The sequence below is a fragment of the Halobacillus sp. BAB-2008 genome, assembly GCF_000328325.1.
GTDB lineage: Bacteria > Bacillota > Bacilli > Bacillales > Halobacillaceae > Halobacillus.
The window spans coordinates 1-107,252 of sequence record NZ_ANPF01000007.1; the positions used below are offsets into that span (position 1 = coordinate 1).

The following is a 107,252-nucleotide window of genomic DNA, read 5'->3' on the forward strand; positions in this document are numbered from 1 at the left end:
GACACGATCCATACAAAAAACGTCCTTTTCCTCATGAATAAGGAAAAGGACGTCGAAAAAGTCAGATTAATCATAAGTTACTACTTCAATCGCAGCTTTTACCGCTGCTGCCAAGTCTTCCAGAGACCAGCTCGGGAGATTTCCGTGTCGAACGGCTAATTCATGTGACGCGGGAATATGTATGAATCCTGATGGTGTACTTCGATTCTGTTGTCGGAAATAATAGAGCACCTGGTACATCACATGGTTACATAAGTAAGTCCCTGCTGTGTTAGATATTTCCGACGGAAAACCGTTCTTTTTTATGACTTGAACCATCTCTTTCACTGGAAGCGTGGAGAAGATTCCGTCCGGACCCTGAGAATAAATCTTTTCTCCATCGGGAGTATTTCCCTCATTGTCCTTCTCGCTGCTTTCATTCCAGTTGACAGCGACTCGCTCCGGGGTCACTTTGTCACGTCCTCCTGCCAAACCGAGGGAAATAACTGCATCCGGTCGAACGCGGTCTATATGCTTCTTTATTTCCTTTCCTGACCGGTTAAAATCTACAGGAAGGATTTCTCCTTCTATTCTATATCCATTCATCTCGCTTCCTTTAAGTTCTTCCACGATCTGCTGCGTGGGATTGATTGGAAAATGGAGAAATGGTTCAAACCCTGTTAGTAATAGTTTTTTCAAAAGATCAGCTCCCTAAAAATAGAACTCCCCGTTAAGGGAGTTCCGAGTTCTTGACGTTATGAAAATATATGATCGATCTTGGAAATATCATCATCCGTCAAGGAGACTTCCAACGTCTTCAAGTTATCAATGACCTGGGATGCACGTTTTGCACCAGGTATAACGGCGTCGATGGACGGCTGATTCAAATACCAGGCGAGAACAATATGTGGAATTTCCACACCCTTCTGCTCAGCGATCGGGCGGAGCTGCTCAACTTTGGCGAGGTTCTGTTTAAATGCTTCTCCCTGGAAAAGCGGATCCTTCGCACGCAGGTCATTGAATGTCGTATTTTCATCATACTTACCTGCAAGCAGTCCGGATGCGAATGGGAAATACGGCACAAAGGAAATTTGGTTGTCTGCTGTGTAAGGCAGCATATCCTTTTCAGCTTCGCGTTTAAACAGGTTGTATTCACCCTGAATGACGTCAACATAGCCGTCTTTATTGGCTTCTTTCAGTTGTTCGACAGAGAAGTTGGAAACTCCGATCGAGCGGATTTTCCCTTGATCTTTCAAATCTTTCAACATACCGACTGCTTCATCCTTCGGTGTATCTTCATCAGGGAAGTGAATGTAGAAGAGGTCGATATAATCGGTATCCAGACGCTTCAAGCTTCCTTCGACCGCTTGTTTTAGAAATTCAGGCCGGTTGTTTATGACCACATCGTCCCCTTTGAATTCGTGGGCGCCTTTTGTCGCAAGGACGATGTCTTCACGCTTGTATTCTTTCATGACCTGCCCGACAAGCTCTTCTGAACGCTCCGGCCCATAAATGAAGGCTGTATCAAGAAAGTTCATCCCTTGGTTAATCGCTGTACGGACGACATCCTTCCCCTGCTCTTCATCAAGGTTCGGGTAGAGGTTATGTCCGCCGACAGCATTCGTTCCAAGGCCGATCGGATTGATGTGCAAGTCAGATTTACCTAAACGGATAGATTTGTCCATAACTATTCATCTCCCTTATTATCACTACTCTCCTATTATGTACCACGAAGAAAGCGATGAAAAACCATCTGCACCTGTCCTATTTAGAGGGGCTTGTAACCCCCGTCCGGCTCGACCAGAAGCTGTGTCCATTTCGTCTTTCCTGCTTAACCACGTACATCGCCTCGTCCGCCTTCGCTATCAACACTTCCAACTCATCTCCATGCTCCGGAAAGCAGCTGATGCCGAGACTGAAGCGTACAGGAATGTCTATGGTTCCATAGTGAAAGACGCGCTGTCTTATTTCTTTCGTCAAGAAGGTAACTCTCGACTCCAGTTCTTCGCGATTTTCATAATGAATCATTCCGTAAAATTCATCCCCGCCGACGCGGGCAGCAAATCCGTCTGGTGGGATGAATTCTGTCAGGCTGTCGGCGATATGAACGAGAAAACCATCGCCTACTTGGTGGCCGTAAGTATCATTAATGGTTTTAAATCCGTCCAGATCGAATACGAGAAGGGCCATATTTTCTTTCCCTGCGAGCGCTCCCTCTGCTTTCTCATAAAATCGGCGGCGGTTCGGGAGTTTTGTGAGCGGATCATGGTAGGCGAGAAACTCGGCGGTAGATCGGGCTTCTTTCATCATATGGATATCCCGTATGATAAGCATCAGATAGATACGCTGGTCGATCAGCAGGAAATCACCGTCGATAAGAACGAATCGTTCCCGGCCATCGGCCGTGACGATTTTAGATTCGAGTCCGGAGAATTTCCCTCCCGTCTCAAAAGCCTCATCCAAGGCGGACATTGTCGCCTCCTTGAAGGATTCAGCAAGGGAATCGGTCAGATTGTGTCCGGTAAGTTTTACATAGCGGAGCAGTTTGTTCGTCGCCGGATTCGCACTGTCGATCCTTCCCTTTCTATCTATTAAAAGGATGGACGATGGATTTAGATCATATAAGATGGAGAATCTTCTACTGTATGAAGCAAGGAAATCGAACTTTTTCATGGCAATATTTAATGCAAAAGCCCAGATAATACCGCCATAGATATATGGATACGGCGGCAGGAAGCCTCGGATCTCCAAATAGCCGAAGATGACATCCCAGATAAGAACAAGTCCGGCTACGATCATCAACGTTTTCAATACACGTTTTTGAACAGGTACCCTGGCTGTTTTATAGAGGTACACGAGCAGGAGTACAATACCGAAGTGAAAGACGTTCCCGATGGTCATCGTCATCAGGTATTCCGTATTGTACTCAGGGTAGTGGAACAAACCGACGTGTTCAAATGCCGCACTATTCGTCAGATTCGTCTGCAGCAGCAGGGTCAGAAGCACCGGGACGGCAGGGACGTAAAAGATCCAAGGATACAAATAAGCAGCCATTCGTTTATAAAGGTGGGTAACTTTGAAGATAAAATGAAGAGATAGCGATAATAGAAGCAGACCTGCGTTTCCGAACAGGTAAGTGGTGATGAATGGACTGTAGGAAATATCGACCTGGTTGCGGATGAATTCGAAGAAGAACAATGTTCCGTATAAGAAAATGTAGCTTCCGAGAAGGATATGTTCGGTGCTTCTCCGGTTCCTCCCCCATACATCGAGAGCTAAATGGAACATCATTCCTGCGGGCAGAAGATATAGGCAGATATAGATCAATAGTTCCTGCATGGAAAACCCCTCCCTGTATGTACGGCTTTCCATTATAATCTCACAGCGCGCGTGTCGAATCCAGTAGAATCTTTAGAAAAGAAAAAACCGGACCAGGTAGGATGGTCCGGCATTACTCTATATTCACGCACCGCTTGGTACGAGCGTTCTCTTTTCTTCTTTCTCTAGTTCCCTTTTCAACACGGACACTTTCAGGCGTTCATGCTCCAACTGTTCCTGGAGCCTCTTGTTTTCCTTCACCAGAAAATCCCTTTGGTCCAACACACGGATCATATCTTCCCTCATTTTGTTTCCCCTCTTTCTAATTATTCACCAATGACGTACGGACACTCATCTTAGAATTTCTCAGAAAACCTGTCTGTCTCTTCGCCGAGGGTTATCTATGTTTTGCCTCTGTTAAGATTATGTTGAAAAACAGCGAAATTTGCAACTGATACGGTAATGAAACAGCACATTGATTGGTTCCTATCTACCAATGTATCCAAAATCTCCAGCTGCTAAACTAGTAATTTCTGTAAAAAAATTAATAGAAAAGCATGGACAGCAGGGAAACTCCTATCCCGACAAAGCCGAGACCGATCGTATAGGGCAGATTCCGAAGCACAATCTGATATGGATTCCGCTTCAAGGCGACGGATGTGATCGTGACAATAAGTCCATAAGGTGCAGACGGGACGGTCGCGATGGCACAGCTGGAGAGGAGAATGACGAGCGTGACCGGAGGGAACGCTCCCAGCAGGAGTCCGCTTATTCCACCGAAGATCCCCATCGTTGCAATCGGGTGAACACCAAGCAGTGTGATGAACAGGAATGCCGCCTGAATGAAGAACATAATCAAAATCGGCCGGCCTTCCAAAGCAATGATCGGATCCTGTATGTATTGCAGGTAAGGCGATGCCGTCAGCGTCTCTGTTAAAAAGGACAGCGTAACAAGCAGAACGATAAAATTGTCGAGCCTGTTCGTATTCCACTTCCACGTCGGCCATCCGATGTGGAAGAAACTCCTTCTTCTATGGATCACCACTGCCCATAAAACGCGAAAGGAAAGATGGAAATCGTCACAGAGAACAGGAAATCGAGTTGGATGACATTGCCTAGGAAAACGACGACTCCTAGAAACAGGGCCAGGGCGGCTATGAACTGAAAGAATTTCTTTTTATCCATCGGAATGTTCTTGGCCGTATCTTCTTCCGGTAAGGATTCGTTCCGGAACAAGAACCTCGCAAACGCCGAGTCGAGCAGGATCCCTATAATAGAAATCGCGATCATCCACGGCAGGACTGCCAGATAATTGGCTCCTGTTATGAAAATAGCGGTTGCCAATAGAATCTCAAGCGGACTCCATAACAGGGCGAGAGAATAACCCCTCAACGTCACCATCGCTACAAAATTATTACGTACGTTTGCAGGGACATTTTTCAACTTTTCTTTCAACAAATCCTGGGAAACGGTCGCAGAGGATAAGTTCAGGAAAGCAGCAAGCGACACCATTGTCAGCTCACTGCGTCCGTAAAGCTTACTGAGACGACGGTCTTTGTTTCCAATCAAAGACTTCAACAGTGTATTGTAGCGACCTGCCTTCACGGCGCTGTTCATCCAAGGAAGCATGGAGACGAGGAACAGAAGGCTGATATTTCCTGCGAAAGCATCCGGAATATCCCGAAGGCCTGCATCGCTTGAAAAGTAGAAAAAGGTACCGGCAGCAATCAGAACGGTACCAAGAACCTTGAAAACCTTATCAGCACGTGGAAAGCTGATGGCAATCATGATGATCGCAAGGATACCGATTCCTGTGTAAAGTACGGCATTCTGCCAGAATACGTGGATGATATTCAAAAGGAAGACAAATGAATAGAATAGATACAAGTAGTTGGTTAGCTGCGGCATAGTACATCTCCTAACTGGATGGCTTGCTAAAGTCATTAATGCCCTCATACTAAACATTCGTGGAAATTATTTCAATGCTGACGGCTCGTTTGTTGACGAATAGCAGCAGAAAAAGGCCGGTGTCTATATGCACCGACCTACTTCGTCCCCTCTGAACCGAATCCAGTTACAGTAATATCTACATCGAACGTGACATCCGCTTCTGCGAACAGCTCATCCCATTCTCCTTTTACCCGTTCCCATTCTTTCGGATAGGCAATCCGGAAACGTTCGTGGAAACCGACAACATCCGCTGCGTATTCCTCCTGAAGCTTCTTCATCACATCTTCCATCATCCTGGTCACTTCTTTAGAGGTCTCCTTTTCTACTTTTTCAAGCTGGGCAGATTCGAAAGAGTCTCCTTCCTGCGACCAATCTTCGGTGATCCAACCGGATGAGGTAACGTTCACCTGGAAGGAGAGTGTTCCACCGCTCCATTTAGGTATTACCTTCGTATCCAACGTCTGAAGCTCGTACACGGTGACGACCCCATCGTCATTTTTCATCTTTACAACCCCGCCGGTTGCCTGTCCTTTAATCCAATTCACACCTTCCACATCCGACTGATCGAGATGGCCTGCGTACTTCTGTGTCTTTCCTTTAATAATACCTGCTCCATTCAGCTTGATATCACTGTTCACAAGTTCTACATTCGGCATTAGGAAACTGGATTTTGTTGACAAGTAAGTGACGGCATCACCAAGACGGACCGAAGGAAGAAGCCCGGTCGTCCGCGTATGGTTGTTCGTCAATTCCCTTAGATAAGTACTTGGTATATCTGCATTCCCTTCCACAGACAATACCTCTTTCCCCGACTCCCTGGTCAGGAACATCCGCGGACTCATCCTGGAAACGTTATCCCTCGTCACTTGGTTAAGAATCGATGACATCGGGTAATCCTCAAGCAGGTTTTCCTGCAGGATGATGACCTTTAGATGGTTTGTATATAAAGGATTCGGTTCTTCCATGGCTAATTCACGGATAATCTCGTGTATGGAATCTCCTGTTAACGTGAAATTATGAAAGGGCGGCAAATTGGAAGGACCGACGTTTTCATTTTGTAAAGTTGCCAGTTGGCCGGTGTATTCAATCGGATTCTCTTCATCTTCGGATTTATCGAAAGCAGCTCCAAGAATGAATGACAGCTCTTCAATATCTTTGTTATCCCAGCACCCAGCCAGCACAATGAAAGCTAGAAGTATAGACAAAAGACGATAGGTGGTCTTCATCTCATCCGCTTCCCTTCTGCTTTCTGATAACAGCAATCCCCAAAAGTAAAGCTGGAATAGCCATCGAGAAAACAATGCTCGAATAGCCGATGTAATCCCCCATCACAGCCATCTGATTATAATCTTCCGGAATCAGCGCAATCAAATAAACGACCGGGAGCAGAAGATAGCAAACCTTCTTATATTTGGTTTTAAATGTGAATGCCAGGCCGGTTGCGGCTATATAGTGACAGGCGATATACGTCGCAAAGATTTGAATCAACCAGACGACCAGAAAGACGGCGTCGAATCGCTCGAAGAACACCCCTGTATATTCGTACTGCTGAATTAAAGAGAACGTGGGCCATGTATCGATTTTTGTTCGATCGATAGACAGCGCACCGACAACGACGACGACCGTGACTAAATAAAGAAGAACCGTCACGCCGACACCCCAGCCGACGACCTGGAACGCTTTCTTCGGCATCTTCATGAGAGCAATCCAAACGAGCATGAATTCCACACCGCTGAACGTCAACAGCGTCGGGGATATACCTTCCAGAACAGGACCGATTCCCTGTCCGAGAACAGGGCGTAAGTTGTCGATATGGAATATCTTCAGACCGAGCAAGATGATCATAAGAAAGAAGAAAATGGATACAGGATAGAGAAACTCGAACATCCGCGCAATGGGATTGATTCCTCCGACCGACAAATAAATACCGACAAGCAGCATGCTGATCATAATGACAGAAAGCGGCGTATCCTCGAGTAGGTAAAATTGAGTAAGCTCCGCCATCGCACGGATTTCATAAGCAGCCAGAGTAATCGTATAGGAAATAAATAAAAGACTGATGAGTGTTCCGATGAACCTGCCCGTAATGATTTGATTGTACTGAAAGAAATGCTTTTCTGGAAAACGCAGACTGAGGACAATGATCAAAAATCCGGCGCCCAGAGTAATACCTCCACCAATCAAGATCGGTATCCACACATCCGGCGTATTCACTTTCTCCGCCAATGCCCGGGGCAGCGTGAAAATACCGACAGCAACAAGCATCGAGCCGAGCAGCGCAATAGTCTGAGGTGTCGTTAATTTATCTGAACCTGTATTCATAGACCCGTACTCCTTTTAAAACTTCCGGCGCGTCCGCTCTTTTGGAAAAAACTCCTTCGGTCTTTGTTTCATAACGAACAGGGGCAGTCGGAAGATGAAATCTTTCAAATCGCTCCAATTGTAAATCGTTGCCGGTGTAACGTACGGTACACCGAAGCTCCGCAGTTTGACGACGTGAATACATAGAAGCAGGAAAAACAAAATGATCCCATATAAACCTAGAAAGGCAGCAAAGAACATGGCAACAAAGCGCAGCACCCGAAGTGCGACTCCCATCCCGTATTGAGGCGAAACAAAGGAGGCAATCGCGGTCGTGGCAACAACGATGACCATAATGGGGCTGACGAGTCCCGCCTGAACGGCCGCTTCCCCGATGATGATGGCACCGACAAGCCCGATCGTCTGCCCCACCGGACGCGGAAGGCGCAGGCCCGCTTCTCTCAGCATTTCGATAGCAAGTTCCATTAAGAGCGCTTCAATGATCGTCGGAAAAGGGACCCCTATCCGCGTGCTGGCAATGGCAAGAGCGAGCTCTGTCGGAATCATTCCTTGATGAAAGGAAATGAAGGCGACATAAAACGACGGCAGAAAAATGCTTAAGATAGCAGCAAAATATCTCAGCATCCGAATCAGGGACATTGGAATCCAGCGCTCATAATAATCCTCCGGAGACTGTATCATCATAGCGAACGTCGCCGGCACGATTAACGCGTACGGTGTTCCGTCAAGAAGAATAGAGATCCGTCCTTCCAGTAAACCTCCCATCACCCGATCCGGGCGCTCCGTCGCCTGCACCTGTGGAAAGATGGATAAATAATTATCTTCAATCAGCTGCTCAATGTAACCCGATTCAAGTGCATCATCGATGTCGATATTCTTCACCCGCTGGATGACTTCCTGAAGCAGCTCTTCATTGGCAATATCTTTGATATAGACAATGGCCAAATCCTTTTTTGACCGATCGCCTATTTCAAAATTAAGGATAGTCAAGTTCGGGTCATTCGTTAGTCTCCTCAGGATAGAGGTATTGTCACGAATGTTTTCGATGAACCCGATACGAGGACCACGGACAAGCGCTTCTGTAGGCGGCTCTTCAATCGCTCTTGACTTCCACCCTTTCACATCAAGAACAATCCCGACCTCCACGCCGTCCACAAGCAACAACGCCGACCCGGTCATGACTCCCTTGATGCCGCTCTCGATATCTTCCACTTCTTTAATCCCGGCTACACTGATCACGTGGTCAAGCAGATGCTGCTTCAACGCATCTTTTCTCCAATGCTTCCGCTTACCTGCACCATCTGACATCAGCGGTTTCAAAACAAAATTATTGATTTCCTCCACGTTCACAAGACCGTCGATATGGATAAGGGCACTAGATGGGCCGTCTTCCCCTAGCTTGAAGTTACGTGTTGTAATGTCTGCATTCATCCCGATCCGGTCATCTATTTTCTTTTTATTCTCTTTAAGAAGGTCTCCAATTGGTTCTCTCTCCTGTTCTTTCTCGTACGTTGTCCTAGTCCCCCGTGCCTTTCGCCGCAAGTCGACAATACCATGGGCCGCTTTCGTCGCAAAAACCGGAAACAGAATCAAGACAACGATACCTACATACACATCCGTCCTTGTAAGGAACGCTAACACAGATTCCATGGTATTCCCTCCTTACTAATAGTTTGGCTATTCTTACTGAAAGTGCGTGAGAATCAAGGAACACAATAAACCGACCGAGGCGATAAAACCGACGGCAGCGCCGCCTTCCTCATACGCTTCCGGCATCATGGCAGCCGTCACCATCGCAATGACCCCTCCGGCCGCGAACGCTCCGATGAAGGCGATCAGCCCGTCCGAGGCACCTTCAAGAAAAACATAACCGGTCAGGGAACTAAGCGCAGATAACACGAGGACGACCCCCCATAAAAACAGGATCTTCCGATTAGAGTAACCATCCTTTTTCAATCCGACGCTGGAAGAGAGGCCCTCTGGAAAATTACTGATGAAGATGGCGATGACGAGGAGCCAGCTCACTCCGCCTCCTTCGAGCAGACTGACGCCGATGATGACGGACTCTGGAATGGCATCGATGATCGTACCGAAGAAGATCGCCATCCCGGAGGATCCTTGAGGATTCTCACGGGAACGCTTACGCTCTTTCCCGCCTTTTCTTGCAAGGACAAATTCAACGATCGTAAACAGCAGGCTCCGCCGAGAAATCCAAGCGTCGTTGTTTTTAGTCCTCCTTCATGAATCGAATCAAGCAGGAGTTCAAACGAAGCAGCACCGATCAAAACGCCGGTACCGAATGCCATGATGGCCCCGATCCAACTCTTCTTCATGGTGAAAAAGAGGCCGACTAGCGAGCCGATAAATACCGCCGATCCTGCGACTCCTCCCCAGAACGCTGCTGTCCACATAGCCCTCACCTTTCTAATTCCGTTATATTCTTCTAGTGTGTGTTAAAAAAGGCAGGCTATGTGGGCCGGCATAAACAAAAAAACCCCCTCACGGTTGTGAGAGGATTTCGTTTCTGGTTAGTTTGTCTGCAAGGCTGGCTCTGCCTTCGTTTCCGCAGCAGGCACTTTCTTTTCTTTCTTCGGCTTTCCTTTGATGAAGAAGGACAACAGTAGCCCGACTATCGCAATGATGGTTGCGACAAGGAACGCTACATCAATGCCGTGGATAAGGGCATTGGACATAATGTTCTGCGGCTGTTCACCAGCAGACGGCGTATAGTCTTTGGACGCATTCGTCATCACTGTTACAAGCAGTGCCGTACCGATGGAACCTGCGATGGTACGAAGCGTGTTGTTCATCGCTGTACCATGCGGGATCCACTCTTTAGACAACTGGTTCAACCCTGCTGTAGATACCGGCATCATAACCATTGCGACACCCATCATGCGGATCGCATAGATTGTCACGATGAAGCTGTAACTCGTGTCCGCCGTCAAGTTGGAGAAGACGTACGTCATTGATGCGATGATGGTAAGTCCGGTAATCGCCAGCCAGCGTGCTCCGATCTTATCAAAAATCCTTCCGGTGATGGGAGACATGATTCCCATGACGAGCGCTCCCGGAAGCAGCATCAGACCAGATTCAAGTGCTGTGAATCCGCGCATCGTCTGCATGTAGATCGGCAGGAGCAATTCTGCACCGAGCATGGACATCATGACGATCATCGTGATGACAGCGGCAAGGGCGTAAATTTTGTTACCGAACACACGGAACTCTAGGATCGGTGTTTCCAAACGGAACTGACGGATGATGAACGACGCAAGGGCGACGACACCGATAATCAACGTAATATACACGTTCGGACTGGACCAGCCGTCATTACCGGCGCTGCTGAATCCGTAAAGAAGACCGCCGAATCCGAAGGTAGACAGGATAATGGACAGCACATCGATCGTCGGGTTCGTCTGTTCCGTTACGTTCTTAAGCGCAAAGGCACCGAAGATGATGGCTCCGATGGCAATCGGAATAATAATGAGAAACGGTGTTCTCCAGGAATATTCTTCGACGAGATACCCGGACAATGTCGGCCCGATTGCCGGACCGAAGGCGATGACAAGTCCCGCCATCCCCATGACCGTCCCTCGCTTCTCGACTGGGAAAATCATCAACATAACCGTCTGCATGAGCGGCATCATAATACCGGCACCGCTCGCCTGAATCAAACGGCCGATAAGCAGCACCGAGAAGTTAGGTGCAGCTGCCGCTACGACGGTACCAATCGTAAACAGCGTCATCGCTGTAAAGAACAAGCGTCTCGTCGTGAACTTTCCTATTAAAAAGGCAGTGATCGGAATCATTACCCCGTTGACGAGCATGAATCCCGTCATCAACCACTGGGATGTATTAGCGGTAACATTCAATGTTTCCATAATATTCGGCAGCGCCGTGTTCAACAACGTCTGATTTAATATTGCCACAAACGCACTGACTAACAGAACCGATACGATCGCTATGCGGTTGATCGGCTGTTTCTCTACTTGCTGTGTTTGTTCAGCCATACTTATTCCTCCTCATTCCTGATGGACAAGCCGCGCTTCAGAAGCCTGAGCTCGATCGCAAACTGCTCCATCGCTTTCTCTTTTGATAAACCTTTCGCAAAATGCCGGATCATATTATTGAACATCACCACACGAACGAGATGGATCGCATGGTACAATTCTTCTTCATTTCTTACATCCAGCAGACTCTCATCGATATACTGCCGGATATCATTCAAGTAAGTAAGGAATCGATCCCTTGTTTCCCCATTCGTAAACGTATTCTGAACTTTGTGATTCATGTTTAGAAACACGTGCTTGAAGAACAAGCGGTTCTCTTCCTCTTCAAACTCATCCAGCGTCTGGTGGAACAAATTCGTCATCGCTTCGAATATGTTCCCTTCTGTCTGCTGCAGATAAGAAATGAACAAAGCCTGCCTCTCTTTCGAGTGCTGTTTCAACAGATAGAAGAACACGTCCTCTTTATCCTCGAAATACTGATAAAAACTGCCTCTGGATACTCCGCATCCTTTAATGATGTTGGAAATCGAAGCATCGTGAAGCGGTGCTCTAGAAAACTCGGCACGCGCTGCCTTCATCAGCGCTTCCTGCTTCTCTTCTGGTAAATTGAAGAATGTTTGTTTCGGCATAGTATGCTTTCCCCCACAATGTGACACGGTGTCACACCCAACTGATAGTATGTATATTACTCCCCTTGATTCGAATAGTCAACTAAAAAGTGACACGGTGTCACATTTTTTATTTTCAAAAAAATAAGCCGGGAGATCACCGTCTCCCGGCCTTCGTCCGATACCAAATCATTGCTTGCTTTTCTATCTCTTTGACAACGTTGTTCTTTCCTGCAATATAGGCATCAATATCCTCGGGGAACCTGACGGCAAGCTCCGCTTTCAAGCGCCCGTATTCTTCTCTCGCTCGCTTGTGCGCGCGTAAATAATCACGAAAAGCGAGATGGCGGACGATTTCGCTGCTGCCCTTCGGAAACACGTGGACATGGTGGGTCCGGTCGTCCCCGCCCTTTTGAAAGAAGCGCCGGCCGGCGATCCCGTTTTCCCCTTTTGCTTCATAACCATGGGCCGCCATTTTCTCTTCGTATGTATCGACAACGGAAATGTCGGTTACGACCGGTAGGATATCAATGACCGGCTTCGCATGCAGACCAGGGACTGCCGTACTGCCAATATGATGAATAGCCGGGACCACTTCCCCGAAAATCTTCCGGAGCGAATCCGCTTCTTTTTCGAACATTGCCGGCCATGCTTCGTTGTAACTGGTGACTTCTACGTTACGCAAGGTCTCTCCCCTTTCCACCGCTGCTACCCTTTTGTTACAGTATATAATAGATAAAGGAGGAATGTTCTATCGCTACTGTCCTTATAATCCTGATGGCCGTTTTGCTGCTCATCAGCTTCATCCGAAAGCTGACGAAGAAAAAAGTTTCCGAAGGCGAGGCTTACACGCCGCTTGACGACGTTTACGAAGGTCGGAACAACCGGAGCACCCTTCCTGACATAGAGACTCACCGGAAAGCCCCTTATGAAGAAAGGGACGACGTATAAGTTCATTCCCGTAATAATGCAGCCCAGAACAATTGATACATGCAGACAAAGAACAGAGCAGCCATTAAACCGATGGCCGTATAAAAATAGAAAGAAACCTCTCTTCCTGCCGCCTGCATCAGGAAATCCTGATTTGCGGACAGAACAATGAGAAGAATCGTATTTTGAATTACGACGAGGAAGAGAACGGCCCGTTCGTATTGTATCTTTTTGTTTTTCTCCGTTAGATTGATGTAATTCAGCTTCTCCGGCCGGCGTTTTAACAGACCGATCAACCGCCAGCTGAGGATACCGATGACCGGAAGAAGGAACAGGAAGTACTTGGACCCCCATTGATCGGGAACAGTATTGGTGAAGTGGATGGGGATGTTCCTCGGCAGATCCGGCAGATGAACACCCAGCTGGACGCTGTGGAAAAGGAGAGCTGCGGCTGTCAACAAAGGGATAGACCGCTGTATCATGATCTCCTTTTTCACGGCGTGTTCCAGAAGAAGGTTGTGACAATAAGGGGGATAACGATCGTTACTATCACCAAGGCCCCGTTCCCGATCAAACCGATGCGCTTGTAGAGCCCCTTCTCAGAAAACACTCCTGCAATCAATCCGAAGACCGCAAGTACGACACTGATAAGAAGGTAAGCGTCGTTCCCAAGCAGCATGACAATATACAAAATAAGGCTGAGAGCAAATAAGCAAATCGATATTCGTGACATGGTTCGTTTCATCTCTTCCTTTCACACCCCTTTCTTATTAACTACTTCCAATTATTCCAAAATATATGACATTCATCAATAGTTACTCTATGATCCAATGCCCTGTCCCATTATGGATTTGGTATATAGAAAAAAGACCCTCTCTTTTCGAGAAGGTCTTCCAAGCTGCGTTCACAAGGCTGTCGTCTGGGAGACTTCCGTTTCATCAGGATCCGTTCCATCCTGCATATCCGGGCGGTCTGGCAGGTCTATTCCCGCTTCTTCCAAACGGGCGTCTGCCTCCTCTTTCGTCATCGTGCCGGCTTCCACTTGATCGCGTACCTCCTCCATCACCTGCTTCTGCTCATCGGTTAAGTTCTCCATGAAGCCACCTTTTCCGTGATGGGGACTTTTCAGGCCGAGCTCTTCCATCTGATCTCTCGCTTCCTCTTCCGTCATCTCACCTGCTTCCACCTGATCGCGGATGGCGTCGACTTTCGCTTTCGTCTCTTCATCCAGCGCCTCAAAGCCGTGCCCGCCCCGATGGAATCCCTGCTCCTTCAGCTGATCAACTGCTTCATCTTCGGTGATGTCCCCACTCTTAAACTGCTGGAGAAGCTCGCGGACTTCGATTTCAAACACAGACTCTCCGGACTCGGAATCTGACGTGGCAGCAAAGGCAACACCCGGAATCGCGATGGCCAGCGCAAGCGCTCCTGTGATGGCTTTCTTCGATAATACGTTTTTCATTTGGTATCCTCCTGTAAACAATATTTGTGTTACAGGTTCATCTTACAAAGGATATGAGTCAGGAAGATGTCAAAGAAAAAGATACGTGTCCTGAATAGGACACGTATCTTTTTCTTACTACCTCGCCACATCCACTGTTTGACTTTGCACCAGATCGGTTACATCCGCTTCCGTAAAAGAAAAGTGGTCCCCTTTCACTGTATGCTTCAATATGCTGGCTCCTAAACCGAATTCTAAGATTTCCTGGTTATCGTAATTCTTTAGATTACCGTGGATAACGCCGGACGCAAAACTATCGCCGCCACCGATACGATCGAGGACCTTGAACGTATGCGGAGATGTTTCGTGCAAGGATCCGTCTTTGTACAGAAATCCCTGCAAACGATGCTGCTGTCCATCCATCACATGTCTGTCTGTGCAGGCAAATACGCTGATACCATATCTTTCGGAAGCTTTCTCGTAATAGTACCTAAGCCGCTCCCTGTCAAAGGAAGGACTATCTCCATAACCCAGCGTGTATTCAAAATCCTTCATCCCTGCAAAACAGATATCGACATAAGGAAAGATTTCTTCAAAGGCCTCCTTCGCTTCTGACTGACTCCACAATTTACTTCTATAGTTGCAGTCAAAGCATACCGTTATCCCATTTCGCTCAGCCTCTTTACATGCTTCCAGGGTGATAGCTTTTGCGACAGGACTGAGTGCAGGTGTAATGCCCGATACATAGAAGAGAGAACACCCCTCAAAGATTTCCTCCCAATCAAAATCCTCCACAGTCAGATTGGTAAAAGAAGAATAAGAGCGGTCATACGTAACCTTGGAGGGACGGGAACCATAGCCTTCTTCTACAAAATAGATCCCCATTCTCCCCTCCACCGACTTCACTTTGCTCACATCCAATTGATTCTTCCTTAGAAAAGCAAGCGCATTCTCCCCGACATCGTTTGGAGGAAGAGCAGAGACCAGTGACACTTCATGGCCAAATTGGGAAAGAGCAACGGACACATTCACTTCCGCTCCGCCGATAAACCGTTCAAACATACCGGTTTCTTTCAAGCGTTCATAAGATGGAGCATTCAACCGGAGCAGTACTTCCCCTAACGTAACGATTTTCGTCACACGACGCACTCCTTTACTGCTTGGACATAAGCTTTCGCTCTTTCTGTCACCGCTTCATAATCACCGATGCTGCCGGGCTTGGTGATATCCCCGCCTATTCCAACCATAATCGCGCCAGCTTTCAGCCACTCTTGAACGTTATCCAAGCTTACTCCACCAGTCGGCATAACTTCCACTTGAGGAATTGGACCTTTAACCGCCTTGATATGGGATGGCGAGAAGGCCTGCCCAGGAAACAGCTTGACAATGGAAGCACCAGATTCAAGGGCAGCCACTGTTTCATTCACCGTCATACAACCTGGTATGTAAGGGATTTGATAACGATTGCAGAGAATAGAAGTTTCTTTATTGAAATTCGGCCCTACCACGAAGCGTGCACCTGCATGGATGGCCAATTTCGCTGTTTCCGCATCCAGAACCGAACCAGCCCCGACGAGTACGTCGTCCCGATCGGCAAAATGCCGGATGACTTCATCCGCTTGAGGGATTGTAAAGGTAATCTCAAGGCTTTGGATGCCGCCACGCACGCATGCTTCCGCTGTATGCACTGCTTCTTCGTAGCTATCCCCTCTGATTACCACCGTTAATTTTTGATCTATCAATTCTTTGTATATTTCATATTTACGCATGTCCGTTCCTCCTAGACTCCAGAATATGCTGAAAAACCACCATCAATCGGTACAACTACTCCGTTGACAAAGCTGGATGAGTGGCGATCCACAAGCCACAGTAACGTCCCAATCAGTTCTTCCGGCTCTCCAAAACGATCCATTGGGGTTTGGGATATGATTTTATCTGCCCGCGACGTGTAATCGCCCGTTGTATCTATTAACAGGTCTCTGTTTTGGTCCGTAAGAAAAAATCCAGGGGCTATCGCATTCACGCGGATCCCCACTTTAGAAAAATGAACGGAAAGCCATTGCGTAAAGTTACTGATCGCTGCTTTTGCCCCGCTGTAGGCAGGTATTTTCGTGAGAGGAGTGAAAGCGTTCATGGATGATATATTAATGATGGTCGCGCCATCACGCTCCACCATGCCCTCGGCGAATACTTGTGTCGGAATCAGTGTACCCGAGAAGTTCAACCGGAACAGATCATCGACAGCCTCGGTGTCCAAATCAAAGAATGTCTGAGCGTCAGAATCACTCATATCTAAATATTCCTGACTCGTCGTTGCTTTGGTATGATTTCCACCTGCGCCGTTTATCAAAATGTCGACGCTTCCCCATTCCTTGAAAATTTCGTCCCTTGTTTCTTGTAACTCGCCTTTATTTAAAACGTCAACACTGAAACCCTTTGCTTCTCCTCCGGACTTTTGAATCTGTTCCACCGTCTTTGTAATCTTTTCTTTATTACGTGCAAGAATGGCAACCTTTGCTCCGCACTCAGCGAGGGATTGACTCATAATCGCTCCAAGAACACCGCTTCCCCCTGTTACCACTGCTACTTTATCCGTTAAATCAACTTGAAATGGCAGATGCATCATTCTTCCTCCATTCTTGCGATTGTATCAAGAATGCCGTTCAGGTAAGAGGCCCCCAGTGCACGGTCAAACAATCCATAGCCAGGCCGGCCTTCTTCTCCCCAAATCATGCGTCCGTGATCGGGTCGAATCGGACCCACAAAACCGTCGTCTACTAATTTTTTCATGACATCAACCATAGGAAGAGAACCATCATGAATTGAATGAGAGGTTTCCTGGAAAGACTTCTCCCCGGTCCACTTCACGTTTCTCGCATGAACGAAATGGATACGGCCTTTGGCTGCTTCCAAAATATCAAATAGATTATTGTTTCGATCCGCTCCATAAGATCCCGTGCAGAAGGTGATGCCGTTAGAAGGACTGTTCACTTTCTGTAATAAATAGGTGATATTCTCCTCATTTGTGATGATGCGCGGTAAACCGAATATCGACCATGGTGGATCATCCGGATGGATAGCCATACAAAGGTTCTCTTCTTCCGCTACAGGAATGATTTCCTCCAGGAAGTAGATCAGATGATTCATCAGTTGGCTTTCTTCCATACCACGATAGGCTTCCATGATAGATTCAAGTTCAGAAGTTTGATAGGAAAGATCCCAGCCCGGAAGAACCAATTCCCCACTCAGAGGATCAATGGAGCGCGCCTCTTCTTCGGAATAGGCTAAAGAAGTGGATCCGTCCGGGAGGCTTTCATGTAAATTCGTCCGTGTCCAGTCAAAAACCGGCATGAAATTATAGCAGATGGTATGGATGCCGGCTTTCTTCAAATTCCTCAGCGTTTGTTGATAATTCTTTATATAACGATCCCTTGCAGGACGGCCCAGCTTGATATCTTCATGAACGGGTACACTCTCTACCACATTCCATTTAAGTCCAGCTTGTTCTATGACTTCCTTCAAATCCATTATCCGCTCATATGGCCATATTTCTCCTGCAGGGATATCATAAATAGCGGTAACAATGCCTTCCATCCGGGGGATTTGTTTAATGTTCTCCAACGTCACCGGATCCTCGTGGTTGTACCAGCGAAAGCTCATTTCCATCAGATCACTCCTCTCTATAAATTAAAGTAGCGCTTTGCGTTGTAATAGGATATATCCTGCACATAGCTTCCCAGCCATTTCGAATCTGCAGGCACTCTTCCTTCCTCCATCCATCGCCCGAGCAGGTTACAAAGAATCCTCCGGAAATACTCATGCCTGGAAAAGGACAAGAACGAACGGGAATCTGTCAGCATGCCGATGAAGTGCCTTATCAGTCCGACATTCGCAAGAATCTTCATCTGATCTTCCATTCCATCAATATGGTCATTAAACCACCAGGCCGTACCGAACTGGACTTTCCCCGGGACGCTTCCATCCTGAAAGTTTCCAGCCATCGTTGCCAGGATATAGTTATCTCTTGGGTTCAGACCGAAGAGGACGGTTTTCGGAAGGGTATCCTCATATTCCAGAGAATCAAGGAACCTTGACAGGGCATCCGCCAAAGGAGCATCCCCGATAGAGTCGTATCCGGAATCCCTGCCGATAGCTTCAAGCATTTTTGTATTATTATTCCGAAGCGGACCGATATGTAACTGCATCACCCAGCCCCGCTTGGAATAGTCCGCAGCTAAATGAAGAAGCGTCCTTGTTTGGTATTTTTCTACTTCCAGATCCGTCAAAACGCCACCATTCAAGCGCTTCTGATAAATCCTTTCGACCTCTGCTTCTGTACTCTCTTCATAGAACATCCGGTTCAGTCCATGATCCGATGCACGGCATCCGTGATGATCGAAATACTCTATCCTGTTGGAGAGAGCAGTAAGGAAGTCTTTATAAGTATTAAGGTTTTCATCCACTACTTCTCCTAGTTTCTCTGTCCAGCTGATAAACCCGGCACCAGCGATATTAAGTGCTTGATCCGGACGGAAGGAAGGAGCGACTTTCACATCCAACTGTTCCTTTGCTATCCATTGATGAGCAGATAAATCATCGGTCGGGTCATCGGTCGTACCGAGAAATTCCACTCGATCCTTTGCCAAAAGGCTTCGAACCGACATACTCTTTTCTTTCAATGCGGCATTGGTTCTTTCCCATATGTCGTCGGCCGTCTCCGGTGAGAGGAAGTCATGAATGCCAAAGTAGTTTTTTAATTCCATCTGCGTCCATTGGAAGAGAGGATTTCCTAATGTATTCGGCACTGTTTCTGCCCAAGCATCAAATTTCTCTTTCTTGGATGCGTTCCCTGTTATGAAGTGCTCCTTTATCCCGTTTGCCCGCATCAACCTCCATTTGTAATGGTCTCCGGACAACCAGACATCCGTAATGGTCTCAAAGCTGCTGTCATCCGCTACTTCCTGTGGAGGAAGGTGATTATGAAAATCGATGATCGGCATGTCCCTGGCATAATCATGGTATAACTCTTTCGCATAAGCGGTGGTCAGTAGAAAGTCATCAGTCAATAATTGCGGCATATCCAATCCCCTCCTCTATTTATTTAAGTTCCATTGATACGTATGTTCCGTCAATCGCTCTCCATTCACTTCTATGGTCCGCTCCTCTGTTTCAGGGAAGTAAAGATTCACAGATTCATATGGAGGTCGGTACTTCCCTTCCAGTTCTACATGTACTTGAACCACATCCGGTGTTGTTTTCATTACTGCTTTAATCCAACTGCAGTTTCCTTGTTCGTACTCCATCGTTTCTCCGTCATCCTCATAAACCTTCCTTCTGCTCTCACCTGTTTCCTTAGAAGGAAAAATCAATAGTCCCCGCTCGTCCTTATCTTTCGTTGCGAAAGTCACGGCACCGTCTCGAATCGGGAGCACAGATCCACCTTGAGCAAATAATGGAACGGTATGGATGGAAACAGGAAGAGTTAAAGACTGCCCTCCTGCATGCCATATGTGAGAGGCAATGTCATACCAACCATCCTTATTTTCAGGAAGGTACACCGTTCTTTCTTTCTGCCCCTTCTCCATCACATTAGCAACCAACAGATCTTTACCTACTAGGAAATCATCGCTCTCCTCGAACGTATGCGGGTCCTTCTCGAAATGGTAAAAGGTCGGAGTCAACATTGGCTGATGTTCTGCATGAGCTTGATATAACAGGTGATAGAGATAAGGCAGCCACTTGACACGTTCTTTCATCCAATAGCGGATCTCCTCCACGTGTTCTTCGTACATCCAGGGAACGTTGACCGTTTTGTCGTCGTTCCAGGAGTGAATCGTAAATCTTGGATGGAAGATACCATTTTGTATCCAGCGGATAAATAACTCCGGTTCCGGAGCTTTCCCTGCAAATCCACCCACATCATGACCGAAGTTGTATATCCCGGAAAGGCTAAGACTGAGGCCCATCTTCTGGTTGTAGCGGATAGTTTTCCAATCGGTATAATTATCTCCTGACCAAGTCTGCACATAACGGTGCATACCAGGGCCGCCTGATCTGGATATCAAATAAGGACGCCTTTCTGGTGCATACTCTCTCTGCGCTTCATAAGATGCTTTCATCATCAACAAAGTCTGGATCGGTTTTAAAAGAGATACCGGCACCTGCTTACCGAAACCGTCCGCCAGTGCTCGTTCATCCCATATTTCATATTCGTTGTTATCGTTCCATGTAGAATCAATTCCATAAGCAAGCAACGTTTCTTTGACACGATCCTTCCACCAGTGAACCGTTGCTTCATTCGTAAAGTCCAGGTAAGATCCAAGCTCATCCCAAAACTGGGAGACCTCCGGATTTATTCCGGTGTAATCTTTGATGAAGAGCTGCTGGTCTTTCAGTTTTTCATACTCCGGGTGGTCAACAAGCAGCGCTGGTTTAATGTTGGCACATACTTGGATACCGTGATCATGAAAATGGTCGTTCATTCCCTGCGGATCTGGAATTTTGCTTTTGTTCCAGTGGAATACATAACGCTTATCTCCGATGGATGTATATCCGGAAGACAACTGAAAGGAATCGCAAGGGATGTCGTATGCTTTACAGGCCTCCACGAACTTCTTCAGTTGATCCTGAGCATCCGGTTCATCCGTATAGGTCATCGTAGAACCTGAATAACCGAGACTCCATTTTGGAGGAAAGATAGTCCGGCCGGTCATCCAGGTGTAGGTTTCCACCACATCTTTGATTTCGGGACCAAGAATGAAATAATAATCAAGGTCGCCATTCTTGGCATGGTAATAGCGGTACAACCCATGGTAGTTGTCCAGCTCCGCCCCCATATCAAAGGTGCTGTCAGAGTAATTATCGTAATAAATCCCGTAAGAACTTTCCGTTACCGGAGAATGCACCAGATAGAATGGAATATGTTTGTATAACGGGTCTGTATGTTGCGCATCGTATCCCATGGCATCGATCGTCCGCATTTGGTACCTTTTATGGTGTCGGTCCATCCTTCCGCCTTTTTCTCCGAGCCCGTAGTAATGATCCCGGGCATCGCGCTCCATATAGTGCGATACCCCTTCTCCCAGCTGCTTACTGAAGTTATAGCTTTGTGTTTTGCGGTCTCCGGCTATTTTCCTCCAGCTGTCATGATCCTTCTCATACCAGTCGATACAGAATCCATCCATATGAATGACTGCTTTTAAGGAGTTAGTCCATACCTGAACCGTCCCTTCTTCTTCTTTCACATCGTATGAAGGTAAAGAAAACGGAGATAAGTCAAAACGGTCCCGCCCCGCAAAAGGAACATCCTCCATGCCAGGCGCAATTGTCCACGTTTGCCCCAGACTATGAGCAGATTCCATCCGGTTGTACACACGGAAAATCCGCTCCTCTAAAATATATAATTGGACGATATTGTCTTCTGCCTGAAAGGTTAATACATTAGGCTTCTGTTCGGTTAAGCAAAAAGTTAATGTTGATATCATTCTTCTTTACTCCTTTCCTCTCATCAAGTGAGTCCGAATAAACGCGGCAGCACCATACTGATCCACGGAATGTATGTGATAAGCATCAAAGCAATAATTAAAGCTACGAACATTTTGGTCAGCGGCTTAAGAACCGATTCAATAGACACATTGGCGACACTGCATCCGACAAACAAAGCACTCCCTACCGGCGGGGTCATAATACCGATACACAGGTTGAACACCAGGACGATACCGAAATGCACAGGATCCATGCCGAGCTGCACCGCAATCGGAAGGAAGATCGGTGTGAAGATCAGAACGGCCGGAGTCAAATCCATGAATGTTCCTACAATAAGGAGGATAATATTCATAATTAACAATATAATGATTGGATTCTCAGATGCCTGTAATAATAGATCTGTTATGGCTGTTGGTATCCCGGTAAAGGCCATGACCCAGGACATGATGGAGGAAGCTCCAACTAAAAACAGGACGATTCCGGTCATTACTACTGTTTCTGTCAGTATCCCAGGGATGTCCTTCCACTTAATTTCCCGGTAAACCGCCGCCAGAATGACCGAATAAAGAACGGCCACCGCAGCCCCTTCCGTTGCAGTGAAAATTCCAGCGACTATTCCGCCGATAACGATAACAATCAACAAAAGACTCGGGATAGCATCCAGGAATACTTTCACCCCCTGCGAAAAACTGGGGCGTTCTGCAACTGGATAGGATTGCTTCTTCGCAATGAAGTAAGCAACAATCATGACAGAAAGACCCATCAAGATGCCCGGCAGGTAACCTGCAATAAATAAAGCCGATATCGATGTTCCTCCACTGACCAGAGAGTAAAGGATTAAGACGCTGCTCGGTGGGATTAACAACCCTGCCGGAGAAGAGGCAATATTAACAGCCGCCGAATAGGATTTGTCATACCCCTCTTTCTCCTGCAGAGGCGTCATTACTTTACCAATGGCTGCTGCGGAAGCAACGGCAGAACCGGATATCGAGCCAAACAGCATGTTCCCGACAACGTTGGTGTGTGCCAAAGAGCCCGGGAGACGACCTCCGATCAGCTTGGCAAGATTGATCAACCGGATGGCAATACCACCGTTGTTCATAATGCTTCCAGATAAAATGAAGAAAATGACGGCAAGCAGAGAAAAGCTGTTGATCCCCTGCACCATCTTCTGAGCTGCTGTAAATACAGCTACATCCATCGGGACGACCAGAAGAGCAGTAACAAAGGAGGAAACACCGATTCCTACTGAGATAGGAACACCGATGATTAATAGTAGAAAAAAACACCAAAAAGCACGAGAGAAGCTTGTAGAGCTATATCCATATTCTCTACACCTCACCTTTCAACTCTTGCTGATATTCTTTCAGCAGTAATAATTTATAAAGGACTACGAGCACCCCGCTGATCGGCATAATAGAATAAACGTAACCCATCGGCAGATTCAGAATCGGAGTCGTTTGACTCATCGTGATGCTTACTACTTCCATCCCGCCTTTCACCATAATCAAAAGGGCAAAAGCAAGGATAAACAGATCATTGATGATACGAAGCATTAAACGCCGCTTCCCTTTAAACTTGTTCTTCATAAAGGTGATTGCTAAGTGTTGATTGGAACCAAAGGCATAGGTGGCCCCGAGAATGGACGTCCATACAAGTAAAAAACGCAGCAGCTCCCCCGTGAACGTGCTGGGCGCGCTGATTAAGTAACGGCTGGCCACTTGCCAAAGGGCTCCAAGAACAAGCGCTATAGTAAAAACTGTTGTTACGGATAAAATTATGCGGTCTAATGTTTTTTCACTTTATCTACCATTGGTATCTCCTTCCTCCAATCTAACGCACCGTCAGCCCGTACTTCTTTTGGTTGAACCGAACTTCATATCCAACAAGTATCGTGTAACACACCACAATTGAAATCGCTTTCATAAGTGCGTGAATTTTATTTATCAACAGATACCTTATGTAGGAAGCGTGAAAGCCTGACCGTTCTATACCAACAAGCTTTCACGTTCCAGTTAAACACTCCAAACATTTATGGCTTTAATGATTCAATTTCTTCCATTACTTCAGCCATCTTCGGATCTTCTTTAAATGTATCGTGCATCGGTTGGACAGCTTCAATAAATGGTGCCTTGTCTACATCGTAAAATTCCACGCCCATCTCTTCTGCTTCCTTCACCGCTTCTTCAATAGATTTATCCCACATTTCTGTATGGTATGCTGTTGCTTCCTGTGCCGCTTCCTGGAAGGCTTTCTGCTGATCTTCTGTCAGCCCTTCCCATGTTTCCTTGTTAATGATCAGAACATCAGGAATGATTGTATGTTCGTTGCGCGAGAAAACCTTTGCTACTTCTCCATGTTTTCCTGTCGTTAAGGCCGTTTCATTACTCTCGGCTCCGTCAACCACTCCTTGTTGAAGCGCCGTATAAATTTCTCCGTAAGGCATCGGCGTCGGTGTACCTCCGAACAACTCCACCATTTCAATGGCACTAGGGCTGTCCATCACGCGTACCTTCACACCTTTTAAATCTTCCGGCTTTTCTATTGGTGTATCCTTTGTATAGAAACTTCTAGCACCGGAGTCAAAGTAACCAATTCCGATAAACCCTTTTTCTGCCGTCGATTGATATATACTATCCGGAACGTCCGACTCCATGACCGCCCGGTAATGATCTTTGCTTTCAAAAAGGTATGGAAGGGAGAAGATAGAGTAATCGGATGAGAAGCTCTCCAATGCTCCTGCACTTACCTTCGTCATATCCACCGCACCACTTTGCAGCTGCTCCAGGACTTCTTTCTCTCCACCAAGCACTCCATTGGCGTAAATTTTCACTTTCACTTCTCCATTCGTCTTCTCATCTACAGACTCCGAAAATTTTTCCAAAGCTTTGTGTATGGAATGCTCCTCACTCATGTTATGTGCTAATTTCAACTCTTTCGTTTTACTGCCGTTACCTGAAGCTTCCTCCGAATTACCACATCCTGCAAGAAGCAGCAAACTCCCAACCAACATTAATGACCAGACCACAACCTTCTTCAACACTTCCACTCCCTTTCCTATTCTGATGGCGCTTTCAAAACTTTGTTTGTTTACACAACAAACTGTTAGCTATATAATAAATTTAAAGATTGAATATTTCAAGACTTTTTTGAAAGGGTTTTCAGATGAATACAGCAGATGCTACTTATATCAAGGCTTTAAACAAGAGAATATTGATTGAAAAAATTATTGAGAACCAGTCCATCTCTAGAATAGAGCTGTCGCGAATCACTGGTTTAAATCGCTCGACCGTATCTGCACAGATTAATCAAATGATGGAGGAGGAACTGGTGCTCGAACGTTCCCCGGATGTGTCGAGAGGCGGAAGAAAAGCGATTTTACTGCAGATGAATGAAAATGCAGGATTCACTATCGGTGTAGATATCGACTATCCCAGCACTCAAGTACAAGTAACCAATTTACTTGGAAAGCCGATCCGTACTTACCATATTGAGATGAAAGAAAAAGGATCAGGAGAGAACATCGAGCACATCATACAATCCCTACAGACGATTGCCAAGGAATGCAAAATTATGGATTCTCCAAAAGGTCTTGTTGGCATAGGGGTAGGCATCCACGGCATCGTCCATAATTCCAATGACGTGGTGTACACGCCGAAATTGGATTGGATCGACGTTGAATTAAAAGACGAAATGCAGAAACATTTTAACGTGCCGATATTCATCGATAACAACGCAAACTTAACGGTGTATGCAGAGCAGGTATTTAACCATCCCCTGCCGGATTTATTTACCGTTACCATGTATTCAGGCATTGGACTCGGTATATTGGAGAACAATCGAATCTATCGTGGATATCAGGGGTTTGCTGGAGAAATCGGTCATATGATCGTGGAAAAAGGCGGCCTGCCGTGCCCTTGCGGAAATCAAGGCTGCTGGGAGCTGTATGCGTCGGAACGGGCGTTAATCAGAGCATTGAACGATAAAGGCGTTCCTATTGACTGTTTAACCACAATAGATGATTCCGTTTGGCAGGATCATCCTGAGCTTTTGACAAGGTTCCTCGATTACTTGGCGATTGGATTGAATAACATCATTAACATCTTCAATCCGCAAATTACAATTTTGAACAGCGAGTTCCTCCTCCATCACCAGGAACTGCTAGAACACCTGAAACAACGTTTGACATCTAAGATTAATAATTATGATGCGATTCTTACGTCTTCACTGGGTAAGGATGCCTGTTCCTTGGGAGGAGCCATGCTCGCGTTAAAAAATTACTATCAGGTAGAAACGCTGAACTTGAAGGCCTATAACTATTTTTAATCCAGGACGCTGACATATGGAGGTGGCTGACGTTACAGGAGAACTGCCCGACATTCCCATAAGCGGATCCATAAAAAAGCCAGCCGTTCAGGCTGACTTTTTTTGCTATAAAGTCTTCTTAAATACAAAACTAACTTGATCATAGCCCATTTTATCCATGTAAAACCGGTGGGCGTCTTTGCGCTGGAGACCGGATGAGAGAGCCACACTCTCATACCCTTCTCCAACAGCCCAGTGATGGACGGCGTTTAACAGCTTCTCGCCACAGCCTTTCGAACGGTGCTTTTCGTCCGTCACCAAGTCACACACCCACACGAATCGTCCATAGTAGAGTGTCGTCATCGGTTTCACTCCCGCAACGGCCACGATCTTTTCGTCTTCCATCCACGCAAAAAGACGGTAGCGGTCCACTCGCTGCGCTTCTGTCACCAAATCGAGGTAAGCGGATTCGGTAAGATGAGTCCGGAGCTGTTTCATGACGGGAAAAGCAGCGATAATCTCCTGTTTGGAAACCAATTCTTTCACCTTCATCCTCCTTATCTCAAATAGCCGCCATTGTTCAGATCGAACGTCGCACCAGTATAGTGCCTGGCCTTCTCCGACAAAAGAAAAACGACCGTATCTGCCACATCCTCAGGAAGAACCGGCGTATCAATCAGTTCACTTGCCAAATACTCCTCCACTCTCCATGCAGGGATTTGACTCATCATCGGTGTCTGAACGATGGTCGGGGCAACTGCGTTAACCCGGATGTACGGAGAGTAATTGATCGCACAGCTTTTTGTTAAGCCGATCAAAGCGGCTTTCGAGAGACCGTAAATGGCATCCGTGCTGCCGTCCAAAGCGGATACACTCGACAGGTTGACGATCGATCCTCTCCGCTTCGACTCAAATAGACATTTACCGAATAACTTGGAAAAATACACCGCCCCTTTAATATTGATATCAAGCACGCGGTCTATTTCCTCCGGTTCATATTGCATTATGTTTTTTGCAAGATAAATGCCGGCATTGTTGACTAAACCGTTCGTATCTGGATGTTCTTCTGTAACATACTCAAAGAACTTCTCCACCTCTTCATATTTACTTATATCCAGTCGATAGGTATACAGACGTTCCTTACCTCCCATGGATTGTTTCAAATCATACAATGCGTCCTCCTTGATATCACAAGCAATGACGGCGGTCTGTTCCTGAAGACAATGGTTAACAATTGCCTTTCCGATTCCGGAGGCAGCACCAGTGACAATGACTTTTCCACTATTCCACACACGTTCCATCTCCCACTCCTGCATGTAATAAATTATCAAAATTGGTAAACACCATCATTATACTATCTCCAAAATTGGTTTACATTTATTTTTCTGAAAAATATTCTAGGAAAAAATATCCTATTAATCTTAATGAAGAGAGCATCTTCCTTAAAAAGCTCAAACGACGAGTGGAAAGAGCCCATTCATAATGAGAAGAACAGCTATATCTAAATAGTAGTTCTGCAGAAAACAGGATTTATAAATGAAAGACATTAAAAGACCGTCCTCTCATATCAGGAAGACGGTACATAGTTTATAATTTAATGGCTCGAATAACGTTTTCTCCGGCACCTATCTTTTTTTATTGTTGAGGGGTAAAGGTGACCAGCCTGCTGTTTTTTAAATCTGCAACCAGTATGTCTCCGTTTGGAAGAACAGTAATATCATGCGGGATTTTCATTGCTCCTTGACCAGACCCCCATTCACCAAACCGTTCTAAAATTACGCCTTGTTGATTCATGATGACAACTTGATTGGATCCTTTCCCTCCATTCTCATATAATTCATTCCCGCCGTCAGCAATATAAATCTTGCCATCTGAACCTGCATCAATACCAAAAGGCCGCCCCAGTTCGTCCTGGGTCCAGGTTTCTATATAATTCCCATCCTTCGCAAAAACCTGTACTCTCGCATTGCTCCGATCAGCTACATAGATGCGTCCATTTTCATCATGTGTGATACCGTGAGGAAGATGAAATTCCCCAGATTTCGTTCCCCTTTCATTACGTTCCCACTCAAGTTTTCCATTTTTATCAAACTTAACAATCCTGTTGTTACGGTACCCATCGCTGACCACGAAAGATCCGTCCTCCATAACGGTAACATCCGTCGGACGAGCAAACGTGTACGCATCCATTCCAGTAGGAAACCCCGGAAGAACGTTACGTATGCGGAGAGCAGATTCCATATAAAACGGGTAATCAGAACCAAATGTCCGTATCATTTCCCCACTAGAATTGAATTGAAAAACTTTGTTTTGGAGAATATCTGTAATCCAAACATTATCCTTGGAATCGATCTCAATTCCATGAGGAGACTGAAATATGTTTCTCCCCCATCTTTCCTTCACTTCCTTCGTCTTTCCGTCAAGTACGATAACAGCAGGTTCTTCTACTAAGGACTTGTCACCAAAAGAAGAGCTTCCCCGATGTAAGTAATAAATATCTCCCTTTGAGTTGACGGCAACTCCGCTGGCCTCTCCCGCAAGCTGTTTGTCGCTCTCTGTTCTCGGCCATAATACCTCGTTATCATAGAAAGAAGCAGCCTCTTTTGGTTCAATAGATCTTTTGTATATAGGTTCTATATTTCCCATTCCCCACCATAGGAAAACGGCACATATAGAAATAACTAGAATGATAATGTATCTTTTCATTTTTTCTCCCCCTGTCTTTTCCCCTTACCTACTTTAGCGGGCCAAAGAGAATATTACGACAGGCTGCGGTTTTAATTTATCTAGGACCAGAGACGTAAAAAGAAGAGAGCGGATTCCTCTATTTCTAAGGAAACCGCTCTCTTCTTTATTTCACCGGCACCCGGCCAGTCACTTTCACCACTTTTCCCGTCTCACTCGCTTCCAGGGCGGACAGGATCACTTCTAATGATTTTCTACCTTCTTCCCCGGTAATCAAAGGTTCACGATCATGAAGGATGGAGTCAATGAAATGATCGATTACATGGGTCGTCGTCTGACCGCCTTCCTCATTCGTCTGGATTTTATCCAGTTCGAAGTTCAGGACTTCTCCGGTCTTGTAGCGGATTCGGAAGGAATAGTCCGGGTCGTTCTCAAGCTCCATGACCCCTTTCTCGCCGTATAAGACGGTAGCATTGTCCCCGCCGGCAACGTAGGACCAGCTGGCAGTCAGTGTCCCGATGATACCACTGTCCATCTTCAGGATACAGACGGCGTTATCATCCACCTCGGTGTTCTCTTTGGCAGTCGTCTGGACGAATGCACTTATTTCATCGACTTCACCGAGCAGGTAGCGGATCAGGTCCGCTTTATGGACGCCGAGGTCCCCCATCGCGCCGACGAACGCTTTCTCTTTATCGAAGAACCAGCTGTCTGCGCCGTCGATGCTCCAATTTTCCGGACCGCCGTGGCCGAAGGTCGTCCGGAAGCTGTAGATTCTGCCGAGCTCTCCGTCCTCAAGCATCTGCTTCGCTTTCTGGTGCGAAGCGACGAAGCGCTGGTTATGAGCGACCATCAGCTTCTTCCCGTTTGCTTCGGCAGCGGTGATCATCGCCTGTGCTTCCTCGCTGGATACAGCCATCGGCTTTTCACAGAGGACATGCTTCTTCGCTTCCAGGGCAGCAATGGTTACAGGGGCATGCAGAGCATTCGGGAGGCAGACGCTGACTGCATCTATATCCGCCCGCTTCAACAGTTCTCTGTAATCGAAGAACGCCTCGGCGCCGTATGATTCTGCTACAGCCAGCGCCCGGTCGTTGATGACATCACAGACCGCAGCGATTTCTACATTCGGATTCTTTTTATATTCCGGCAGGTGGCGCTTTTGTGCAATACTGCCGCAGCCGATGACTCCAACTCTGATCTTATTCATGATTGATTCATCCTTTCACTCATTTGATAACTATCTTCACGGAGCGGCGACGGAGTCACCGTACTTGTAAGATCCACCTTCTTTCCGGAATCAGAAGAAGTATGGAAGGCATGCATCGCTTCCAGGACATGATAGGCAAGAGACCCATGCGTTCGGAACGGCGTCCCGTGCTTGATCGCCTCCGCCATATCGGCAAGACCGATTCCGCGGCTGTTCTCTGAATAGACCGATGGAACGGAGACTTCCTGCCAGACATCTTCCCCTCGTTTCTTATAGGAAACAGGGCCCCCGAACGTGTTCGGGTCCGGCACTTTCAAAGCCCCTTCTGTTCCGTAAAGCTCGATCAGCGAGCCTTCCGCCGGTGCTGCATCGAAGCTCATCGTTAAGGTGACAAGAGCCCCCTGTTCCATTTCGAGGATACCGGAATAGTGGGTCGGGGTTTCGACAGAAAGGACTGTCCCCTCCTTCGGACCACTTGCAATTGGACGTTCCGCGGGGCTTGTCGTCGCGACAGCCATGATGGACTTAATCGGACCGAGCAGCTGGATAAGGGCAGTCAAATAGTAAGGTCCCATATCAAACAGCGGCCCTCCTCCTTTCTGGTAAAAGAACTCCGGATGGTGGTGCCAGCGTTCCGGGCCAAGATTCATCATGAAAGCGAGGCCGGACAATGGAATACCGATTGCTCCTTTCTCCATAAGCCCCTGACAAGTCTGGAGGCCTGCACCTAGGAACGTATCCGGAGCGACACCCACCTTCAAATTCTGTTTTTCCGCAAAGGCGAGGATTTCTCTTCCGTCTTCCAATGTGACGGCAAGGGGCTTTTCGCTGTAAACGTGCTTCCCGTTTCGAAGCGCTCCCATCGTAATTTCCTTATGAACGAGCGGCGGTGTCAGATTGATGACGACGTCGACCGCTTCGTCCTCCAACAGCTCCGTTACCGTGAGGGCGCGCTCGACGCCGTAAGCCTCTGCTTTCTCACGAGCGCGGTCCAGATCGACATCGGCACAAGCGATGATATCGAAGCTCGCAAATTCCTGACTATTTTTCAAATAAATATCGCTGATCGTTCCACAACCGATTATTCCTGCGCGAATTGTCATTTCTTCCACCTCTTCTTTCTCTCTATTATTCTTTCACGGCCCCGCCGGCAAGTCCCTTCACGACTTTCTCCTGAGAGAATAAGTACACGATCAGGATGGGAAGACTGGCAAGGGTAAGGGCTGCCATCAAGCCTGGGACGTTGACAGAGAATTCTCCTTTAAAGTCTTGGAGACCAAGCGGGAGCGTCATGTTCTCAGGACTTGAGATCAGCACAAGGGCAAAGATGAACTCATTCCATAAGTGGATGAAGTTGTAGATCAGCACCGTCATCAATGCCGGAGTCAGCATCGGCAGGATCACCCGCCAGAACACGCCGAAGTGGGTACACCCATCCATCTTCGCTGCTTCTTCGAGCGATTTCGGAATTTCCTGCATGAATTGGGTCAGGATGAAGATAGATATCGGCAGACTAAAGGCGATATACGGTCCGAGCAGCGCCCAGATCGTATCATATAGGCCGATGTTTTCCGTAAACTTGAAAATCGGGATCAGCGTCGCATGGATCGGCAGCATCATCCCGGAGATGAAAAGCAGGAACAGAACGCGGTTGAATTTGAATTTCATCCGGCTCAGCGGATAACTCGCGAGTGCTGCAATGAACATGACGATGCCGACAGCAAGCACGGAAATCAGAATACTGTTGAAGAAGTAACGGGTCAGCCCCATTTCGAACACGGCGGCGAAGTTCTCTAAGTTGAAGGAAGAAAAGAAGGCAAACGGCTTTTCAAAGAAATCGGCCTGCGTCTTCAATGCCGTCGAAATCATATACAGGAACGGAAAGCCGGTGAAGACGAGCAGAAGAATGGCAAAGACATATAACGGAATGCGCTTGAAAGTCGCTGTCATAGCAGTGCTCCTTTCTTTTTACGATAGAAATCAAGCATCTGAATGATGATGGTCACAATCAAAGCGATGAAAAACATCAGGAAGGCGATCGCACTCGCATACCCCATATTGAAATTGACGAAAGCCTGTTTGAACATATAGGTGCCCATCAGCTCGGTCCCATGGTTCGGGCCGCCGCCTGTCATGATATAGAAGATATCAAACGCCTTCAGGGAACCGACGATAGCGAGAATAGAGCTGCTCACAATAGTCGGCATCAGCATCGGCAGCGTGATATGGATGAACTTATGTAAAGCGTTCGCTCCGTCCATCTTGGCTGCTTCATACAGGTCTTCCGGAATACCGACGATCGCCGCTTTGAAGAGAATCATATAGAAAGGGGCGAACTGCCAGACGACAACAAGCAGGACGGCGAACATGGCGGTGTCAGCTTGACTGAGCCAGGCGACGTTTTCTACACCGAAGAGGGACACGATATTATTGACGATACCGTTAATCGGATCGAACATGAGCACCCACAAGAGACCGATGGCGACCGTCGACATGAGGAAAGGAAAGAAGTAAACGCTGCTCATGAAGCGGATGCCTTTGACCGGAGCAAACAGCATCAAAGCCATTAACAGACCGAGTGGAATTTGGACGAATACGGAAACGAGAACGACCCACGTATTATTCGTCAACGACGTCCAGAACACCGGATCCTGGAACAGCTGTACATAGTTCTGCAAACCGACGAACACCATCTCACTCATACCGTCCCATTCATACAAACTATATTGGAAAGTAGAAAAAATCGGATAAAGGACGTAGACGGCATAAACGATGAAGGCTGGTGCGATAAACAACAGGATGGTCATCATATCCCTGGACTTGACGTTTTTCGTCTTTTCTTTCGTTCGCGAAGCTGCTTTTGATTTGGCTCGTGCCACTTTGTTCACATGTGTTTCCACAAGATCCCTCCTTTTTAATAGAAGGAAAGGGGGAAGCCCCCCTTCCTCCTTTTATTCCAGTACTTCCTTCGCTTTCGCTTCCATCTTCTCTGCCGCTTCTTCCGGCGTCATCTCCAGTCCGAAAACAGCCTGGGTCGTATCTTTATGAAGCTCGGCAAGCTCTGGAGGAAGAGTTTGGTCGTAAGGCATCTGCAGGTGGGTCGCGCCTTCCACTACTTCATGGAATTTCTTCGTGAATTCATCATTCGGAACCACTCCATTGATGGAAGTAAGGGAACCGGTGCGGTCCGCGTATGCCTGTGCCGTTTCTTCACTTGTCAGTTCCTGAATTAATTCTGTAGCAAGATCCGGGTGTTCAGAGCTTTCTGATACCGACCATACAGGACTTGCGGAAGCTCCTAGATCCGTGACGGATCCTTTGCCGCCTTCCACTTCCGGAAAGACGAAGAAGTCGAGCTTCTCTTCGAATTCAGGTGCTTCCATACGGACATTGTTCAGGAAGGAAATCGTCATATCCATCATGGCCGCCTGACCGGAATACAAAAGCTGACGTCCTGTACCTTCGTCGTAAGGTACTCCGTTAAAGCCTTCATTAAAGGCATCGTTCTTCACCATTTCCTGTATGTACGTTCCCGCTTGTACATACCCCTCATCGTCGAACCCTTTCCCTTCTCTATGGAAAGCGCTGTCAAAAAGATCCGTACCCGCTTCTCTGCTTGCGAAGTTCATGAGGTAGTATGCGCCTGGCCATTTTGTCTTGTTGGCAAGGGCGATTGGAATGATGTCGTTCTCATTGAGCGTATCGTTGATTTCAAGCCATTCCTGGTATGTCTTCGGCTCTTCCAATCCATATTTATCAAAGATTTCTTTGTTGTAGAAAACGACGTCGATGGAGAGCCCAAGTGGCAGGCCGTACACTTTGTCCTCGTACATCGAATTCTGAAGCGCCAATTCATTAAAGTGGGACTTGTCGACGTCCTCGGTTACATCCAGCACTTTTCCTTGATCAACGAATTGTTTCAGCCAGCCGCCGCCCCAGCTGTTGAATACATCAGGCGGGTTGCCGCCGGACATGGCAACAGACAGCTTCTGCTTATACGCATCGTTTGGAATCCGAAGGACTTTAACCTCGACATCCGGGTGCTTCTCCTCAAAGCGCTCGACTGCTTCTTCATACACCTTCTCCTTCTCGCCGGGATCGATGTGCCAGAACTCAAGCACCTTCTTCTCGCTTCCTCCTGCAGAATTGGAAGAACCGCTGCACGCAGTCAGAATCAAAACCAAGAACAACATCATTAACATCGCCAGTTTCTTCAATAGAACCGCTCCTTTATAATGATTTGATCAAACGGATGTCACGTTTTGTTTCTGCAGGTACTGGAAACTTTCCGCAATGCTATCAAGCGGGGACTGCTTCGATTGATCCTGTTCTACGATCCACCATTCCACCCCGTTCTTTCCGCCGAGTTCAAGCACGCGCTCGATATCGACACCGCCTGTTCCAAGCTCTGCGAAGAACTGCTCTCCATCTGTCGTCATATCCTTCAAGTGGACGAGTGGCGTCCGACCCTGGTAATTCTCGAGCCATTTGGCTGGTGATTCTCCCGCTTTCGTCAGCCAGTAAATATCGAACTCCGCCTTCACCCACTCCGGATTCGTCTCTTTCAAAATATAGGCAAGCGGTGTCGTACCGTCCTCCCATGCTTCAAGCTCGAAGTCGTGGTTGTGATAGGAAAGCGTGATGCCTGCTGCATGAGCTTTCTCCCCTGCTTTATTCAACACGCTTACCAAATGCTCGTAATGTTCCTTCGTCCGCTGCTCCGGAAGCAGGTATGGGCAGACGATATGCTTGCTTCCAAGGATTTTCTGCTCTTCGATGACGCCGTCGATTCCCTCTTCCAGTACGTCGAGCGGAATATGACTGGATGCCGCCTTCAACCCGAGAAGGTCGAGCGTTTCCCGCACTTCTTCTGCCTGCAGGCCGCCGAGCCCGGCAAGCTCCACCCCGTCATAACCGAGGTCCGCCACTTGCTTCAGCACCCCCTTGAAATCTTTTTCACTTTCATTACGCAAGGTGAACATTTGTACAGCTACTGGAATCTTTGTCATTTGATACACTCCTTTATTTTGTTAATGTAAACGATTACAAAAAGGTTTTTAAAAAAGGATGATGATAGCTCACCCCGTTTGTAATCGATTACATTTTACTAACCAATGATATTACAGCGGGACTACCTTCTTTTGCTGCTTCGCCCCGCACGACTCACGGATCACCAATTCATCCGACAATAGATGCTCCATCTTCGTGACTTCTTCCCCGTTCAGCTTCTTCAACAGAAGCTCCATCGCCCGTTTCCCCATATCGAAAAACGGCTGCGCAATGGTTGTCAGAGGCGGATTGTACATGGATGCAAACTGGATATTGTCAAACCCGACAACTGCCAGGTCTTCCGGTACCTTCCACTCAACAGCAGACGCTGCATTGATCGCTCCAATCGCCATGTCGTCACTTGCTGCAAAGACAGCAGTCGGACGTTCGGCTTGGGAAAGTAAGGACGTCATATGTTCATACCCGGATTCATAGGTGAAGTCCCCTTCCCGGACGAACCGTTCATCGACGCCGAGGCCGTGCTCGATCATCGCCTGACGATAGCCTTCGTAACGAAGCTCGGACAGCGGCATGCGAAGCGGCCCTGAAATACAGGCAATTCGTTTATGGCCGAGGCGGATGAGATGCTCGGTTGCTTTCCAGCCACTCTTTTTGTTATCGATCGACACAAACGGTATGTTCGAAGATGCCAAATGAGCGGTCGCAAGCACGATTGGAAACTCGTTTGAAATTTCCAGCATCAGACGCTCCTCCATTTTAGGAGACAGCATGATCATCCCGTCTACCTGCCGCTGCTTCAAGTGTTCGACAGATCCATACTCGCTGCCGAACTGGTTGTTGGTATTGCGGAGCAGGACACGATATCCGTGGACAGACGCTTCTTCCTCAATACCGCCGACGATTTCTGCAAACACCGTGTTACGGATGTTCGGCACAAGGACGAGAATCGTATTCGTCTCCGTGCGTCGGAAATGCCTGGCCAGCATATTCGGCTCATAATTCAACTGCTCAATCGCTTGGTCCACTTTCGCTTTCGTCACCGGCTTTACCGCTTCGGGATTGCGCAGCACGCGCGATACCGTTGCCGTTGAAACACCGGCAAGTTTCGCTACATCACTCATCTTCGCCATAAGTAAGCTCCTGTTCCTGTGTCAAAATGTAATCGATTACAAACAGTGTAAGCGATTCGTTTTGGAAATGCAATACTATCCGGAAAATATTCTGAATTTTTAAAATGGATGTCGGGATTTTTCTTCCTCCATAAAAAAAGCCCGCTGAATGCGGACTTATTCCAACATATCAAGCAGCTGATTCGTCTCTTCGGCGTTCAGCTCGTACGCCTCCGACTCGTGTCCTGCATAGGTCAGCCGACTGCTCTCTCCATCCATCTTCCATTGCAGGCCGTTCGTTTCCCCGTTTTCATAGCGGACAAGCAGGTCATAGTCCGGTTTCGTTCCGTTCACGTCGATGTCCTGTTTGACGGCGACGGTCTCTTCCGTAATTTTCTCGAATCTGGAAACTGTCTCCTTCTGATCGAGTACCGTGAAATGATTTTCGTTCAAGCCGCCATAGCCTCTTGACTCCGACACGTCAATCGATGACACATCATCGAGCAGTGTCAACTTTTTCTCCGACGATTGACAGGCGATTAACGTGAGTAATAGGCAAAAAATTCCTACACCTTTCTTCATGATTCCCCTCCTGAACCGCTTCCCCATTGATCCATTGCCAGGAAAAACAGGGCCAGCATAATATTTAAAACCGCAAGCATGGCATAATGCGTCCCTTCCATCCACCCGAGGGAATAGAACAGGGGGAAGACCATCGTCTCCACCCCGAACAGACAGAGCAGGAAGCCGAATCTTTTTGCGAGCTTAGGCTCGTCTTTCGGATGGAAGGTGGTATGATAGCCGGCGATAAATGCAGTCTTTCCTTTCTTTGCGACAGATAAGCCGGTCCCACAGAGAAGAAGACCGATCAGCACAAGGAAGAATGAAATCCAAAACATCTTCTGCCCCCTTACGTCCAGTAATGCTTTTCAAAATAGGCGATGAGCTCCGCCTTCCCGCCGTTTTCTGCGTGAAGCTTATGTAATAGATCGTGATTGTGGGTATGGGTGACACCCGTTTCCCGGACTTCTTCATACAGGGAGAAAAACGGCAGTTTTTTCTCCCTGGCAATCGCCAGTTCCCGTTCCACGTCATAGGCAACTTTACGAAATCTTACATCCGCTATTCCATCTTCATCGATTTCAAGGAGGGCATACTGTGCCCTGAGGTCCCCGTTCAGTTTTCCCCATTTAAAAAAAGGCTGGCCGACGGTGCCGGGATTGATAATCAACTGTCCATTTGTACTGTAGCGCAGAAGCGGGTGATGGGTGTGCGCGTAAATCGCGACATCATGGCCATCGTCAAATAAGCGGTCAAACCCTTCCTGAGGATGGGAGGGCCACAGGTCTCCTCCGTAGTTCTTATCCGGCAGGTGGTGGCTCAGGCGGATATGCAGCTTGTTGACCTGTTTCGTCTGGACAAGCGGCAGCGTTTTTATCCGATCGATGTAGGAAGGATTCAATCTTTCACAAAGGTATTTCGTGAGTCGTGTAACGTAAAGATCCGTAGCATTCCCGATGTCTATATCTTTCTTCAAGACGTCGAGGAAGCCATCCTCCCAGTTGCCGCGGACATAGGCGGAAGTGCGTACCTGATCCAACTGCTCGAATAAGTCATCCGCTCCCGGGCCGGGCATGATCAAATCTCCTAGAAACCAATAGTCTGTTACCCCTTGCCGTTTCGCGTCCTGCAGCACCGCCTCAAGGGCGGTTCCGTTGCCATGGACATCGGCAAGCAACGCAATGATAGGCATAACGCTTCCTCCTAATCTATTCTCTTTTGAACTGCTGCGGCGAGTGCTTCTGCTTTCCGGGAACCGATCACCACGACTTCTCCCGATTTCAGTGTCAGCTCTACGCCTTCCCTGCCGCCGGTATTATAGAGCTTTTCTCCCGAAAAATTGACCCGGATACCCCATCCCCCGAAACGGACGAGGGACCGGACACGGATGGAAGAGACCTTTTCAATATCCGCATGTAGAAACTTCCGATATCTCAAGTGGAAGGGAAACAGTTTGACATACACGCCGTCGTCCCGGACCTGTGTCGTCATATTCACCTTTAAAGAAAACAAAGGAAGGAGGATTCCAAAAACTACCCAGGCAAGAATCAACCCGGAATCTGTCATCGGCTGATCTCCTAATGGAACACCCAACAAAATCTGCTGGATGAATGCATACCAAAAAATACCGGTAACCGTCCCGATTATCACGAAAAAGAACCACCTGCCGGGCCATTGTACTTCTTCATAGACGGAGTTCTTCTGTTTACCGTCCACCCATTAACCTCCAACACGTCCATTCCTTCATAAAATTTCCCCTTCCCCATTATGTACAAAGAGAACAAAACGTTCCCCATTTCTATATTTTAACAAACCCCATGTAATCTTTACATTCATAATATAGAATGTAAAGATCGCATGGGGGATTTCTGGTTATCTAATAACGTCCCGGTACTCAACGTTAAGAGCCTCGGCAATCAATTTAAGATCGATATTATTCCCCTCGTACCTATCAAAATCAGACGTTTCAATAGCATCGAGCTGATCGACGGTCAAATTTGACTTATCAGCAAGCTCCTTCTGGGTCATTCCTTGTTGCTCACGGATCTCCGCTATGCGGGTATATAGAAATCCTTCAATGTTTTTACTCATGACACACCCCTCCTTTCTTACTTCTTATCTTAAACAAAATGAAGAAAAAAGAAAAAGATTCCCTGTTTCATCACCAACTATTTGGAACGACGGAAGATGAGACAGTCATCCATTAATTCTGCTCCGTAGTAGCCGGCTGCAAGCAGCTCCTTCTGCGCAGTGAGATCCGCTCTTTGCACGACCTTCTCCCGTTCGTCCTCCCATTCCCATACGCCTGACACCGGGCGGTACAGGATATAACGGAGCATACCGGCGTACTTCTCTTTCAGACGGACAATCGCCATGCCTTGGGCAAGTTTGTCCTTCAGGCTGCTTATGTTCCGCGGATGAACCGTGCACAAGAGATGCGCTTTGTCGGTATCCTCTTCCTGAAAGGCCTGCATGATCCATGCCCCCATCCGTTTCTGGAGCCGGTTCCCGCGATAATCCGGCCGGACACAGGAAATTTCCTGATGAACGACAAGGTCCCACTCTTCTTCCGGAAGGCCGATATCCATGCCGAGGTTTTCCGGATCCGGACCTGGGTACCATAGTGCCCGAAAGGCGATCAGTTCCTCCTCGACAAAGACACCGATCAACAGCCCGGCTCCTTCTAAAATGGTGTTAAATTCCTGTTTCGAGAGCGGTTGGAGCGTGTCTTTTTCCTGAACCTGCGCTTCGACGATCATCTGCATGTGGAGCAGATCCTCAATATCTTCGGCTCCTAAACGCCGCACATGATAAACGGATACTCTGCCTGTCGGGTGGTGGATGATTTCTCCATGTGCTTTCATGATGATCCCTCATTTCCTGATGCTTGTGAATCGTTCTTTATACAGGGTGATCGTTTCGATGTAGTCACCGTCCGGCTCATAGCCGATTCCTGGTCTGTCGGGAACGTGGATGATCCCATCCTTCATTTCAACCGCTGGAGAAATGATGTCCCTCTCCCAATAATGAGAGGATGGAGCCGTATCTCCGGGATATGTAAATCCCTCAAGCGAGGTGATCGCTATGTTGTGCGCCCGGCCGATTCCCGTTTCCAGCATACCACCGCACCACATTGGAATGTTTTTCTCCATGCACAGATCATGGATGGCGAGCGTTTCCGTCAGACCTCCGACACGACCTACTTTCAAGTTGACAATTCGGCAGCTGTCGAGCTCCACCGCTTTCCTGACGTCCTCTTTCGTATGCAGGCTTTCATCCAAGCAGATCGGTGTCTGCAAATGCTTCTGCAGCTTGGCGTGATCGATGATATCGTTATGGTCGAGCGGCTGTTCAATCATCATCAGTCCAAAACGATCAAACTTCTTCAAGTGATCGATGTCCTCCAATGTATAAGCACAGTTGGCATCCGCCATCAGCTCGATGTCGGGGAAAGTTTCCCGTATCGCTTCCAACACGTCCATGTCCCAGCCCGGTTTCACTTTCACCTTGATCCGTTTATATCCTGCATCAATGAAGTCCCGCACCTTTTCAAGCAGGGCTTCCTTCGTTACTGTGATTCCAATGCTGACACCGACATCAATTTCCTTCTTGGTGCCACCAAGTACCTCACTCAATGTACGCCCTTCTTCCTTCGCATAAGCGTCCCAGACAGCCTGTTCGACGGCTGCCTTTGCATTGAAGTTCCCCCGGATCGACCGGAAACGTTCTGCAACCTCTGACGGATGGTCCAGCGCTTCCTCCAGCACCAACGGGAAAAGGAAATCCTTCATGATCGGCAGATTGGTCCCGATTGTTTCTTCATTATAGATCGGCTCCTTGATGGATACCGATTCCGCCCATCCGGAATACCCACTGTCCGTCTTTGCTTCAATAATAAGGACGTCCTTATCGTATTCCGTTCCCACACTCGTCGTAAACGGGTGGAGGAGATCCATTTTTATGTGTCTTAGTATGATTTCGTTGATTTTCATGTCATTTCCCCTCCCAGGTGACGTGGTCCGCTTCCAGAAGCAGCGCCTCCAAAATGTCGACTCCGGTGAAGAGCGCGGATGTATCGAAAGTCATTTTCGGATGATGAAGTCCCGGCTCAAGTCCACATCCAAGACCGATCATCGTCGCCGGCAGCCCTTTTTGGTGATGCGTGTAAAAGTGGAAGTCCTCTGCCCCCGGAGAAACACACGGCGGGACGACAGCATCATCCGAGACAGCCACTCCGATCGCCTTTTCAGCAAGTGCCACCGCTTGTTCGTGCTTGACTGCAGCAGGGGAAAATTCCACCCACTCCCATTCGATGTCTGTCTTTGTGTCCAAAGCCACCTGTCTCATAAGCGTCTCCGCCTGTTTCATGATGTCATCCAAAGTCCCTGTCTCCGCTGCCCGTGCATCGAACGTGAGACGGGCTTTTTCAGGAATGGCATTGGATGCTTCTCCAGCATGGAACTCCGTCACTTTGAACGAATACGGACGGTCGATGTGAACCTGCTTCAACGCTTCCAATAGTCTGGTTCCAGCTTCGATCGGGTTATTCGCAAATTCCGGACGGGCGGCATGGGCAGGAACACCACGTACGACGGCTTTCAGTGTGACGATCGATCCGTGGAGAATAACGGGCGCCGCCTTTTTGTTCGGTACTTCCTTCGCCGGGCGGAGGTGAATCCCTCCAAGAAACCGGACGTCATCCAGAGCTCCTCCCTTGAGCATCTGCAGGGCACCGGCCGCAATTTCCTCTGCGGGTTGAAAAATAAACCGCAGGGTATGATGGTAAGAATGCCCCGACTCCACAGCTCTTAAAGCGGTGTGCAGCACCATCGTACTGTGGGCGTCATGGCCGCAAGCGTGGTTCGGCCTCACTTCCCCGTCCACTTCCTGGAGCAGTGCATCCATATCGGCACGCAGGGCGATCACGGCATTCGTTTCCCCGCTTAACTCAGCATAAAAACCGTGATGGTCCGGAAATGTACGGAGGGCAAAACCAGCCGCCTCAAGCCTTCCCCTCAGATAGGCGGAAGTATTCTGCTCTTTTCCACTAGGCTCTGCAAGCTTATGCAAATCTTCATAGGTTCGTAGAATATCTTCGTGTTGCAATGGTGAGTCCTCCCTCTATGGTTAGAAAATCAAGTGAGCGATGCCGACGACAATCGGCAGCGTAATCAACGTTCGTAGCAGGAAAATAAACACAAGGTCCTTGAAGGAAACCGGAAGTTTCGATCCAAGCAGCAAGCCCCCCATTTCCGACAAGTAAACAAGTTGCGTAACAGATACGCTTGCAATGATAAAGCGCGTCATTTCACTTTCTATCCCGCTTCCGATGACAGCCGGCAGAAACATATCTGCAAAACCGACGACCATCGTCTGACCGGCTGCCTCTGCTTCCGGCACCTGCATCAGCATAAGCAGCCATTCGAACGGCTTGCCGATGATGGTGAAAAAGGAAGTGAATTCTGCTATGACGACAGCGACCGTTCCAATCGCCATGACGACAGGAAGGACGCCGATCCACATATCCAGCACGTTCTGCATTCCCTCTTTCAGTGTCGCTTTCACACCGCCGCCGCTTCTCGCCTTCCTGAGCGCCTGAGTCGTTCCCCAGCGGAACAGCGAAGTCCCCGACGGAATCGCTTCTTCGGTCTTTCTTGTCGTTCCCTCATAGACGTCATCCTTCTTCCAGGACAACGGAGGAATACGAGGCATAATCAAAGCAGCAGCAAGCCCTGCTATGATGATCGTGGCGTAATAAGGCAGGAAATAGCTCTCCATTTCCAGGTAACTGATGACGACAATCGTGAATGTGATCGAGACAATGGAGAACGTCGTCGCGACGACACCTGCTTCTCTTTTTGTGTAATACCCTTCTTCATACTGCTTCGATGTCAACAGGACACCGATGGTCCCGTCCCCGACCCAGGAAGCGAGACAGTCCAACGAGGAACGCCCGGGAAGAGTGAACAGAGGACGCATCACTTTACGAAGCAGCGCTCCGACGAATTCAAGCAGACCGAAATTCCGCAGCAATGGAAGCAGAAAACCTGCCAATAGAAAGGTCGTGAACAGAACAGGCAAAAGGTCGAACAACAGCATTCCGCCTGTCACGTCGGACGTCAGAAAATCGGGCCCCAGCGTAAGAAGAGCCATCCAGGCAAAGATCATCCCGAGAACCCTCGTCATCACCCAGTTTTTACGGACATAAAACAGGGCCTTCCAATAGGTGGATTCCATGATCCATTTCGGCTTCCACAAATAAGCGGCGAGCGATCCAATGACAGAGATCGTTATCGCCAGCACCGTCAGGACAGGTATTGTGCCGGCAAACCCTTCATTCAGCCCATTCGCAAGGAAAGCGACGGGAATCGTGATCCCATCCTCCGTCTGAATCGGCACCATAAAAAACAACAGCCCCAACAGGGACGGAAGAATGAATGCCGCGTAATCCTTGGCAGAAAACCTCTTTTTCTCACGTTCGACATGCTTCCACTGTTCCTGCATCCCTTCCACTCCTCTTCATTCTAAAAATAGATTCTGTTCAGCATAGAGCTGTTCCATTCGCTGCTGACGCTCGCGCATTTCGTTTCCGCCTTCTTCCATAACCGCTTCGATCAGCATTTCCGATATGCTTACGGCTCCCGCGATGGAGTGATAATCCGATTCCATCCGCTCTTCTGTCGTCACCGTGATGTCTGCTGATCGGGCAGGCGGGGCGAGCGCTTTGTTCGTAAGTACGAGCACCACCGCCCCTTGCTTCTTGCTTCTTCCGCCAACAACATCCCTTCTTTTCGGTATCTTGGAAAAGAAAATAATACAAGAAGGGAATTCTCCCGAATATCACCTATATCTTCTGCTGCCACGCCGTCAGGACCGGATAAGGACACTCTGCTTCTCAACATCCTAAGCGCCGCGTAGAACCAGTAACCCACAGCATAGGAGCTGCCGAAACCTGCGATATGGACTTGTTCGGCTGCGATTAAAGCATCGACCGCCTGCTTCAACTGCCCTCGATCCAGCTGTTCCAGTAATTGACCGAACACATGCCTTTCTTTCTCCGCAACGTCAGAAAAAACATCGTATGCCGGGGAATGCTCCCGTACGCTCTGCTTCTGCATGAGAAACTCCTCTCTGATTGCCTCCTGAAGATGAGAAAAGCCGCGAAACCCAAGGACGTTGGAAAGTCGAATGACCGTCGTTTCACTCACTCCCGCCAGCCTGCCAAGCCGGGACGCGGTTGCAAGCGCGCTTTCTTCCCGGTGATCGATCATATAAGCCGCCACCTTTTTTTGACCTGGTGATAAGGAGGAATAAACACCTTTGATCGTTTCCAGCACCGATTCTTCCATCCTTTTCCCTCCTTTATTCTCGATGAAGGATTTCCTTCTTTTTTATAAATGTACCGCATCTAATCCTTCCTTACAATCATTTGTTTGAAAATTACGAAATAATCATCCCCCGCTCGCGTATTGTATAAATATTCAAACAGGTGTATGATAACTGGAAAAAGAAAGTTGGGGACAGATCTTGAAACAAACACTGCAATCCGCCAAACTCTCTGACTACTTACAAGAGTCAGAGGTGGTAGATTATAATCATCCCTCGATCGTAAAACTATCGGAACAGCTATTTGACAAAAAGCAGACAGATATAGAGAAAGCAGAAGCGGCATTCACCTTCGTGCGCGATGAAATCGCTCATTCCTGGGATATTCAGAGTACGGCAGTTACCCGTACGGCATCTGAAGTATGGAAGGAGAAAGAGGGCATCTGTTATGCGAAATCAAATCTACTGGCGGCTCTGCTTAGAAGCGAAGGGATTCCCACAGGCTTCTGCTATCAGCGGCTGATGCTTTTCGACAAGCCGGAGAAAGGCTACTGCATCCATGCACTGAACAGCGTCTATCTCAAGACGTTGGAGCGTTGGATAAGAGTCGACGCCCGCGGGAATAAGCCGGGTGTTCACGCCTTATTCTCCACGACAGAAGAACACCTTGCTTTTCAGACGGAGGAGGACAAGGGAGAAAAAGATTATCCGGTTATTTATACCCAACCGAACGAAAAGACGATGCAGGTGCTGCAGACGCATACGGATGCTCTCCACATGTACTTACACCATCTTCCCGACGACTTATGAAAAAACCGATGATATTATTACCCGCAACCATACGGGGACATTGGAGGAAACGTTGGATTCTACAGCCGCTGCTTTAGCGAACGGGGAAGAAGCATGTTCGCTCATGAAGAAGAACATGCAGTTGTACCGTTCTGTCGGATTCGTCCTTTATGAAGAGATATTGTGTATGAACCAAACGGAAGCAACATCAAGGGGCATCCTTGAAAATAAAACGATGACTTTAAAGAAACGAGGGGTTTCCATGCAGCAAATCGTTCATACGTGGGTACCTCATAAAGAGCTCACCCATTACATCGCTATCGATCAATGGAAACAGGACTTGGACAGGCTGGGGTTGACGTTTTATTTATGTAAGAAAGACAGCTATTACGGAACAGAATTTGATGACAAAACAGCCACATTCCTCTTTGATTCACCGGTTGCTGTCCGTTATTCGGATGAAGGAATGAGAACAGATTTGATCGATGCTCCCTTCGTTGACAAGGAAGGAGTGGCGCGGGATCGCGTCTGGCCGTACTTCATCGTGGAACATGCGCATTTCACAGATTGGCAGAAGCAGTACGGAACCATCGGAGACGGTTCCGATGTGGTCTGTTACGGTTTGACAGAGCAGCATTATCTCATTGAAGTCATCAGCTATACCCCGCCTGTGGTAACGATAGGAAGGAAAGAACCAGAGTAAAAGGTCGTATCATAAGAGATACGACCTTTTTTTAATAGAGGAGCTTCTCATAACTTCCACGGACCGCCAAAACGATACCCATCGTTTTGTTGAACAACTCACCTTCCTCTTCTGTCAAAGATTCATGTTTAACTACCTTCAAAAGCTGCATTCTGTAATGAATAAGAAATACAACGTTCACAAAATGTTCACTTACGAAGCGTCCTTTATTCCCGCTATAATGCAGAAATAACCAAACGAAAGGATGTTATCTTTATGCCCACAAATAAAAAAGAAAGCCTGCAATTCGGCTTCTTGATGTGTTTCGGTATGGTCTTAGTCATGACGATATACAACTTCTATCTTCACGGAACGATCCATGAGATGACCTTCATGGAAGGAGTGCTTAACTTCCTGATTGCGTTTATCGTCGCCTTCATTCTTGATTTATTCATCGTCGGACCGACCGCTAAGAAAGTCGCCTTCAAGCTGACGGCTCGTACATCGAAGAAGCTTTACAAGATCCTGGCAATTTCCATAAGCATGGTCATCGGCATGGCGGCACTTATGTCGATGTTCGGACTAGTGACAATGAGCCTTCACAGCGGCTTCCACGTAGAAACGGTCGTTACTGATTACCTGACTATCTTCGGTTCGAATTTCATCCTGGCGCTCCCTTTGCAGCTTGTCGTCATGGGACCGCTTGTACGCTTCCTTTTCACAAAGTTCATTCAATCACCAGGGGCAGCTTCCGCAACCGTATAGAAAACGAAAAAACCATCTCTCCTTTCATAGGGAGAGATGGTTTTTTATAAACCGTTTCAATCCACCTTCATCCTGCCGTCCCGCAAGTACTTTTGAATTTTGCGCATGGCGGACGACTGGCTGATCCCGAGACTCTCCGCCACCTTATAACTCGATCCATACTGATCATAGGCTTCAGCGACGAGGAACCTTTCCAGCTGCTCAAGCTTCTCAGGAAGCGTCACCGCCTGAGCAATCGAACCTGTCTTGATCATCGACGGAAGCTGATCCATCGTGATTTCGTCGGAGTCTGTCGTAATCAGGAGGCGTTCGATCAAGTTCTCCAGTTCACGGACGTTGCCCGGCCAGTCGTATTCGTAGAACGCATGCAGAACGAGCGGGGACAGTTTCACATTCCTGTCATAAAGGGCATTGTACTTCTTTAGGAAATACATCGAGAGCGGGTAAATATCCGCTTCCCGGTCCCGGAGGGAGGGACATCGATCGGTACGACGTGAATACGGTAGAAAAGATCTTTCCGGAAAGTACCTGCTTTCACCCGCTCCTCCAAATTTTGATTTGTAGAGAAAAGGAAGCGGATGTCCACGTCGATGCGGCGATGCTTCGAGACGATTTGCTTCGTTTCCAATACGCGGAGCAGCTTTCCCTGGATGTCTATAGACATCTCGCCGATGGCATCCAGAAACAATGTGCATCCATCCGTCAGCTCGATCAACCCTTCGACGCCGTACTCAGGATTTCCGAATAACTCTGTCTCAAGCAGATGATCGGGAAGGTCCGCACAGTTCACTTCATAGAACTTTTGATTCCGGCGGCTGCTCAGCTTGTGAATTTTCGATGCCAGCAAATTCTTGCCGACACCCGTTTCCCCCTTCAAGAGGACAGTAGCTTCTGTGCCTGCGACTTTTGTCATCATACGCGTGACACGCTTCATCCACTTACTTTCCGTAATAAGGTCGGCCACTTCACCGGTCTTTTCATTCTGCTGTGTATTCAGCTGTTTCTCCAGCTGCTCCATACGGTTCTTTAATGTTGTGAAATCTGTTAAATCCCTTGAATAGCTGATCACTTTCGTCAATTCCCCCGTTACGGGGTCAAATACCGGCTGTGATTTCACGAGCAGGCGTCTTCCCTGCTTCGTTTCCTGCATCACTTCCACCGGGCACTCCTGCTTCATGACTTCGACAGTCGCAGAAGGGGTAAACAACTCTTCAGCAAGTTCATAAATATGTTTTCCAATTAATGCAGAAGAGGGAATGCCATAATTCTGTTCACAGGACTCATTGACATATAAAACCATCCCATTTTGGTCGGTGACAAAGATCTCATCAAAGGAATGTTCAACAATATCTTTAAACATTTGATAATCCTGTAATTTCAGAATATCCATGGTATCACCTTTATCCTTTTTACCAGTTTAACAATAGTACGTCACAAACAGCGCATGATTTTCTTCACTGTATCCTCTATGACGACGACGGTCTTTTCAATATCGCACCAATCTTCTTTCTTTTTGTACTCACCGGAGAGGATCGATGCGGAAACCACTACGGTTTTATCCATTTGATTCCATATATAAGTGTCATGAATCGAACTGCCGACGCTTTCTCTGTAATCGATTCCTCTATCGTTATAGCTTTCTTTCACTAGGGAGATAAGCGTCTCGCTGAACGCTACCGGCGGCAGAAAGGAAACGTCCTCCCAGACACTTTCAACCGCATCCTCTTCAGCGACGTTGCGGATTATTTCTTCGACGTGCACCATACGCTGCCTCAGCACTGCTTCGACCGGGTGTTTCACATCAAGAGAGAATGTAATGGAACAAGGAGAACGATCCGTTGCACCCGGCACCTTGTGAATCTTGCCGAACGTGACGATCGTTTCATCTTCCAAACCACTGATCCACTGCTTAATTCGTTTGACTGCTTTGACTGCCGTTACCAAAGGATCCTTCCGAGAAGAGACCGGCACCATCCCTTTGCAGCCGGGAAGACTGATGAATTCGACGGAGTGCCAAGAAGTTCCCTGTACGCTCGTGACGATATCAAAAGGCGCGGCTTCACCAGGCACCGGTTTTGGTCCGATATGTAAACTGATGAACGCCTCCACCTCTTCTACAGCCTTTTTTCTATGAAAATCGATCCGCACAGGTTCATCCAATCCTTTGCTGAAGATGCCGGGGACTGTCTCGCGTGGCACCATTGCCGGGTATGGCGTTTCCGTCTCATTCATGAAAAGAACAACTTCAAATGGTTGGGAGAGCTCCACTTCTTCCTTCAACGATTCCAGCACTTCCAGTCCTGCCAGCATGCTGAGCGCATCACAAAATGTTCCCGTCTTTCTTTCAAGATGAGAGCCGAGCACGATTGGTGCTTTGTCCGGATTGCTTCCTTCTATCCGGGCATGGATATTTCCTGAGTCGTCAATCCGCACCTTTCCACCGACTTCCCCTACCCATTTCATGAAGAGGACCCTTGCTTCGATCTCTTCATTCATTAAGGAAAGGCTGCTTGTCCCATCCTGCCGCACTTTGCCGATATCTGCCATCTCACCGAGGCGCTGCTTCAATCGTTCCAGCTTCACCGGCATCTCTCCTCTATTTATTTATAAGTAAACCCTTTCAAAAAAACAAGTTTTAATGTTGGATTCCGTCAGATACTACCCCACCTTTATCTCATCATATATAACATCCTTTAATTTACATAATTCGATAAAGGTTCGACATAAGTCAAAAATGACTTACGATATGTAATATTCCACTCATATTCCGTTTAATATGAGTGATTCACCTCTAAGATAGGTTCTGTAGGCAACGGTAAAAGTTATCATAGATGGAATGTTAAGTAACAGTTTTTATTTTCGAACATAGCATTGCGTATATAAGTAATTAATTATATAATAATATCCGAATTTAATGTGTACTCAAAGACACCAACGAATCTCAAAAAATCATTTGAAACTCGGCTTTCTATATCCAATAATTTAGTAAGCAGGAATAAATTATGAACTTCAGACAAACAGGAAGAAACCCTTTTATGTAAGTAAGTAAGTAAGTAAGTAAGTAAATAAATAACAATATAAAGGTTGTGTACTGTATGAACAAAGTTGAAATTTTTGACCCGGCGATGTGTTGTTCCACTGGAGTTTGTGGTCCTGGAGTCGATCCGGATTTGACGCGGGTTGCTTCAGCAGTTTATTCATTAAAGAGGAAAGGTGCCGATATTCAGCGTTATAACTTAGCTAATGAGCCATCTGCTTTCTCAAGGAATGAAAAGGTGAACCAACTCCTTCACGATAAAGGAGTAGCCGCACTGCCAATCACGCTTTTGAACGATGAAGTTGTGAAAGTAGGAAAATATCCAACAAACGATGAGTTTGCCGATTGGTGTGCAGTAAAAATGGATGAACTGACGCAAAAGCCTGGTACTCCAATTTCTATTAACCTAAATTGACGTAGGAGGAATCCTTATGTTTCCACAATATAACCCCGTACAACACATCGACACTCCCATATTGTTCTTTACCGGAAAGGGCGGCGTCGGAAAAACATCCACCGCTTGCGCCACTGCCGTATCTCTGGCGGATCAAGGAAAGAAGGTACTTCTTGTAAGTACCGATCCAGCCTCTAATTTACAAGATGTTTTCGGAGTGGAGCTTTGCAACCAACCCACTAAAATCCCCGGTGTGGACCATTTGTCTGCCAGTAATATTGATCCGGAAGAGTCAGCCAGAGCCTACCGGGAGAAAACAGTAGGACCATATCGAGGGAAACTTCCGGAATCAGTCGTGAATCAAATGGAAGAACAGCTCTCTGGTGCATGTACAGTAGAAATCGCAGCCTTTGATGAATTCTCTCAACTGTTAGCTGATGAATCGATGTTAGAGCGTTTTGATCATGTGCTCTTCGACACAGCACCGACAGGCCACACGCTGCGCCTTTTGTCGCTCCCTGACGCTTGGAATGGTTTCTTGGAAGAAAGTAAGCATGGAGCTTCCTGTCTCGGTCCGCTCTCAAGCCTTAAAGATAAGAAAAAAATGTATGAAAAAGCAGTTCAATCCTTATCTGACGCAGACAAAACGACCCTATTTCTTGTTGCCAGACCGGATGAGACTACGCTTAAGGAAGCAGATAGAGCAGCAACAGAATTAAGAGAAATCGGAATATCTAATCAGCAATTGCTTATCAATGGCGTATATCAAAAACCTGATTCAGAAGACCCTGTCTCGCTCGCTTTTTTTGAGAAGCAGCAGGAGGCATTAGCAAAGGCACCGGAAAGTTTACAGATCACAGCTAAGGTTTTCCTCCCTTACGTCCCTTACTCGCTTACTGATACGGACAGTCTTCGACGATTAGTGGGCAAGCGTCCCTGCGATGATGCATCCATCCGAGAAGAAGTTTCGACATGGGACGATTCAGACAGCTTAGAAGAGATAATCGATGATTTCGCTAATAAAAATACACGGGTAATCTTCACTATGGGAAAAGGCGGCGTAGGGAAAACAACGGTTGCTTCCGCCATTGCCGCAGGACTTTCTAAAAGAGGACTTCCGGTTCATTTAACGACAACGGATCCGGCCGCTCACCTTGATCACATGTTCAAAAACAGGGCAGTGAGTGAGCATTTATCGATCAATCGTGTTCATCCGGAAATAGAAGTGGAGAAGTACAAGGAAGCAGTCATTGCCGCAGCAGGAGAGCTGGATGAAGAAGAACTTGCTTACTTAAAAGAGGATCTTGATTCTCCATGCACAGAAGAAATTGCTGTTTTTCGTGCCTTTGCAGACGTCGTTGCAAGGGCTGAAAAGGAGATTGTGGTCATTGACACCGCTCCGACCGGTCACACATTGCTTCTACTGGATTCGTCTGAAACCTACCACAAAGAAATGAGTCGTTCGACAGGTGCAGTTCCAGAAAACGTGAAAGCCCTGCTGCCCCGCCTTAGAAACCCGGAAGAGACGGAAGTAGTGATTGTTACGTTAGCTGAAGCCACGCCTGTGCTTGAATCTACTCGGCTACAGGAAGACTTACAACGTGCTGAAATCGCACCGAGGTGGTGGGTTATTAATCAAAGCTTGGCTGCAGCGGGTACTGAAGAAAAACTCCTGCAAGCGAAGGCTGCCAGTGAAATCCCTTGGATCAACAAAGTCAAAAACAGCCTCTCCGGAAATGTTGCAGTCCTTCCATGGACGAAATGCGCTTTTCAAAATTAACAGCTCGTGTGTAAACGATCATTAAATCCTAAGGAGGAAGCAGAAATGAAAATAACAGAAAAGGCAAAACTACAATTGGAAACGATCTTCGAAAAGAATGAGGGCGAAGGAATACGCTTCTACTCCATGGGGGCAGGCTGCTGCGGACCTCAATTAGGTCTATCCCTCGATGCCCCTAAGGAAGATGACAACATCCAGGAAGTCAACGGCATCCGAGTAGCTATAGATAAGGAAATTAAGAATGACTTGGATGGCTTGACGCTTGATAATGATGAAACTTCGAACGGTCCGCAATTCGTTCTGTTAGGAATGAAATCGTGCTGCTGATAACTTTATCAACGAACTTTTAAGATGAAACAGACAAAGGAGAATTCAACTATGAAAATCATTATAATCGGATCTGTTGCTGCTGGTACTTCTGTCGCTGCCAAAGCCCGTAGAAACGATGAAAACGCAGAAATCACCTTATACAATGCAGACTATGACATCTCCTACTCGATATGTGGGATCCCCTATTTCCTTGGAGGCGAGGTGGAAGAATTGGACACCTTAACGCCAAGGAGCGCAGCCTGGTTCAAGAAGCGCTATAATGTGGAGATTTTCACCCGTCACGAGGTGACCAGGATCAATTCTGAAACGAAGAAGGTAGTTGTGAAGAAGTTAGATACCGGTGAAACGATCGAAGACGATTATGACACTTTAGTGTTCGCTACTGGAGCATCACCGAATCGCCCGAACATTGAAGGAGTGGGTCACGATCATGTCTTCCAGGTGCGAACGATTCAAAACACAGCAATGATTGATTCGTTTATGAAAGCGAACCATCCGAAGAAAGTCACCATCATAGGCGCCGGTTTCATTGGTCTTGAAATGGCTGAGCAGTTGAGGCACAAAGGATTAGACGTAACGATTGTTCAAAGAAGCGGACAAATCATGCCTCATCTGGATTTGGATATGGCAAGAAGAGTAGAAACACATATCCGGGACCACGGTGTGACTCTATTGCTAAACGAAGAAGTCCACACAATTTCCAAAACTACATTGGAGACGAAATCAGGAACCACACTGGAATCAGACATGGTCATCCTGGCATCCGGTGTACGTCCCAATGCTGAGTTGGCCCAGGAAATCGGTGTAGAATTAGGGAAATCGGGTGCAGTAAAAGTCAATAGCAAAATGCAAACGAATATTCCTGATGTGTATGCCGTCGGCGACGTTGCCGAAAGTTTCTCCATCCTTACAGGAGAACCAATTTACCGGCCATTGGGATCGACAGCAAATAAAATGGGGCGTATCGCTGGAGATGTCATTACAGGTGGAGATTTGGAGCACCGGGGAATTCTGGGGACAGGGATATTAAGAGTATTTGACCTTGCCGTCGGCTACACAGGCTTTAGTGAGAAGGAGGCAAAAGAAAAAGGATATGATTTGGAAGTCCTTCATAACATCAAACCATCCAGAGCGGATTACCTCGGAGGCAAAGCGATCGTCATTAAAGCTGTCGCCGATAGAAAAACAGGCCGGATCCTCGGAGTACAGGCAATCGGCGAAGATGGCGTCGATAAACGGATTGATGTATTCGTAACAGCCATTTCTTTTGGGGCGAAAGCACAAGACCTGTTCCATTTGGACCTCGCCTACGCACCACCGTTCAGCACGACAAAAGATCCTGTCATGTACACAGGAATGGCACTTCAAAACGCCATCGATAAGCGAAATAAGTTGATGACTCCGCAAGAACTGACAGAAAGGTTGGAGAACGGTGAACTGCTGCAGGTGATCGACACGAGGGCGACCAAGCAATTTGAGGTATCCAACGTGCCAGGTGCGGTTAACATTCCATTGGCTGAGTTACGATCGAAAGCAAAGAATTTGGATCCTGACATTCCTACCGTTACCTATTGCAATAGTGGAGTTACCGGTAATGCAGCGCAAAACGTGTTAAGAAATATGGGCTTTAAAGAAGTATTTAACCTCTCTGGAGGAAACAAAAATTACCAAATCTTCCGCAGCTTTTAAAGGACGATGAAGAAATAACCAAACAAAAAGCGTGGGAAATCAGAAGGTGAACATCTGATTTCCCACGCTTTTTTAATGTTTCCGCTGCATTTCTTGATATCCTTTCAAAAATTCCTGATAAGTGGCCTCACCCAACTTTTGGACATCATTATGGAATAAGCGTTCAAACGTTACATCTTTCGCCTTCTCTACAGAACATCCCATCGCATTTCTGATTAATTTCATATAGGAAACAAAATATTCTTTCTGCAGCACTCCCCCGTGATTAATCAACACCATCACCTTCTCCCCTATACTTCCTTTATAAAAAACGATTTCAAAATACTTTTATACTACATCAATTACTTTTGATTAACAACTGAATAGTTTCTGATTATGCAAGCACTCCTGACAAAAAAACAGAGATCGTGGAGACCTCTGTTTTTTCACACGCGTTTCTTAAATAGATAAACAAGCGCTCCGATCATCGGAACCATTCCAATCCAGTGACGCATATTCTCACTTCCGTGCCTTCGTTCCTTCCAATAGATCAAATAAACACTGAGCAGCGTCAAGACAATGAAGTCCACTGTCATAATATGAACGAACTGCGAAGTACGGAATGCCTTCCCATATAATTCGAAGTCACCTGCCGATACCCCGTAAAGAAACAGGGCAGTCGTTCCTGTCCCAAGCAGGAGCAGAAATGCTTTGGAGTGAAGCAGCTGAATCAATCGGTTAGGAATACGTATCCTCCCTTCTGCACGGCCGCTTGCGAAAAGGAAATAAGGCAGCAGTGCGAAGGCTCCGAGAAAGAAGGAAGCGATGACGAACGGCCACGCCGGAACCTTGCTGTCATCTTCCTCCAGGAGCAAAGCGGCGAAGATCATCGCGTAGATCCCCAGAAAGCTGAAGACCATTAATAGAGAAGGATCAGGATCATCCATTTTTATAAGCGATTCAAGGTAACCTGCGTTTCCATTGGGTGCTGCCAATACGGCATAGAGGATGAATGCGGTCCACACCATAAATACGATCATTCGTTGCATGAGACTTCCCCTCCTTGTTCATGCTTTTCTTTTCCCCTTTCATTATAAAAATCGACCTCAAAAATCCATTCTTACCGTTCCTATTCCCTTTCCAATTAACGGAATATTCTTTTTATAATGGTTGTACCCTTTCACAGAAGGGTTTATATCAGGTATAACTTCTTTACCAATTTAAAGCGTGTTTACATAACATCATCAATGTACTACAATGGACACGCAAACACCCCACATATCTGACCAATATGTGAATATGTAGAATTTGACCACCCTTTACGAAGGCCTCCACATCCCCTAAATGTGGAGGCCTTTTTTATGCATTCAGGTTTGACGTGCCTGTTATTCCGCGTTAAGCTTTATATATGAATATATGTGCATATATAGAATAATCCGACGTATCATTTACCAGTCGAATTGGAATAGTACAGGTAGGAGGAGATGCAGATGGGACACGACCACGGTCATGACCACACGCACGGCGCGAACAAGAAGGCATTATGGATCAGTTTCATCCTGACAACCGGCTACATGATCGTCGAGGCGATCGGAGGATTCCTTACGAACAGCCTGGCGCTGCTGTCGGATGCCGGACATATGCTGAGTGACTCCGTGTCGCTTGGGGTTGGTGTCCTTGCGTTCGTTATGGGGGAAAAAGTGGCAGATTACAGCAAGACTTACGGATACAAACGGTTTGAAATCCTTGCGGCACTGTTCAATGGTGTGACGCTCGTACTGATCTCCCTTTATATTTTCTACGAGGCTTATAAACGATTCCTGGAACCGCCGGAGGTAGCCTCGACGGGAATGCTGACGATTGCAATTATCGGTCTTATCGTCAACCTTGTGGTCGCATGGATTCTCATGCGGGGCGATACGGAGCACAACCTTAACCTGCGGGCGGCGTTCCTTCATGTCCTTGGTGACCTGCTTGGATCCGTCGGTGCCATCATCGCCGCCATCCTCATCATGCTGTTCGACTGGGGATGGGCCGATCCGCTCGCAAGTGTGATTGTCGCCGTCCTTGTACTGATCAGCGGAGCAAGGGTCGCCCGCGACTCGGTTCATGTGCTGATGGAAGGAACACCGAAGAACATCGACGTCGATGATATCGTCGCAACGATCAAAGACACAGCGGACATTCAGGATATCCATGATCTGCACGTATGGAGCATCACCAGCGGACAGAACGCCCTCTCCTGTCATGCCGTGGTGACGGATGACAGGACGATCGGCGATTGCCAGGGCATCCTTAAAAAAGTGGAAGAACGACTTAAGGATAAGGGAATCGGCCATGTGACGATTCAACTGGAATCGAAGGAACACCCGCACGACAACTCGGTCCTCTGCAGCGACCATACCCATGAACACGATCATTAAAAACCCCCCTTCTGGAGATACTCCTCCTGAAGGGGATTTTTTTAGCCCCTTTCAACAGCCCCTTTCCAAGTGTTAGAATAGATACTAACAGAAATTTTCTGAAAAAGGAGACCGGTTTCATGGATCCTCTATTCTTTTCGATCGCCATCATGGCCATCGTGGTGGCTGGTTCCTTCGCTGCGTTTATCGCTTTGCTGCTTATAAGGAACAGGAGAACATAATAAAAAGAAGGCTGGATGAGGATCCAGCCTTCTTTTTGTATGCTCTATTGTGCTTTTAATTCGCTTTCCGTCACCCATTTATGGTTCGTCACTTCTTCTCCACCGTCGACGGGCACGTAGTCGACCATATACACGGTCGTAGCTTCTTTGGATTCGATGGTCGCTTTCGCTCCGTCCATGCCAGGCATATGATCAGCCCGGAGTGTGACTTCCTCGCCCGGCTCAAACGTCTGATCATTATGACCTTCGATTTCTTCGTGGATGACCCATTTGTGATCAGTCACCCGCTCGCCTCCGTCTGTCGGTTCATAGGAAACGATATAAGCAGTCGTATCATAGGCTCCGACAACCGTCGCTTCCGCCCCGTCCATGCCAGGCATATGGTCAGCGGTGATCACCGCTTTACTTCCAACGGCAAAGGTAGGATCTTCTGCCTCCTTCAAATCGTCCGGAACTTCTCCGGATCCGGAGTGATCCATCGATTCATGCCCGCTTTTTTCTTCATGGCTCATTTGCTCCGTGTCGGTCGCTTCCTGATCCTTCTGCTCGTCCTGTCCACTGTCATCATTGCCGCAGGCAGCCAAGCCTACAAGCACCACCGCGGATAATACCAACATCTTCATCCATTTCATTCTCTCATCTCCTTTTTCTCTTGTGTTACCATCCTTGACCATCTTCCTTTATTTATACAAAAGTCCGAAGGGGATCCCTCAGACTTTACAGGCTGTTCATTTACTTTTGAGGAAACGGTTCTTTTACAAACATAGAGAGGGCGGCCAATGAGCACTTCGGAGTCTGCCTATTCACCTCCGCCCTTTGCTGAAAAACTGACAAACAAAGCCTGAGGAGATCCTTCAGGCTTTGTTTGTCAGGATACGACGTCGTATCCCTGTTCTTCAATGGCTTCGACCATCGCCGCTTCGCTGACATGATCGGCTGCTTTCACCTCGACATCACCGCTGTCGAGATGAACGGTTACTTCCTCCACTCCATCGATCTCTTTCAGTGCACCTTTGACTGCTTGTTCACAGTGGCCGCACGTCATTCCTTCTACTTTAAGCGTTTTTTCCATATCGCTTCATCCTTTCCATTATAGTTTCATCCGTTTTAGCCGCAGCGAGTTACTGACGACGCTGACAGAGCTTAAGGCCATAGCCGCGCCTGCCACCCACGGAGCAAGAAGCCCGAGAGCGGCAACCGGGATGCCTGCCGTATTATAGGCCAGTGCCCAGAATAGATTCTGCCGGATGTTCTTCATAGTTTTCCGGCTGAGGCGGATCGCTTTCACCAAGTGTTCCAGGTCGCCTCCGACCAGCGTAACATCTGCCGTTTCTATCGCCACATCACTGCCTGTGCCAATGGCGATGCCGATATCGGCGGTGGCAAGAGAAGGCGCATCATTGATGCCGTCACCGACCATGGCGACTTTCTCGCCCTGCTTCTGCAATTCCTTCACCTTCGCTGCCTTCTCTTCCGGCAGCACTTCTGCCAGCACATTCCTGATGCCTACTTCGGCAGCAATAGCTTCTGCCGTCCGTCTGTTATCCCCTGTCACCATGTACACATGAATCCCGAGCGCCTTCAAATCAGAAACGGCTTCTTTGGACGTCTCCTTGATCGTATCTGCAACAGCAATATAGGCTTTGATTTGCTGATCGGCAGCCAGATACATAACTGTTTTTCCTTCCTGTTCCAAACGAGAAAATGCCTCGTCGTAAGGTTCATATGACAGCTGATTCCGTTCCATCCATTTTCTCGTACCGACAAGGATCTGCCTGCCTTCGACGACTGCCTTAATCCCAAAGCCAGGGACAGCCTCAAAGGATTCCGCTTCTCTTTCTATCACGCCGCGCTTCTGACCGTACGTGACGATGGCATCAGCGAGCGGGTGCTCAGATGCCTTCTCAGCTGCGATCAAGTTAGGCAGCCAATCGGCTTCTTCTCCTTGGAGAGTGATGACGTCCGTTACCTCGGGTTTCCCTTTCGTCACGGTACCTGTTTTGTCCAAAAGCACCGTTGTAAGCCCCTGGGTGCCTTCCAAATATTCCCCGCCTTTGAAAAGAATCCCCTGTTCTGCTCCCTTTCCGGTTCCGACCATGATCGATGTCGGTGTCGCCAGTCCCAAGGCACACGGACAGGCAATGACAAGAACAGCGATGGCTGCTTCCAGCGCAGGTGCGATGTCACCGCTCAGGAAAAACCAGAGCAGGAACGTAAGAAGAGCGATTCCGACGACAATCGGAACGAAAATGCCGGAAATGGCGTCCGCAGTCCTTTGGATCGGAGCTTTCGATCCCTGCGCCTCTTCGACGATCCGAACAATGCCGGCAAGGGCGGTATCTTTCCCTATCCGTTCCGCTTCCATCCGAATGGTTCCATTCTTGTTGATGGTCGATCCAATGACTGCGTCTCCTTCCTGCTTTTCCACTGGAAGAGACTCACCGGTTATCATGGACTCATCGACTGCGGAGGTACCTTTAAGCACGCGGCCGTCGACGGGAATTTTCTCCCCGGGTTTCACAAGCAGCGTGTCCCCGACCGTTACTTGGTCGACCGGCACCTTTTCTTCCATTCCTTCTCGGATAACGGTCGCTTCCTTCGCCTGCAGATTCAGCAGGTTCGTGAGCGCGGCTGTCGTCCGTCCCTTCGCCAACGATTCCATCAGCTTCCCGACAAGAATCAGCGTGATGAGGACGGCACTCGTCTCAAAATAAAGCTCCGGCATCCGATCCGGGGCTGCCTGCCAGCGGAACGCTTCGACGACGCTGTAGAAATAGGCGGCGGAAGTACCGAGCGCGACTAGTACATCCATGTTCGCACTCTTATTCCTGAGCGCCCGATAAGCTCCGGAGTAGAACCGGGCACCGATATAGAACTGCACAGGCGTCGCAAGGACGAACTGGAACCACGGATTCATCAGGATACCCGGAACCGGGAGGCCGATATCCCACGGGAGATGAGCGATCATCGTGTATAAAAGAGGCAGGGAAAGCAAGGCAGACACGAACAACTTTATCTTCTGCTGCTTGATTCTCGCCTCTTTTTGTTCCTTCTCGGTTTCACGTTCCTGTTTGATAACCGCCTCATACCCGAGCTTCTTCACTTTGGCAATGATGTCATCTATGGATACACGATCCGGTTCGTATTCGACGAATCCGGCTTCCGTTGCCAGGTTGATGGTCGCCTGTTCCACTCCGTCCATCTTACTCAACACTTTCTGGATCCTCGTCGAGCAGGCCGAGCACGTCATGCCGTGAATGTCGAATTCCATCTGTTCTTTCTGGACACCGTACCCCAGCTTTTCAATCTTTGCGGTTATATCGGACGGCTGGACGTGTTCGTCGTCGTAGTGGATCGTCGCCTTCTCCATCGCAAGGTTGACATTCGCTTCGACACCTTCCATACGGTTCAGGACCTTCTCGATCCGGGTCGAGCACGCGGAACACGTCATTCCGGTGATACCTACGTTCATATCCTTCATCTCTATCCCTCCTATTTGGAGAACTGTTGGATGACTTTCATCAATTCATCAATGGCCTCGTCACCGTTTCCATTTTTAATCGCACCCGCCACACAATGATGGGTATGGCGCTCCAACAAGGAATGGCCGACTTTCTTCAACGCCTTATCTATCGCTGAAATCTGAATAAGGATGTCGACACAGTAACGGTCCTCTTCGACCATTTTCTGAATCCCTCTCACCTGCCCTTCTATACGTTTCAAGCGGTTCACGACCGTATCTTTCTCTTGTACTGTTCTTGGTTTCGCCGGCTTTTTGCCGCTGTTCTCCGGTAAACTATGTTCTTCGCACATATGGATTCCTCCTGTCTATTTCAATATACCCCTATAAGGTATAAATAGTCAACGCAGAGGATTATGTTTATTTTAAAGATTCCTCTATGTTTATGAATACCGCTACCGGGTATAGAAAATAAAAAAGAGGTGAGTAAATGTTAGTCACGGTATCATGGATTGCTCTCAGTATTGGTTTGTTATCTTCCCTCATCATTCTTATCGACATCATCAAACATCCGCAGATGATGGGAGTGATGAATGTTGTCTGGCCGATCAACGGTTGGTTCTTCGGTCCTTTTGCCTTATGGACCTACTTCAAATGGGGCCGCTTGAAGGCAAAGAATATAGAAAAAGAGGATGACCGGGGCAAATCGGCCAAAGTGTTCGTTTCGACGAGCCACTGTTCGGCCGGATGCACGCTCGGCGATGCAGTCGGCGTACCGATCGTTGCGCTGACCGGATTGACTATCGCAGGGACGACCCTGTTTGCGCATTATACGATCGAGTTCATCCTTGCTTATATTTTCGGAATCCTGTTCCAGTTTTATGCGATTTACCCGATGCACAAGAAAAAAGGTGCCGGACATGCAATCAAATCTGCTATCAAAGCGGATTCGCTCTCCTTGATCGCTTTTGAAATCGGCATGTTCGGCTGGATGGCGATCGTCCATTTTGTCTTATTCACACAGCCGCCGCATCCGGATCAAATCACCTATTGGTTCATGATGCAGATCGCTATGATCCTCGGTTTCCTGACGAGCTATCCGGCCAACTGGCTGCTGGTGAAAAAAGGAATCAAGGAAGCGATGTGACCTTTTTTTATGAAAGTCTTTGTTTAACATCGATGATATGTTGGGAAGATACCTGTAGAAACAAACTACGAAAGGATGATGAGAGATGAAGGAACGTATATACATCAGCCCGTCCAAATATGTGCAGGGGCGTAACGCCATTCAAAATATTGGGAAACACCTGGAAGGTTTAAGCGGAACAGCGGTCGTCCTCGCAGATGAAACCGTATGGAAGATTGCGGGGCATGACGTCGTGGGTCACTTGAAAGAAGCAGGATTCGAAACGAACGAAGTCGTCTTCAACGGGGAAGCATCGACTCAGGAAATGGACCGGATCACGGATATTGCGAAGGAAGCCCAAGCTTCCATCGTCGTCGGTGTCGGCGGAGGTAAAACACTCGATACCGCTAAAGCCGTTTCCGACCAAGTAGAAGGCTTTACGGTCATCGTACCGACAACGGCTTCCACGGATGCACCGACAAGTGCTTTGTCTGTTGTTTATTCCGACGAAGGGGTGTTCGAAACGTATCGTTTCTACAAAAAGAACCCCGACCTCGTCCTGCTGGACTCAAAAATCATCGCAGCGGCACCACCGCGCTTCCTTGCATCCGGGATCGCCGATGCGCTCGCAACGCTCGTTGAAGTACGCAGCGTCGTAAGAAACAGCGGGAATACGATGGCAGGAGGGCAGCCGACCCTTGCCGCCCAGGCGATTGCAGAAAAATGTGAAGAGGTGCTGTTCGACTATGCACTGCTCGCTTATGAGTCCAATGAGCGTCAAGTCGTTACACCGGCACTGGAACATGTCATCGAAGCGAACACACTTCTCAGCGGACTCGGATTTGAAAGCGGCGGTTTGGGTGCTGCCCACGCCATCCACAACGGATTTACCGCTCTGGACGGAGAAATCCACCATCTTACGCACGGAGAAAAAGTGGCGTTCGGTACACTCGTCCAACTGACGATGGAAGAACACCCGCAGGAAGAAATCGAGGAGTACATGGCGTTGTACACAAGTCTTGGCCTTCCGATCACTTTGGAAGACATCAAGCTGAAAGACGCCTCCAGAGAGGACATCCTGAAAGTAGCCGAAGCAGCGACCATCGATGGCGAAACGATCCACCAGGCATTCACCATCACAGCAGAAGAAGTGGCGGATGCCATCATCGCAACCGACCAGTACGCCCGCAGCTTCAAGGGTATGCTTGGATTAGGAGAATAATTATAGCAAAAGGCCGGGAACATACTTCCCGACCTTTTTTCTATATTTTTGAATCCTTCAATCCACCCGTATTCATCAGCACGACCCGCCACCCATCCGGGTCCTCGATTGTCACGCCTTTCTCCTCCCAATACGGATTTTCCGGTGCGACTTCTTCATACCCCATCCGGGTAAGTCGATCCGCGGCCTTCCGTTGTTCCTGCTTATCTTCTATGTAGAAAACCAATAAGTTGTCCTTCGACGGAGCAGGGCACGGACTTCCTTCTTCGTGGGACGTGAACTCCAGCTGATAAGCGAGCGTCGGGAGTCCGAAGACGATGCCGTCATACCCCTGATGGCCATGAAACTCCGCCACTCGTTCCAAACCAAGACCCGTTTCATAGAACGTGATCATCTCATCCATTTGATCGGTTGGTCTTGCTATTCGTATCTGGCTTGCTTGAAAGTTGGTGAATTTCACTTCCCTCTCTCCTTCCTGTCGTTCTAGTACACAGGCTCCCATCCCCGCTGCACCTATCATGCAGTGACGTTATGCCAATGTAAGACGCACAGCTGTTGCAAATAAAAATCACTTATTTATTAATATTTCCACTTTCATTTAAGCGTCCTACGTACTCTTGTTCGTTGAGCATGGCAATATCCCTGCGCAATTTTGGTGTATCAACAAAAACAAAGACTTGATACTTAGGATTATTGCGATTTCTCATGGTATGTTCTATGTCATGCCCATTTCTAATCAAATTCATTGCGAGTGATTTTTTATAAATATTCTTCAGCCCGAATTTTCTCTCTGTCACATCACCGTTTAATGCTGCCTCCTTTGCTGTTGGTTCTTTATTCCATTCTGAAATAAATTTATTATAAGCACGCTCCATCGCTCCGGGGTTTAAATGTGTGTAAACCCACCTATCATCAATGAGCTGTATGTTTTTCTTTTTACTGCCGTTTTTCGATACGAAATATTCCGAGTCTGATGTGCGAATTCCTGCCTTCTCTATTGTTCTCACTGTCCTGTCTAAATCATAGTTCATGAAATAATCCCAAAACTTCCGAAAGCATCCTGCATAGGATTTGTCGAGGATAGTCAGTGTGTCACCATTTACATTGAAGTTGTAAGTATGTCCCGTATGTAAGGTATCTTCCATTATTTCCACCCTTTCGTTTTAAATTCCATAAGGCAATAACTCTGCATTTATTTCCTTCATCCATTCATCCGCACGCATGTTACTTTCATAATAGTTTGTAAGATTGGTAATGATAGCTTTGTAAATACTGGGTGGTATTTCTTGAAAATCTTGCTCATCAGCAAGTGTATAATAGAAGCTTTCTCCTGAAAGATCATCAAAAGCAATTCCGTTTTCTAATCTAACTGCCTTCCAACGTCCTAAGTCCCATACATGCTTTCCCATAATGGTACCTCCTTCTCTTTGGTATTTATTCCATTATAAACATACAACTTCACAATCAAATCTATCTCCAAGCTCCTCTACTGGCTCTTTGCATGGATTCTGCATAGTACTGTAAGTATAGCAGCCGGGATAAAGTATTCCGCTTTAAAGTCCCCGCTCATGAAATAATATACGCCGAAACCAACAGCCGTAAGAGCACCTATCCACCCTGTATATTCGATGAATCGATGCAACCTTATTCACCTTCCTTCGTTCCTGTAATCCCTCTCTGCCGGCATCTTATCATAGCTTGCGCCGGGTGTCTTCCCTCATTTTGCCGGTTTAGGCGCCTCCCCCGTTTTCAAAGTGAGGATAATACTCCATACGCCCGCAGCCGTACCGGCCACACCGGCGACGCCGACGGAGAACTGATCCGGAACGAAGAAGCCGATCGGGATAATGACGAGGAAAGAAAAGACAACGATCCCCTGATAAACAGCGGATGTGACTCGAGCAATCGTGCTCTGGAACAGGGCCAGAATCAACGGTGGCAGAAAAAGAACAACGATCATTCCGATCGACAACCACAAGCCCATCGGCTCTTCATAGGAGATCGTATTAGGCCCTGTCGGATTCCTCGCAGCAAGTAATGCCGCCGATACGGCAAGAAGTAAAAGAACACAGACGGGCAAGAATCGTTTCAACAAGAGAACTCCCCCTCATTCCATTTTATTCCTATCATACAAAAAGGAAGTAGTCTTGCCTAGAACAAAAAAAGAAGGCTCAGCAGATGCTGAACCTTCTCCTCTTTAAAACCCTAATAGTTGGAAAACATATCCGCCGGCAACACCGATTATGACAATCAGCCAGGCCGGGACTTTCCAGACGTTCAATAAAGCGAATAAGATGGCTGCGAGCGCGAAGTCCGACCCGTCCATAATGGAGCTTGTAAGGACTGGATCATAGAACGCCGCAAGCAGGATACCGACAACGCTCGCGTTCACGCCCATCAAAACGCCCTGGAAGGAAGCGCGTCTACGCAGTTCACTCAGGAACGGCAGTGCTCCGAACAACAGCAGGAACGACGGCAGGAAGATCGCGACCGTTGCGACGACCGCTCCCGATACGCCCTGCATCATCGTCCCCAAATAGCTGGAGAAGGTGAAGAGCGGTCCCGGAACAGCCTGAGCCATTCCATACCCGGCCAGGAATTCATCCGGAGACAGGAAGCCTGTCGGAACGAGTTCTCTTTCAATCATCGGCAGGACGACATGCCCGCCGCCGAAGACGAGCGATCCGACACGGAAGAACACGTCAAAGATGTGCAGCAGCGGATGTTGAAGCGCCTGGTTCAGAACCGGCAGGAAAATGAGAGCTGCTGCCAACACAGCAAGCGAGGCGATTCCGAACTTCTTTGAAATAGCAACATGGAACGGTTCGATATTCGATTCTGCTTTCTTTTGAAACAACACATAACCAAGGGCACCTGCTCCGATGATAATAGCAATCTGCACCCAGGCGGACGGGAACAGAAGCATGATCAATGCACCGGCAAGGGCGATGGCGATCCGGCTTTTATCCGGAGTCAGCTTCCTGCCGAGGCCGATCAGTGCGTGGAGGACGACAGCTGCGGCGACGATTTTCAAACTGTGAATGAAGCCGGCATCTCCGAGGGAGAAGTTTTGATAAAGCAGTGCGAAGATAACGAGGACGAACACGGACGGCAGGGTGAATCCGAGAAAGGAGACGATCCCTCCCAATATCCCCCCGCGCAAGATTCCGATGGACATCCCGACCTGACTGCTCGCAGGTCCCGGCAGGAACTGACAGAGCGCGATCAGATCGGCGTATGTCTTATCGGTCAGCCACTTTCGGCGGTCGATGTACTCGTCCTTGAAGTAGGCAAGATGGGCGACAGGTCCGCCGAAGGACGTGAGCCCGAGTTTCGTCGACACAATCAGGATTTCCAAAAGGATCTGGAACTTACTCTTTTGCTGCATGGAATTCATAGATGTCTCCCCCAATCATTTGATCTCTTTGAACAGCTCGTACGCTTTTGCGCGGGCTTCTTCCAATACCGTGTCCCCTTGTTCGGTACTCCGGTAGTATTTTCTTATTTTGCCGTTCACATTAACGTCTTCCCGTTTTAACAGACCGTCCTTCTCCATCGTGTGCAGGATCGGATAGAGTGTACCGGCACTTATTTCATACCCGTGCTCGCGCAGCTCCTCCAGCATCCACGACCCGTAAATGGCCTCTTCCTTGGCGTGATGCAGGATGTGTATGTGAATGAATCCGAGAAACAGCTTTCTTAATACGTCCAAACTGTCTGCCTCCTTTTCTTATTATCGAATGACTATATCGAAATTCGATATTATTGTAATAGATGGGCATAAGGGATGCAAGGCAAGGGGAGAAAATTTACACAGCCTTAACAAAGGAAGCCCTGAAGAACGCTTCCTTTGTTAAGGCTGTTAGGGGAACTTTTCCGTTTGATTCCTCCGACCGCTTCCCTCGTCAGGCCAGTTTCCATGCTGGAATAAGCGAGTGGAATCGGAAGAAATAACTCATCGGGATGTGGATGGCCGTGTAGACAGCGAGTGTCAGTCCGTAAGCAAGAAGCCACTGCGGCACAGCTGCACCAAGAAAGACGTAAAGCAAAAGCATGCCTGCAGGAAACGGCACCAATACGATCAACCACATCGGACTTCCCACGGCTTCCGTCAATGCACCCAGCGTGACGACCGAAAATCCGATTATCAAAGCCTGCCAAAACGGCAGCCCGTGGCTGAGCAGGAAACCGGCAATATAGTAAGAGCACCCGGTTAATGCGATGGCTAAAGTAAAATCAAAAAAATACTTCACGGTTTTCCCAACTCTCTTTCCATTAAAAAATAGTGCCCCATTTCTTTCAGGCAATAACACCACCTTGACTTAAGAAAGATTCAACTGCCAGGAAACGCCGTGACGATCGTTGACCCAGCCGTATTTCCTGCTGAATCCATGGTTGCCAAGCTCCATCAGCGCCTGGCCGCCCTCGACGAGCGCCCGGTACAGCCGGTCGATCTCCTCCTCTGAATCACATTCCACAAATATGGAAGATGACGGGGTGAAGTGAAAGGCATGTTCAATCGGACTGTCGAAGCAGCGGAATTGCTGCCCTTTCAGAGAAAAGACGCCGGCCTTGACGCTTCCTTCCGGGGCCCTTCATCCGATCCGAAATGGACGATGCTTTCTATTTCGGCATCTTCGAACAACAACGCATAAAAGGACATCGCTTCTTCTGCATCTCCGTTCTGAAACATTAAAAACGGGGTGACTTTATTCACTATGAACCAACTCCCTTCCGACTCTACTCCTTAACATTCCACAAACCTGGAAGAATTCCTTCTCTTATAGATACATAGTCCATATATTGGTAAACTCAGAGAAGAAGGAGGTTGGTACTATGAATGTCCAGGAATGGATGCCGCTGATCATTTGGTTCATCTATCTGGTGATGTTCGCTGCTGTAGTAACCGGAATCATTGTCTTTATCAAGCTGTTGAAATCAAAGAGCTCTTCCGCACATCCGGTAGAGGAAGCCGGAACAAAAAGGGGAACCGATTAACCCCCGTCTGCCTCCTGCAAGCCTTATGGAGGAAGTAAGGAGAAGAGAATGGAATAAAGTTAGAATTACTAAATCACAGGAGATAATCATGCCAAAAACACTTCCAGAAAACGATGCACTACTCCCGGCAGCCATTGGTCTATTCTTCACGGCCATACTGCTGTTATCCTGCCGACTCTATCTCTACGGTGCAGGAATCCTTGTACTTTTGATTCTTCTTTATACTTTTTCACGCCGGCATCGTCCGGTACTGTCCCTGTTCATTGGATTCCTGACAGGAACGGCCCTTTACCAAGCATCCAGTGACTTTCTTTTTGCTTTCTGGGACGTTACTAAGGAGTGGAAGGTCATTGGAAACCGGAGCTTCCTTCTGTTCATATTGGCCGGTTCCCTCCTGGCCATCCGCTTCTCCGGACAGAAGGCTTCGTTCTTTGCAAAAGCTCCCGACTGGAGAAAGCGGATCGTCATGCCAAACCACACGGTTCCATTGCCGCTCTTTTTGACATTCGGCCTTATCGGATCGGTGTCTATATTCCTTCCCCTGCTGTTTACCGACGGAGCTTACCCCCGTTCCCTTTTGCTTTACGGGCTGGTATTTTCCCTGTTAAACGCATCTCTGGAGGAGTTTCTCTGGCGGGGCGTTCTGCTTGATTATCTTCAAAAGAATCTCTCGACGGTTCATGCCGTGATTATCACAAGTATCGGCTTCGGGCTGCTTCACTTCTCTATCGGCATCCCGCTCGTCTTCAGCCTGCTGTTTTCCTTCGGCGGCCTCTTTTATGCCTGGGTCGTTCTGAAAACGGACAGCATCTACCCCGCCGTCTTTTTTCACTTTCTCATTAATATGGGGATGGTCCTCAACGGATGGATCTTTTAATAGAAAAAAAAGCCGGGAGCTCTAGGGGAGCTCCCGGCTTTTCCTTATTCTGCAGTCGTTGCTTTCAGTGCTTTGATCGTACCTGTATGTACCCCTTCATGGTACAACGTGAAGTTCAGGATCTCTCCGACCGTTGGAAGGCCCAGGAAGGCTTTCGCCGCTTCGTCTTCCAACTGTCCGGCTAAGGCTTGTTCCAGTTTCTTCGGCTGTTCCTCCAATGCCTGCTTCAATTCTGTAAGCGTCGGAACGTCGCCCTGCCAGTCTGCCGGTTTCGTTCCCGGTGCGAACAGCTCCAAATAACGGGAAGGTGTTTCCACCGGCTTGCCTCCGAATCGTTCTACGAGAGAATTTTGGACGACAAGGATGTGTCCGAGGTTCCAGCGGATCGTGTTGCTGAATCCTCCCGGCTGTTTGTCTGCCTGCTCTTCCGTAACGCCGTCCATTTCCTTCAGCGTCGCCTGTCTGACCATATTAATCTGTGTGAAAATCTGTTTTTCGTTCATATGAATCCACTCCCTTCTTTTCTCTTATTCTAGCTTGCCCGATTCCCTGCCTCAAACCATCCGTCTCGTGTTTCCCGTTTTTAAGAAAAAAGACCCGCTATCAAATACGGATCGGGTCCATGTGGAGGACGGTCTGCAGAACCTCTGTCATTTCCTCAAGCGCCTCTCTCGCTCGATCGACCCTGCCGATCATATTAATAAAGCTGTGCACGAGGTCATCATAATGAAGGTGACGCACCACACCTCCCGCTTCTTTCAGACGCTCCGCATAGGAAAAACCTTCATCCCGGAGCGGATCGTAAGCTGCCGTTACGAGTAAAAGCGGTGGAAGACCGGTCACATCCAACGCCCGAAGCGGGGAGACGAAGACCTCCCCGCCGTCTTCCTCCTCTTTCAAATAATGTCCGAAAAACCATTCCATTTTTTCCTTCGTCAAATTGTACGCATAACCGGCTTGGTAAGAAGAGGTGTCGAACCGGTAGTCGAGGACGGGAGTGATCAGAAATTGGTAAGTGATTTCTATATCCGCTCTGTCTTTAAAGTAAAGGGAAACAGCGGCTGCGAGGTTTCCACCGGAGCTTTCACCTCCTACGGCAATTCTTTCCGGATCGACATGCCATCGCGATGCCTCCGCCGTCATCCATTCTACGCCGTCCACGGCATCATGGAAGGCCGCAGGATAGGGATGCTCTGGAGCGAGACGGTAACCGACCGAAACAACCACCACCTGAGCCCGGCTGGAAAGATAACGGCACACATTGTCCGCGCTGTCGATATCCCCGAACACCCAGCCTCCTCCATGGAAATATACAAGAGCGGGGTGGGGACCTTCGTTCTCGGGTGTATAAATTCGGACAGGGATCTCGTTCCCGGATCGGTTTACAAACGACGTTTCTTCCACCGATGCACCGACCACCGGAAGTGCGGTAAAAAACTCACGAGCAACTTGGTAGTACTCTCTGGACTCCCCCGGACTCAGGCGATCAAGGGACGGATGTTTCAGTTCTTTCATCCGTGCCCCGATGCTATTCAACAGGTCCAACACCTGCGGATCGACTGGTTTCATGATAGAATCCCCCCTGCCTTGGATGTCATCCTCTGCATCGGTTCCACGACGACTTGATGATCGGCCAACGACTTTTCAAACGCCGCTTTCTCCCCTTGAATCAGCGTCGCTTCCTTCCCTGGAAGGTCGATATGTCCAAGCACCTCGCCGCCGATCTGCTTCAGAATCGGCAGGATGATCCGGTTTCTTCGGTCCGGCTCCCCGATGATTCGATGCGCATCATACGTGTCGAAAAGAAAGTAAATCATCGCTCTGATCAGTCCGAGACCGTCTGCTTTGTTCAACAGCGGCCGGGGCCCGATCAGCAGATGCATTCCCAAGTCCTTTTCCTGATGATCATAATACTCACGGATCGGATCTTTCCTGATATCATAAGCAATGACATACGTGACCGGCTCCCCGTTGCAGGTGCCGATGTAACAATCCTTATGTTCTGCTTTCAGGGAATTCTCTACCCATTCCGTCAATTTCTCTTTCGAAACGTCGAGCTTCCAGAACGGTGCAATATGCTTTTGATGCATCCATGTATGTAAAAGGTCTGCGTCCCCGATTTCAAGCGGTCGGAACGCAAAACGGCGGCTCTTATCTTCTTCTACTATCCTGAATTCTGTCTTCATACTTATCCCCCTATCAATTGATAACAATTATCATTATCATTTACATCAAATTATAGAAGAGATGAGGAAAAAAGACAACGGGAAAAAAGCTCGACCCAGATGGATCGAGCTTCCCTTTCATCCCACTATATCTTTAATCGTATTCCAATTCTTCACCAGTGCCAGGGCGGAGAAAAGGACATAAAAGCCGCTGAAGAACAGCACCTTCCTGAGCGGCTCTCCTTTTCGTACGTCAGCTCCGACGAAGAAAAAGGTCGTAAGAATAGTGGTAAAGAATATCCAGTACTGGCCCTTCTGCCGGTTCACCAGATCGAGGAGGTAATCCACTTTCCACTCCTGTTCGTCGTTCGGCATAAAGGTAAGCTGCTCTTCCTCTACCCCGATCGAATTATTTTTCTGCAGAAGGACCTCTGCCTCGTTTTTCTCCACGACTTCATACCCTTGCGGGGCATAGTGGAAGGTATAGGCGAAGATATACGATATACCAAGAGCAACCAGCAGAAGTACAGCCCGCATCAGGATCCGCCTGACTTTCCCTGCTGTTTCTTCCTTCATCCTGCTCCCCCCCTATTCAAACAGTCCAGTTAGTAGGATACGTAGATACAGAGCCCTTATTGGTAATACGCATGAACCAAGTCATCCATGACGACGTTGGTACGAAGGGCCGTCTTTCCTGTACTCGGACAGCTCCCTTCCCCAAGCAGTTCCGCTGTGATCGAACGGATGTGGGGTTCCTGAATATGCTTCGGATGCTCGATGGAAAAGGACTCTTCTCCGGATTCGGTCAAAAGGACGACCGGTTCCTCATCGAACGTGGAGAAACGGATTTCTCCCTCTGTACCGACAATGCGGTTCTCATCTTTATTTGTATAAGAAGAGAAGTTCCATATGCCCGTACCGAACGCACCGGACGGGAAGGAGAAGGCTGCATTCACCGTGTCCTCCGCCGGATAGGAATCAGCGAGATTATCCGCCGCTCCTTTCACCTTTGTCAAAGGTCCAAGCAGATAGTCGAAGAGATCGAGCGTATGGGAGCCGACATCATAGAACAGGCCCGCCCCGCTTTCTTCCGGCAGAACACGCCAAGGCCATGCTCCGTTTTCGTCTTTCTTCATCAGGCGCTGCGTCTGCTGGATCGATGCGAAGCGGACGTCTCCGATCGCCCCGGATTCGATCAACTCCTTCACTTTCAAGAACCGCGGCAGCGACCTCCGGTAGTAAGCGACAAAAAGCGGGACATCATGCTTCTCACAAGCGGCTACCATTTCTTCACATTCCTTGGTATCCATCGCCATCGGCTTCTCTACATACACAGGTTTACCCGCTTCTGCTGCCATGATGGTATAGGCTTTATGGGAGGAGGGCGGGGTCGCGATATAGACCGCATTCACTTCCGGGTCGTGAATCAAATCCTCTGCTTTGTCGTACCATTTCGGCACGCCGTGGCGCTCTGCATAGTCCTTCGCCTTCGAACCGTTTCGTCTCATCACCGCGACAAGAGAGCTGTTCTCCACCCGCTGAAACGCGGGACCGCTTTTCACTTCCGTCACATCGCCGCAACCGATGATCCCCCACCGGACTACATCCTTTATGTACGCACGTTTTTTATCAGACATCTTTGTCACCTTCCTATACTGGAATCTACCCTCTACCAATTATTTCAAATCCGGAAGTTTTCTACAACTCTCTCCGCTTTTTTCACAAGATTTCAGGAATAATAGATACATATAGGACAGAAGCGTGCCTGCCTTTCTTTAATCCAACCGCTTCTTCATCTATCCGCAATGGCGAGCTCGTTTTCCCGGCCGGACTGTTCAAGCTTTCGTACGACCCGCTCCCGGCAATCTTTCGAATGATTCTGGCTCAGTTTGGCTTTTCCTTCGATTCTATCTATCAGGATTCGAAAAGGGACAATGCCTTTCCTCATACCTTTGACAAATGCCGGATCTAATTCATTTAAACCGTAGCCGCTACCCGGTGCTTCGTAGGTAGTGACTAAATCATGAAGCGAGGCGAGTATCTGCTTCTCATCTTCTACTATTTCAAGCCTTCCGTAGACGTGAACGGCAACGTAATTCCAGGTCGGAACCGCTCGATTCGTTTCGTACCAGTCGGAAGATATGTAACAGTGAGGCCCTTGGAATACAGCCATCACCTGCTTTCCCTCCGCCTCTTTCCACTGGTCGTTCGGGAGGGCGAAATGGCCGTACAGTGCTTCTTCTTCTCTATTAATCTGCAGTGGAAGATGAGTAGCACACACTTCCCTTTCCCCCATAGAAACGAGGAGGGCGAACCCGTTATTTTCGATGACCTCAAGAGCAGCGGACTGTTCCATCTGGAAATGCTTCGGTATGTACATCATGTCTCCTCCTTCAGCGTCTTTGCCATAAGATAATCCGTCTGCTCATCCTCTCCCATGTAAAAGGAATGCTCCCCGATTCTTCTAAAGCCCAGCCGCTCATAAAAGACGAGTGCCGGTTCGTTCTTTTCCCAGACTCCGAGCCACACCTCGGACTTGTCCCATCTGCCTGCAAGATCAAGCGCATAAGTAAGCAGGCGGCGGCCAAGCCCCTGTCTGTGAAACGCCTTCCTTATGTATATCCGCTCGACTTCAAGCGCTTCCTCCCCCATCGGCTCACTTTGGGAATCTCCGATGTTCACTTTCAAGTAACCAGCGAGTACGCCATCCACGAACATACAATAAAAGAAGGAATCATCCTCTGCCAGTTCCGCTTCCATCCGCTCGATCGTGTACGCCTGAGCCAAATAATCGTTCATGTTCTTCTCCGTATTCTGTGCGGCGAAGGTGTCGTAGAATGTTTCCTTTCCGATAGAAAGCAGAGTGTGCGCCTGCTCTTGTCCGCAAGCTTTGATATGAATGTCCATCGCTTTCTCCCCCTTCAATAATTCCGTTTGTTCCCTTTCTTTACGAACTCCCAATCCTGTTCGATGTTCTGCCTCATCCGCTCGACCAAGTCAAAAGCAGCTGCCTTCTCCTCTTCGGTGAAGCCTCGGAAGGCAACTTGCTCCGAGTAGTCGTTTTCCCGTTTAATATGGGGATAGACAGCCTGCCCCTTCTTCGTCGGATACAGCCGTTTGATTTTTTTGTTTTCATCATCGGGCTTTTTCTCGATAAAGCCGTTCCCTTCGAGTTTCTTAATCGCACGCGCCGCAGTCGTGCGGTCGACTTTGATCATCTCCGCCACCTTTTCCTGGATGATCCCGGGGTGCTCCACGATGCGGACCAGATATAAATACTGCCCTTTCGTAAGGTCATACTCCTTGAATTCTATGTTGCTGATCGAGTCAAGTGCCCTTGCGATCATACCTATTTCTCTCAATATCGCTTTCATCATCTGCTCCTTTTCTTTCGTTGCAAATACAGCCTGTTTCAGATATGCTCAGTATAACGACTGAATGTTGCATTTGCAACAAAAAGGAGGATATACATGACCTACCTGCTGTACGTCATCGGGATCGTCATCCTGGCACTGGGTATTTCGCTTACCATCCTTTCCGGACTAGGCGCCTCCCCGTTCGATGCGCTGCTCGTCGGACTTTCCGAAAGCATCGGACTCACCGTCGGAAGCTGGGAAATCATCATTGCCTTCATTCTGATCGGATGCAACGCGCTCCTCGTCAAGCAGCGTCCGGAGCTCTTCGGGCTTCTCACCGCGATGATTACCGGCATAAGCATCGATACTTGGCTGTTTCTACTGGATGACTTCCTGATGCCCATTGCCTGGTACAGCCAGGGTGCCTGCTTCCTGTTCGGCTTAACGGGGATCGGCTTAGGTACAGCTCTTTACCTGCAGTCGAATTTTGCAGCGATACCGATTGACCGGCTCACGTTAATTTTGAAGGAATGGCTGCGTTCCAGCATTACACTTGCCCGGTCGTTCCTCTATCTCTTGTTCCTGATTCTCGCCTATCTTTTCAACGGGCCGATCGGAATCGGCACGCTGTTGACGGTCATTCTGGGAGGTGTCGTGCTTCACTACTTCATGAACCGGGTAGAGCGCATGACGCGTCGTCCAGCCGGCAGTTCCTGAGGAAAGAAGGCTTTAGACAGCTTCCCAAGGAGGAAGCAATGCCGCTCAGACGTCCGGTTTTGAAGTTAGATATAGGAACGGAATGGTTGAGAAAAACGAATGGCAGTTGGACATATAGCGGCTATTCAAATAAAGGGAAACAATAGCTGAGCGGAAAACTTTTTATGTTAAAGAAACTAACGATCAGTTATATAGCCATTTTCCTTCTAATGATGGCCGGATGCTCCGTCGTTGAAAGCGAAAAGAACAATCAGGAAGCCTATTATAAACTTCAGCACGAAAAAAAGGATGACCGGATACGCTCCCGATCATCCTTTTTTCTGTAGAAATTCCAGCACCTCTTCCTGAAGCCGCATCTGGAACTGCCCGCGGTCAAATCCTTCCGGGTCTTGGGAAGGCGGGAAATCGGGGTGCTTGATGACATCCGGAAACGGGCTCAAAAAAGAAAAATGCCCGGCTTGTTCGATGACTTGATGCTCGACCCGTTCTGGGTGCGGCACTCCCTGAAGCAGGATATCGGCATGGAACGAAGGCGTGATATCATCCTTTTCACCTGTCATCACGAGAATCGGAACGTCCACACGATCAAGAGCACCGGCGGACCGGAACCAGCCTAAGGCAGGTGCGAGGAGAATCATTCTCCTGATCCTCCGCTCTACCTCCACTGCGATCGTTTCCGGATTCCCGTCGTCCGTCTCCCATGGCAGCGTGGCCGGGACGCCTCCCGCTGCGGCGACGGCGGTGTATCCACCCATCGAATGTCCAATCATGGATATGTCCCCGGCATCCACATACTCCCGGAGCTGATCGTCCGTAAGCAGCCGATCGATCGTCTGTGTGATATGCATAGGCCGGCTTATCAGATTTTCCCGTGTGTTCTCCAGCCGATTGTCGTCTTTATTATTAAAGGGGTGCACCGGCATCGCCACGAAAAAGCCGTGACGTGCGAGATAACGGCCAAGCGTCCGATATACGAGCGGCGTGCCTCCTGTCCCGTGAGAGAGGACGACTAGAGGAGAACTTCCCTTACGCGGATCGGCCCCTTTTGCAATAGACATCTGGTATGGGCCGAGGTGCCCTTCTTTTTCCTCTGTTTCTGTAGGATAGAAAAGGTAAAGGGGGTAAGAAACGCCCAGGTGGTCATCCTCCACCTCTATCTTCTGAAAGCCCGCATTTGCTTGTGTCTTTTGTTCCAATTCCCATACCTCCATGTTTATACAGGCTGCTTGTTAATGACGATTGAAAGCTTATAGTTCGCCTGTTTATTTAAATCCACGAGAAACGCATCCAGTTCTTCATAGGACGGAAAGCGGCATTCGAGAATGTAGCATCCGTCTCCGCTGATTTTATAATGATTCGAAACATACTCCTTGTTTGCGTCAACGAACTCTAAATACGGCCGGTGATGAATGCTTTCAGTGATGATTGTAAGGAAGGCATGAATCGTAAAGCCCACCTCCTGCTGGTTGAGGGTAATCGTATAGCCTTCGATGATGCCCTGATCCTCCAGCTTGGCGACCCGGGAAGCGGCGGCCTGACCGGTCAAATGGACCTTATCCCCAAGCTCCTTCATCTTGATTCTGCTGTTCTTCGTCAATTCTTTGATGATCTGCCAGTCTGTTTGGTCGAGCATCCAGCTTCCATCCTTTCATAAATCAAGTGAAAACAGAGAAAGACTTGATTCTGTCTATGTATCCCCTTTTTTCTTAAGTATAGAATAGACCTGAGCCTAAAATAAAGGAGATGTTCTCATGAATATACAACTGATCCGCAACGCCACCCTTCTTGTCACCTATGCAGGGAAGAAGTTCCTCATCGATCCGATGCTCGCAGAAAAAGGAGCTTATCCCCCGTTTCCAGATTCGCCGAGACAAGAGGAACAGAATCCATTGGTGGATCTGCCGTTACCCGTGGAGATGATCCTTCAAGATGTCGACGCAGTCCTCCTCACCCATCTGCACCTCGACCACTTCGATGACGCAGCGAAGGACGCTTTGCCGAAAGACATGAAACTGTTTGTCCAGAACGATGCGGATGCAGAAACTGTGAAAGAATCCGGATTCCGTCATGTGGAAGTCCTGACAGCCCATACCGAATGGCAGGGAATCGGACTCGCCAAAACAAAAGGAGAACACGGGAGAGGAGACATCCTGACGCTCACCGGGGAAGTCTGCGGTGTCGTTTTCCGCCACCCGTCAGAAGAAACGCTGTATGTCGCAGGAGACACGGTCTGGTATGAAGGCGTGCAGGAGGAAATCGACCGGCACGCACCGGGCATCATCGTCGTCAACGGCGGCGACAACCAGTTCAACCAAGGCGGTTCTCTCGTCATGTCAAAAGAAGATATTCTTGAGGTGCACCGTGCTGCACCTCATGCCACGATCCTGTCTGTTCATATGGAAGCGGTCAACCATTGGATGTTGTCGAGGGAGGAGCTGGAGCGTTTCGCAGAGGAACGCGGATTTCATTCCCACCTCCTTATACCAAAAGACGGAGAAAAGTACAACTTTTAAAAAAAGGGAAGCCGTGGCAGGCTTCCCTTTTTTTCATATAGAAGAAATTACGTAATATTCGGGTCCGTCACAGCCTGGCCAATATTGGCAGGTGCGACCGGCGCTTCGTCACTTTCACTGTCTGATACCGAGATCGGAGAGATATACAAGGAATCTCCGAAATTAACCACTCCGCCACACAAACTTCCAATTTCGATGTTGCCATAAATGATGCACGGCATATTGTTTCCCACCTTTACCTCATGCTTCTATCATCTTATGGAGCTTATCCCATGTTTGTATAGTCGAGCCGCCCTTGTAGAAGCTACTTCAGGCTTTTCCTTTTTTGTAGAAACAAAAGGCTTCGGTCCACCGTTATTCCGTCCATTCCTTAATCCCGGATAAATCGCTGTAAATGGAATCCGGCTGGATGTCGAGTTCTTCTTCCGGAAGCTCGTTCCGGTTGATCCAGGCCGTCCGGAAACCGAAGCTCTTCGCCCCGAGGATGTCCCATGGGTTCGAGGACATGAACAACACTTCCTCCCTCGACACGCCGAGTTTTTCCAGCGCATGGTTGTACGCAGCCGGAGTCGGCTTGTACTGCTTGATCTCATCGGCACTGATGACCGAATCGATATACGGCTGGATGCGGGACTGATCGACGAGTGGAGCGATCATATTCTCGGAACCATTCGAGAAAACGACGAGCTGCTTGTCGGATAGATCCTTCAAGACTTCTTCCACTTCCTCGAACAATGCAAGCTCAAGATAAGCTTCCATCAGACGGCTCTCATCCTCTTTAGACAGCGTGACGCCGTTCTCCTTACAGGCATACCTCAACGAATCGCGCGTAATTTCATCAAACGGCTTATAGCGTTCGAACAACTGACGCAGGAAAAAATACTCCAGCTGCTTGCTCCGCCACGTTTGACTGATCGCATCCCCTTTATCCGGAAACAGGTCGTTGCACGCTTTCCGAACGGAATAGACATCGAATAACGTTCCATATGCATCAAATACAAGTGCTTTAATCATGTTTACATACCTCCGACTCTTCTAATTAAATCCTACTGTATCTCTCCCTTCTGTTCATTGCCACATTTAAGACAAGGCAAACATAGAACATTTCGTAAGCGGCTGCCGAAAAGAGTAAATTCGAAGCGATCTGCAGAATATACCTATTGACTCCACGCCGGATCTATCGTATATTTTCATTGTTATCAAAAATGATAATAATGGAGGAGGAACATTTCATGAGTAAATCAAAAGCCGATGCCATTCTGCACCCGGTGCGGATGAAGATCATCCAATACTTGTCGAGAGGTCCCGCCACAGGCTATGCCATCGTCCAGGCTCTGCCGGAGATTCCGCAGGCAACGCTGTACCGGCACCTTCATGTATTAGATAAAGAAAACGTGGTCCACGTCATCGAAGAGAAGAAAATCCGCGGTGCCGTTGAAAAGACCTATTCCTTAAAAAAGGATGGAGCCCGGATCCATGCCGGCGACTTCGCACAGATGAGCGAAGAGGAACAGATACAATTGTTCACTACACTCTACTTTCAGCTGCTGGATCAGACCGAAGCCTATATCAAGAGCAACCCCACGATAGAAAAAGACCCGTTCGGCTTCAATCGGCTGGACGTGCAATTGACCGACGAAGAATTCTCCGACATGCGAAGCGAACTGGCACAGATTTACGAGAAGTACCATCAAAAGAGCAAGGAGAACAACGGGAGAAAAATCCAGCTCTATCAAATCTTTCTCCCGGAACAGGAGGATACGGAATGAAAAGAATCTGGATAATCAGCTTTCTTTTGAGCATCCTTGGTGCAGCAGGGGGGTACTTCATCGCGATAGAAACCTTCACCACCTCCGCGCTTCCTATTCCAGACCGGGACGTGTTCACGGTTGTATTGACCGTACAGGCTGCCGTCCTGACACTTTTATTCAGCTGGATCGGCCTGATTTTACAGAAGCGTACCGATTTAACGTTAATCAAGAAGGAGAAAAAACAGAAGGGACTTCTTCTTTCGCTGTGGTTCGGTGTGTTGACCGGCTTCCTCATTCAAGCAGGGGATGCATGGGTTTTCCCGCAGATCATTCCCGGGCTTGCCGACCACTCCCCGACCCCTTCTTTTGCCGGGCTTGCCGGCGGAGTGTTGTATGGAGGGATCGTGGAAGAAGTGATGCTCCGACTTTTCGGTATGACACTGTTTATCTATCTGGTCGGGAAGATCCGCAAGCAGCGTTCCGTCCCCGACAGCTATTACTGGGCAGCGATCATCCTGACCAGCATCCTCTTCGCTGTCGCGCACCTGCCGGCCAACGCGGCCTTATTCGGGGAACTCAGCCTTCCGGTTGTTTTTCGAGCGCTTCTCCTGAACAGCATTGGCGGTCTGTTTTTCGGATATCTTTACTGGAAGTACGGCTTCTGGTTCAGTGTATGGTCACATATGACGGCCCATATCAGCATGCAGCTTATCTTTATACCTATATTTTTCTAATTGGAGGCAAGGCAGATGACAAAAGTACAGGAAGCAGTCATAGAGCGAGAAGGAACAAAGCTTTACGGGACCCTTACCCTGCCCGATCCGCACAGCAAGAAAGCGGTCCTCCTCATTCCCGGGTCCGGAAAAGTCGACAGGGACGGCAATGGCGGCTGGATGCAGGCGGATATCTATAAAGAATTAGCCGGCCGCTTACACGAAGCAGGACTGATCACGCTGCGCTACGACAAACGAGGAGTAGGAAAAAGCGAAGGCAGTTATGTGGCAGCAGGCTTATGGGACTTTATCGAAGATGCCGGGGACTGGCTGGAATTTTTGAAAGGCCGTTCCGAGGTGGAGGAAGTCACGGTGATCGGCCACAGCGAAGGGGCGATTATCGGACCTGCCGTCATGAGAGACAGAAGCGCAGACCGGTTCATCTTCCTGTGCGGGTCCTTTGATAAAGGAGAGGAGCTCCTTGATTATCAGAATCGGATGATCAGACAGGAAATCGCCGAGGCTTCCGGCGTGAAGGGGTTCTTTTTCCGGATGCTTAAAGTGAACAAAAAAATTGAAAAGCAGACCCGTAAGTTCTATGAGAAAATCGAGGCGGATCCTTCTGATGTCATCCAATACAAAGGAACGAAAATCAACGCCAAATGGGTGAGGGAAATGAGAGCCTTCGACACAGCTGACTACCTTTCCTACGTGCCTGCCCGTTCCCTCGCCATAGAAGGGGAAAAAGACGTCCAGGTGAAGCAAGGATCCGCCCGTGCATTCGCTTCTCATACCGGCGCGGAAGTGAAGGTTTATCCAGACATGAACCATCTGCTCCGGAAACGATCCGGCGATCATACACTTCTGAACGTAAAGAAAGAATATAAAGAAAGTATCAGGAAGGACGAAATGCACCCGGACATGCTGCGGGATCTGGTCCAGTTTCTCCAATCCTAAATGCTGTAAGCCAAGCATACAGACAAAAAAGGAGGGTCATCAGAATGACCCTCCTTTTCCTTCAGCGACCCTCATCGGCGTTCTGCTTCCTCAACTCCGCAAGAATCTCCTTCAAATACTCGTTCCTCTCTCTGGATCGATGCAGCATAGCCGCAACGAAATAAATAGCGAATCCGAGGATACCCAGATAGAAGATTACATTTAAAAATCCAAAAACCATAAAGGATTCCATACCTGTCCTCCTTCTTTTTTGACAGTCTCCCAACTGTCGTCTATACTTCGATATCCACCTGTAGAAAAGGAGACGATTACCTATGTACGACCATTCTGATTTAGTGGAAGCGAAACGGCAGCTCGATTCCACGGTCCACAAGCTGAAAGAGACAGTAAAAACGTTGCAAGCGAAAGAAAATCCGGCCCGCTACAAGGCACAGATCACCTTAGCCAAAAGGCGTATCCATGCATTTGAATTGTCCCTATCCCTCATCGAAAGAGAAATTTCCACATTAGAAACGGATGGTTAAAAGCCGCTTATACCTAATAATAGAAAGGAGTTTTCCGTAAAGGGCGGAGGGAAATGGACAGGCTCCGGCCGCCCCGTGGAAAGCGTCCCATTTCCCGGAGCCCGGTGCTCCCAAAAACTTCTTCCTCAACAAGCTAAAAAACCTCCTTTTAAAAGAGGCTTTTCTTTAATCCAACCGTTCCGGATGCTCCACATACCACTCCAATATGTAACCACAGCTCGAACAGTATTTTGAAAGGACCGGCGAAGATGTGCTCCGCGGATTTCCTTTCGGCAACATATGTACAGCGCCGGATGCGGAATGAACGACGCCCTCTTTCACTTTCTGCCCGCCGCATTTCGGACAGGAGTCAGTCTTTATCATCGGAATCCCCTCTTTCCACCTTATGGTATCTATACGTACGCGGTGGATTTCGGTTTCAACAATGGCGTTATTTTCCCGGAAGGTAGATGGACTTTCCATTGTTTAGAGGATGAAATAAGCCAATGGTATCCCGATCAGGTTCTTCCTCGTACAGATCGTGAACGAGGGGATGATCATGATCCTCGCTGTCTATATAAACGACTCCATCCTCATCCGGCTCCACCATGACCTCGTAAAGCCCCTTCCCCGTCAGCTCCTTCAGAATTTCGGATTGGCGGTCTTCCTCTTCCTGCAGGCGCTCGATCTCTGCCCACTTTTCTTCTTCTGACATGTTTTCCCTATCCATGTCTACATCCCCTCCTCTTTTTTCTTCCTTTTTATCCCATAAACTATTTCCTTATCCTATCATTCTTCCTATGCAAAAAAAAGGACTTCTCTGTAGAAGACAGCCTACTTTCCTGATAAATAATACCTGGCATTGGCGAAGCATATTCCACCTAAGAGAAACAGTAGGACGACTGCCCAGCTGGCAATTGCCCCATAATCCCCGTGAAAAATGTACTCGTTCGTCAACGTGATGATAACCATCGCGGCCATCACCACAAACATGCCGATGACGTACTTCATCCATCATCCCTCCTTCCTCTATCTTTCATTCCAGCTTCCGTCAAGTACATCAAGATCGGATAAGCTGCGAACACTAGTGCCAGCGACAACACGACCGGCACATGTTTATGTAAGAACGGACTGACCGCAATGACGACCAGAATATAGAGAAAACGGACGATATCCTTAACCTTTTTCGCTCTTGACATCTTCTCCTCCTTTCCGGACTACCTTCGTGACCAGATTACCACTGGCAGGAGAACGAGTGATAATAGTCCACCACCGATGGACAGCGCAGCATATCCGGCGTGTGCGACAACCATTCCTGAGAGGGCCCCGCCGGAAGCACCTGCGAGCGCAACGAACACATCAAGCGTCCCCTGTGTTTTCGCACGTGTGAACGGCGTCGTCGAGTCGATGATCTGGGCGGTACCGCTGATCAGTCCGAAGTTCCAGCCTAATCCAAGGAGCGATAAAGCAACGATTAAGAGCACAACCGAATCATCCGGAGCGAGCGCTGCCACCAGTCCTGCGAGCAGCAGTGTCACACCCGAAGCGATGCTCATCGCGGTACGGCCGAATTTGTCGACGAGGACACCGGTCACAAGCGACGGGAGATACATCGCTCCAATATGGAAACCGATGACCATGCCGATCTCCCGGAGTCCATGACCGTGATGCCCCATGTGAACAGGAGTCATCGTCATGATGGCAACCATCACCATCTGGGTGAGCACCATAACCACTGCTCCGACCGCAAGTCCGCGCTTGTTAACCGCTGCAGCTACTGCTCCATCCCTTGTGAGAACTTCCTCCTGAACCGCCAGCTTCTTCGCCATCGTCAGCGGATCCGGCCGCAGCATAACGAAGAGAAACAGACCAGCCAAAAGGAAAGCCGCCCCCGATAAGAGAAACGGCCCGGCGAGCGCCGGGATACCGATAGACAGAGCCGCATTTCCCATGACACTGACAAGATTCGGCCCAGCCACCGCTCCGAACGTCGTCATCACCATCGTGATGCTGACCGCGGTCGCCCGCTGCTTCCGATCCGCTAAATCCGTACCTGCATAGCGTGCTTGGAGGTTCGTTGCTGTTCCTGCTCCGTAGATGAATAAAGCCGCAAATAAAAGGAAGACGCTGTTGAAAATGGCAGCGAGCACCACCCCGGCTGAACCGAGGCCTCCTACAGCGAAACCTGCCGCAAGCCCTGTCCTTCGCCCGTACCGCTGGGATAACCTTCCGACCGCCCACGCGGCGACCGCCGACCCCAATGTAAAGAGCGCCGCCGGCAACCCTGCGTATGCATCGGTACCGAGCATCTGCTGAGCAAGCAGAGCACCGACGGTAATTCCGGCTGCAAGGCCAGCGCCGCCGAGAATCTGCGATATACTGACGACCACCAATACTTTGCGGTACAACGTTTTCCGCTGTTCCTTTGACACATGTTCAGAAGCTGTTTCTACTTTCTCCATTCCCATCCAGGCACCTTCTCACTCGTTATTCTTTTTTTCTATGTATAGGATCATTCTATGAATCTATCGTTTTAATGTCCTTCTCCCAGCCAACTTTCCTCTTTCATCATATGTTAGTTAAAAGAGACGTCCTTTGTCTCTTTCATTCTATCGGAAAGGAGGAATGCTTATGTATGCATCCGACGGGCTCCTCAAGTCCTACAACCAAAAAGAAACACCACCATCCCTGCTTATCCCGCTCCAGACGACAGGGGTAGAAACGGGCCTGCAGGTTCCAGTAAGCTTGGAGCGTCTATGCTTGAGCGATCAGATAGAACTGATCGCAACCGCGAATTGGCTGATCACATTGGGTGGAGCGGCTGTCCTCACTGCCTACCTCCCCATCACAGCGGAGCCGTTAACGACTCTGGAATCGACGGTAAACGTAATGGTCGAAGCCCCTGTCACGTTTAACGTGTACCGCGATGAAGAACTGATCTTCACGACTACGGATTTCCGGACGCTTATGTTCCGGGCAAGGGTTCCCGGCGCCGTCACCTCCACGACGGAAAGTATAAGTATCTCTCAGATCGACCTCACTCCCGTGTCTACAAGCAACGGACTGCCGCCTGCTGCGACGACCACCTTCCAGTATATCGACACAGATACCACCGCCGTAAAACACGTCTATACGATCACCGCGCAGCTGGGCAGGTATTCACCTGTACCGATGGTCAACTCTCTGCGAACGACAGATACCACAACTCCGCTGATTCCGGTAAACTTCACCATCACCAGCTTTCAACCGATTGCGCTCATATCCTACACAAACTTCTCAGGGAAAGTCATCAGGAAACAAGATCCCTGCCGGAAAAGGAACGGACAGAACGAAAGGCTGTAAAACAAGTATATAGCCCGTGACAGCCCAACAACTATAAATATCCTAAAAATCAAGCCCTGCACACACCGACATGCAGGGCTTGATTTCTCTTATTTCCGAAGTATCTTCTCCATCGCTTTTCCCTTTGCCAGCTCGTCGATCAGCTTATCCATATACCGGATTTCCCGCATCGTCGGTTCTTCGATCTCTTCCACCCGCACTCCGCAGATGACGCCTTTGATCATCGTCCGGTTCGGGTTCAGCGCTGGAGCCTCCGCGAAAAAGGTCTGGAAGTCTGTCTGATTTTCCAGGACACCCTCCATTTGTTCCTGGCTGTAACCGGTGATCCAGCGGATGATTTCATCCACTTCCTCTTTCGTCCGCCCTTTTCTTTCCGCCTTGGCAACGTAAGCCGGATAAACCTTCGCAAAGCTCATCGAATAAATTTTGTGCTCAGGCATAAGATTCCCTCCTTCCACTGTCTGTAGTTCCTGTATATCCAGCGTAACATAAAACACCTACCGCTATACTCAAAAAAAGCGGTCCTTCCCAAAGAGAAGAACCGCTCCTGCGCCATCCTTTATGCATTTCTGCTTTTGTACAAAAGAAAAATGAAGTAAGGGGCACCGATGGCTGCTGTAAATACACCGGCCGGCACTTCCAACGGAAGGAACAGCGTCTTTCCCGCGAAATCTGCGAGCATGACGAGAATTCCCCCGAGCAGTGCCGCAACCGGAAGCAGCGGAGCAAAGCCCGTACCGACAAGCCTCCGTGCCATATGAGGGGCCATCAAACCGACGAACCCGATGCCGCCGGCGAAGGCTACCCCGACAGCCGTGAGCCCGATGCTCAACAACAGCAGCAAGAGACGGCTCAACTTGACGTTGCTTCCGACTCCCGTCGCAATGCCGTCTCCTAAGTCCAGGATGTCGAGCTGCTTCGTGACCATTGCCGTCACCAGCAGCAGGACGACCGCAGCAGGAAGCAGGATCGTCACCTGGTCCCAGTTGGCGGCGCTCACAGAACCCGTGATCCAGACGTTCGCCTGAGTCGCCTGATAGATCGGTCCTTTGATCATGAACAGCGTCGTCAAGGACTTCATGAACATCGACACTCCGATACCGATCAACACCAGCCTTAAAGCCGAAGTCGTCTTTTTCCTTGCGAGGAAGTACACGCTGAAGCCTGTGATGACCGCGCCGATGAAGGCGGCAAGCGGCATCCAGTGAATACTTACCATCAAGGAATTGTTCTGATCCGAGAACAGCATCAGGAAGACAACGACAGCCACTGACGCTCCACCCGTTATCCCGATGATGTCCGGTGATGCGAGCGGATTACGTACGAGACTCTGAAGGATGCCTCCCGCTACAGCCAGACAAGCACCGACGAGGAAGGAAACGATGATCCTCGGTAAGCGGAACGACTGGATGATCAATTCATGGTAGGCGGTACCGTTTCCGATCAATGTTTGAAAAACGTCAATCGGATTGATCATCGTCTCACCGACCCCGGTACTGATCAGGAATACGATCGCTGCCGTCAGTAGCAGGATCAGGCTGATACGCAAGGCTTTTTTATCAATAAGAAAGGAAATACGCCCGTTCTTCGAGCGGATCGTTTTGTATCTATTCATGCGTCCTCCCTCCCTTTTCTCGCAATGTAAATGAAGAAAGGAATGCCGAGCATCGCGGTCATGACACCAACAGGCACCTCACTCGGCATGACGATGTACCTTGCTGCGATATCCGCGTTCAGCAAAAGAATTGCGCCGAGAACGGCACTGTACGGAAGAATCCAGCGGTAATCGTTGCCGACCAGGTACTTCGTAATATGCGGCACGACGACGCCTACGAAAATGATCGGACCTGCGATGGCGACCGAACCTCCCGATAACAGCACGACCGTAGCAATGCCGAAGAACCGGACAAGCGGCGTTTTCAGCCCGAGACCGTTCGCTACGTCATCTCCCATGACAAGGATATTGATCTTCCCGGCAAGGAAAATGCACAGGACGAAACCAACCGTCATATAAGGAAGCACCGTGATCAAGGATTCCAGCTTCCTTCCCTGCACCGATCCGGACAACCAGAAAAGCACTTCATCAAAGGCTGCCTCATTCACAACCAGCAGTCCCTGCGTCATCGAAGAAAAGAACGCCGCCATCGCCGCTCCGGCCAGCGTCAGTTTGACCGGCGTCAGTCCTTCCCTCCCGGCAGAGCCGAGTATGTAGACGATCGCCGCCGTCACGCCTGCTCCGAGGAAAGCGATCCAGGTAAAGGCTTGGATATTATTGATGGAAAAGAAAGAAAAAGCGACGACGATAAAGAAGCCTGCTCCGGCATTGATCCCGAATACGCTTGGAGATGCGAGCGGATTGTTCGTCAGCGCCTGAAGCAGGACACCGGAAACGGCAAGCCCCGCCCCGACGACCGTCGCAATCAGCGCCCGAGGAAGTCGGACATCCTGAATGATGATATGTTCATTGGAATTATCGAAATCCAGGAACGCCTGATAGGCCGTGTTCCAGCCCGTGTCGGCATAACCGTACACAATGCTTGCCCCCATCGACGCAAGCATAAGCAGGACACTGCCGATAAATACAAGTGTTTTTGCTCTATTGGAATGGATCAAGAGAATCTCCCCTACACCAAAGTGTTAAAAAGCGGAAGCCGCAAGCGTTCGCCACTTCCATACAACCATTGAAATTGTATCAAACATTCTTATTATTGAAAATGATTTTCAATATCGCCATTGACAAACGTATCATCTTTTTTACTATATAGCTTAGATAAATGATAATGAATATCATTCTTAGGAGGAGACTTATGCGTACATATAAGAAGAGTTTATGGGTATTCTTATCCGTTCTTGCACTGTTGTTCATTACCGCATGCGGAAGCGACTCGGATAAAGAGGCAGAAGACACCAACAGTGGCGACGGCGGGAAATCGTACACGGTGAAGCACGCGATGGGAGAAACGGAAATCCCGGAGAAGCCGAAGAAAGTCGTCGTACTGACTAACGAAGGAACAGAAGCCGTCCTGGCACTCGGCGTCCAACCGACCGGAGCCGTCCAATCGTGGCTTGGCGATCCTTGGTATAAGCATATCGAAGAAGACATGGATGGTGTCGAGGTCGTCGGTCTGGAGCAGGAAGTGAACGTAGAGAAGATCGCGGAACTGCAGCCGGATCTGATCATCGGTAACAAACAGCGTCAGGAAGCCGTCTATGACAAACTGAGCGCTATTGCACCGACCGTATTCTCCGAGCAGCTGCGCGGAGACTGGAAGGAGAACTTCAAGCTTTACGCAGAGGCACTCGGCCTTGAAGACAAAGGCGAAGAAGTACTTGCTGACTATGACGCGCACGTCGAAGAAGTGAAAACAGCCCTTGGAGATAAGACAGATCAGGAAGTTTCCGTCGTACGCTTCATGGCCGGAACATCCCGGATCTACTACAAGGATTCCTTCTCCGGAGTCATCCTTGACGAGCTTGGCTTCAAACGTACCGAAGCACAGACAGAGATGTTCGACGAAAGCAACAAAATGGGTGAACTTGCCATCGAAGTAGGAAAAGAAGCCATTCCGAAAATGGATGGAGATATCCTCTTCTACTTCACTTACGCCCCTCAGGACGACCGGGAAGCATTGAGCACAGAAGAAGAATGGACAAGCGATCCATTATGGAAGAACCTCAATGTAGTCCAGGAAGGAAACGCTCATAAAGTGAGCGATGCCGTCTGGAACACTGCCGGAGGCGTCATCGCGGCCAACCAGATGCTCGATGAACTGCAGGAAATCATGACAGAAGAATAATATTCTCTAATAAAGGAAAGAACGAACGGCCGGGGAGCTTCCCCGGCCGTTTTCAGGCTGTCGAGAAACTCTAAAGAATAAACGGATGGGATAAAAATCTTCCGTCCATGAAACTTTTTAATCAAATATCCATAACGATGAATGAAGGGAATTATGGCAAAGGGTGGAGTGGAATAGAGCAGACTCCTGTGGGAATAGTGGCACAGGTGAGACCCCGGAAGAGCGCAGCGATGAGAAGGCTCACCGGCCACCCCACGGAAAGCGCTCTATTCCACGGAGCCCGCCCGCTCCCTATAAAAGTACTTCTTCAACAAACTACGAACGGCCGGATAGCTTCCCCGGCCGTTTTTTTCATGGTTATAAGCTCATCCCGATCCATATAAGTAATGCCGAGCAGAGGACAGCCAAGATGACAAGACTTTTGGACCCGCCTGCCTTCGCCTTTGCACCGGGAAAATCACGGAGAATGACCGCGGCCCAGCCTCCGATCACTAATAGAATGATGACGATGTTCCTTCCCATCTCCCCCATCAAAACCCTCCATATTCGGATGTAATAGACTCCATCCAATTGAAGTACCCTTCCACTCTCCCTTCAAACTACTGTTCACCATTGAGCAATTCGGCTCATTTCTATCAACAAAGGCGATGGTACAAGCGGGTAGGAAGTTTTTTCATAGATTATTAAAGTAAGAGACGTCTCCTATATTCCAGTAATGGAGGAGGGAAAATCATGAACTTCTTACGAAACTTAGTTGCGGTACTGATCGCTGTCCTGTTTTTGCTGGGTCTTTTGGTCGCTGTTCTACTAGGATCCAGTGAGCAACGCCAGATCGTCATTAACTGCATTAATGAGATCCTGCGAACCATCAACTAATCATAAGGGGCTATGGATAAAACCACAGCCCCTTCATTATTAGAGAAAGGGGAAATACCTATGAGTAAATTCGATCAAATCGACAAGAACAATTCAAAAGAAACGAAGAAAGATTCGTCCCAAGAATTGAATTTGGATTCTTTGATGAATCTCGCATCCAAACTGACGAAAGAGGATGCTTTATTCAACAACCTGCTGAAAAACGATGCTGCAGACGACTTGGACCTGTCCGGCATTTTCGGTGATATCACCGGAGCCGCTTCGGACACGTTTGAAGGGGTAAAGAAGGAATTAGTGGAAATTAAGATGGAATTGGTGAAGCTGAATACGAATATCGAGGCTCTATTGAAAAAGTCTTAAAGAAAAGAGGTTGATCCTGGGATCAGCCTCTTTTTCTTTAAACGTATCTAGCTTTTAATTTAATGAATTTATATCCATTTTGATTGGGTCCAGTTCTAAGGGATCGTTAGGATCTTTCCCTGTTAACGCTACTTTAGGATAAATTTCTATGTAACTGGTCCTTTCTCGTATTTCTTCTGGAATGATACTCCTTCCTTTCACAACAAGTCTCCCATTTTCCTTTTTAGTCTCCAAATCAATACCATCCATAGAAATAGTTATCTCTCTTCCTCGATCGTCATATGCTTCTAGTCGGACCTGATTATGTACCTCTGAAGAAGGAAAAGAAGCAGTATAATTGATGGCAGTCGAAGCTTTCCCTTCTATAATAGAATCAACTTGCACACGGATAGATGCTGCCGTATCCTCGCTCTCTTTGTTTACCGACAGGACGTTGTAGGGCAGTTGTTTAACAGGAACATCAAAAGACCACTCTCCCTCTTGCTTTCCAATTCTTAAGAATTCCAAAGGAAATGTAGTGTGCTCGGGCATACTTTCATAAGGATAAGGAATCTGAATTTGACCTGTGTATCCGTCTTCGATCGGAGTAAAATAGACGATCTCGCGGCTATCCGATACCGACTCATCTCCCTGATAAATTTCGTAAAATCCGCTGACACGTGCGCCATCATCGCTCTGAACATCACCTTTCACTTCTACGGTCACCCCCATTACCGCTCCATCATAATAAGCACTGGTTATACGCACTTTAATGTCTTTTGCAGTAGCCGTCTCCTCTAATTCAGTAACCAAATTTTGAGATGCTAAGTTCCTTCCTATAGAGTCATTAAAAGTGGAATATAAGTGACCTACTACCGGCACTTGTGCCATGACATGAGATACAGATGGGACAGCAAACGTAGCGAACATGATAATAATAAAAGCAGTTGCAGAAAGAAACCATTTTATGTTTAGATACCCTTTCCTGCCTTCCCCCGATCTGTGTGTACTTCCTATACGTACACCCATCTTTATCGCTTGCCGGACGTCATCCTCCGGAACATTGATATCGTTGTATTTTTCATTGAATAATTTCTCCTTCATGGTAACCCTCCCCTTTCAAGATTACCTTCAATTGTTTTTTCCCTCTTAGAAGGTAGGTCTTTACCGTATTTACCGGAACGTCCATAATTTCAGCGACTTCTTTTATTGGAAGGTCCTGATAGTAAAAAATAACAACGGCATCGCGATACTTCTCCGGCAATCTATCCAACGCCCAAACCAAATCCAGATGTTCAACAATACAATCATCTTTCCCCGTTGAAACTTGACTAATTTGTTCCAATGGTAACTCCTTTTCCTTCTTCCTCTTCCATTCATAAGAACTATGGATCAGTATTCTAGTGATCCAGGTTAAGAAATATTTGCTTTCTCTTAAATTTTTTATGGCCAGAAATGCTTTATAAGCCGTTTCTTGAACAATATCCAAAGCATCATCCCTGTTACCGGCATATAAATAAGCTGTTCGATACAATCGATCGCTGTATTGAATCAGCAGTTTCTCGAATGCCTCTGAATCTCCCTTCTTCGCTTTCTTAATCAGTCTGTGATTCTTCACTTGATCCTCCCCTTATAGTCTTTAGAGCTCATTTCCTGTATAAAAGTTTCAACTTTTTACAAAATAAAAAATACGTACTCTTTGAAAAGCACGTATTCCTAATTATATATTCATATTGGTTCCGTAAATAATCCGGCAATAAGGATCATCCGTCCCGCTAAAACCACGGCGGCTCCTATAAACAAAATGGTTAGAAGGGAACATCTCACACCATGAACGGCACAACCAAAGTCAGGACAGGGAGGATACCAACACTCCGAAGCGAATCCTGTATGTTCTAGTCTTTTATACGAAAGTAAACAGAGGGGATGATATAAATCTGCTAAACGTTGCAATTTAAGTAGTGTGAATCAGTGTTAACATAAACTGTTTATATATATGTCTCGTTTACAAAGTAAGAATAAAGCAGTCTGCGTCTCTCCAAGCTGTTCATCAAAGCTTCCTCTCCGGTCTCTTCCCATCCCCCTGCTCGCTTTCCTCCACCTCTTCGTCTTCCAAATTTTCTTCCTGGAACTCATAGACGACCTGGCCGGTAATATGATCGAACGGCGTATAATAATTGTGGATGGTTTCTTTCTTTATAAACAATTTATAGGCAACGAAAATAAGCAGCGACACAAAGGCAAGCGAGAAAACTGCCACGATATAAACCATACATTCCTCTCCCTTCCTTCATGAATCCTGCTTCTTCGCCCATTCCACCTGCCTGTCCTGCAGGTCTTCGATGATCTCTAAAGCAAGCGACTGGACTTCCTGCAGCTTCTCCTGACTGATCCAACTGATTGTGTCCTCCTTCGAGTGGAGCAGGTCGGAAACCCCGGTGCAGCTGAACGGGATACTCGGGACGCCGCGCGCGAAAAAGGTGTAATGATTGCTTTCATACCACGGGGTTCGCCATTGCACCGCAGGGTGGGCGTGCTTCCGACGCTTCAACGCTTTCTCCAATGCCTCTGACCCGGCCATAAGCGTCATCGTATTCGTGCCGAGGGACTGACCGATACCGTCAAAATTCATGGCGACAATTGCATCCTTCAAACCTGCTTCGTGTTCCTTCACGTAGTGCTCGTCTCCGAGGCCGAGGTATTCTTCCGAGCTGAAGGCGATGCACTCAAATCCTGTACGCCAGTCCGTCCGCTTGGCGATTTCCTCGACAAGCGCGAGGAGGAGGGCGACACCCGACCCATTATCGAAGGCGCCGGCTGTATCGAATACGGTGTCATAGTGGGCGGCAAGAATGATTTTCTCCCGACCTGCTCCTTGCCTGCGACCTATCACATTGCACGTTTTCCCCTGTCTTCTCTCCGACTGGATCACGACCGTTGCGGTACCCTTGACGGAAAGAGCCGTCTCCGGCGTTACCGTGAGAGACGGAATCCGGAAGTCCCAATCGTTGACAATCGGAACACGCTGCCCTTTCTCCATACTTACGAAGAGGATGGCAGAAGGCTCTTTATCCTCAAGTAATTGAATCGTCCGGCGGTGATGTTCCGGGTTATAGATGGAGAAGCCCTTTGGAACGTAGTTTTCCTTGGAAAGCTCCCCATAGAGAAAAGCGATTTTCCCGTGGAGTTCCGGAGATGCGTCCAGTTCATCCATCGTGCAGAAAGGAACGATCTCCCCGGTAACGGCACACGACTCGGAAAAGTTATTCCCCGTTGCTTCCAATCTCCTCCCGTCTACCTCTATGTAAGCATCCGTGAGCTGCCAGTCCGGCACTTCAAACGTCTGCACCTCTACCTCCATACCACAGCCGGCAAAGCATTCCTCTATATACTGCGCCGCTTCGTGGTTGGCTTCACTTCCGACCGGGCGGCACCCAATCTCTTCGGCTAATTTTTTCAGATGAACCATCGACCTCTGTTCCATCCCACTCCCCCTTTTAGGCTCCCTGCACCTTAAGTGTCGTCCCCATCTCCACTCGAAATGTCGTCATCGAAAAACTCTCTATCATAAGAATGAAAAGAGCTATGGTGCCTGACATCCGGACTCGCTAAGACCTCCCCTTTCCTCTGCTTGTGCGTCCGTTTCCAACGAAGGATGGAATAGACGATTCCGCAGACTAAGGCTGTGTAAATAAGAAAGTCCGCCTCATAAAAAAGGTAGATACACACTCCAGCGGCTGACAGAATTAATAACAATACTTCCAATCCTTTCATCATTTCCACCTCTCTTACTTGTGTACGTTCTCTCTCCCTCTTCGTTTCAAATCATTTCCAGAATACAAAAAAGGCGACACGTTCGCCGCCTTCCTTCTAATCCAATTTTTTGATGATACGGGCCGGATTTCCTCCGACCACGACATTGCCCGGTACATCTTTTACAACGACCGCACCAGAGGCGATCACGGCATCATCACCGATGGTAACGCCCGGATTGATGACTGCCCGCCCTCCGATCCAGACGCGGTTCCCGATCGTCACCGGCTTCGTGAATTCAATTCCGGACGTCCGCTCCCCGGCATCGGTCGGGTGGGTATTGGTATAAATGTGAACGCCGGGCGCAAGCATGCACTGGTCGCCGATCGTCACTTTCCCGCCGTCCAGTATCGTGCAGTCGAAATTGGCATAAAAGTCTTCCCCGACATGAATGTTATAGCCGTAATCACAGCGGAAGGCCGATTCCACGTAAAGCTGCTCTCCTGTCGAACCGAAAAGCTCCTTCAACACTTCGGCACGTGCCGCTTCGTCCTCTTCTTCTATATCATTCAGCCTGCGGACCAGCCGTCTCGACCGGCGCCTGCCTTCGAGTAATTCTCTATCGGCCGGATCATAAAACTCACCGGCGATCATCTTTTCTTTTTCAGATTTCATTCCCATAGCCCCTCTGCAGATGAAGTTCTTTTCTCTTTATCTATTCTGGAAGAGAGCAGGGATTCCTTCTCTATCTCCTATAAAAAATAGCCTCTGAGAATAGAGGCTAAAAATAAAAAATGCTTATGTGGAGAGCGGACTCCGGTAAATGGGACGCTTTCCACGGGGCGGCCGGTGAGCCCGTAGGAGTATGCCCATTTACCTCCGCCCTTCAAGGTAATTATCCCTTTTCATTTGGGTGTCTTTTTGCGAAGTTTTTCTTAAGTCCCATGTGAGAATTCAGTAAAAGTCATCTTTATTAAGGTGTTGTCCTACTTCCGATCTTCCGGCGTAAGTAAACCTATAATGGTTACAACCAAACCAAACCCACCGATCCACAAACCGTAGCGAAGCCCGGGCTCGTTTTGGAACAAGACGCCGACTAACAGAATAGCGATTCCAGCTAACATGATCTTGATAGGAACGTTCAAAAGAAACACTCCTTTCTATTTCCTAAAACTATGTACATTTTTTCGAAAATCAGTTTATCATACACAAAAAAGATAGACGACCATCTTTTTGACCAGAAAAAAGGAAGCAGGAATGAGAATTCACTGCTTCCAAGTTTAACCTAGAAAGAAAGAGAAGCTTGTGTGTTCGATTGATACGTAAACTTGGAGCTTGGGGAAACGGATAGACTTACACCTGACCAAGAAATAGAAGGCGTTACGCTAATGCTCGTTTCCTGGTGCGCATAATCTCCAAATGCATCAATTCTACTCGGTGAATTTCTCGGAGTTACAGTATAGTACATATACAGATCCAGCCTCTCGACTCTTCGGTTGTACCTTCCTGTATATTCGTCGTTTTTCAAGTTCATCGCGACTCCGTAAGCATTTGATTGTCTTTCCCACTTATTGCTTGCGGATGTATAATTGGCATGATCGGTCTCTTTTCCAGTAAAAGGATCGTCGATTGTCCATGTTTGTCTACCATATTCTCCACCATCTGTGTACCAGTCACTATCCTTTACAGCAGTGGACAACACATCTACTTTTCTGTTGGAAGGCATAATGGACCAATCCAAATCGGTTTTTACCCGATACTTCCCGCCACCCAAGTAAATGATGACCGTCGTCATAGTTTTGTAGGATGTACTAGTAGTCGGCGCAGCATTGTAGTGAAACCATCATTCAGCTTCTCCTTAGCGACTCCTTCTTCATACTCCTCTTTTGTTATCTCTTCTGTCGTAGACTTGAAATCATCCTCCTGGGATTCTTTTGTTGCTGCTATACTGCTTTTGCTTTCAGCTTTTGCAGCATCACCGACATAGTCTTTCTCTTCTTCATAACCCTCCGGCAAATCTTCAGTAACTCTATAATAATTCGTATCTTCGCTTACAACTTCTCCTGAAAGACCTTTGTTAAGCTCCCATTCTTCCTGGTCCATCGTTACTATCTCATCTTTTGAGAAGCCTAATGATTGTAGGCTCTGAATATTTTCTTCTGTAAACTCAATGCCGTTCTCATTCGTAATGTCCGCTTCTTCTGCATAAACGGCACTTGACCCCATTCCAACTATAAAAGCACTGCTAAACAGTACCGTTAGTAACCTTTTCTTCATCTAACCTCTCCTGACGTATGTAGTAATACCCAGCGCTGAAATATTATGTTTAGATTACAATTATTTTACTTTTATGTAAACGAGTCATGGAGGATTTTTCTATTAATTATGCATTTAGATTAGGATGAACTAATAAAGTTACTTTTTTTTCAAGCAAAAGGATTCTTTATTCCTGATAAAAAAGGTTCAAGCAGAAATAGAAAAAAGGGCGACGGTTCGCCCTTTTCCCTACGAATGCTTCTTCCGGATGACGGCCATTTCTTTCCCGAACCGATCTCCGTTGTCGATAAAACCCAGACTCTCGTAAAGCTTGTGAGCTCCGGTATTCTTCGGATGGTAGCCGACAACGATCTTCCCGGCCCCCAGTAACTTCTCCATTTCGGTAATCATCAAGCTCGTTGCCGCCCTGCCGATTCCCCGCCCCTGGAACTTTTTATCGACCATGATACGGTACACCCAGTAACCGTCCAATTCCTCCAGCACCGAATTATACATGAGGAAACCGACGACCTCCTCTTCCAAACAAACAGCATAAGGCTTCAGCGTCGGTTCGAATTTGGATTGGGCAATCGATACGGCGTTCGGCTCCATGAACTCACGCTGCTCCTCCGCCACTTCCAAGGTACAGCACGCATACCAGTTTTCTTCGTTGCATTCCACAATCGTTACGTTTCCTGTAGTCATTTTCGTATCTCCTCAGCGAATAGTATTTCCTCCAACCCCTTCGTCATCTCCAAAGGGCCGGACTCCTTATTGGACGGCACCACCACTTTGACATCAAGCCCCGGATAGACAGACGCGCGGAAGCTGACGCCCGGGTCGTACCCCATCACGTGATACTTGTAGATATCTCCGTCTTTCTTATTCATCCAGATTCCGTAGCCGTAATGAATCTCTTCGTTCACCGCTCGATGAGGATGAAGAAGTTTGTTCGTCGTCTCTTCCTCCAGCAGCTCATAACGGAACAGTGCCTCCCACAGCTTGATCATATCAGCGGCCGTCGTGTAGGCACCTCCGTCCGATCCGCCCTGTTTCGGGAGGGCGTAAATATTGGTCCGCCACGTCCCTGCTTCCTCCTCATCGATGTACCCGAGAGCCGTATTCCGGGGGAGTCTGTCCATCGAGAAGTAGCCCGAATTCATCATACCGCAAGGCTTGAAAATTTCTGTTTCAATGTATTCCGTGAAGGTGCGCCCTGTTTGCTGCTCCAGGATAAGACCAAGGACGATATAGCCCGCATTATTGTAACGGAACCGTTCGCCGGGCGGGAATTTCATCTGTTCCTCCTGAAAAAGCGGCAGGAAATCATGAAGCGATTCGATCCGGTACACCGGATAGTCCTTCCACAGTTCTTCGTAATCGCTCATCTTCTCTTCGTCGAAGTAGTCCGGCATGCCTGACGTGTGGGTCAACAGCTGATGGATCGTAACCTGCGGGTCCACGTGAGGAAAAGCTATAACCAGACAGTCAGCCAGCGGCGTGTGGAAGTCTATCTTTCCCTGCTCGACCAACATGCAGATGCCGATGGCGGTGAACAACTTGCACCCCGATGCGATTCCGAAGCGGGTGTGAATATCATTCCGCCGTTCCTCCGACCTGTCCGCACAGCCGAAGGCCCGGTGCACCAATACTTCCTCTCCCTGTTTCACATGGACGACACCGGAAAAATCGATATCGCTGCTTATGTTCGTGATGATCCTGTTTAATTCCCTGCTTTCCAACCCCATCTAAACGCCTCCCCTTTTTCTTACATTTTATGCTATATTTATATATTTTTACATCCCTTTATGGAAAGCGCGTACAAGACTTGAAACTTTTCTACAAATATATTAAACTGATTGCTCCTGCTGTTGCCTCACGAATCTTAGAGAGGAGGCAAACCTATGCAAACATACGAAGTCGGTAGCTTGATCAAGAACCACTGCACCCATTGCCACCATGACGAACAAAAAGTCATCAAGGTCGTACCTAACGAATTTTCCGAGAAAATCGTCACGACGCTGTGGACGCAATGTACGAAGTGTGGTCAAAACCATACCCGCTTAAATCAAGAATAATATACAAAAAACGTGCCGGAGTCTTGCTTGCTCCGGCACGTTTTTCGTTTACAGCATCCCTCGTAAAGGAACACACCTTTATGGAGGGATATATATGAAAGTTGCGGTCGTCCTGCTGAAGATCATCGGCATTCCTGTCTACCTTTACCTGGTGATGCTGCTGCTCGATCAGATTTTTGATTTCGAGTCGGCAGAAAAGCCGGCGCTCCTTATTCCGATAACACTTGTGACTTATCTGGATGTCTTTTTCTTGAGGAGAAAAGGCAGGAAACAGGATTAGCATCCGCTCGTAAACACGTCCTGTCAGATGGCGGATGAGTCTTCCTTTTCCAACACGTTCTCGACGTAATCCTTCCCCCATTCATACATGGCATCCAAAATAGGCATGAGACTTTCCCCATGTTCCGTCAGCGAGTACTCGACTTTCGGGGGAACGACCGGGTAGACTTCCCGGTGCACGATCAAATGGGCCTCGAGCTCCCTCAGTTGTGTGACGAGCATCCGCTGCGTGATTCCAGGCATGAGCGCCTTCAATTCTCCGAAGCGTTTCGTGCCTTCCTTACCTAAATGCCATAAGATCAGCATCTTCCATTTCCCCCCAATTACAGACAGGGTCAATTCCTTTTCACAGTTAAACGATTTCTCTCCTAAGTTCGGCATCCCTCTCGCCACCCCTTCTATCATCCAATAGTATACTTTTTATCACTATATGCGATTAATGTGCGTACTTTTTATTCTGGAACGGCCTTAGTATACTATGGAACATGCCCGCGATAAAAGCATTCCACTTTATCCGGCACACGATACTCGAACCATAGAGAAGGAGAGAATATACATGAAATTACAATTAGCATTAGATCTCGTCAATATTCCAGAAGCGATTGAAGTAGTCAAAGAGGTGGAAGCATACATCGACGTTGTCGAAATCGGCACCCCTGTCGTGATCAACGAAGGACTGAAAGCAGTAAAAGAAATGAAAGCCGCCTTCCCGAACTTGACGGTTCTGGCCGACTTGAAAATCATGGACGCTGCCGGCTATGAAGTAAGCCAGGCATCGGCTGCGGGCGCAGACATCATTACCATTCTAGGAACAGCGGAAGACGAGTCTATCAAAGGCGCGGTGGCCGAAGCGAAAAACCAAGGAAAAGAAATCCTTGTCGATATGATTGCCGTAAAAGATATCGCTGCTCGCGCGGAAGAGTTGGATCAGCTTGGAGCCGATTATATCTGCGTACACACAGGCTACGATCTGCAAGCAGAAGGAAAAGACTCCTTCCAAGACCTGCACACGATCAAAAGCGTAGTAAAAAATGCCAAAACGGCCATTGCTGGTGGAATAAAACTGGAAACACTTCCGGAAGTCGTGAAGCAGAACCCTGATCTCGTCATCGTCGGCGGCGGCATCACAAGCAAAGAGGACAAGCAGGCGACCGCACGCGAGATGCAGACATTACTGAAACAAGGGTGAAGGAAATGAAAACGGCTGGTTACTTAGCGGAGATCATGGAAGAACTGTCTCAGACGGTCCATCAGATCCCTGAGTCAAAAGCAGAGGAGCTTGTGAACCAAATTACAGCTTCCAAGAAAGTATTCGTTACAGGCGCAGGCCGATCCGGCTTCATGGGAAAATCCTTCGCCATGCGGATGATGCATATGGGAATCGATGCCTATGTCGTGGGAGAAACGGTAACAGCCAATCTCGAACCTGGTGATTTGTTGATCATCGGATCCGGATCTGGAGAAACGAAAACCCTTGTCGCTATTGCAGAAAAAGCTAAACATTCTGGGGGAAAAGTGGCTGCGGTCACGATCTCTCCGGAATCGACGATTGGACAAATGGCCGACATTGTCATTCCCTTGCCAGGCATGACGAAAGACCAATCTGCCGGCAGTCTCAGCTCTATCCAACCGATGGGAACGCTGTTCGAGCAGACGATGCTGCTGTTCTATGACGCCTTGATCCTTCGCTTTATGGAGAAAAAAGGACTGGATTCCGATAAGATGTATGGAAAGCATGCCAATCTTGAATAATCTGGAAAAGGACACAAAGGAGCATTTGTGTCCTTTTTGTATGGTGGTCTCTTTATCGGTTCACAAAAGAAATTTAAAGAATGGAATACAGCTCTTTAAAGTCATGGAGCGTGTAGTCCGCATGGTCGCTTTCTTCCTTCTTCTCCGAAAAGTAGCAGGCGCTGATTCCCGCATGTTTACCCGAGAGAAGATCCAGGTCCCTGTCACCGATCATGATCGTCTGTTCCGGCTTCATCCTATGTTTCTCTATCAAATGATGGATCGCGTCAGGGCTCGGCTTTCTCGCAAATCCTCGTTCCGCAGTGATGCATTCCGTAAAGCAGTCGGCTATCCCGGCCTTTTGTAGTAATTCGACGGCCGTGATTCCCTTATGGGTAAACAGGTAATTCTTTCTGCCTGATGCAGCTATGTAGGTACAGACGGCTTCGATCTCTTCATACGGCTTAGAGTGTTCCATCTCGGCTTCGCTTCTCTTCTTGTTATAAGCGGCCAGAAAATCTTCATCTATTCCATATTTCTGTTCATAATGCTTGTAGGCAGTGGATGCCGACACCCGCATATGCCCTTCAATGGTTTCTGCCGGCTCGTCAATTCCCCGGCTTTCCAGCGTTTCCTTGAACGCCCGCGCCATCCACGGATACGTATCGAACAGTGTGCCGTCAAAGTCCCAAATGATATGTTTATACACGTTCATTCCTCCTTTATGGTTCTTCTATCACTTTTGAAAAGACCCTCTCCAATATCTTCCTTTTCCCAAAGCTTTTCGGACAGGAAAAACAATGTAAACACATGGAAGATAGGTATTAAATCAAATAAGACGTCCCACCTTCCTAAGCAAATAAACTATGCTACATTTCTCTAACGGATAAGAAATCCCTTCACCACCTCACTGAATAAATCCGGCTTTTCCTGATGTGGAGTGTGTCCGCATTCTTCAAAATGATAAATATCTCCGTCCGTCTCTTTGAATGCCTCCACCTGCTCCTCACAGACAGCCGCGTCATGCTCGGCTGTCATCAACAGCATCGGCTTTTCCACATATTTTAGATGCTGCAACTGACTTTGAAAAATTCCCCCTTCAGATAGAAGACGATCATAGTGAATTTCTGACTTATCATAGAATTCTTCCCACTCTTCCTCTGAATAAGCTGAACCATAATCCGTCGGATGATCGAACGAAAATTGATAGATTTTCACCCTGTCTTCTCCAAGTTCATCGCTTAGTTTCATATACCCTTCTGTCAGTTCTCTTGGAGACAAATTGTCATTCTTAGAAAAAGAAACACACCTTTGTGCCAAGCTTTCCTCGCCGATAGTCCGGGCAATAGCTGCTGTTTTCCGAAGCAGAGATCGTGATGTACGCGCAAAATCAAAGGTCGGGCATTCAAATATCAGTTTATCAATAGAATCCGGATATAGATGGGCATACATAAGCGCCAAATAGCCTCCAAACGAGTGACCGATGACTGACCATTTTTCTATGTAAAAGGACGACCGCAACGCTTCACAATCCTCGATGATATCGGTTAAACCAAAGAGGTCATCCTCCCCGATTTTTTCAGATCGACAGACCCCACGCTGATCAAGGGCAATTATGTGCAGATCATCGGACAGCCTTGCCTTCTGATGGTACGTAAAATCGAAACAGCTTTCTCCAGGACCGCCGTGCAAATAAAGAACCGGAACCTTATCATCGGAACCATACCTCTCCACATAGAGATGGGTACCTCGGACTTTTCTAAAATTACCATCCATTAACGGCATTCCTCCTTTACTTAAGTGCGAACTATTGATGCTGATGCGGTGAAAAGAAGCACATATGCAGGTGTCATACTTACTATTTCCCTATACTCTTTCCATTGATGAAAGGGCAAAAGGTATCTCCTCCAATATATAGGAAACACAGTGGATTTTCCATAGATTGGATATATATTGCGCTTGTTGGACCTTTCACTAAATCTAGTATCCTGCAGTGTGCTATGCTAGAAAATATATTCATATATTTTACTGATATAGAGGTGGGAAAATGTTGAAAGGTATAGAAGACATAAATTACCAGGAAGTAATGGAGTATTCTCTGGACCCGATCATTCTTCATACAGACTACAAAATCCTGTATATAAACAAGGCGGCCGAGGAATTCTTCCGGACGGATAAAGAAAGTGTGATCGGGATAAGCCCGTTAGATATATTTAAAGAGTCGTCCAAGGGTGCAATCAAGCGGAGGATTCAATCGGCTTACGATTCTCCAGCTGCTGTCATTGAAGAGACCATCTATCGAATGGACAAAACAACGGTGACCGTTGAATTATATTGCCATCCCGTTATGCTTGGGGAAAATAATAAAGCCATTCAATCCTATATCCGTGATATCACCATCCGGAAAGAAAGCGAAAAAAAGCAGGAGGATATGCTTCAGGAAATAAACGAGCTGTCAGCAACCATCGTGCCTATTATGAGTAATATTGCTATTCTTCCATTAACAGGGAACATATGTGAGGACAAAGCAGGAATGATCTTAGAAATCATCCCTGAAAAAGTAAAGGATCAAGCACTTAAATACCTCATTATAGATTTCTCCGGGGTGTACAGGTTAGATGATGTGGTGATTGATTCCCTGTTCAAAATCATCCACGTCTTATCTCTGCTCGGCGTACAGGCGGTCCTTACCGGCTTACGTCCTGAAATGGCGATTGAGGCAACAAAATTAGGGATAAATTTGTCTGATGTTCCTACTCTGGCCTCCGTTAAAGACGCCCTTGTTCATTTGGGCATTCATTGATGTTCACAGGTCATCCGCTGTAAAAAACGCAGCCATGACCTGTGACCAATTGCATGCCCCGCCAACCATTTATTTAATAAGCGCTTGTATTTCGTTATATTGAAGTAACTTTACATGTAAACACCTTTCATCATCACGCTATTGGTATATCAAGCGGAAAGGGAGATGCTTCATGAAAGAGCGAATGAAAAACGGGATGATTTCCGCTATCACGTTTGCTGTATTTGCTGTTCTCTTTGGGTACTTTGTCGGCGGAGAGATACGGTGGGAGAACGTTACAGGTCTAGCGATAGGCGGGTTTATTTCCTGGGCCTTCATTATTCCACGGATTCGGAAACTGAGAGGAAAAAAAGAGGAGTAACAGGTCACTTAGGCAAATATTCGTCCTCCTTTAAACCAGCTATTTTTATCAACCGATCTATAGAAACTTTCAACTGCTCTCGGCCTGTTTCCTCTTTATGATGGCCGGCTCTCCTGATTATCCTTTTCCTCTATGTAGGTGATACGCGGTTCATACGTGCAACGTATGTCAAACGTCGTTTCTGAAGTCGTTATGACGTGGTGTTGAATAGAATAGATGTCCCTTCCCGGCCCCGGCTGTTCATCATACCAGTCAAGATATTCCGAATCCGTGCATTTATACAAGTACCACGGCCTGTCGTCTTTTCCAACATCACCCGCCCGCGCTTTGGAAGCATGTTCAACAAAAGAACCCATCTTCACTTCCCCCGCAATCCGGAAGGACAGAACGAAATTTCCCTCGTCATACGAATCCTAATGAAAGTGCATCATACTCTTTTCGTTTTCAAAGGTAAGGATAAGACCATCTTTTGTCTCCCCCCATTCCACCTTCTCCAAATATCTCCCATGTCTATAGGCCGTCGGATTCCAGACGTGCATCTCCATAGTAGTAATGAGGGGCACCCTTTCGAATTTAATTTTTCAGAGGTTGTCCGCGTCGCAGCTGATTCTTACACCTTCCATCCCTGTTGTTTCTCATTTCATAAACGTCTTCCGCAATCACTTCTATCCTTCTTTTCGTAACATGTATGGCTCCTCCGTCGGCAAGTGCGATAAAAGGAATATTTTCTTTGTTTAAATGATGGTAAATGAATTCATCATCTTCTTTGACATAATGACACCATAACCTAGTTCCATGCAGGAGCTGAAGTGGCCTGTATTGGTTGGTTTGTCTCTGTTTAGTCGTGTAGGAAATATCACTTCCGAACAGGATGGCCCCGGCACTTTGACCAAAGATAATTCCTCCATCGTTATAGTACTGTCTTATAACCTCATCGAATCCACTCTTCTTTAATACTTCCAGCAAGGTTACACTTCTCCCTCCACTGAAATAAACCGCAGAAAAACGGGTTAAGTCCTCCCGTTTCTTATCGGCAAGGTCTGTCCACATCACGAATTCTTTTACGCCTAATGGCATAAGGGTACTCTTAATATAATCGAAGCTCCTTTGATAGGATCGATGCTCTTCATCACCAGCCAAAGGGATATAGAGGATGGGTTTATCTGCATCCACCTTATTTACGAGAAACTGATATACGTCGAGGTTTTGTTCATAGCTTCCGCCGCCGGACAGGATTAAGCTTCCCAATTGATCACTCCCTCTCTTATTTATTCTGAGGGTCTGACAGCATCCATAATTAACGATGGAAAACCTAACTGATCCCCTTGATTTCTAGAATCAAATTGTTTGGAACGATAGATGACTCCATCGGCACCATGCCACGTATTAGCATGAAACTGACCTTCTTCATCACAATATTCTAATAGATTCACTTCAAATCCAGCCACCTCAAACAGACGCGTTAAAGAAGAGTAATTATGTACTATCCTATGAGTGGCTGCCGGATGATCCGCAGGGCCTGGTCCTCCTACTTGCACGATTTTTTGATATTCTTCATTAGGGAAATAACCATCCGGAACTGCACAACGAACGTACCCTCCTTCTTTCAGAAACTTCCTGCACAGTTGAGCAGCTCTCACTCCTTCTTCAAAAGTAAGATGTTCCCAGACGTGCTCTGCCAAAACAGCATCTATCGAGTCCGGTTTAAAGTTAGCTTCCCAGGTAGATTCATCAAGAAGATTCACTTCATCCTCCTGTGTATGAATTCAGCCGGGATTATTGTTATGCTCTCCTGCACCAATAACCAGTTTAATGGATTGTTTCTCCATATAGTTTACCTCCTCAACAATTATGTCATTTAAATAGCATGAAAGTGAGGGAAGGTTTACACATAACTCTTAACTTTGATCACTTCCCTTTCTTCAAATCCGAGATGCTCCATCAACAAATTCCAAGTACAAGATAACTCCTTAACAAGCAGAATTCTATAAACAAAGTATCTTTTCCTCTTACATAGTAAATAAAATGGAGATGATGGCTTTGATATCAGACGCCACAGTCGCTTTTGAACTGGAAAATCATGATATGGAAACAAGTTCGATGCACAAACCGTACACTACCCATCTCTTGCAACGCTGCATGAGAAATTTGCCACCATCTTATCGACACAAGAGTCCCATCATCACCCCGGTTAAATCCAAAACACGAAAAAAAGAGCTGCCGAAACAGCTCTTTTACTTCTTCAAAACCGGGATCCAGATCTCGCTCCGGAACGTCGGAGCGCTCACGTCCTTCGACTCATTCCAAAGAATTTCCGGCCCCTCCTTTTGTTCATAGTTCGATGCCGGGAACCATTCCGAGTAAATCCGTCCCCAGACATCCTGCAGCGTTTCCGGAAAAGGACCGGCGGCTTCGAACACCGCCCATGTCGAGGCTTCGACCTCAAGCTTTGCGAAGGCATCGGGACAAGCTTCGGTGGTCGCGACCCCTATATAGTGGTCGAGTTCTCCCTCCTCCTGCATCCTCCCTTCGGAAAAGTTCGCCGATGCACTGAGCATGCCGGACGGTTCGATGTTCGACAGCTGCTTCAGCTCCCGGATCGATGCTTCGTCCAACGCTTCCCACATGGCTGCGATTTCCGGGTTGACCCCTTCGAAAATAATGGGGACCCTTTTTTTCAAACCGATGATACGGAATGCTTCTTTTTCTTCGATACGGTAGTTCATTTCCATTCCTCCTTTGATGGATAACTGGAAGGACATCGGCGGATAGGCTTTCAAGGCTTTTCCGTCCCGCTTCCCTTCAGACGGTGGGATGCCGTGCATGTGTTGAAACGCCTTGGCAAAAGCGTCGGGGGAGCCGTACCCGTAGCGGAGAGCTACGTCGATGACCTTGGCACCGCCCTCCCTCAACTCAAAGGCTGCAAGCGTCAGCCGCCTGCGCCGGATATATTCCGAGAGTGGGATGCCTGCAAGGAAGGGGAACATTCTTCGGAAATGGTATTCCGAACACTGTGCTATTGCCGCCACTTCCTTCATGTCGATCTCCCCGGTCAGGTGTTCCTCGATATATTGGATTGCGTTGTTCATAGCGTTGAGCCTATCCACTGGCATGACCTCCTATAGACTTAGAATAACAGGTCGGGATGCGGAGTACCCGACATTCGGTGCACGATTCGGACGGTACGCACATATACTATTGATTGATTGATTCATCAATCAATATAAGCTATAAATTACCTGCCTTCGCTTCTTCCTTCTCCTCCGCCCGAGTGAGATGCGTATCGACACGCAGAAACAGGACAAGCCCAACGGCACCGAGCACCAGATATTTCATCCCCATCAACCAGGCAGGCACGAATCCGCTTAACAGGACGCCGAGAGCGGCGACGAGCATGGCGATGTAGCCGGTGAACTGGAAAACCGCTAAGTACGAGCTTCGTTTATCATCCGGGGCCAGATCTGCAAGCATGCTCTGTTTGACGGGGATATATAACAGCTCCCCGAACGTTACGACAGCCATCAGTACGATCAGGAGCCACGGAGAATCGACCACGGTAAACAGGGTGTAGCCGATCGTATAGGATATCAATCCTACCAACAGTACCGCTTTGTTCCTCCACTTTTTCACAAGCCACGTAAGGAAACCGGCAGCGAAGACGACGAGAAACGTGTTTTCCGAATGCAGGATTCCAAGTATCAGGAACCCGTCGATTTCTATGTTTATGGAAGAAAAGGAAAGCAGCGGCTGCGCTTCGATCGTTTGGACGAAGTGGATCGCCAGGAAGTTCGTCAGTTGTTCCTCGAGTGAGTATATACAGATCCCTGCAAAGAGGAGCATCAGGAATACCCGGTCCTGAAAGACGACTTTATAATTGTTCCATATCGTTGGTTGGACTTTTTGTACAGAAGGTTGCAGCTCTTGGTGAGGTTTGATGTAGGATTCTGTGATGAAGAGTTGTGTGATGACGGCAGAGAGCAGCGAGACACCGGCTATGCCGAGAAACAGCTGGAACAAGTACTGTTGAAAAAGGACGGCCCCGATCACGCCGGCAACCGCGGAGGAAATGTTCCCGACCCAGTACAACAGTGTGAATACATAGCGCCGGTGTTCACTGGAGGTCACATCGAGCACCATCGCTTGGGAGACCGGACCGATCAGCCCGCCGAAGAACATCCCGAAAATAAAGAAGCTGTAGGTGAGATACGGCGCGTCCAACCACGGGGAATTCAGCCAGGCGATGATAAAAAAGGTGAAGGCGGAGCCGCTTTCTGCCCAAACCATCAATCGCTTGCGCCCGATCCGGTCTGAGTAGAAGCCGCCGATGATGCCGCCGGCGATTCCGAAGAATACAAGACTTGCGACCATCAGACCTGTCACCGTCTCGCCGACCTTCTGAGCGAAATATACCGTTAAGAAAGGAAGCACCATCATGTTGGAGAACTGGGTGATGAATTGCGTGAATACCCTGATCTTCACATTCGGGTGCAGCTGTTTAAAGGACATGCCCTCTCCCCTCTTCATAAGGATCTCGGCCCGAACAGCAGGTAGGCATGGCGGGTGAACATATCCCACGCCTTACGGTCGTCCGCTGTCTCCGTAAAAGTCAGGCGCGCACCGTTGACGTAAGCAAGGTATGTATCACTGACGTCATCCGGCTCCAGTTCCATCAACTCCCCAAGCTCCTGCCCTTTGACGATCAACGGACGAAGCGCATTCCGCAGCTGAACGGCAAATTGGTCGAGCTCCATGAATAAATCAGGAAATCGTTCCCGCTGGGCAATCACATACTGCAGCAGACGTACATAGACCGTTTGCTGAGCGAAGAAACTAACGTGCTGCTCGATCAGTTCGCGGATCTGCACGGTCGGCTCTTCCGACGGTTCCGGTGAAGCGAGCATCACCGCCTTCACTTCCTCCAACGGCTCCAGAACAGAAGCG

At 48.0% G+C, this 107,252-nt stretch carries 130 protein-coding genes and 4 pseudogenes; 29 read left to right on the top strand and 105 right to left on the bottom strand.

The features are described from left to right. Positions 1–66: 66 nt before the first annotated feature. The 25 genes and pseudogenes from pcp to D479_RS02385 all read right to left on the bottom strand — a co-directional run bounded on the left by pcp (position 67) and on the right by D479_RS02385 (position 25,083). On the bottom strand, positions 67–678 hold the full coding sequence (pcp, locus tag D479_RS02275; RefSeq protein WP_008633183.1) for a pyroglutamyl-peptidase I: 612 nt from the start codon (positions 676–678) through the stop codon (positions 67–69). Positions 679–734: 56 nt separating this feature from the next. Further along, on the bottom strand, positions 735–1,664 hold the full coding sequence (locus D479_RS02280) for an aldo/keto reductase (RefSeq protein WP_008633184.1): 930 nt from the start codon (positions 1,662–1,664) through the stop codon (positions 735–737). A gap of 79 nt (positions 1,665–1,743) precedes the next feature. Then, positions 1,744–3,318 carry a sensor domain-containing diguanylate cyclase gene (locus D479_RS02285; RefSeq protein WP_008633186.1) on the bottom strand — a complete coding sequence of 525 codons (1,575 nt, stop codon included), beginning with the start codon at positions 3,316–3,318 and terminating at the stop codon, positions 1,744–1,746. Between the two features lie 123 nt (positions 3,319–3,441). Next, positions 3,442–3,603 carry a hypothetical protein gene (locus D479_RS20565; protein ID WP_161484912.1) on the bottom strand — a complete coding sequence of 54 codons (162 nt, stop codon included), beginning with the start codon at positions 3,601–3,603 and terminating at the stop codon, positions 3,442–3,444. Positions 3,604–3,841: 238 nt separating this feature from the next. Beyond that, positions 3,842–4,339, bottom strand: coding sequence for a hypothetical protein (locus tag D479_RS20965; protein ID WP_241210904.1), 498 nt, complete (start codon positions 4,337–4,339; stop codon positions 3,842–3,844). Then, positions 4,336–5,205, bottom strand: coding sequence for a hypothetical protein (locus D479_RS20970; protein WP_241210905.1), 870 nt, complete (start codon positions 5,203–5,205; stop codon positions 4,336–4,338). The genes D479_RS20965 and D479_RS20970 overlap by 4 nt, the downstream gene beginning before the upstream one ends. A 137-nt stretch (positions 5,206–5,342) precedes the next feature. After that, on the bottom strand, positions 5,343–6,473 hold the full coding sequence (locus tag D479_RS02295) for a Ger(x)C family spore germination protein (RefSeq protein ID WP_008633188.1): 1,131 nt from the start codon (positions 6,471–6,473) through the stop codon (positions 5,343–5,345). Between the two features lies 1 nt (position 6,474). Continuing rightward, on the bottom strand, positions 6,475–7,569 hold the full coding sequence (locus D479_RS02300; RefSeq protein WP_008633199.1) for a GerAB/ArcD/ProY family transporter: 1,095 nt from the start codon (positions 7,567–7,569) through the stop codon (positions 6,475–6,477). 15 nt (positions 7,570–7,584) lie between these two features. Beyond that, a complete protein-coding gene (locus tag D479_RS02305; RefSeq protein ID WP_051989364.1) occupies positions 7,585–9,219 on the bottom strand; it encodes a spore germination protein in 1,635 nt (544 codons plus the stop codon). A gap of 33 nt (positions 9,220–9,252) precedes the next feature. After that, positions 9,253–9,980: pseudogene (locus D479_RS02310) on the bottom strand (ZIP family metal transporter). Positions 9,981–10,097: 117 nt separating this feature from the next. Then, entirely contained in the window at positions 10,098–11,579 is a 1,482-nt protein-coding gene (locus D479_RS02315; protein ID WP_008633206.1) for a DHA2 family efflux MFS transporter permease subunit, read from the bottom strand. A gap of 2 nt (positions 11,580–11,581) precedes the next feature. Continuing rightward, complete coding sequence (locus D479_RS02320) at positions 11,582–12,208, bottom strand: TetR family transcriptional regulator (protein WP_008633207.1); 627 nt, start codon at positions 12,206–12,208, stop codon at positions 11,582–11,584. A 136-nt stretch (positions 12,209–12,344) separates the two neighbouring features. Continuing rightward, the gene (locus tag D479_RS02325) at positions 12,345–12,872 is read right to left on the bottom strand and encodes a GrpB family protein (RefSeq protein ID WP_008633208.1); all 528 of its coding nucleotides are present in this window, start codon (positions 12,870–12,872) and stop codon (positions 12,345–12,347) included. A 268-nt stretch (positions 12,873–13,140) separates the two neighbouring features. Next, positions 13,141–13,599 carry a DUF1648 domain-containing protein gene (locus tag D479_RS02330; RefSeq protein WP_008633219.1) on the bottom strand — a complete coding sequence of 153 codons (459 nt, stop codon included), beginning with the start codon at positions 13,597–13,599 and terminating at the stop codon, positions 13,141–13,143. Positions 13,600–13,610: 11 nt separating this feature from the next. Then, the gene (locus tag D479_RS02335) at positions 13,611–13,862 is read right to left on the bottom strand and encodes a hypothetical protein (protein WP_152413299.1); all 252 of its coding nucleotides are present in this window, start codon (positions 13,860–13,862) and stop codon (positions 13,611–13,613) included. A gap of 159 nt (positions 13,863–14,021) precedes the next feature. Beyond that, positions 14,022–14,579 carry a hypothetical protein gene (locus tag D479_RS02340; RefSeq protein WP_008633224.1) on the bottom strand — a complete coding sequence of 186 codons (558 nt, stop codon included), beginning with the start codon at positions 14,577–14,579 and terminating at the stop codon, positions 14,022–14,024. Between the two features lie 117 nt (positions 14,580–14,696). Then, positions 14,697–15,698 (bottom strand): sugar kinase, encoded by a 1,002-nt coding sequence (locus D479_RS02345; protein WP_008633225.1) that lies wholly within the window; start codon positions 15,696–15,698, stop codon positions 14,697–14,699. Continuing rightward, entirely contained in the window at positions 15,695–16,327 is a 633-nt protein-coding gene (locus D479_RS02350; protein ID WP_008633227.1) for a bifunctional 2-keto-4-hydroxyglutarate aldolase/2-keto-3-deoxy-6-phosphogluconate aldolase, read from the bottom strand. Before D479_RS02350 ends, D479_RS02345 begins: the two co-directional genes overlap by 4 nt. Positions 16,328–16,338: 11 nt before the next feature. Further along, positions 16,339–17,181 (bottom strand): SDR family oxidoreductase, encoded by an 843-nt coding sequence (locus tag D479_RS02355; protein ID WP_008633229.1) that lies wholly within the window; start codon positions 17,179–17,181, stop codon positions 16,339–16,341. Continuing rightward, entirely contained in the window at positions 17,181–18,224 is a 1,044-nt protein-coding gene (locus D479_RS02360) for a mannonate dehydratase (protein WP_008633230.1), read from the bottom strand. Before D479_RS02360 ends, D479_RS02355 begins: the two co-directional genes overlap by 1 nt. A 14-nt stretch (positions 18,225–18,238) precedes the next feature. Further along, a complete protein-coding gene (uxaC, locus tag D479_RS02365; protein WP_008633231.1) occupies positions 18,239–19,636 on the bottom strand; it encodes a glucuronate isomerase in 1,398 nt (465 codons plus the stop codon). A 15-nt stretch (positions 19,637–19,651) separates the two neighbouring features. Continuing rightward, on the bottom strand, positions 19,652–22,042 hold the full coding sequence (locus D479_RS02370) for a glycoside hydrolase family 31 protein (RefSeq protein WP_008633238.1): 2,391 nt from the start codon (positions 22,040–22,042) through the stop codon (positions 19,652–19,654). A 23-nt stretch (positions 22,043–22,065) separates the two neighbouring features. Continuing rightward, a pseudogene (locus D479_RS02375) lies at positions 22,066–23,363 on the bottom strand (TRAP transporter large permease). 11 nt (positions 23,364–23,374) lie between these two features. Next, positions 23,375–23,824, bottom strand: a complete 450-nt coding sequence (locus D479_RS02380; RefSeq protein WP_051989365.1) for a TRAP transporter small permease — start codon at positions 23,822–23,824, stop codon at positions 23,375–23,377. A gap of 251 nt (positions 23,825–24,075) precedes the next feature. Next, positions 24,076–25,083: a TRAP transporter substrate-binding protein gene (locus D479_RS02385; protein WP_026578104.1), complete on the bottom strand. Its 1,008-nt coding sequence runs from the start codon at positions 25,081–25,083 to the stop codon at positions 24,076–24,078. A 125-nt stretch (positions 25,084–25,208) separates the two neighbouring features. On the opposite strand from D479_RS02385, the gene D479_RS02390 reads away from it, so the two are divergent. Continuing rightward, positions 25,209–26,369: an ROK family transcriptional regulator gene (locus D479_RS02390; protein ID WP_008633247.1), complete on the top strand. Its 1,161-nt coding sequence runs from the start codon at positions 25,209–25,211 to the stop codon at positions 26,367–26,369. Positions 26,370–26,474: 105 nt separating this feature from the next. Here the strand turns inward: D479_RS02390 and D479_RS02395 are convergent, their stop codons facing one another. The 21 genes from D479_RS02395 to D479_RS02490 all read right to left on the bottom strand — a co-directional run bounded on the left by D479_RS02395 (position 26,475) and on the right by D479_RS02490 (position 44,272). Then, positions 26,475–26,900, bottom strand: a complete 426-nt coding sequence (locus D479_RS02395) for a GNAT family N-acetyltransferase (RefSeq protein WP_039870549.1) — start codon at positions 26,898–26,900, stop codon at positions 26,475–26,477. A 5-nt stretch (positions 26,901–26,905) separates the two neighbouring features. Further along, entirely contained in the window at positions 26,906–27,640 is a 735-nt protein-coding gene (locus tag D479_RS02400; RefSeq protein ID WP_081594769.1) for an SDR family oxidoreductase, read from the bottom strand. Between the two features lie 343 nt (positions 27,641–27,983). Continuing rightward, the gene (locus tag D479_RS02405) at positions 27,984–29,054 is read right to left on the bottom strand and encodes a peptidyl-alpha-hydroxyglycine alpha-amidating lyase family protein (RefSeq protein WP_008633253.1); all 1,071 of its coding nucleotides are present in this window, start codon (positions 29,052–29,054) and stop codon (positions 27,984–27,986) included. A 145-nt stretch (positions 29,055–29,199) separates the two neighbouring features. Continuing rightward, positions 29,200–30,243: a Gfo/Idh/MocA family oxidoreductase gene (locus tag D479_RS02410; protein WP_008633256.1), complete on the bottom strand. Its 1,044-nt coding sequence runs from the start codon at positions 30,241–30,243 to the stop codon at positions 29,200–29,202. Further along, positions 30,240–31,346 (bottom strand): Gfo/Idh/MocA family oxidoreductase, encoded by a 1,107-nt coding sequence (locus tag D479_RS02415; RefSeq protein ID WP_008633259.1) that lies wholly within the window; start codon positions 31,344–31,346, stop codon positions 30,240–30,242. The genes D479_RS02410 and D479_RS02415 overlap by 4 nt, the downstream gene beginning before the upstream one ends. Before the next feature lie 25 nt (positions 31,347–31,371). Next, positions 31,372–32,193 (bottom strand): carbohydrate ABC transporter permease, encoded by an 822-nt coding sequence (locus D479_RS02420; protein ID WP_008633261.1) that lies wholly within the window; start codon positions 32,191–32,193, stop codon positions 31,372–31,374. Then, positions 32,190–33,143: a sugar ABC transporter permease gene (locus D479_RS02425; protein ID WP_008633264.1), complete on the bottom strand. Its 954-nt coding sequence runs from the start codon at positions 33,141–33,143 to the stop codon at positions 32,190–32,192. The genes D479_RS02420 and D479_RS02425 overlap by 4 nt, the downstream gene beginning before the upstream one ends. 51 nt (positions 33,144–33,194) lie before the next feature. Further along, positions 33,195–34,460 carry an extracellular solute-binding protein gene (locus D479_RS02430; RefSeq protein WP_008633266.1) on the bottom strand — a complete coding sequence of 422 codons (1,266 nt, stop codon included), beginning with the start codon at positions 34,458–34,460 and terminating at the stop codon, positions 33,195–33,197. Positions 34,461–34,487: 27 nt separating this feature from the next. Next, a complete protein-coding gene (locus tag D479_RS02435) occupies positions 34,488–35,252 on the bottom strand; it encodes a sugar phosphate isomerase/epimerase (RefSeq protein WP_008633268.1) in 765 nt (254 codons plus the stop codon). Positions 35,253–35,363: 111 nt separating this feature from the next. Continuing rightward, entirely contained in the window at positions 35,364–36,383 is a 1,020-nt protein-coding gene (locus tag D479_RS02440) for a LacI family DNA-binding transcriptional regulator (protein ID WP_008633270.1), read from the bottom strand. 156 nt (positions 36,384–36,539) lie between these two features. Continuing rightward, complete coding sequence (locus D479_RS02445; RefSeq protein WP_008633272.1) at positions 36,540–36,944, bottom strand: hypothetical protein; 405 nt, start codon at positions 36,942–36,944, stop codon at positions 36,540–36,542. Continuing rightward, the gene (locus tag D479_RS02450; RefSeq protein ID WP_008633274.1) at positions 36,941–37,261 is read right to left on the bottom strand and encodes a hypothetical protein; all 321 of its coding nucleotides are present in this window, start codon (positions 37,259–37,261) and stop codon (positions 36,941–36,943) included. The genes D479_RS02445 and D479_RS02450 overlap by 4 nt, the downstream gene beginning before the upstream one ends. Before the next feature lie 11 nt (positions 37,262–37,272). Continuing rightward, a complete protein-coding gene (locus D479_RS02455) occupies positions 37,273–38,115 on the bottom strand; it encodes a metallophosphoesterase family protein (RefSeq protein ID WP_008633276.1) in 843 nt (280 codons plus the stop codon). Between the two features lie 11 nt (positions 38,116–38,126). After that, the gene (locus D479_RS02460; protein ID WP_008633278.1) at positions 38,127–38,639 is read right to left on the bottom strand and encodes a DUF6141 family protein; all 513 of its coding nucleotides are present in this window, start codon (positions 38,637–38,639) and stop codon (positions 38,127–38,129) included. Positions 38,640–38,795: 156 nt separating this feature from the next. Then, positions 38,796–39,014 (bottom strand): helix-turn-helix transcriptional regulator, encoded by a 219-nt coding sequence (locus tag D479_RS02465; protein ID WP_008633280.1) that lies wholly within the window; start codon positions 39,012–39,014, stop codon positions 38,796–38,798. Between the two features lie 77 nt (positions 39,015–39,091). Further along, the gene (locus D479_RS02470) at positions 39,092–39,787 is read right to left on the bottom strand and encodes a hypothetical protein (protein ID WP_008633282.1); all 696 of its coding nucleotides are present in this window, start codon (positions 39,785–39,787) and stop codon (positions 39,092–39,094) included. 9 nt (positions 39,788–39,796) lie between these two features. After that, positions 39,797–40,915: an o-succinylbenzoate synthase gene (gene menC, locus D479_RS02475; protein WP_008633284.1), complete on the bottom strand. Its 1,119-nt coding sequence runs from the start codon at positions 40,913–40,915 to the stop codon at positions 39,797–39,799. A 1-nt stretch (position 40,916) separates the two neighbouring features. Then, positions 40,917–42,029 (bottom strand): amidohydrolase, encoded by a 1,113-nt coding sequence (locus tag D479_RS02480; RefSeq protein ID WP_008633285.1) that lies wholly within the window; start codon positions 42,027–42,029, stop codon positions 40,917–40,919. A gap of 21 nt (positions 42,030–42,050) precedes the next feature. Then, positions 42,051–43,427 carry a YjiH family protein gene (locus D479_RS02485; RefSeq protein ID WP_008633286.1) on the bottom strand — a complete coding sequence of 459 codons (1,377 nt, stop codon included), beginning with the start codon at positions 43,425–43,427 and terminating at the stop codon, positions 42,051–42,053. Positions 43,428–43,442: 15 nt separating this feature from the next. Then, positions 43,443–43,610, bottom strand: coding sequence for a hypothetical protein (locus tag D479_RS20415; protein ID WP_008633287.1), 168 nt, complete (start codon positions 43,608–43,610; stop codon positions 43,443–43,445). Beyond that, positions 43,607–44,272, bottom strand: coding sequence for a MurR/RpiR family transcriptional regulator (locus tag D479_RS02490; protein ID WP_008633288.1), 666 nt, complete (start codon positions 44,270–44,272; stop codon positions 43,607–43,609). Before D479_RS02490 ends, D479_RS20415 begins: the two co-directional genes overlap by 4 nt. A 178-nt stretch (positions 44,273–44,450) precedes the next feature. Here D479_RS02490 and D479_RS02495 point away from each other — a divergent pair, with 178 nt between their 5' ends. The 3 genes from D479_RS02495 (at position 44,451) to D479_RS02505 (ending at position 46,485) form a co-directional block, all read left to right on the top strand. Further along, on the top strand, positions 44,451–45,059 hold the full coding sequence (locus D479_RS02495) for a transglutaminase family protein (protein ID WP_026578090.1): 609 nt from the start codon (positions 44,451–44,453) through the stop codon (positions 45,057–45,059). After that, positions 45,016–45,741, top strand: a complete 726-nt coding sequence (locus D479_RS02500) for a hypothetical protein (protein ID WP_152413302.1) — start codon at positions 45,016–45,018, stop codon at positions 45,739–45,741. Before D479_RS02495 ends, D479_RS02500 begins: the two co-directional genes overlap by 44 nt. A gap of 255 nt (positions 45,742–45,996) precedes the next feature. Further along, complete coding sequence (locus tag D479_RS02505) at positions 45,997–46,485, top strand: DUF2798 domain-containing protein (protein WP_008633291.1); 489 nt, start codon at positions 45,997–45,999, stop codon at positions 46,483–46,485. Positions 46,486–46,541: 56 nt separating this feature from the next. Here the strand turns inward: D479_RS02505 and D479_RS19765 are convergent, their stop codons facing one another. Genes D479_RS19765 through D479_RS19770 form a run of 3 tightly spaced genes read right to left on the bottom strand, consistent with a single transcriptional unit; the run spans position 46,542 to position 49,068 of the window. Further along, entirely contained in the window at positions 46,542–46,877 is a 336-nt protein-coding gene (locus tag D479_RS19765; RefSeq protein WP_152413303.1) for a hypothetical protein, read from the bottom strand. Positions 46,878–46,906: 29 nt separating this feature from the next. After that, positions 46,907–47,875, bottom strand: coding sequence for a sigma 54-interacting transcriptional regulator (locus tag D479_RS02510; protein ID WP_051989367.1), 969 nt, complete (start codon positions 47,873–47,875; stop codon positions 46,907–46,909). Positions 47,876–47,916: 41 nt separating this feature from the next. Then, complete coding sequence (locus D479_RS19770) at positions 47,917–49,068, bottom strand: M20/M25/M40 family metallo-hydrolase (protein WP_051989368.1); 1,152 nt, start codon at positions 49,066–49,068, stop codon at positions 47,917–47,919. A gap of 512 nt (positions 49,069–49,580) precedes the next feature. Here D479_RS19770 and arsD point away from each other — a divergent pair. From arsD to D479_RS02535, 4 genes are read left to right on the top strand one after another with little or no spacing between them, the layout of a single operon-like run. Beyond that, positions 49,581–49,937, top strand: coding sequence for an arsenite efflux transporter metallochaperone ArsD (gene arsD, locus D479_RS02520; RefSeq protein ID WP_008633296.1), 357 nt, complete (start codon positions 49,581–49,583; stop codon positions 49,935–49,937). Between the two features lie 16 nt (positions 49,938–49,953). Beyond that, positions 49,954–51,696 carry an arsenical pump-driving ATPase gene (gene arsA / locus D479_RS02525; protein ID WP_008633297.1) on the top strand — a complete coding sequence of 581 codons (1,743 nt, stop codon included), beginning with the start codon at positions 49,954–49,956 and terminating at the stop codon, positions 51,694–51,696. 45 nt (positions 51,697–51,741) lie between these two features. Beyond that, the gene (locus D479_RS02530) at positions 51,742–52,023 is read left to right on the top strand and encodes a HesB/YadR/YfhF-family protein (RefSeq protein WP_008633298.1); all 282 of its coding nucleotides are present in this window, start codon (positions 51,742–51,744) and stop codon (positions 52,021–52,023) included. A 51-nt stretch (positions 52,024–52,074) separates the two neighbouring features. Then, positions 52,075–53,715 carry an FAD-dependent oxidoreductase gene (locus D479_RS02535; RefSeq protein WP_008633299.1) on the top strand — a complete coding sequence of 547 codons (1,641 nt, stop codon included), beginning with the start codon at positions 52,075–52,077 and terminating at the stop codon, positions 53,713–53,715. Between the two features lie 72 nt (positions 53,716–53,787). Here D479_RS02535 and D479_RS02540 read toward each other — a convergent pair whose 3' ends face one another. Together D479_RS02540 and D479_RS02545 are read right to left on the bottom strand one after the other, a co-directional pair. Continuing rightward, positions 53,788–53,994: a hypothetical protein gene (locus tag D479_RS02540; protein ID WP_008633300.1), complete on the bottom strand. Its 207-nt coding sequence runs from the start codon at positions 53,992–53,994 to the stop codon at positions 53,788–53,790. 146 nt (positions 53,995–54,140) lie between these two features. Further along, positions 54,141–54,743 carry a hypothetical protein gene (locus tag D479_RS02545; RefSeq protein WP_008633301.1) on the bottom strand — a complete coding sequence of 201 codons (603 nt, stop codon included), beginning with the start codon at positions 54,741–54,743 and terminating at the stop codon, positions 54,141–54,143. Between the two features lie 435 nt (positions 54,744–55,178). On the opposite strand from D479_RS02545, the gene D479_RS02550 reads away from it, so the two are divergent. Further along, positions 55,179–56,117: a cation diffusion facilitator family transporter gene (locus D479_RS02550; protein ID WP_039870560.1), complete on the top strand. Its 939-nt coding sequence runs from the start codon at positions 55,179–55,181 to the stop codon at positions 56,115–56,117. A gap of 265 nt (positions 56,118–56,382) precedes the next feature. On the opposite strand, the gene D479_RS02555 is transcribed toward D479_RS02550, so the two are convergent. From D479_RS02555 to D479_RS02570, 4 genes are all read right to left on the bottom strand, one after another. Next, positions 56,383–56,970 carry a YdhK family protein gene (locus D479_RS02555; protein ID WP_008633311.1) on the bottom strand — a complete coding sequence of 196 codons (588 nt, stop codon included), beginning with the start codon at positions 56,968–56,970 and terminating at the stop codon, positions 56,383–56,385. Positions 56,971–57,206: 236 nt separating this feature from the next. After that, positions 57,207–57,410, bottom strand: coding sequence for a cation transporter (locus D479_RS02560; RefSeq protein WP_008633313.1), 204 nt, complete (start codon positions 57,408–57,410; stop codon positions 57,207–57,209). An 18-nt stretch (positions 57,411–57,428) separates the two neighbouring features. Continuing rightward, positions 57,429–59,819, bottom strand: coding sequence for a heavy metal translocating P-type ATPase (locus tag D479_RS02565; protein ID WP_008633315.1), 2,391 nt, complete (start codon positions 59,817–59,819; stop codon positions 57,429–57,431). Between the two features lie 11 nt (positions 59,820–59,830). After that, the gene (locus tag D479_RS02570) at positions 59,831–60,151 is read right to left on the bottom strand and encodes a metal-sensing transcriptional repressor (protein WP_008633317.1); all 321 of its coding nucleotides are present in this window, start codon (positions 60,149–60,151) and stop codon (positions 59,831–59,833) included. A gap of 137 nt (positions 60,152–60,288) precedes the next feature. On the opposite strand from D479_RS02570, the gene D479_RS02575 reads away from it, so the two are divergent. Both D479_RS02575 and D479_RS02580 read left to right on the top strand, forming a co-directional pair. Next, on the top strand, positions 60,289–60,945 hold the full coding sequence (locus D479_RS02575) for a DUF4396 domain-containing protein (protein ID WP_008633318.1): 657 nt from the start codon (positions 60,289–60,291) through the stop codon (positions 60,943–60,945). Between the two features lie 85 nt (positions 60,946–61,030). Continuing rightward, positions 61,031–62,146, top strand: coding sequence for a glycerol dehydrogenase (locus D479_RS02580; RefSeq protein WP_008633321.1), 1,116 nt, complete (start codon positions 61,031–61,033; stop codon positions 62,144–62,146). A 40-nt stretch (positions 62,147–62,186) separates the two neighbouring features. Here D479_RS02580 and D479_RS02585 read toward each other — a convergent pair whose 3' ends face one another. From D479_RS02585 to D479_RS02620, 8 genes and pseudogenes are all read right to left on the bottom strand, one after another. Further along, positions 62,187–62,606, bottom strand: coding sequence for a VOC family protein (locus D479_RS02585; RefSeq protein WP_039870598.1), 420 nt, complete (start codon positions 62,604–62,606; stop codon positions 62,187–62,189). Between the two features lie 112 nt (positions 62,607–62,718). Continuing rightward, entirely contained in the window at positions 62,719–63,291 is a 573-nt protein-coding gene (locus D479_RS19775; RefSeq protein ID WP_008633325.1) for a hypothetical protein, read from the bottom strand. 18 nt (positions 63,292–63,309) lie between these two features. Then, positions 63,310–63,555, bottom strand: coding sequence for a hypothetical protein (locus D479_RS02595; protein WP_008633327.1), 246 nt, complete (start codon positions 63,553–63,555; stop codon positions 63,310–63,312). Between the two features lie 308 nt (positions 63,556–63,863). Beyond that, complete coding sequence (locus D479_RS02600) at positions 63,864–64,238, bottom strand: hypothetical protein (RefSeq protein WP_236096521.1); 375 nt, start codon at positions 64,236–64,238, stop codon at positions 63,864–63,866. A gap of 105 nt (positions 64,239–64,343) precedes the next feature. Continuing rightward, positions 64,344–65,543 carry a chromate efflux transporter gene (gene chrA, locus D479_RS02605; protein WP_008633329.1) on the bottom strand — a complete coding sequence of 400 codons (1,200 nt, stop codon included), beginning with the start codon at positions 65,541–65,543 and terminating at the stop codon, positions 64,344–64,346. A 15-nt stretch (positions 65,544–65,558) separates the two neighbouring features. Then, the gene (locus D479_RS02610) at positions 65,559–65,858 is read right to left on the bottom strand and encodes a PadR family transcriptional regulator (protein ID WP_008633330.1); all 300 of its coding nucleotides are present in this window, start codon (positions 65,856–65,858) and stop codon (positions 65,559–65,561) included. 193 nt (positions 65,859–66,051) lie between these two features. Beyond that, positions 66,052–66,399 (bottom strand): hypothetical protein, encoded by a 348-nt coding sequence (locus D479_RS02615; protein WP_026578073.1) that lies wholly within the window; start codon positions 66,397–66,399, stop codon positions 66,052–66,054. A gap of 69 nt (positions 66,400–66,468) precedes the next feature. Next, positions 66,469–66,863 (bottom strand): annotated as a pseudogene (locus D479_RS02620) (VOC family protein). Positions 66,864–66,982: 119 nt separating this feature from the next. Between D479_RS02620 and D479_RS20570 the strand changes: the two are divergent. After that, the gene (locus tag D479_RS20570) at positions 66,983–67,144 is read left to right on the top strand and encodes a hypothetical protein (protein ID WP_193743859.1); all 162 of its coding nucleotides are present in this window, start codon (positions 66,983–66,985) and stop codon (positions 67,142–67,144) included. Between the two features lie 88 nt (positions 67,145–67,232). Continuing rightward, complete coding sequence (locus D479_RS02625) at positions 67,233–68,021, top strand: type II CAAX endopeptidase family protein (protein ID WP_008633333.1); 789 nt, start codon at positions 67,233–67,235, stop codon at positions 68,019–68,021. A 44-nt stretch (positions 68,022–68,065) separates the two neighbouring features. On the opposite strand, the gene D479_RS02630 is transcribed toward D479_RS02625, so the two are convergent. The 8 genes from D479_RS02630 to D479_RS02665 form a co-directional block, all read right to left on the bottom strand. Next, a complete protein-coding gene (locus D479_RS02630) occupies positions 68,066–68,524 on the bottom strand; it encodes a DinB family protein (RefSeq protein WP_008633335.1) in 459 nt (152 codons plus the stop codon). A gap of 100 nt (positions 68,525–68,624) precedes the next feature. Next, positions 68,625–69,590, bottom strand: a complete 966-nt coding sequence (locus D479_RS02635) for an alpha/beta hydrolase (RefSeq protein ID WP_008633338.1) — start codon at positions 69,588–69,590, stop codon at positions 68,625–68,627. Beyond that, positions 69,587–70,207, bottom strand: a complete 621-nt coding sequence (locus tag D479_RS02640) for a GNAT family N-acetyltransferase (protein WP_008633340.1) — start codon at positions 70,205–70,207, stop codon at positions 69,587–69,589. Before D479_RS02640 ends, D479_RS02635 begins: the two co-directional genes overlap by 4 nt. A gap of 117 nt (positions 70,208–70,324) precedes the next feature. After that, the gene (locus tag D479_RS02645; protein ID WP_008633343.1) at positions 70,325–70,762 is read right to left on the bottom strand and encodes a hypothetical protein; all 438 of its coding nucleotides are present in this window, start codon (positions 70,760–70,762) and stop codon (positions 70,325–70,327) included. 56 nt (positions 70,763–70,818) lie between these two features. After that, positions 70,819–71,823 (bottom strand): Gfo/Idh/MocA family oxidoreductase, encoded by a 1,005-nt coding sequence (locus D479_RS02650; protein ID WP_008633345.1) that lies wholly within the window; start codon positions 71,821–71,823, stop codon positions 70,819–70,821. Between the two features lie 155 nt (positions 71,824–71,978). Beyond that, positions 71,979–72,566 (bottom strand): FMN-binding negative transcriptional regulator, encoded by a 588-nt coding sequence (locus D479_RS02655; RefSeq protein WP_008633346.1) that lies wholly within the window; start codon positions 72,564–72,566, stop codon positions 71,979–71,981. Next, a complete protein-coding gene (locus D479_RS02660) occupies positions 72,566–73,093 on the bottom strand; it encodes a GNAT family N-acetyltransferase (protein WP_008633347.1) in 528 nt (175 codons plus the stop codon). Before D479_RS02660 ends, D479_RS02655 begins: the two co-directional genes overlap by 1 nt. A 14-nt stretch (positions 73,094–73,107) precedes the next feature. Further along, positions 73,108–73,560: a MarR family transcriptional regulator gene (locus D479_RS02665; RefSeq protein WP_008633348.1), complete on the bottom strand. Its 453-nt coding sequence runs from the start codon at positions 73,558–73,560 to the stop codon at positions 73,108–73,110. A gap of 96 nt (positions 73,561–73,656) precedes the next feature. Between D479_RS02665 and D479_RS02670 the strand changes: the two genes are divergently transcribed. Further along, a complete protein-coding gene (locus tag D479_RS02670) occupies positions 73,657–74,259 on the top strand; it encodes a permease (RefSeq protein ID WP_008633349.1) in 603 nt (200 codons plus the stop codon). Positions 74,260–74,567: 308 nt separating this feature from the next. Here the strand turns inward: D479_RS02670 and D479_RS02675 are convergent, their stop codons facing one another. Beyond that, on the bottom strand, positions 74,568–75,455 hold the full coding sequence (locus D479_RS02675; RefSeq protein ID WP_008633355.1) for an alpha/beta fold hydrolase: 888 nt from the start codon (positions 75,453–75,455) through the stop codon (positions 74,568–74,570). 17 nt (positions 75,456–75,472) lie between these two features. Then, positions 75,473–75,892: an Lrp/AsnC family transcriptional regulator gene (locus D479_RS02680; RefSeq protein WP_008633356.1), complete on the bottom strand. Its 420-nt coding sequence runs from the start codon at positions 75,890–75,892 to the stop codon at positions 75,473–75,475. A gap of 118 nt (positions 75,893–76,010) precedes the next feature. On the opposite strand from D479_RS02680, the gene D479_RS02685 reads away from it, so the two are divergent. After that, on the top strand, positions 76,011–76,772 hold the full coding sequence (locus tag D479_RS02685) for an MBL fold metallo-hydrolase (protein ID WP_008633357.1): 762 nt from the start codon (positions 76,011–76,013) through the stop codon (positions 76,770–76,772). Between the two features lie 47 nt (positions 76,773–76,819). On the opposite strand, the gene D479_RS20105 is transcribed toward D479_RS02685, so the two are convergent. Together D479_RS20105 and D479_RS02690 are read right to left on the bottom strand one after the other, a co-directional pair. Next, entirely contained in the window at positions 76,820–76,993 is a 174-nt protein-coding gene (locus D479_RS20105) for a spore germination protein (protein ID WP_008633359.1), read from the bottom strand. Between the two features lie 133 nt (positions 76,994–77,126). Then, positions 77,127–77,786, bottom strand: coding sequence for a haloacid dehalogenase type II (locus D479_RS02690; RefSeq protein ID WP_008633360.1), 660 nt, complete (start codon positions 77,784–77,786; stop codon positions 77,127–77,129). Between the two features lie 218 nt (positions 77,787–78,004). Between D479_RS02690 and D479_RS02695 the strand changes: the two genes are divergently transcribed. From D479_RS02695 to D479_RS02705, 3 genes are read left to right on the top strand one after another with little or no spacing between them, the layout of a single operon-like run. After that, the gene (locus D479_RS02695) at positions 78,005–78,541 is read left to right on the top strand and encodes a helix-turn-helix domain-containing protein (protein WP_008633362.1); all 537 of its coding nucleotides are present in this window, start codon (positions 78,005–78,007) and stop codon (positions 78,539–78,541) included. Beyond that, the gene (locus tag D479_RS19780) at positions 78,538–79,257 is read left to right on the top strand and encodes a CPBP family intramembrane glutamic endopeptidase (protein ID WP_008633364.1); all 720 of its coding nucleotides are present in this window, start codon (positions 78,538–78,540) and stop codon (positions 79,255–79,257) included. Before D479_RS02695 ends, D479_RS19780 begins: the two co-directional genes overlap by 4 nt. Before the next feature lie 15 nt (positions 79,258–79,272). Beyond that, positions 79,273–80,193, top strand: coding sequence for an alpha/beta fold hydrolase (locus D479_RS02705; protein ID WP_008633366.1), 921 nt, complete (start codon positions 79,273–79,275; stop codon positions 80,191–80,193). 61 nt (positions 80,194–80,254) lie between these two features. Here the strand turns inward: D479_RS02705 and D479_RS20575 are convergent, their stop codons facing one another. After that, positions 80,255–80,425, bottom strand: coding sequence for a hypothetical protein (locus D479_RS20575; RefSeq protein WP_008633367.1), 171 nt, complete (start codon positions 80,423–80,425; stop codon positions 80,255–80,257). 82 nt (positions 80,426–80,507) lie between these two features. On the opposite strand from D479_RS20575, the gene D479_RS02710 reads away from it, so the two are divergent. Further along, the gene (locus D479_RS02710) at positions 80,508–80,717 is read left to right on the top strand and encodes a hypothetical protein (protein WP_008633369.1); all 210 of its coding nucleotides are present in this window, start codon (positions 80,508–80,510) and stop codon (positions 80,715–80,717) included. A gap of 165 nt (positions 80,718–80,882) precedes the next feature. Here the strand turns inward: D479_RS02710 and D479_RS02715 are convergent, their stop codons facing one another. From D479_RS02715 to D479_RS02730, 5 genes are all read right to left on the bottom strand, one after another. After that, a complete protein-coding gene (locus D479_RS02715) occupies positions 80,883–81,080 on the bottom strand; it encodes a hypothetical protein (protein WP_008633371.1) in 198 nt (65 codons plus the stop codon). A 67-nt stretch (positions 81,081–81,147) separates the two neighbouring features. Further along, complete coding sequence (locus tag D479_RS02720; protein WP_008633372.1) at positions 81,148–81,426, bottom strand: hypothetical protein; 279 nt, start codon at positions 81,424–81,426, stop codon at positions 81,148–81,150. Between the two features lie 104 nt (positions 81,427–81,530). Continuing rightward, positions 81,531–81,707 carry a hypothetical protein gene (locus tag D479_RS20580; RefSeq protein WP_193743860.1) on the bottom strand — a complete coding sequence of 59 codons (177 nt, stop codon included), beginning with the start codon at positions 81,705–81,707 and terminating at the stop codon, positions 81,531–81,533. Further along, positions 81,704–81,895, bottom strand: a complete 192-nt coding sequence (locus tag D479_RS02725; protein WP_008633374.1) for a hypothetical protein — start codon at positions 81,893–81,895, stop codon at positions 81,704–81,706. The genes D479_RS20580 and D479_RS02725 overlap by 4 nt, the downstream gene beginning before the upstream one ends. Before the next feature lie 18 nt (positions 81,896–81,913). Next, positions 81,914–83,164 (bottom strand): MFS transporter, encoded by a 1,251-nt coding sequence (locus tag D479_RS02730; protein WP_008633375.1) that lies wholly within the window; start codon positions 83,162–83,164, stop codon positions 81,914–81,916. A gap of 163 nt (positions 83,165–83,327) precedes the next feature. Here D479_RS02730 and D479_RS02735 point away from each other — a divergent pair, with 163 nt between their 5' ends. Continuing rightward, positions 83,328–84,038 carry a hypothetical protein gene (locus D479_RS02735; RefSeq protein ID WP_008633376.1) on the top strand — a complete coding sequence of 237 codons (711 nt, stop codon included), beginning with the start codon at positions 83,328–83,330 and terminating at the stop codon, positions 84,036–84,038. Positions 84,039–84,127: 89 nt separating this feature from the next. Here the strand turns inward: D479_RS02735 and D479_RS02740 are convergent, their stop codons facing one another. The 3 genes from D479_RS02740 to D479_RS02750 all read right to left on the bottom strand — a co-directional run bounded on the left by D479_RS02740 (position 84,128) and on the right by D479_RS02750 (position 86,597). Beyond that, on the bottom strand, positions 84,128–84,478 hold the full coding sequence (locus D479_RS02740; RefSeq protein WP_008633377.1) for a DUF2200 domain-containing protein: 351 nt from the start codon (positions 84,476–84,478) through the stop codon (positions 84,128–84,130). 119 nt (positions 84,479–84,597) lie between these two features. After that, positions 84,598–85,653, bottom strand: coding sequence for an iron ABC transporter permease (locus tag D479_RS02745; RefSeq protein ID WP_008633378.1), 1,056 nt, complete (start codon positions 85,651–85,653; stop codon positions 84,598–84,600). Then, positions 85,650–86,597: an iron ABC transporter permease gene (locus D479_RS02750; RefSeq protein WP_051348938.1), complete on the bottom strand. Its 948-nt coding sequence runs from the start codon at positions 86,595–86,597 to the stop codon at positions 85,650–85,652. Before D479_RS02750 ends, D479_RS02745 begins: the two co-directional genes overlap by 4 nt. 248 nt (positions 86,598–86,845) lie before the next feature. Between D479_RS02750 and D479_RS02755 the strand changes: the two genes are divergently transcribed. Next, positions 86,846–87,835, top strand: coding sequence for an iron-siderophore ABC transporter substrate-binding protein (locus D479_RS02755; protein ID WP_008633383.1), 990 nt, complete (start codon positions 86,846–86,848; stop codon positions 87,833–87,835). Positions 87,836–88,192: 357 nt separating this feature from the next. Here D479_RS02755 and D479_RS20585 read toward each other — a convergent pair whose 3' ends face one another. Beyond that, the gene (locus D479_RS20585; protein WP_193743861.1) at positions 88,193–88,366 is read right to left on the bottom strand and encodes a hypothetical protein; all 174 of its coding nucleotides are present in this window, start codon (positions 88,364–88,366) and stop codon (positions 88,193–88,195) included. A gap of 201 nt (positions 88,367–88,567) precedes the next feature. Here D479_RS20585 and D479_RS20590 point away from each other — a divergent pair, with 201 nt between their 5' ends. After that, a complete protein-coding gene (locus D479_RS20590) occupies positions 88,568–88,711 on the top strand; it encodes a hypothetical protein (RefSeq protein WP_008633385.1) in 144 nt (47 codons plus the stop codon). Positions 88,712–88,771: 60 nt separating this feature from the next. Beyond that, positions 88,772–89,071 carry a hypothetical protein gene (locus tag D479_RS02760; RefSeq protein ID WP_008633386.1) on the top strand — a complete coding sequence of 100 codons (300 nt, stop codon included), beginning with the start codon at positions 88,772–88,774 and terminating at the stop codon, positions 89,069–89,071. Between the two features lie 54 nt (positions 89,072–89,125). Here the strand turns inward: D479_RS02760 and D479_RS02765 are convergent, their stop codons facing one another. From D479_RS02765 to D479_RS02805, 11 genes are all read right to left on the bottom strand, one after another. Next, complete coding sequence (locus D479_RS02765; RefSeq protein WP_008633388.1) at positions 89,126–90,154, bottom strand: DUF4179 domain-containing protein; 1,029 nt, start codon at positions 90,152–90,154, stop codon at positions 89,126–89,128. Continuing rightward, entirely contained in the window at positions 90,132–90,668 is a 537-nt protein-coding gene (locus D479_RS02770) for a sigma-70 family RNA polymerase sigma factor (protein WP_008633390.1), read from the bottom strand. The genes D479_RS02765 and D479_RS02770 overlap by 23 nt, the downstream gene beginning before the upstream one ends. 432 nt (positions 90,669–91,100) lie before the next feature. Continuing rightward, positions 91,101–91,322, bottom strand: coding sequence for a DUF3951 domain-containing protein (locus D479_RS02775; RefSeq protein ID WP_008633392.1), 222 nt, complete (start codon positions 91,320–91,322; stop codon positions 91,101–91,103). Between the two features lie 18 nt (positions 91,323–91,340). Further along, the gene (locus D479_RS02780; RefSeq protein WP_008633394.1) at positions 91,341–92,534 is read right to left on the bottom strand and encodes a M28 family peptidase; all 1,194 of its coding nucleotides are present in this window, start codon (positions 92,532–92,534) and stop codon (positions 91,341–91,343) included. 29 nt (positions 92,535–92,563) lie between these two features. Further along, positions 92,564–92,827, bottom strand: a complete 264-nt coding sequence (locus D479_RS02785; protein ID WP_039870577.1) for a hypothetical protein — start codon at positions 92,825–92,827, stop codon at positions 92,564–92,566. A 93-nt stretch (positions 92,828–92,920) separates the two neighbouring features. Beyond that, entirely contained in the window at positions 92,921–93,478 is a 558-nt protein-coding gene (locus tag D479_RS02790; RefSeq protein ID WP_008633397.1) for a maltose acetyltransferase domain-containing protein, read from the bottom strand. Between the two features lie 311 nt (positions 93,479–93,789). Further along, the gene (locus D479_RS20595) at positions 93,790–93,948 is read right to left on the bottom strand and encodes a DUF2964 family protein (protein WP_161484915.1); all 159 of its coding nucleotides are present in this window, start codon (positions 93,946–93,948) and stop codon (positions 93,790–93,792) included. Between the two features lie 140 nt (positions 93,949–94,088). Continuing rightward, positions 94,089–94,529, bottom strand: a complete 441-nt coding sequence (locus tag D479_RS20420; protein WP_152413304.1) for a hypothetical protein — start codon at positions 94,527–94,529, stop codon at positions 94,089–94,091. 65 nt (positions 94,530–94,594) lie between these two features. Beyond that, positions 94,595–95,080 carry a hypothetical protein gene (locus tag D479_RS02795; RefSeq protein ID WP_008633398.1) on the bottom strand — a complete coding sequence of 162 codons (486 nt, stop codon included), beginning with the start codon at positions 95,078–95,080 and terminating at the stop codon, positions 94,595–94,597. A 228-nt stretch (positions 95,081–95,308) separates the two neighbouring features. Beyond that, the gene (locus tag D479_RS02800) at positions 95,309–95,764 is read right to left on the bottom strand and encodes a GNAT family N-acetyltransferase (RefSeq protein ID WP_008633401.1); all 456 of its coding nucleotides are present in this window, start codon (positions 95,762–95,764) and stop codon (positions 95,309–95,311) included. Next, on the bottom strand, positions 95,761–96,807 hold the full coding sequence (locus tag D479_RS02805) for a serine hydrolase (RefSeq protein ID WP_008633403.1): 1,047 nt from the start codon (positions 96,805–96,807) through the stop codon (positions 95,761–95,763). Before D479_RS02805 ends, D479_RS02800 begins: the two co-directional genes overlap by 4 nt. Before the next feature lie 156 nt (positions 96,808–96,963). Between D479_RS02805 and D479_RS20600 the strand changes: the two genes are divergently transcribed. Both D479_RS20600 and D479_RS02810 read left to right on the top strand, forming a co-directional pair. Continuing rightward, positions 96,964–97,137 (top strand): hypothetical protein, encoded by a 174-nt coding sequence (locus tag D479_RS20600; RefSeq protein ID WP_161484916.1) that lies wholly within the window; start codon positions 96,964–96,966, stop codon positions 97,135–97,137. 94 nt (positions 97,138–97,231) lie between these two features. Then, positions 97,232–97,417, top strand: coding sequence for a hypothetical protein (locus D479_RS02810; protein ID WP_008633404.1), 186 nt, complete (start codon positions 97,232–97,234; stop codon positions 97,415–97,417). A gap of 23 nt (positions 97,418–97,440) precedes the next feature. On the opposite strand, the gene D479_RS02815 is transcribed toward D479_RS02810, so the two are convergent. After that, the gene (locus D479_RS02815; RefSeq protein ID WP_008633405.1) at positions 97,441–97,797 is read right to left on the bottom strand and encodes a winged helix-turn-helix transcriptional regulator; all 357 of its coding nucleotides are present in this window, start codon (positions 97,795–97,797) and stop codon (positions 97,441–97,443) included. A 175-nt stretch (positions 97,798–97,972) separates the two neighbouring features. Between D479_RS02815 and hxlA the strand changes: the two genes are divergently transcribed. Both hxlA and hxlB read left to right on the top strand, forming a co-directional pair. Beyond that, positions 97,973–98,605, top strand: a complete 633-nt coding sequence (gene hxlA, locus D479_RS02820; protein WP_008633406.1) for a 3-hexulose-6-phosphate synthase — start codon at positions 97,973–97,975, stop codon at positions 98,603–98,605. A gap of 5 nt (positions 98,606–98,610) precedes the next feature. Continuing rightward, the gene (gene hxlB / locus D479_RS02825) at positions 98,611–99,168 is read left to right on the top strand and encodes a 6-phospho-3-hexuloisomerase (protein ID WP_008633407.1); all 558 of its coding nucleotides are present in this window, start codon (positions 98,611–98,613) and stop codon (positions 99,166–99,168) included. Positions 99,169–99,241: 73 nt separating this feature from the next. On the opposite strand, the gene D479_RS02830 is transcribed toward hxlB, so the two are convergent. After that, positions 99,242–99,856 (bottom strand): HAD-IA family hydrolase, encoded by a 615-nt coding sequence (locus tag D479_RS02830; RefSeq protein WP_008633408.1) that lies wholly within the window; start codon positions 99,854–99,856, stop codon positions 99,242–99,244. Between the two features lie 170 nt (positions 99,857–100,026). Next, the gene (locus D479_RS02835; RefSeq protein WP_008633409.1) at positions 100,027–100,923 is read right to left on the bottom strand and encodes an alpha/beta hydrolase; all 897 of its coding nucleotides are present in this window, start codon (positions 100,921–100,923) and stop codon (positions 100,027–100,029) included. Between the two features lie 271 nt (positions 100,924–101,194). Between D479_RS02835 and D479_RS02840 the strand changes: the two genes are divergently transcribed. Next, positions 101,195–101,950, top strand: coding sequence for a PAS domain S-box protein (locus D479_RS02840; protein ID WP_008633410.1), 756 nt, complete (start codon positions 101,195–101,197; stop codon positions 101,948–101,950). Positions 101,951–102,122: 172 nt separating this feature from the next. Next, positions 102,123–102,311 carry a hypothetical protein gene (locus D479_RS02845; protein ID WP_008633411.1) on the top strand — a complete coding sequence of 63 codons (189 nt, stop codon included), beginning with the start codon at positions 102,123–102,125 and terminating at the stop codon, positions 102,309–102,311. A gap of 95 nt (positions 102,312–102,406) precedes the next feature. Here D479_RS02845 and D479_RS02850 read toward each other — a convergent pair whose 3' ends face one another. From D479_RS02850 to D479_RS20605, 6 genes and pseudogenes are all read right to left on the bottom strand, one after another. After that, positions 102,407–102,667 carry a hypothetical protein gene (locus D479_RS02850; protein ID WP_008633412.1) on the bottom strand — a complete coding sequence of 87 codons (261 nt, stop codon included), beginning with the start codon at positions 102,665–102,667 and terminating at the stop codon, positions 102,407–102,409. Between the two features lie 217 nt (positions 102,668–102,884). Next, positions 102,885–103,559, bottom strand: a complete 675-nt coding sequence (locus tag D479_RS19785; RefSeq protein ID WP_008633413.1) for a Type 1 glutamine amidotransferase-like domain-containing protein — start codon at positions 103,557–103,559, stop codon at positions 102,885–102,887. A gap of 20 nt (positions 103,560–103,579) precedes the next feature. Next, positions 103,580–104,140: pseudogene (locus D479_RS02860) on the bottom strand (methyltransferase domain-containing protein). 405 nt (positions 104,141–104,545) lie between these two features. Continuing rightward, positions 104,546–105,418 (bottom strand): AraC family transcriptional regulator, encoded by an 873-nt coding sequence (locus D479_RS02865; RefSeq protein ID WP_008633420.1) that lies wholly within the window; start codon positions 105,416–105,418, stop codon positions 104,546–104,548. A gap of 121 nt (positions 105,419–105,539) precedes the next feature. Next, positions 105,540–106,817, bottom strand: a complete 1,278-nt coding sequence (locus tag D479_RS02870) for an MFS transporter (RefSeq protein WP_008633425.1) — start codon at positions 106,815–106,817, stop codon at positions 105,540–105,542. 14 nt (positions 106,818–106,831) lie between these two features. Further along, a partial coding sequence (locus D479_RS20605; protein ID WP_008633427.1) for a hypothetical protein occupies positions 106,832–107,252 on the bottom strand: 421 nt, incomplete at its 5' end.

Bases quoted from the DNA above. Each gene is read 5' to 3' on its own strand.
- D479_RS02280 (WP_008633184.1), bottom strand. From the start codon at position 1,664: ATGGACAAATCTATCCGTTTAGGTAAATCTGACTTGCACATCAATCCG.
- D479_RS02285 (WP_008633186.1), bottom strand. From the start codon at position 3,318: ATGCAGGAACTATTGATCTATATCTGCCTATATCTTCTGCCCGCAGGA.
- D479_RS20565 (WP_161484912.1), bottom strand. From the start codon at position 3,603: ATGAGGGAAGATATGATCCGTGTGTTGGACCAAAGGGATTTTCTGGTG.
- D479_RS20970 (WP_241210905.1), bottom strand. From the start codon at position 5,205: ATGCCGCAGCTAACCAACTACTTGTATCTATTCTATTCATTTGTCTTC.
- D479_RS02295 (WP_008633188.1), bottom strand. From the start codon at position 6,473: ATGAAGACCACCTATCGTCTTTTGTCTATACTTCTAGCTTTCATTGTG.
- D479_RS02300 (WP_008633199.1), bottom strand. From the start codon at position 7,569: ATGAATACAGGTTCAGATAAATTAACGACACCTCAGACTATTGCGCTG.
- D479_RS02305 (WP_051989364.1), bottom strand. From the start codon at position 9,219: ATGGAATCTGTGTTAGCGTTCCTTACAAGGACGGATGTGTATGTAGGT.
- D479_RS02315 (WP_008633206.1), bottom strand. From the start codon at position 11,579: ATGGCTGAACAAACACAGCAAGTAGAGAAACAGCCGATCAACCGCATA.
- D479_RS02320 (WP_008633207.1), bottom strand. From the start codon at position 12,208: ATGCCGAAACAAACATTCTTCAATTTACCAGAAGAGAAGCAGGAAGCG.
- D479_RS02330 (WP_008633219.1), bottom strand. From the start codon at position 13,599: ATGATACAGCGGTCTATCCCTTTGTTGACAGCCGCAGCTCTCCTTTTC.
- D479_RS02335 (WP_152413299.1), bottom strand. From the start codon at position 13,862: ATGAAACGAACCATGTCACGAATATCGATTTGCTTATTTGCTCTCAGC.
- D479_RS02340 (WP_008633224.1), bottom strand. From the start codon at position 14,579: ATGAAAAACGTATTATCGAAGAAAGCCATCACAGGAGCGCTTGCGCTG.
- D479_RS02350 (WP_008633227.1), bottom strand. From the start codon at position 16,327: ATGCGTAAATATGAAATATACAAAGAATTGATAGATCAAAAATTAACG.
- D479_RS02355 (WP_008633229.1), bottom strand. From the start codon at position 17,181: ATGCATCTGCCATTTCAAGTTGATTTAACGGATAAAGTAGCAGTGGTA.
- D479_RS02360 (WP_008633230.1), bottom strand. From the start codon at position 18,224: ATGGAAATGAGCTTTCGCTGGTACAACCACGAGGATCCGGTGACGTTG.
- uxaC (WP_008633231.1), bottom strand. From the start codon at position 19,636: ATGCCGCAATTATTGACTGATGACTTTCTACTGACCACCGCTTATGCG.
- D479_RS02370 (WP_008633238.1), bottom strand. From the start codon at position 22,042: ATGATATCAACATTAACTTTTTGCTTAACCGAACAGAAGCCTAATGTA.
- D479_RS02390 (WP_008633247.1), top strand. From the start codon at position 25,209: ATGAATACAGCAGATGCTACTTATATCAAGGCTTTAAACAAGAGAATA.
- D479_RS02395 (WP_039870549.1), bottom strand. From the start codon at position 26,900: ATGAAGGTGAAAGAATTGGTTTCCAAACAGGAGATTATCGCTGCTTTT.
- D479_RS02405 (WP_008633253.1), bottom strand. From the start codon at position 29,054: ATGAAAAGATACATTATCATTCTAGTTATTTCTATATGTGCCGTTTTC.
- D479_RS02410 (WP_008633256.1), bottom strand. From the start codon at position 30,243: ATGAATAAGATCAGAGTTGGAGTCATCGGCTGCGGCAGTATTGCACAA.
- D479_RS02415 (WP_008633259.1), bottom strand. From the start codon at position 31,346: ATGACAATTCGCGCAGGAATAATCGGTTGTGGAACGATCAGCGATATT.
- D479_RS02420 (WP_008633261.1), bottom strand. From the start codon at position 32,193: ATGACAGCGACTTTCAAGCGCATTCCGTTATATGTCTTTGCCATTCTT.
- D479_RS02435 (WP_008633268.1), bottom strand. From the start codon at position 35,252: ATGACAAAGATTCCAGTAGCTGTACAAATGTTCACCTTGCGTAATGAA.
- D479_RS02440 (WP_008633270.1), bottom strand. From the start codon at position 36,383: ATGGCGAAGATGAGTGATGTAGCGAAACTTGCCGGTGTTTCAACGGCA.
- D479_RS02445 (WP_008633272.1), bottom strand. From the start codon at position 36,944: ATGAAGAAAGGTGTAGGAATTTTTTGCCTATTACTCACGTTAATCGCC.
- D479_RS02450 (WP_008633274.1), bottom strand. From the start codon at position 37,261: ATGTTTTGGATTTCATTCTTCCTTGTGCTGATCGGTCTTCTTCTCTGT.
- D479_RS02455 (WP_008633276.1), bottom strand. From the start codon at position 38,115: ATGCCTATCATTGCGTTGCTTGCCGATGTCCATGGCAACGGAACCGCC.
- D479_RS02465 (WP_008633280.1), bottom strand. From the start codon at position 39,014: ATGAGTAAAAACATTGAAGGATTTCTATATACCCGCATAGCGGAGATC.
- D479_RS02470 (WP_008633282.1), bottom strand. From the start codon at position 39,787: ATGAAAGCACATGGAGAAATCATCCACCACCCGACAGGCAGAGTATCC.
- menC (WP_008633284.1), bottom strand. From the start codon at position 40,915: ATGAAAATCAACGAAATCATACTAAGACACATAAAAATGGATCTCCTC.
- D479_RS02485 (WP_008633286.1), bottom strand. From the start codon at position 43,427: ATGCAGGAACAGTGGAAGCATGTCGAACGTGAGAAAAAGAGGTTTTCT.
- D479_RS02490 (WP_008633288.1), bottom strand. From the start codon at position 44,272: ATGGAAGAATCGGTGCTGGAAACGATCAAAGGTGTTTATTCCTCCTTA.
- D479_RS02500 (WP_152413302.1), top strand. From the start codon at position 45,016: ATGCTCTCCACATGTACTTACACCATCTTCCCGACGACTTATGAAAAA.
- D479_RS02505 (WP_008633291.1), top strand. From the start codon at position 45,997: ATGCCCACAAATAAAAAAGAAAGCCTGCAATTCGGCTTCTTGATGTGT.
- D479_RS02510 (WP_051989367.1), bottom strand. From the start codon at position 47,875: ATGGATATTCTGAAATTACAGGATTATCAAATGTTTAAAGATATTGTT.
- arsD (WP_008633296.1), top strand. From the start codon at position 49,581: ATGAACAAAGTTGAAATTTTTGACCCGGCGATGTGTTGTTCCACTGGA.
- arsA (WP_008633297.1), top strand. From the start codon at position 49,954: ATGTTTCCACAATATAACCCCGTACAACACATCGACACTCCCATATTG.
- D479_RS02530 (WP_008633298.1), top strand. From the start codon at position 51,742: ATGAAAATAACAGAAAAGGCAAAACTACAATTGGAAACGATCTTCGAA.
- D479_RS02535 (WP_008633299.1), top strand. From the start codon at position 52,075: ATGAAAATCATTATAATCGGATCTGTTGCTGCTGGTACTTCTGTCGCT.
- D479_RS02540 (WP_008633300.1), bottom strand. From the start codon at position 53,994: ATGGTGTTGATTAATCACGGGGGAGTGCTGCAGAAAGAATATTTTGTT.
- D479_RS02545 (WP_008633301.1), bottom strand. From the start codon at position 54,743: ATGCAACGAATGATCGTATTTATGGTGTGGACCGCATTCATCCTCTAT.
- D479_RS02550 (WP_039870560.1), top strand. From the start codon at position 55,179: ATGCAGATGGGACACGACCACGGTCATGACCACACGCACGGCGCGAAC.
- D479_RS02555 (WP_008633311.1), bottom strand. From the start codon at position 56,970: ATGAAATGGATGAAGATGTTGGTATTATCCGCGGTGGTGCTTGTAGGC.
- D479_RS02560 (WP_008633313.1), bottom strand. From the start codon at position 57,410: ATGGAAAAAACGCTTAAAGTAGAAGGAATGACGTGCGGCCACTGTGAA.
- D479_RS02565 (WP_008633315.1), bottom strand. From the start codon at position 59,819: ATGAAGGATATGAACGTAGGTATCACCGGAATGACGTGTTCCGCGTGC.
- D479_RS02570 (WP_008633317.1), bottom strand. From the start codon at position 60,151: ATGTGCGAAGAACATAGTTTACCGGAGAACAGCGGCAAAAAGCCGGCG.
- D479_RS02575 (WP_008633318.1), top strand. From the start codon at position 60,289: ATGTTAGTCACGGTATCATGGATTGCTCTCAGTATTGGTTTGTTATCT.
- D479_RS02580 (WP_008633321.1), top strand. From the start codon at position 61,031: ATGAAGGAACGTATATACATCAGCCCGTCCAAATATGTGCAGGGGCGT.
- D479_RS19775 (WP_008633325.1), bottom strand. From the start codon at position 63,291: ATGGAAGATACCTTACATACGGGACATACTTACAACTTCAATGTAAAT.
- D479_RS02595 (WP_008633327.1), bottom strand. From the start codon at position 63,555: ATGGGAAAGCATGTATGGGACTTAGGACGTTGGAAGGCAGTTAGATTA.
- chrA (WP_008633329.1), bottom strand. From the start codon at position 65,543: ATGAATTCCATGCAGCAAAAGAGTAAGTTCCAGATCCTTTTGGAAATC.
- D479_RS20570 (WP_193743859.1), top strand. From the start codon at position 66,983: ATGAATGTCCAGGAATGGATGCCGCTGATCATTTGGTTCATCTATCTG.
- D479_RS02625 (WP_008633333.1), top strand. From the start codon at position 67,233: ATGCCAAAAACACTTCCAGAAAACGATGCACTACTCCCGGCAGCCATT.
- D479_RS02630 (WP_008633335.1), bottom strand. From the start codon at position 68,524: ATGAACGAAAAACAGATTTTCACACAGATTAATATGGTCAGACAGGCG.
- D479_RS02635 (WP_008633338.1), bottom strand. From the start codon at position 69,590: ATGAAACCAGTCGATCCGCAGGTGTTGGACCTGTTGAATAGCATCGGG.
- D479_RS02640 (WP_008633340.1), bottom strand. From the start codon at position 70,207: ATGAAGACAGAATTCAGGATAGTAGAAGAAGATAAGAGCCGCCGTTTT.
- D479_RS02645 (WP_008633343.1), bottom strand. From the start codon at position 70,762: ATGAAGGAAGAAACAGCAGGGAAAGTCAGGCGGATCCTGATGCGGGCT.
- D479_RS02650 (WP_008633345.1), bottom strand. From the start codon at position 71,823: ATGTCTGATAAAAAACGTGCGTACATAAAGGATGTAGTCCGGTGGGGG.
- D479_RS02655 (WP_008633346.1), bottom strand. From the start codon at position 72,566: ATGTACATACCGAAGCATTTCCAGATGGAACAGTCCGCTGCTCTTGAG.
- D479_RS02660 (WP_008633347.1), bottom strand. From the start codon at position 73,093: ATGGACATTCATATCAAAGCTTGCGGACAAGAGCAGGCGCACACTCTG.
- D479_RS02665 (WP_008633348.1), bottom strand. From the start codon at position 73,560: ATGAAAGCGATATTGAGAGAAATAGGTATGATCGCAAGGGCACTTGAC.
- D479_RS02670 (WP_008633349.1), top strand. From the start codon at position 73,657: ATGACCTACCTGCTGTACGTCATCGGGATCGTCATCCTGGCACTGGGT.
- D479_RS02680 (WP_008633356.1), bottom strand. From the start codon at position 75,892: ATGCTCGACCAAACAGACTGGCAGATCATCAAAGAATTGACGAAGAAC.
- D479_RS02685 (WP_008633357.1), top strand. From the start codon at position 76,011: ATGAATATACAACTGATCCGCAACGCCACCCTTCTTGTCACCTATGCA.
- D479_RS20105 (WP_008633359.1), bottom strand. From the start codon at position 76,993: ATGCCGTGCATCATTTATGGCAACATCGAAATTGGAAGTTTGTGTGGC.
- D479_RS02690 (WP_008633360.1), bottom strand. From the start codon at position 77,786: ATGATTAAAGCACTTGTATTTGATGCATATGGAACGTTATTCGATGTC.
- D479_RS02695 (WP_008633362.1), top strand. From the start codon at position 78,005: ATGAGTAAATCAAAAGCCGATGCCATTCTGCACCCGGTGCGGATGAAG.
- D479_RS19780 (WP_008633364.1), top strand. From the start codon at position 78,538: ATGAAAAGAATCTGGATAATCAGCTTTCTTTTGAGCATCCTTGGTGCA.
- D479_RS02705 (WP_008633366.1), top strand. From the start codon at position 79,273: ATGACAAAAGTACAGGAAGCAGTCATAGAGCGAGAAGGAACAAAGCTT.
- D479_RS20575 (WP_008633367.1), bottom strand. From the start codon at position 80,425: ATGGAATCCTTTATGGTTTTTGGATTTTTAAATGTAATCTTCTATCTG.
- D479_RS02710 (WP_008633369.1), top strand. From the start codon at position 80,508: ATGTACGACCATTCTGATTTAGTGGAAGCGAAACGGCAGCTCGATTCC.
- D479_RS02715 (WP_008633371.1), bottom strand. From the start codon at position 81,080: ATGATAAAGACTGACTCCTGTCCGAAATGCGGCGGGCAGAAAGTGAAA.
- D479_RS02720 (WP_008633372.1), bottom strand. From the start codon at position 81,426: ATGGATAGGGAAAACATGTCAGAAGAAGAAAAGTGGGCAGAGATCGAG.
- D479_RS20580 (WP_193743860.1), bottom strand. From the start codon at position 81,707: ATGAAGTACGTCATCGGCATGTTTGTGGTGATGGCCGCGATGGTTATC.
- D479_RS02725 (WP_008633374.1), bottom strand. From the start codon at position 81,895: ATGTCAAGAGCGAAAAAGGTTAAGGATATCGTCCGTTTTCTCTATATT.
- D479_RS02730 (WP_008633375.1), bottom strand. From the start codon at position 83,164: ATGGGAATGGAGAAAGTAGAAACAGCTTCTGAACATGTGTCAAAGGAA.
- D479_RS02735 (WP_008633376.1), top strand. From the start codon at position 83,328: ATGTATGCATCCGACGGGCTCCTCAAGTCCTACAACCAAAAAGAAACA.
- D479_RS02740 (WP_008633377.1), bottom strand. From the start codon at position 84,478: ATGCCTGAGCACAAAATTTATTCGATGAGCTTTGCGAAGGTTTATCCG.
- D479_RS02745 (WP_008633378.1), bottom strand. From the start codon at position 85,653: ATGAATAGATACAAAACGATCCGCTCGAAGAACGGGCGTATTTCCTTT.
- D479_RS02750 (WP_051348938.1), bottom strand. From the start codon at position 86,597: ATGCTTGCGTCGATGGGGGCAAGCATTGTGTACGGTTATGCCGACACG.
- D479_RS02755 (WP_008633383.1), top strand. From the start codon at position 86,846: ATGCGTACATATAAGAAGAGTTTATGGGTATTCTTATCCGTTCTTGCA.
- D479_RS20585 (WP_193743861.1), bottom strand. From the start codon at position 88,366: ATGGGGGAGATGGGAAGGAACATCGTCATCATTCTATTAGTGATCGGA.
- D479_RS20590 (WP_008633385.1), top strand. From the start codon at position 88,568: ATGAACTTCTTACGAAACTTAGTTGCGGTACTGATCGCTGTCCTGTTT.
- D479_RS02760 (WP_008633386.1), top strand. From the start codon at position 88,772: ATGAGTAAATTCGATCAAATCGACAAGAACAATTCAAAAGAAACGAAG.
- D479_RS02765 (WP_008633388.1), bottom strand. From the start codon at position 90,154: ATGAAGGAGAAATTATTCAATGAAAAATACAACGATATCAATGTTCCG.
- D479_RS02775 (WP_008633392.1), bottom strand. From the start codon at position 91,322: ATGGTTTATATCGTGGCAGTTTTCTCGCTTGCCTTTGTGTCGCTGCTT.
- D479_RS02780 (WP_008633394.1), bottom strand. From the start codon at position 92,534: ATGGAACAGAGGTCGATGGTTCATCTGAAAAAATTAGCCGAAGAGATT.
- D479_RS02785 (WP_039870577.1), bottom strand. From the start codon at position 92,827: ATGATGAAAGGATTGGAAGTATTGTTATTAATTCTGTCAGCCGCTGGA.
- D479_RS02790 (WP_008633397.1), bottom strand. From the start codon at position 93,478: ATGAAATCTGAAAAAGAAAAGATGATCGCCGGTGAGTTTTATGATCCG.
- D479_RS20420 (WP_152413304.1), bottom strand. From the start codon at position 94,529: ATGCCTTCCAACAGAAAAGTAGATGTGTTGTCCACTGCTGTAAAGGAT.
- D479_RS02795 (WP_008633398.1), bottom strand. From the start codon at position 95,080: ATGAAGAAAAGGTTACTAACGGTACTGTTTAGCAGTGCTTTTATAGTT.
- D479_RS02800 (WP_008633401.1), bottom strand. From the start codon at position 95,764: ATGACTACAGGAAACGTAACGATTGTGGAATGCAACGAAGAAAACTGG.
- D479_RS02805 (WP_008633403.1), bottom strand. From the start codon at position 96,807: ATGGGGTTGGAAAGCAGGGAATTAAACAGGATCATCACGAACATAAGC.
- D479_RS20600 (WP_161484916.1), top strand. From the start codon at position 96,964: ATGCAAACATACGAAGTCGGTAGCTTGATCAAGAACCACTGCACCCAT.
- D479_RS02810 (WP_008633404.1), top strand. From the start codon at position 97,232: ATGAAAGTTGCGGTCGTCCTGCTGAAGATCATCGGCATTCCTGTCTAC.
- D479_RS02815 (WP_008633405.1), bottom strand. From the start codon at position 97,797: ATGCCGAACTTAGGAGAGAAATCGTTTAACTGTGAAAAGGAATTGACC.
- hxlA (WP_008633406.1), top strand. From the start codon at position 97,973: ATGAAATTACAATTAGCATTAGATCTCGTCAATATTCCAGAAGCGATT.
- hxlB (WP_008633407.1), top strand. From the start codon at position 98,611: ATGAAAACGGCTGGTTACTTAGCGGAGATCATGGAAGAACTGTCTCAG.
- D479_RS02835 (WP_008633409.1), bottom strand. From the start codon at position 100,923: ATGGATGGTAATTTTAGAAAAGTCCGAGGTACCCATCTCTATGTGGAG.
- D479_RS02840 (WP_008633410.1), top strand. From the start codon at position 101,195: ATGTTGAAAGGTATAGAAGACATAAATTACCAGGAAGTAATGGAGTAT.
- D479_RS02845 (WP_008633411.1), top strand. From the start codon at position 102,123: ATGAAAGAGCGAATGAAAAACGGGATGATTTCCGCTATCACGTTTGCT.
- D479_RS02850 (WP_008633412.1), bottom strand. From the start codon at position 102,667: ATGGGTTCTTTTGTTGAACATGCTTCCAAAGCGCGGGCGGGTGATGTT.
- D479_RS02870 (WP_008633425.1), bottom strand. From the start codon at position 106,817: ATGTCCTTTAAACAGCTGCACCCGAATGTGAAGATCAGGGTATTCACG.